Origin of the sequence: Acetomicrobium hydrogeniformans ATCC BAA-1850, from assembly GCF_000160455.2 — a bacterium.
GTDB classification, from domain to species: domain Bacteria; phylum Synergistota; class Synergistia; order Synergistales; family Acetomicrobiaceae; genus Acetomicrobium; species Acetomicrobium thermoterrenum.
On the sequence record NZ_ACJX03000001.1, the window covers coordinates 1,953,775 to 2,069,117 of the forward strand.

General features: G+C 46.7%; 98 protein-coding genes, 2 pseudogenes and 1 riboswitch (1 of these 101 running past the window's edge). Of the genes and pseudogenes, 28 read left to right on the top strand and 72 right to left on the bottom strand.

Features of this window, described 5'->3' with window-relative positions:
- Nucleotides 1-565: the 5' end (the start) of a translation elongation factor 4 gene (lepA, locus tag HMPREF1705_RS09765; protein WP_057940986.1), read on the bottom strand. Its footprint begins 1,244 nt before the window's first position; the window shows 565 of its 1,809 coding nt (coding positions 1-565); it begins with the start codon at nt 563-565; its stop codon lies beyond the left edge, outside the window.
- A gap of 126 nt (nt 566-691) precedes the next feature.
- Between lepA and HMPREF1705_RS11095 the strand changes: the two genes are divergently transcribed.
- A complete protein-coding gene (locus tag HMPREF1705_RS11095) occupies nt 692-1,690 on the top strand; it encodes a hypothetical protein (RefSeq protein WP_057940987.1) in 999 nt (332 codons plus the stop codon).
- A gap of 45 nt (nt 1,691-1,735) precedes the next feature.
- On the opposite strand, the gene HMPREF1705_RS09775 is transcribed toward HMPREF1705_RS11095, so the two are convergent.
- Nucleotides 1,736-2,509 (bottom strand): HpcH/HpaI aldolase family protein, encoded by a 774-nt coding sequence (locus tag HMPREF1705_RS09775; protein ID WP_057940988.1) that lies wholly within the window; start codon nt 2,507-2,509, stop codon nt 1,736-1,738.
- Nucleotides 2,510-2,732: 223 nt separating this feature from the next.
- On the opposite strand from HMPREF1705_RS09775, the gene HMPREF1705_RS09780 reads away from it, so the two are divergent.
- Complete coding sequence (locus tag HMPREF1705_RS09780; protein ID WP_009200957.1) at nt 2,733-3,740, top strand: 3'-5' exoribonuclease YhaM family protein; 1,008 nt, start codon at nt 2,733-2,735, stop codon at nt 3,738-3,740.
- On the opposite strand, the gene mobA is transcribed toward HMPREF1705_RS09780, so the two are convergent.
- Nucleotides 3,711-4,442 carry a molybdenum cofactor guanylyltransferase gene (gene mobA, locus HMPREF1705_RS09785; RefSeq protein ID WP_009200956.1) on the bottom strand — a complete coding sequence of 244 codons (732 nt, stop codon included), beginning with the start codon at nt 4,440-4,442 and terminating at the stop codon, nt 3,711-3,713. The two genes, HMPREF1705_RS09780 and mobA, sit on opposite strands and share 30 nt — an antisense overlap.
- Nucleotides 4,443-4,566: 124 nt before the next feature.
- Between mobA and HMPREF1705_RS09790 the strand changes: the two genes are divergently transcribed.
- Nucleotides 4,567-5,595 (top strand): dipeptidase, encoded by a 1,029-nt coding sequence (locus tag HMPREF1705_RS09790; protein WP_009200955.1) that lies wholly within the window; start codon nt 4,567-4,569, stop codon nt 5,593-5,595.
- 57 nt (nt 5,596-5,652) lie between these two features.
- On the opposite strand, the gene HMPREF1705_RS09795 is transcribed toward HMPREF1705_RS09790, so the two are convergent.
- Complete coding sequence (locus HMPREF1705_RS09795; protein ID WP_009200954.1) at nt 5,653-6,171, bottom strand: nitroreductase family protein; 519 nt, start codon at nt 6,169-6,171, stop codon at nt 5,653-5,655.
- A 187-nt stretch (nt 6,172-6,358) separates the two neighbouring features.
- On the opposite strand from HMPREF1705_RS09795, the gene HMPREF1705_RS09800 reads away from it, so the two are divergent.
- From HMPREF1705_RS09800 to HMPREF1705_RS09820, 5 genes are all read left to right on the top strand, one after another.
- The gene (locus HMPREF1705_RS09800) at nt 6,359-7,942 is read left to right on the top strand and encodes a glucan biosynthesis protein (RefSeq protein ID WP_040347952.1); all 1,584 of its coding nucleotides are present in this window, start codon (nt 6,359-6,361) and stop codon (nt 7,940-7,942) included.
- Nucleotides 7,930-10,320, top strand: a complete 2,391-nt coding sequence (gene mdoH, locus HMPREF1705_RS09805) for a glucans biosynthesis glucosyltransferase MdoH (protein ID WP_009200952.1) — start codon at nt 7,930-7,932, stop codon at nt 10,318-10,320. Before HMPREF1705_RS09800 ends, mdoH begins: the two co-directional genes overlap by 13 nt.
- 143 nt (nt 10,321-10,463) lie before the next feature.
- The gene (locus HMPREF1705_RS09810; RefSeq protein ID WP_009200951.1) at nt 10,464-11,186 is read left to right on the top strand and encodes an endonuclease/exonuclease/phosphatase family protein; all 723 of its coding nucleotides are present in this window, start codon (nt 10,464-10,466) and stop codon (nt 11,184-11,186) included.
- A 27-nt stretch (nt 11,187-11,213) separates the two neighbouring features.
- Nucleotides 11,214-12,677 carry a cardiolipin synthase gene (gene cls, locus HMPREF1705_RS09815; protein ID WP_040347948.1) on the top strand — a complete coding sequence of 488 codons (1,464 nt, stop codon included), beginning with the start codon at nt 11,214-11,216 and terminating at the stop codon, nt 12,675-12,677.
- 24 nt (nt 12,678-12,701) lie between these two features.
- Nucleotides 12,702-14,081 (top strand): MFS transporter, encoded by a 1,380-nt coding sequence (locus tag HMPREF1705_RS09820; RefSeq protein WP_040347945.1) that lies wholly within the window; start codon nt 12,702-12,704, stop codon nt 14,079-14,081.
- Between the two features lie 113 nt (nt 14,082-14,194).
- Here the strand turns inward: HMPREF1705_RS09820 and HMPREF1705_RS09825 are convergent, their stop codons facing one another.
- Nucleotides 14,195-14,458, bottom strand: coding sequence for a hypothetical protein (locus HMPREF1705_RS09825; RefSeq protein WP_040347942.1), 264 nt, complete (start codon nt 14,456-14,458; stop codon nt 14,195-14,197).
- A 110-nt stretch (nt 14,459-14,568) separates the two neighbouring features.
- On the opposite strand from HMPREF1705_RS09825, the gene HMPREF1705_RS09830 reads away from it, so the two are divergent.
- The gene (locus HMPREF1705_RS09830; RefSeq protein ID WP_009200947.1) at nt 14,569-15,222 is read left to right on the top strand and encodes a lactate utilization protein; all 654 of its coding nucleotides are present in this window, start codon (nt 14,569-14,571) and stop codon (nt 15,220-15,222) included.
- A gap of 174 nt (nt 15,223-15,396) precedes the next feature.
- Here the strand turns inward: HMPREF1705_RS09830 and HMPREF1705_RS09835 are convergent, their stop codons facing one another.
- The 4 genes from HMPREF1705_RS09835 to trkA form a co-directional block, all read right to left on the bottom strand.
- Nucleotides 15,397-16,545, bottom strand: a complete 1,149-nt coding sequence (locus HMPREF1705_RS09835) for a DmpA family aminopeptidase (RefSeq protein WP_009200946.1) — start codon at nt 16,543-16,545, stop codon at nt 15,397-15,399.
- A 99-nt stretch (nt 16,546-16,644) separates the two neighbouring features.
- Nucleotides 16,645-17,610 carry a DMT family transporter gene (locus tag HMPREF1705_RS09840; RefSeq protein ID WP_009200945.1) on the bottom strand — a complete coding sequence of 322 codons (966 nt, stop codon included), beginning with the start codon at nt 17,608-17,610 and terminating at the stop codon, nt 16,645-16,647.
- 87 nt (nt 17,611-17,697) lie between these two features.
- Entirely contained in the window at nt 17,698-19,152 is a 1,455-nt protein-coding gene (locus HMPREF1705_RS09845; RefSeq protein WP_009200944.1) for a TrkH family potassium uptake protein, read from the bottom strand.
- Nucleotides 19,153-19,154: 2 nt separating this feature from the next.
- Nucleotides 19,155-20,546 (bottom strand): Trk system potassium transporter TrkA, encoded by a 1,392-nt coding sequence (trkA, locus tag HMPREF1705_RS09850; RefSeq protein WP_040347939.1) that lies wholly within the window; start codon nt 20,544-20,546, stop codon nt 19,155-19,157.
- 115 nt (nt 20,547-20,661) lie between these two features.
- Between trkA and HMPREF1705_RS09855 the strand changes: the two genes are divergently transcribed.
- Genes HMPREF1705_RS09855 through HMPREF1705_RS09880 form a run of 6 tightly spaced genes read left to right on the top strand, consistent with a single transcriptional unit; the run spans nt 20,662 to nt 26,346 of the window.
- Nucleotides 20,662-21,651 (top strand): asparaginase, encoded by a 990-nt coding sequence (locus HMPREF1705_RS09855; RefSeq protein WP_009200942.1) that lies wholly within the window; start codon nt 20,662-20,664, stop codon nt 21,649-21,651.
- Between the two features lie 53 nt (nt 21,652-21,704).
- A complete protein-coding gene (locus HMPREF1705_RS09860) occupies nt 21,705-22,706 on the top strand; it encodes a hypothetical protein (RefSeq protein WP_111089613.1) in 1,002 nt (333 codons plus the stop codon).
- Between the two features lie 26 nt (nt 22,707-22,732).
- The gene (locus HMPREF1705_RS09865; RefSeq protein WP_009200940.1) at nt 22,733-24,487 is read left to right on the top strand and encodes a carbon starvation CstA family protein; all 1,755 of its coding nucleotides are present in this window, start codon (nt 22,733-22,735) and stop codon (nt 24,485-24,487) included.
- A gap of 26 nt (nt 24,488-24,513) precedes the next feature.
- On the top strand, nt 24,514-24,774 hold the full coding sequence (locus tag HMPREF1705_RS09870; protein WP_009200939.1) for a hypothetical protein: 261 nt from the start codon (nt 24,514-24,516) through the stop codon (nt 24,772-24,774).
- Nucleotides 24,734-25,750 (top strand): ArsA family ATPase, encoded by a 1,017-nt coding sequence (locus HMPREF1705_RS09875; RefSeq protein ID WP_242603583.1) that lies wholly within the window; start codon nt 24,734-24,736, stop codon nt 25,748-25,750. Before HMPREF1705_RS09870 ends, HMPREF1705_RS09875 begins: the two co-directional genes overlap by 41 nt.
- The gene (locus tag HMPREF1705_RS09880) at nt 25,747-26,346 is read left to right on the top strand and encodes a hypothetical protein (RefSeq protein WP_009200937.1); all 600 of its coding nucleotides are present in this window, start codon (nt 25,747-25,749) and stop codon (nt 26,344-26,346) included. Before HMPREF1705_RS09875 ends, HMPREF1705_RS09880 begins: the two co-directional genes overlap by 4 nt.
- Before the next feature lie 50 nt (nt 26,347-26,396).
- On the opposite strand, the gene glmS is transcribed toward HMPREF1705_RS09880, so the two are convergent.
- From glmS to panB, 34 genes and pseudogenes are all read right to left on the bottom strand, one after another.
- Nucleotides 26,397-28,229: a glutamine--fructose-6-phosphate transaminase (isomerizing) gene (gene glmS / locus HMPREF1705_RS09885; protein ID WP_009200936.1), complete on the bottom strand. Its 1,833-nt coding sequence runs from the start codon at nt 28,227-28,229 to the stop codon at nt 26,397-26,399.
- A gap of 414 nt (nt 28,230-28,643) precedes the next feature.
- A complete protein-coding gene (locus HMPREF1705_RS09890; RefSeq protein WP_009200934.1) occupies nt 28,644-30,164 on the bottom strand; it encodes a glycine betaine uptake BCCT transporter in 1,521 nt (506 codons plus the stop codon).
- A 73-nt stretch (nt 30,165-30,237) separates the two neighbouring features.
- A complete protein-coding gene (locus HMPREF1705_RS09900; protein ID WP_083489978.1) occupies nt 30,238-31,563 on the bottom strand; it encodes a glycine/betaine/sarcosine/D-proline family reductase selenoprotein B in 1,326 nt (441 codons plus the stop codon).
- A gap of 19 nt (nt 31,564-31,582) precedes the next feature.
- On the bottom strand, nt 31,583-32,893 hold the full coding sequence (locus HMPREF1705_RS09905; protein WP_009200931.1) for a glycine/sarcosine/betaine reductase component B subunit: 1,311 nt from the start codon (nt 32,891-32,893) through the stop codon (nt 31,583-31,585).
- Nucleotides 32,894-32,963: 70 nt separating this feature from the next.
- A complete protein-coding gene (gene grdA / locus HMPREF1705_RS09910) occupies nt 32,964-33,437 on the bottom strand; it encodes a glycine/sarcosine/betaine reductase complex selenoprotein A (protein WP_083489979.1) in 474 nt (157 codons plus the stop codon).
- Nucleotides 33,438-33,601: 164 nt separating this feature from the next.
- On the bottom strand, nt 33,602-34,270 hold the full coding sequence (locus tag HMPREF1705_RS09920) for a response regulator transcription factor (RefSeq protein WP_009200928.1): 669 nt from the start codon (nt 34,268-34,270) through the stop codon (nt 33,602-33,604).
- A complete protein-coding gene (locus HMPREF1705_RS09925; RefSeq protein ID WP_050767853.1) occupies nt 34,257-35,384 on the bottom strand; it encodes a PAS domain-containing sensor histidine kinase in 1,128 nt (375 codons plus the stop codon). The genes HMPREF1705_RS09920 and HMPREF1705_RS09925 overlap by 14 nt, the downstream gene beginning before the upstream one ends.
- A gap of 58 nt (nt 35,385-35,442) precedes the next feature.
- Nucleotides 35,443-36,723, bottom strand: coding sequence for a DVU_1553 family AMP-dependent CoA ligase (locus tag HMPREF1705_RS09930; RefSeq protein WP_057940990.1), 1,281 nt, complete (start codon nt 36,721-36,723; stop codon nt 35,443-35,445).
- Nucleotides 36,720-38,039, bottom strand: a complete 1,320-nt coding sequence (trsS, locus tag HMPREF1705_RS09935) for a radical SAM (seleno)protein TrsS (RefSeq protein WP_009202488.1) — start codon at nt 38,037-38,039, stop codon at nt 36,720-36,722. Before trsS ends, HMPREF1705_RS09930 begins: the two co-directional genes overlap by 4 nt.
- A complete protein-coding gene (locus tag HMPREF1705_RS09940; protein WP_009202489.1) occupies nt 38,039-38,497 on the bottom strand; it encodes a DVU_1555 family C-GCAxxG-C-C protein in 459 nt (152 codons plus the stop codon). Before HMPREF1705_RS09940 ends, trsS begins: the two co-directional genes overlap by 1 nt.
- 26 nt (nt 38,498-38,523) lie before the next feature.
- The gene (gene trsM, locus HMPREF1705_RS09945) at nt 38,524-39,225 is read right to left on the bottom strand and encodes a DVU_1556 family methyltransferase (RefSeq protein ID WP_057940991.1); all 702 of its coding nucleotides are present in this window, start codon (nt 39,223-39,225) and stop codon (nt 38,524-38,526) included.
- Entirely contained in the window at nt 39,225-39,440 is a 216-nt protein-coding gene (locus tag HMPREF1705_RS09950) for a DVU_1557 family redox protein (protein WP_057940992.1), read from the bottom strand. The genes trsM and HMPREF1705_RS09950 overlap by 1 nt, the downstream gene beginning before the upstream one ends.
- Complete coding sequence (locus HMPREF1705_RS09955; protein ID WP_057940993.1) at nt 39,437-41,647, bottom strand: pyridine nucleotide-disulfide oxidoreductase/dicluster-binding protein; 2,211 nt, start codon at nt 41,645-41,647, stop codon at nt 39,437-39,439. The genes HMPREF1705_RS09950 and HMPREF1705_RS09955 overlap by 4 nt, the downstream gene beginning before the upstream one ends.
- An 83-nt stretch (nt 41,648-41,730) precedes the next feature.
- A complete protein-coding gene (locus HMPREF1705_RS09960; protein WP_057940994.1) occupies nt 41,731-44,460 on the bottom strand; it encodes a molybdopterin-dependent aldehyde oxidoreductase in 2,730 nt (909 codons plus the stop codon).
- Between the two features lie 319 nt (nt 44,461-44,779).
- Nucleotides 44,780-44,898: riboswitch (molybdenum cofactor riboswitch) on the bottom strand.
- 183 nt (nt 44,899-45,081) lie between these two features.
- Nucleotides 45,082-45,528 (bottom strand): hypothetical protein, encoded by a 447-nt coding sequence (locus tag HMPREF1705_RS09965; protein WP_057940995.1) that lies wholly within the window; start codon nt 45,526-45,528, stop codon nt 45,082-45,084.
- A gap of 3 nt (nt 45,529-45,531) precedes the next feature.
- Nucleotides 45,532-46,347, bottom strand: a complete 816-nt coding sequence (locus HMPREF1705_RS09970; RefSeq protein WP_057940996.1) for a DUF3100 domain-containing protein — start codon at nt 46,345-46,347, stop codon at nt 45,532-45,534.
- Nucleotides 46,348-46,381: 34 nt separating this feature from the next.
- Nucleotides 46,382-47,581, bottom strand: coding sequence for a M20 metallopeptidase family protein (locus HMPREF1705_RS09975; protein WP_040349005.1), 1,200 nt, complete (start codon nt 47,579-47,581; stop codon nt 46,382-46,384).
- Between the two features lie 21 nt (nt 47,582-47,602).
- Complete coding sequence (locus HMPREF1705_RS09980) at nt 47,603-48,868, bottom strand: serine hydroxymethyltransferase (protein ID WP_057940997.1); 1,266 nt, start codon at nt 48,866-48,868, stop codon at nt 47,603-47,605.
- Between the two features lie 211 nt (nt 48,869-49,079).
- A complete protein-coding gene (locus HMPREF1705_RS09985; RefSeq protein WP_009200913.1) occupies nt 49,080-49,757 on the bottom strand; it encodes a GntR family transcriptional regulator in 678 nt (225 codons plus the stop codon).
- A gap of 209 nt (nt 49,758-49,966) precedes the next feature.
- On the bottom strand, nt 49,967-51,634 hold the full coding sequence (locus HMPREF1705_RS09990) for a formate--tetrahydrofolate ligase (protein ID WP_009200912.1): 1,668 nt from the start codon (nt 51,632-51,634) through the stop codon (nt 49,967-49,969).
- Nucleotides 51,635-51,668: 34 nt separating this feature from the next.
- Nucleotides 51,669-52,859, bottom strand: coding sequence for a M20 metallopeptidase family protein (locus tag HMPREF1705_RS09995; RefSeq protein WP_009200911.1), 1,191 nt, complete (start codon nt 52,857-52,859; stop codon nt 51,669-51,671).
- A 53-nt stretch (nt 52,860-52,912) separates the two neighbouring features.
- The gene (locus tag HMPREF1705_RS11185; protein WP_262349495.1) at nt 52,913-53,062 is read right to left on the bottom strand and encodes a M20/M25/M40 family metallo-hydrolase; all 150 of its coding nucleotides are present in this window, start codon (nt 53,060-53,062) and stop codon (nt 52,913-52,915) included.
- Nucleotides 53,060-53,284, bottom strand: a pseudogene (locus tag HMPREF1705_RS11190) (alanine racemase C-terminal domain-containing protein); the annotation flags it as partial. The gene HMPREF1705_RS11185 and the pseudogene HMPREF1705_RS11190, both read right to left, overlap by 3 nt.
- A gap of 231 nt (nt 53,285-53,515) precedes the next feature.
- A complete protein-coding gene (locus HMPREF1705_RS10005) occupies nt 53,516-54,691 on the bottom strand; it encodes a M24 family metallopeptidase (protein ID WP_009200909.1) in 1,176 nt (391 codons plus the stop codon).
- 12 nt (nt 54,692-54,703) lie between these two features.
- Nucleotides 54,704-55,939, bottom strand: coding sequence for a Glu/Leu/Phe/Val family dehydrogenase (locus HMPREF1705_RS10010; RefSeq protein ID WP_009200908.1), 1,236 nt, complete (start codon nt 55,937-55,939; stop codon nt 54,704-54,706).
- Nucleotides 55,940-55,985: 46 nt separating this feature from the next.
- Nucleotides 55,986-57,170: a M24 family metallopeptidase gene (locus HMPREF1705_RS10015; protein ID WP_009200907.1), complete on the bottom strand. Its 1,185-nt coding sequence runs from the start codon at nt 57,168-57,170 to the stop codon at nt 55,986-55,988.
- A 96-nt stretch (nt 57,171-57,266) separates the two neighbouring features.
- Nucleotides 57,267-57,998, bottom strand: coding sequence for an aspartate/glutamate racemase family protein (locus tag HMPREF1705_RS10020; RefSeq protein ID WP_009200906.1), 732 nt, complete (start codon nt 57,996-57,998; stop codon nt 57,267-57,269).
- 72 nt (nt 57,999-58,070) lie between these two features.
- A complete protein-coding gene (locus HMPREF1705_RS10025; protein WP_040347928.1) occupies nt 58,071-59,114 on the bottom strand; it encodes a TRAP transporter substrate-binding protein in 1,044 nt (347 codons plus the stop codon).
- 84 nt (nt 59,115-59,198) lie between these two features.
- Nucleotides 59,199-60,479: a TRAP transporter large permease gene (locus tag HMPREF1705_RS10030; protein WP_009200904.1), complete on the bottom strand. Its 1,281-nt coding sequence runs from the start codon at nt 60,477-60,479 to the stop codon at nt 59,199-59,201.
- Entirely contained in the window at nt 60,479-61,090 is a 612-nt protein-coding gene (locus HMPREF1705_RS10035) for a TRAP transporter small permease (RefSeq protein WP_009200903.1), read from the bottom strand. The genes HMPREF1705_RS10030 and HMPREF1705_RS10035 overlap by 1 nt, the downstream gene beginning before the upstream one ends.
- Before the next feature lie 26 nt (nt 61,091-61,116).
- Nucleotides 61,117-62,121, bottom strand: a complete 1,005-nt coding sequence (locus HMPREF1705_RS10040) for a pyridoxal-phosphate dependent enzyme (RefSeq protein WP_009200902.1) — start codon at nt 62,119-62,121, stop codon at nt 61,117-61,119.
- Nucleotides 62,121-63,356 carry a Glu/Leu/Phe/Val family dehydrogenase gene (locus tag HMPREF1705_RS10045; RefSeq protein WP_009200901.1) on the bottom strand — a complete coding sequence of 412 codons (1,236 nt, stop codon included), beginning with the start codon at nt 63,354-63,356 and terminating at the stop codon, nt 62,121-62,123. The genes HMPREF1705_RS10040 and HMPREF1705_RS10045 overlap by 1 nt, the downstream gene beginning before the upstream one ends.
- A 21-nt stretch (nt 63,357-63,377) precedes the next feature.
- Nucleotides 63,378-64,334 (bottom strand): hypothetical protein, encoded by a 957-nt coding sequence (locus HMPREF1705_RS10050; protein WP_009200900.1) that lies wholly within the window; start codon nt 64,332-64,334, stop codon nt 63,378-63,380.
- A 32-nt stretch (nt 64,335-64,366) separates the two neighbouring features.
- Nucleotides 64,367-65,224, bottom strand: coding sequence for a 3-methyl-2-oxobutanoate hydroxymethyltransferase (panB, locus tag HMPREF1705_RS10055; RefSeq protein WP_009200899.1), 858 nt, complete (start codon nt 65,222-65,224; stop codon nt 64,367-64,369).
- A gap of 310 nt (nt 65,225-65,534) precedes the next feature.
- Between panB and HMPREF1705_RS10060 the strand changes: the two genes are divergently transcribed.
- Nucleotides 65,535-66,356, top strand: a complete 822-nt coding sequence (locus tag HMPREF1705_RS10060; RefSeq protein ID WP_009200898.1) for a formate/nitrite transporter family protein — start codon at nt 65,535-65,537, stop codon at nt 66,354-66,356.
- Nucleotides 66,357-66,428: 72 nt separating this feature from the next.
- On the opposite strand, the gene HMPREF1705_RS10065 is transcribed toward HMPREF1705_RS10060, so the two are convergent.
- The 5 genes from HMPREF1705_RS10065 to HMPREF1705_RS10085 form a co-directional block, all read right to left on the bottom strand.
- On the bottom strand, nt 66,429-67,943 hold the full coding sequence (locus HMPREF1705_RS10065; protein ID WP_040347925.1) for a dipeptidase: 1,515 nt from the start codon (nt 67,941-67,943) through the stop codon (nt 66,429-66,431).
- 120 nt (nt 67,944-68,063) lie between these two features.
- Nucleotides 68,064-68,543, bottom strand: coding sequence for an Hsp20/alpha crystallin family protein (locus HMPREF1705_RS10070; RefSeq protein WP_009200896.1), 480 nt, complete (start codon nt 68,541-68,543; stop codon nt 68,064-68,066).
- A gap of 213 nt (nt 68,544-68,756) precedes the next feature.
- Nucleotides 68,757-69,245: a YbaK/EbsC family protein gene (locus HMPREF1705_RS10075; RefSeq protein ID WP_009200895.1), complete on the bottom strand. Its 489-nt coding sequence runs from the start codon at nt 69,243-69,245 to the stop codon at nt 68,757-68,759.
- A gap of 7 nt (nt 69,246-69,252) precedes the next feature.
- Nucleotides 69,253-71,223, bottom strand: a complete 1,971-nt coding sequence (locus tag HMPREF1705_RS10080) for a lytic transglycosylase domain-containing protein (RefSeq protein WP_111089614.1) — start codon at nt 71,221-71,223, stop codon at nt 69,253-69,255.
- A gap of 144 nt (nt 71,224-71,367) precedes the next feature.
- Nucleotides 71,368-71,853 carry a metal-dependent transcriptional regulator gene (locus HMPREF1705_RS10085; RefSeq protein WP_050767852.1) on the bottom strand — a complete coding sequence of 162 codons (486 nt, stop codon included), beginning with the start codon at nt 71,851-71,853 and terminating at the stop codon, nt 71,368-71,370.
- Nucleotides 71,854-71,959: 106 nt separating this feature from the next.
- Between HMPREF1705_RS10085 and HMPREF1705_RS10090 the strand changes: the two genes are divergently transcribed.
- Together HMPREF1705_RS10090 and HMPREF1705_RS10095 are read left to right on the top strand one after the other, a co-directional pair.
- A complete protein-coding gene (locus tag HMPREF1705_RS10090; RefSeq protein ID WP_040347922.1) occupies nt 71,960-72,301 on the top strand; it encodes a helix-turn-helix domain-containing protein in 342 nt (113 codons plus the stop codon).
- A gap of 2 nt (nt 72,302-72,303) precedes the next feature.
- A complete protein-coding gene (locus HMPREF1705_RS10095; RefSeq protein WP_009200891.1) occupies nt 72,304-73,662 on the top strand; it encodes an MATE family efflux transporter in 1,359 nt (452 codons plus the stop codon).
- Between the two features lie 12 nt (nt 73,663-73,674).
- On the opposite strand, the gene HMPREF1705_RS10100 is transcribed toward HMPREF1705_RS10095, so the two are convergent.
- Entirely contained in the window at nt 73,675-74,841 is a 1,167-nt protein-coding gene (locus HMPREF1705_RS10100) for an HD-GYP domain-containing protein (protein WP_009200890.1), read from the bottom strand.
- Between the two features lie 190 nt (nt 74,842-75,031).
- The gene (locus HMPREF1705_RS10105) at nt 75,032-76,171 is read right to left on the bottom strand and encodes an aldo/keto reductase (RefSeq protein WP_009200889.1); all 1,140 of its coding nucleotides are present in this window, start codon (nt 76,169-76,171) and stop codon (nt 75,032-75,034) included.
- A gap of 207 nt (nt 76,172-76,378) precedes the next feature.
- Here HMPREF1705_RS10105 and HMPREF1705_RS10110 point away from each other — a divergent pair, with 207 nt between their 5' ends.
- A complete protein-coding gene (locus HMPREF1705_RS10110) occupies nt 76,379-77,365 on the top strand; it encodes a YrbL family protein (RefSeq protein WP_009200888.1) in 987 nt (328 codons plus the stop codon).
- A 316-nt stretch (nt 77,366-77,681) separates the two neighbouring features.
- Here HMPREF1705_RS10110 and HMPREF1705_RS10115 read toward each other — a convergent pair whose 3' ends face one another.
- From HMPREF1705_RS10115 to HMPREF1705_RS10130, 4 genes are all read right to left on the bottom strand, one after another.
- Nucleotides 77,682-78,851, bottom strand: a complete 1,170-nt coding sequence (locus HMPREF1705_RS10115; protein ID WP_009200887.1) for an ABC transporter permease — start codon at nt 78,849-78,851, stop codon at nt 77,682-77,684.
- Nucleotides 78,851-79,927, bottom strand: a complete 1,077-nt coding sequence (locus HMPREF1705_RS10120; RefSeq protein ID WP_009200886.1) for an ABC transporter permease subunit — start codon at nt 79,925-79,927, stop codon at nt 78,851-78,853. Before HMPREF1705_RS10120 ends, HMPREF1705_RS10115 begins: the two co-directional genes overlap by 1 nt.
- Nucleotides 79,927-81,522: a sugar ABC transporter ATP-binding protein gene (locus HMPREF1705_RS10125; RefSeq protein WP_009200885.1), complete on the bottom strand. Its 1,596-nt coding sequence runs from the start codon at nt 81,520-81,522 to the stop codon at nt 79,927-79,929. Before HMPREF1705_RS10125 ends, HMPREF1705_RS10120 begins: the two co-directional genes overlap by 1 nt.
- A gap of 109 nt (nt 81,523-81,631) precedes the next feature.
- Nucleotides 81,632-82,759 carry a DUF3798 domain-containing protein gene (locus tag HMPREF1705_RS10130; protein ID WP_040347920.1) on the bottom strand — a complete coding sequence of 376 codons (1,128 nt, stop codon included), beginning with the start codon at nt 82,757-82,759 and terminating at the stop codon, nt 81,632-81,634.
- A gap of 419 nt (nt 82,760-83,178) precedes the next feature.
- Here HMPREF1705_RS10130 and HMPREF1705_RS10135 point away from each other — a divergent pair, with 419 nt between their 5' ends.
- Nucleotides 83,179-83,643: an MATE family efflux transporter gene (locus tag HMPREF1705_RS10135; protein ID WP_009200883.1), complete on the top strand. Its 465-nt coding sequence runs from the start codon at nt 83,179-83,181 to the stop codon at nt 83,641-83,643.
- 342 nt (nt 83,644-83,985) lie between these two features.
- On the opposite strand, the gene carB is transcribed toward HMPREF1705_RS10135, so the two are convergent.
- Nucleotides 83,986-87,114 carry a carbamoyl-phosphate synthase large subunit gene (carB, locus tag HMPREF1705_RS10140; protein ID WP_009200882.1) on the bottom strand — a complete coding sequence of 1,043 codons (3,129 nt, stop codon included), beginning with the start codon at nt 87,112-87,114 and terminating at the stop codon, nt 83,986-83,988.
- A 334-nt stretch (nt 87,115-87,448) separates the two neighbouring features.
- Between carB and HMPREF1705_RS10145 the strand changes: the two genes are divergently transcribed.
- Nucleotides 87,449-87,844, top strand: a complete 396-nt coding sequence (locus HMPREF1705_RS10145; protein WP_009200881.1) for an LplA protein — start codon at nt 87,449-87,451, stop codon at nt 87,842-87,844.
- A gap of 5 nt (nt 87,845-87,849) precedes the next feature.
- Here the strand turns inward: HMPREF1705_RS10145 and HMPREF1705_RS10150 are convergent, their stop codons facing one another.
- Genes HMPREF1705_RS10150 through HMPREF1705_RS10170 form a run of 5 tightly spaced genes read right to left on the bottom strand, consistent with a single transcriptional unit; the run spans nt 87,850 to nt 92,464 of the window.
- On the bottom strand, nt 87,850-88,878 hold the full coding sequence (locus HMPREF1705_RS10150; protein WP_009200880.1) for an ABC transporter ATP-binding protein: 1,029 nt from the start codon (nt 88,876-88,878) through the stop codon (nt 87,850-87,852).
- Nucleotides 88,856-89,692: an ABC transporter permease gene (locus tag HMPREF1705_RS10155; protein WP_009200879.1), complete on the bottom strand. Its 837-nt coding sequence runs from the start codon at nt 89,690-89,692 to the stop codon at nt 88,856-88,858. Before HMPREF1705_RS10155 ends, HMPREF1705_RS10150 begins: the two co-directional genes overlap by 23 nt.
- Nucleotides 89,689-90,552 carry an ABC transporter permease gene (locus tag HMPREF1705_RS10160; protein WP_009200878.1) on the bottom strand — a complete coding sequence of 288 codons (864 nt, stop codon included), beginning with the start codon at nt 90,550-90,552 and terminating at the stop codon, nt 89,689-89,691. Before HMPREF1705_RS10160 ends, HMPREF1705_RS10155 begins: the two co-directional genes overlap by 4 nt.
- Nucleotides 90,549-91,373, bottom strand: coding sequence for an alkaline phosphatase family protein (locus HMPREF1705_RS10165; protein ID WP_009200877.1), 825 nt, complete (start codon nt 91,371-91,373; stop codon nt 90,549-90,551). Before HMPREF1705_RS10165 ends, HMPREF1705_RS10160 begins: the two co-directional genes overlap by 4 nt.
- A 5-nt stretch (nt 91,374-91,378) precedes the next feature.
- Nucleotides 91,379-92,464: an ABC transporter substrate-binding protein gene (locus tag HMPREF1705_RS10170; RefSeq protein ID WP_040347917.1), complete on the bottom strand. Its 1,086-nt coding sequence runs from the start codon at nt 92,462-92,464 to the stop codon at nt 91,379-91,381.
- A 272-nt stretch (nt 92,465-92,736) separates the two neighbouring features.
- On the opposite strand from HMPREF1705_RS10170, the gene HMPREF1705_RS10175 reads away from it, so the two are divergent.
- From HMPREF1705_RS10175 to HMPREF1705_RS10190, 4 genes are all read left to right on the top strand, one after another.
- On the top strand, nt 92,737-94,503 hold the full coding sequence (locus HMPREF1705_RS10175; protein WP_009200875.1) for a hypothetical protein: 1,767 nt from the start codon (nt 92,737-92,739) through the stop codon (nt 94,501-94,503).
- A 769-nt stretch (nt 94,504-95,272) separates the two neighbouring features.
- The gene (locus HMPREF1705_RS10180) at nt 95,273-96,295 is read left to right on the top strand and encodes an ABC transporter substrate-binding protein (protein WP_009200874.1); all 1,023 of its coding nucleotides are present in this window, start codon (nt 95,273-95,275) and stop codon (nt 96,293-96,295) included.
- A gap of 16 nt (nt 96,296-96,311) precedes the next feature.
- Nucleotides 96,312-98,096 (top strand): choline/carnitine O-acyltransferase, encoded by a 1,785-nt coding sequence (locus tag HMPREF1705_RS10185; RefSeq protein ID WP_040347914.1) that lies wholly within the window; start codon nt 96,312-96,314, stop codon nt 98,094-98,096.
- Between the two features lie 234 nt (nt 98,097-98,330).
- Nucleotides 98,331-99,341 carry an ABC transporter substrate-binding protein gene (locus tag HMPREF1705_RS10190; RefSeq protein ID WP_009200871.1) on the top strand — a complete coding sequence of 337 codons (1,011 nt, stop codon included), beginning with the start codon at nt 98,331-98,333 and terminating at the stop codon, nt 99,339-99,341.
- A 52-nt stretch (nt 99,342-99,393) separates the two neighbouring features.
- Here the strand turns inward: HMPREF1705_RS10190 and HMPREF1705_RS10195 are convergent, their stop codons facing one another.
- The 6 genes and pseudogenes from HMPREF1705_RS10195 to HMPREF1705_RS11110 form a co-directional block, all read right to left on the bottom strand.
- Nucleotides 99,394-100,398, bottom strand: a complete 1,005-nt coding sequence (locus tag HMPREF1705_RS10195) for a M42 family metallopeptidase (protein ID WP_009200870.1) — start codon at nt 100,396-100,398, stop codon at nt 99,394-99,396.
- Nucleotides 100,395-101,423 (bottom strand): M42 family metallopeptidase, encoded by a 1,029-nt coding sequence (locus HMPREF1705_RS10200; protein WP_242603584.1) that lies wholly within the window; start codon nt 101,421-101,423, stop codon nt 100,395-100,397. The genes HMPREF1705_RS10195 and HMPREF1705_RS10200 overlap by 4 nt, the downstream gene beginning before the upstream one ends.
- Before the next feature lie 8 nt (nt 101,424-101,431).
- Complete coding sequence (locus HMPREF1705_RS10205) at nt 101,432-102,445, bottom strand: M20/M25/M40 family metallo-hydrolase (protein ID WP_009200868.1); 1,014 nt, start codon at nt 102,443-102,445, stop codon at nt 101,432-101,434.
- A 212-nt stretch (nt 102,446-102,657) separates the two neighbouring features.
- Nucleotides 102,658-102,984 (bottom strand): cupin domain-containing protein, encoded by a 327-nt coding sequence (locus tag HMPREF1705_RS10210; protein WP_009200867.1) that lies wholly within the window; start codon nt 102,982-102,984, stop codon nt 102,658-102,660.
- Between the two features lie 72 nt (nt 102,985-103,056).
- Nucleotides 103,057-103,542, bottom strand: coding sequence for a mannonate dehydratase (locus tag HMPREF1705_RS11105; RefSeq protein ID WP_242603585.1), 486 nt, complete (start codon nt 103,540-103,542; stop codon nt 103,057-103,059).
- A 94-nt stretch (nt 103,543-103,636) separates the two neighbouring features.
- Nucleotides 103,637-104,146: pseudogene (locus HMPREF1705_RS11110) on the bottom strand (mannonate dehydratase); the annotation flags it as partial.
- 376 nt (nt 104,147-104,522) lie between these two features.
- Here HMPREF1705_RS11110 and HMPREF1705_RS10220 point away from each other — a divergent pair.
- On the top strand, nt 104,523-105,419 hold the full coding sequence (locus HMPREF1705_RS10220; protein ID WP_009200864.1) for a peptidoglycan DD-metalloendopeptidase family protein: 897 nt from the start codon (nt 104,523-104,525) through the stop codon (nt 105,417-105,419).
- Nucleotides 105,420-105,480: 61 nt separating this feature from the next.
- Nucleotides 105,481-106,359 carry an MBL fold metallo-hydrolase gene (locus HMPREF1705_RS10225; RefSeq protein WP_009200863.1) on the top strand — a complete coding sequence of 293 codons (879 nt, stop codon included), beginning with the start codon at nt 105,481-105,483 and terminating at the stop codon, nt 106,357-106,359.
- 185 nt (nt 106,360-106,544) lie between these two features.
- Here the strand turns inward: HMPREF1705_RS10225 and HMPREF1705_RS10230 are convergent, their stop codons facing one another.
- From HMPREF1705_RS10230 to HMPREF1705_RS10245, 4 genes are read right to left on the bottom strand one after another with little or no spacing between them, the layout of a single operon-like run.
- Nucleotides 106,545-107,513, bottom strand: coding sequence for a radical SAM protein (locus HMPREF1705_RS10230; protein WP_009200861.1), 969 nt, complete (start codon nt 107,511-107,513; stop codon nt 106,545-106,547).
- Between the two features lie 3 nt (nt 107,514-107,516).
- Complete coding sequence (locus tag HMPREF1705_RS10235) at nt 107,517-108,398, bottom strand: radical SAM protein (RefSeq protein ID WP_009200860.1); 882 nt, start codon at nt 108,396-108,398, stop codon at nt 107,517-107,519.
- Between the two features lie 13 nt (nt 108,399-108,411).
- Nucleotides 108,412-109,170, bottom strand: coding sequence for a lipoate--protein ligase family protein (locus HMPREF1705_RS10240; RefSeq protein ID WP_009200859.1), 759 nt, complete (start codon nt 109,168-109,170; stop codon nt 108,412-108,414).
- A 3-nt stretch (nt 109,171-109,173) separates the two neighbouring features.
- A complete protein-coding gene (locus HMPREF1705_RS10245; RefSeq protein WP_009200858.1) occupies nt 109,174-109,449 on the bottom strand; it encodes a lipoate protein ligase C-terminal domain-containing protein in 276 nt (91 codons plus the stop codon).
- 519 nt (nt 109,450-109,968) lie between these two features.
- On the opposite strand from HMPREF1705_RS10245, the gene HMPREF1705_RS10250 reads away from it, so the two are divergent.
- On the top strand, nt 109,969-111,999 hold the full coding sequence (locus tag HMPREF1705_RS10250) for a methyl-accepting chemotaxis protein (protein WP_009200857.1): 2,031 nt from the start codon (nt 109,969-109,971) through the stop codon (nt 111,997-111,999).
- Nucleotides 112,000-112,005: 6 nt separating this feature from the next.
- On the opposite strand, the gene HMPREF1705_RS10255 is transcribed toward HMPREF1705_RS10250, so the two are convergent.
- Both HMPREF1705_RS10255 and pgtP read right to left on the bottom strand, forming a co-directional pair.
- Nucleotides 112,006-113,223 carry an iron-containing alcohol dehydrogenase gene (locus HMPREF1705_RS10255; RefSeq protein WP_009200856.1) on the bottom strand — a complete coding sequence of 406 codons (1,218 nt, stop codon included), beginning with the start codon at nt 113,221-113,223 and terminating at the stop codon, nt 112,006-112,008.
- Between the two features lie 206 nt (nt 113,224-113,429).
- Nucleotides 113,430-114,758, bottom strand: a complete 1,329-nt coding sequence (pgtP, locus tag HMPREF1705_RS10260) for an MFS transporter (protein ID WP_009200855.1) — start codon at nt 114,756-114,758, stop codon at nt 113,430-113,432.
- Nucleotides 114,759-115,343 lie beyond the last annotated feature (585 nt).

The window sequence follows — 115,343 nt, forward strand, 5'->3', positions numbered from 1 at the left end:
TACCTGTAGGAGGGGGAACGCGTTTCACAATCGCTTCAAGCGCCTCCGGTATTCCGATTCCCTCCTTAGCGCTGACTAAAATAGCCTGGGAAGAATCCAACCCGATCACTTCTTCGATCTGTCGCAATACCTCATCGGGACGCGCTCCGGGGAGATCTATCTTGTTTATCACGGGGATGATCTCCAATCCCTGATCAACAGCCAAATAAGCGTTGGCAAGCGTTTGAGCTTCCACCCCCTGGGCGGCATCGATGACCAAGAGTGCGCCCTCGCAAGCGGCAAGGGACCTAGACACCTCATAACTGAAATCTACGTGACCGGGAGTGTCTATGAGGTTGAGTATATATTCTTTGCCGTCATTAGCCCTGTATTGCATTCTGACGGGCACAAGTTTTATCGTAATTCCCCTTTCGCGTTCTATATCCATTGTATCCAGAAACTGCTGTCGCATTTTTCGCGAATCTATGGTATTCGTATATTCGAGCAACCTGTCTGCTAACGTCGACTTGCCGTGATCGACGTGAGCTATGATGCAAAAATTTCTTATATTATTCATGTTAGTCATTCATCAACCACCTCATAAAAATAGGCGTCATTTGACGCATAAAGAGACTTCGGATAGTCTATCAAAGCTGACGTGATTTTATCAATAATTATCGTTGATTATGTTGATTATATGGGAGGTAAGCAAATGAAGAACAAATCCCCGAAGGCATTACTTCTTTTTTCCGGCGGACTTGATTCCTTGCTTGCCGGTGAACTCTTGCGCAGAAACGGGGTTACAGTAACTTGCCTGGCCTTTACTACTCCCTTTTTCTCCGCTGAAAAATCTATTATAGCGGCACGCCGATATAATTTCCCGTTAATTATAGCACCGCTGCCTGAAAAAGAATACATTAAACTCCTCTTCGATCCGCCTCACGGCTTTGGGAAATGCATGAATCCCTGCATAGATTGTCATGCTTTGATGCTCAAAAAGGCAGGAAATTTGATGCGAGAAAGAGGATACGATTTTTTGGCAACGGGAGAAGTGTTGGGTGAAAGGCCTAAATCTCAGACGTCGCAGGCCTTGAGACATGTGGATTCTGCTTCGGGGTTTGGTGAGTATATCGTCAGGCCTCTATCGGCCAAGCTTCTTCCACCTACGGTGCCGGAACGGAATGGTTTAATAAAAAGGGAGTGGTTTCTTTCTATTTCCGGCAGGGGACGAAAAAAACAGATAGAGTTGGCAAGGAAATGGAATATCGATAGCTACCCATCCCCTGGTGGCGGGTGTCCGCTGACCGAGAAGTTTTTTTCGGTAAAATTAGAGCGACTAATGAATGCCTTAAAGGAAGATTTCTCATTCTTTCATGCAGCTTGTTTGCGCGTGGGGCGGCACTTCTTGCTCCCCGAGAACGCTCATTTGGTCATCGGAAAGGATGCAAGGGAAAACAAGCGGTTGCTCCAACTGCGATTGCCTCACATTTTACTATTAAATCCCATCAACGTTAAAGGTCCTGTAGCATTGCTTTACGCTCCAAAGGGAATCATATCGAAAGAAAATTTAGAAAGGTCTGCCCGTTTTGTAGCGCGTTACAGCGATCATGAAAATGGCGTTGTGAGAGTGTTAATTGCTTCAAGCGAAGACATACTGAACATAGTAACCGGACCAGCTCACGAAGCCGAGCTTGAAAGATATAGAATATGAGCCAAAATGGCAATGGCACATATTCTATATCTTTCGACATCGCTATTAGATCTTCTTACCTTTGGATTTTACATCGGCTACGACTCTCGAAACTGCATTAAGATATATTGATGCCTCGATGCCAAGTCCGACCAGGTTAAATCCCTGTTCGAAGCGCTTAACCGCTTCCTCAGGGGATGTCGCAAAGATTCCTGCTGCCTTGCCTGCGCTTTTGCATATTTTTAAGATCTGCGTTGCAACCTCTTCGACCTTTGGATCCTGCGTTCGTCCCGGAATTCCCAGGGAAGCCGACATGTCGAAGGGCCCGAAAAAGATCATATCTACCCCTTCGATGTTCACTATCTCCTCGAGATTTGCCAAACCCGTCGTGTTCTCACACTGCAGAGCGACGAAGGTATTGTCGTTAGATTCCTTGAAATAAGATGTCATCTCCTGGCTGCCGTATTGGGCTGATCTAACTAAGGCAACTCCCCTCTCTCCGACGGGGGTGTATTTGGCTGCCTTTACCGCTTTTATGGCATCCGAGGCCTTTTCGACCATGGGAACGAGTACCCCGTCGGCGCCTGAGTCCAGCGCCCATAAAATTTCTTTCTTAGAATTTTCGGGCACTCTGACCAAGGTTGCCATCTCGTGAAGCTGTGCTACCCTTACCATGTCCTGCAGCTTTTCCATAGAATGAGGGCCATGCTCCCTGTCTAAAACCACGAAATCAAAGCCGCCCAAAGCTAAAATTTCAATGGAATCGACTGAAGGCAGCACTGCAAAGGTTCCTAGAAGTGTCCTTTCATTTGTTAATCTCCTTTTTAGGATAAAGGCCATTTGTTTGTTCACTCCCCTTAGTTTTGTTTGAATGCTTCGTTAGGTATTATAAGCCACAATTTAGCATTTTGTGATATGAAACAGAGGGGTAAATTCTAGATTCTTTTGGCAGAAAAATGTACGTCTGGCATTTCAGTTTCCTTCATGGTATAAAATGATGCTGAAGAGTCCGTGAAATACGAAAGGTCATGATGAGACCGATAAACAAGATAGGGTGATATAGATGTCTGATGAAAGCTGTTTGCTCATTGCTGACATAAAAGAAAACAAGAAATCGGGAGATAAGTTTAAAGCTGTCGGCCTATTGGCTACGGCCAAACTCAAAAAAGACAAAAACGACAAGCCTTACTGGGACTTGACGATCATGGACGCTAGCGGAACTTTAAATGCCAAGGCGTGGTCTGATAGCAAATGGTGGGATGCCCGATGCGGCGAGAAGAAGTTTTTAACTTTAGATGAATTGGCCGAGATGGACTGCATCTCAAAACAACCTGTGGGAATATTTGGGGTTGTTTCGAAGTTCAAGCAGAAGCTTCAGTATCATGTAAATCAAGTATATCTTCTGGACTCCGACAAATATCCTCCGGAATCCTTCGTCGAAAAATCGCCCGTTCCCGTCGAACAAATGGAGACAGATTTTTGGGAGATAGTCGGTGAATGCGGTGACCCCATACAAACCTTTTTGCTTCAACTTTTCAGCGGCAGCTTATGGGAACAGTTCAAAATAGCTCCCGCTGCGGTGAAAAACCACCACGCTTATGTCCACGGTCTCCTTGAACATACGCTTGACGTAACTAAAAGCGCCAGATCGATAGGTGTCTCCTATTTGAAAAAGGGACTAAAGATAGATATGGACGTTTTAACTGCCGGTGCCTTGCTCCACGACATCGGTAAACTGGAGGCTTACTCCATAGATTTGATCCCTCAAATTACACTGCAGGGAGCCGTCATAGATCACATTCCTTTGGGTTACTCCATCTTTATGGAGCATGCCAAAAAATACGCCTTGGACGAAGAGACAGCTTTGGCAATTGGCCACATCATAATAAGCCATCACGGAAAGAAGGAATACGGCTCTCCCGTGTTGCCCAGCTCGCCTGAGGCCCTGATAGTCTCTGCAGCCGATGAGCTCGATTTTCTCATTTACTGTTGGGATGCAGCCTCTCCTACGGACGATCTTGCTTTGTCCGAATACAATGGGCTAGCTCAGAGGCGTTTCTGGAAGTCTTAAATTACGAAAATCCGACTCATTAACGAAGATCTCTTCAAATCCTCCGTGAGGATAAGGAAGAAGCATTTTTTCTGCTCTTGCCAGGTCGTAAAAGTCATTTATGTTAAAAAAGGACCTATGGTAATTTTTAACTGCATTCATATCGCTTTCTTCCGAGATGGATAAATTTACGAAAGGATAAAAGTCCTTTATCTTTCTTTTGCCATGGCCGTATATGATTTCGGCTTCTTTTAAACAAGAACGGTGATAAAAGGCGTGCAAAGGCTCTAAAAAACCCTTAAATCGCGGCACCACTGCTTGCGAATTCCCATTTTTAAGGCCGTAAATATGTTTAACCAGGGATCTATTGATGAAAGGCATGTCGCATCCTGCCAGAAAAAGCCACTCCTTTTTCGAGACCCTCAAAGCCTCCAAAAGTCCCAGCAGAGGCCCTTGACCTGCATCCGAATCACATATTACGTTAATGTGATAGCATGGCGGCATGGATGAATGAATTGATAGAATTCGGTCGTAATCGCAGCGTGAGGTCACGACAATTATATCGTCAAAAATTTTGCTCATGTTTTGCAATACCAACTCCAGCAGGTAGGTGTGGCCCAATTTGATAAACGCCTTATTATGACCTACCCTTGAGCCTTTGCCGCCTGCAAGAATTACGGCGGTTACATCGCTAAGAGCATCTTCTTTCGCTTTAAGATCCACTTCAAGATCACCGCTATTTAAAGGACTGTTTTTGTATTATATAATCATCACGATGCTTAAAGCAAATATGTTCCGACTTGAAATTAAAATAAATACATGATGATCTGAAGGAGGAATATTTACGATGGATCGCGATTTTCTCGCAGAGGCAAAAGAGCTTCATAAAAAATACTTCGTTGCCGATGTCCATTACGACTTGCTCCCACTGGTATGGGAAAGGCGCCAGAGAGGCGAAAGAAAGGTTATAAAAAATCATTACATTCCCTCTTTTAAAGAGGGAGGTGTCGATTTAGTGGTATCATCGCTTTTCATTTCCGACGAATATCTGCCGGAAATGGCTTTGAGGCGAGCCTTGGATTACGTAAGTGCGTTACATCAGGAGATGGAAGAAAGCCCTGGGCTTTTTGCGCTTTGTCGAAATACAGATGAAATAAAGCGGGCTAGATCATCGGGAATGGTGGCCTTGTTGCTTTCCTTCGAGGGGGCAGAACCGCTGGGCAACGATATAAACCTGCTCAGGATATTTTACGAACTGGGGGTCAGGGGTTTGGGGATCGTTTGGAGCAGGAGAAATTATGCAGCAGACGGCTGTCACTTTGAGGCAAAAGAAGAGGGCCGAAAGGGAGGGCTGACGAACTTCGGAGTGCAACTGCTTCGGGAGGCCGAAAGGCTTGGAATGTACGTAGACATAAGCCACTTGAACGACGAAGGTTTAGATGACGTCTTAAAATTTAGCAATAAACCTCTACTGGCCTCACACTCAAACTGCAGAAAACTTGTCCCATCCATGCGCAACCTCAGGGATGAACAAATCCTAGAAATTGCAAAACGGGGCGGCGTCATTGGCATGAACGCCTATAGCAAATTTATCAAAGATGACGACGAAAACATCAATGCCAAGGATCTGGCGGATCATGTATGTCATATATACGAACTTGTGAGATCCTACGAGAATATTTGTTATGGCTTTGATTTCTGTGACGAGATCCACCAGCTGTCAGGGTCGGAGAGCAAGGGCTATGATTGCATTAAAGGCCACAGTCGCTGCTTTGAGCTGACTGCCGAACTCATCGCAAGGGGGATTGACGAAAAGGAAATTGCAGGAGTAATGGGCGAAAACTTTCTTAGATTTCTGGAAGTTACCATAGGCTAGGGGGACGAAAATGGGGCGAGGTCCGTCGTGTCGCAATTTGAAACCTCGCCCTATTTTTTACCATTTATTTAAATGAATCTTGTCCCACCTGAGTTCGGTCGAGTCATGAGGAGCTTTTTCTTCGGCGGGATAGCCTATCGCGATAAGACAAACCACTCTGTATTCTCTCGGAATGTTCAATAAGGCGCGGACGTAATCTTCTGCGCTCACTTCCTGCGAATGCATGCGGTTTCTTATCTGTATCCAACAAGACCCCAATCCAAGGGACAGGGCAGTTAACTGCACTATAATAGCAGCTATGGATGCATCCTCTATCCAGGTATCGTTTGCCTTTTCGTTCCCGAGCACTACAAGACATAAGGGTGCTTCCTTTAAAAATGCGGAGCTTTGCCCCCTTGCGTCGGCTAATCTGCCAATCATATCCTTGTCGTCCACGAAGATGAATTCCCAGGAGTGTAAATTTTTCGAGGTAGGCGACAGAAGGGCAGCCTCCTTTAGCATTTCCAGCTTTTCTCTTTCTACGGGTATGTTTTTGAATCGCCTGATGCTCCTTCTTTTTTTCAAAAGTTCGATCATATTTACCTCTCTCCTTCCATTTGATTGTACTTACAATATAGGAGTGTCGAGCGATTGTCCAAGGGTTGATTACGTCGTTTGTCGGATGCTTTTAGATTTAACGTATATATGCTATAAATGCTTGCGGCCAAATGGGGCATAGCAACTGTTATTTTTTTGGCTTGAGGTTTGAAGGGAGTGTATTTTGGTGAGGAGCAAAATTTTAATGCTGGTAGCTGCGTTTTTTATATTGAGCTGTTTTCTTTCTTTGAAAATACATGTTGCTTACGGAAATGCGAGATCCATAGATCATCAGATAAAACGTCTAGAAGAAGATGTGTGGAAGAAGGCACAGGATCTCTCGCTATCTGCCTATGAAGAGCCAACGTTAAATTTGCCCGATCCCATCGCAAACCTGACTTACGATCAGTGGCGCGATATTCGATTCAAACCCGAACAATCCCTTTGGAGGGGCAGCGATTCCATGTTTGAACTGAGGTTTTATCATTTGGGATTTCTTTATAAAACTCCTGTCAAGATCAATTTGGTAACTTCCGAAGGGATTGAGGAATTTCCCTTCGACGTAAGCCTCTTTGATTACGGGAAAAATGCATTATCCCCGGAAAACCTAAATAACTTAGGCTTTGCGGGATTCAGAATTCACTACCCTCTCAATAGAGATGATTATTACGATGAGCTCATCTCATTTTTAGGGGCGAGTTATTTTAGAGCTCTCGGAAAGGGGCAACGTTATGGCCTTTCGGCAAGGGGGCTGGCGGTAGATACAGCATTACCCAAGGGCGAAGAATTTCCCTTTTTTAAGGAGTTTTGGATCGTCAAGCCACCCAAGAAATCGAGAAACATAACAGTTTTTGCCTTATTAGACAGTCCAAGCCTCACAGGAGCATACAAATTTTACATTCAACCTGGCGAAAAGACGGCGGTAGACGTAAAAGCCTCAATATTCAGGAGAAAGGACGTTGAAAAGCTTGGCATTGCTCCCATGACCAGCATGTTCTATTACGGCGAAAACAGCATTTCCCTGCCCGATGACTATAGGCCTGAAGTCCACGATTCGGACGGATTGCTTATAGCCTATGAAAACGGAGATTGGGAGTGGAGACCTCTTCGCAATTTACCGCGCTTGGACGTGACGAGTTTACCTGCTAACAATGTAGCCGGATTTGGGCTGTTGCAGCGTGATATTGACTTCGACCATTATCAGGATCTGGAAGCTCGATATGACCTACGGCCAAGCCTTTGGATTGCCCCAAGGGGAAGCTGGGGAAAAGGGCGTGTTGAATTGATCGAGATTCCCACTAACTGGGAAACGACGGACAATATAGTCGCCTTTTGGGTGCCCGAGGAGCTTCCTCCCCTGGGTGAGCCTGTAGATATTTCCTATCGAATGAGCTGGCATTTGCCCCTAGGTTCTCCTCACGGACTCGGTTACGTTGTTGCCACTAGAACGGGAAAGGGAAGCGGTGACAATACTCGGTTATTCGTGGTCGATTTTATCGGCAAGGCTGTCGAGGAAATTCCTGCCGACACAGGGTTGACAGCGGTTGTCAAGGTCTCTGATGGCGGAGAACTTGTAGAAAAGGTTTTGACAAAAAACGAAGTCACCGGTGGATGGAGGCTCGCAATTCAGGTAAAGGCCAAAACCGTAGGCGCCATAGAGCAGCTGCAGCCCGATAAACGTCCTAAAATAGAAATTCAGGCCTTTTTAAAAAGGGGCGACAATTTGCCTGATCTGTTAACCGAAAAGTGGAGTTATCTATGGCAGCTTTAGCTTTGACATTTACGAAACGAGTGCTCAACTATATTTGGATTTTGGGAGTTACCACTACTCGCTCCCTTGAGATCGCTATTGAGTTTTTACATCAGATCCCTTCCAAGGGCAATTCTACGTTTAGAATGTTCGACGACCTTATCGCAAAGCTGAAAGGAGACTTAGAAGAAGAGCCGTCCTTGGTCGACAGACCCCGTTGGCCGAAACTAAAGGAAAAGATCTTACCTCTTTTGCTGAACAAAGGATACGGCGGCATCGCCTCTGCTCCGCCCGTAAACAGATCGTCCATGGTCCCGAGGGATTTTATGGTCAAGTTCGGCAATCTCTTCGAGACTTCTAAGAATGGAGCCACCTGGGAAGGGACTGCTAATCGAAGAAGGACTCTTCTCGCGGCCTTGGTAGTCGGTTCTACGGCGCTTTCAACCCATTTTATGAGTTTAGTCATTCAGTTCAAAGACCGAGAAATTTTGGGTTACTTAATGTTGATAACCTTCGCGATTCTTTTTGCCTGGATTTCCGTCGGATTTTGGACAGCTCTCGCCGGGTTGGTATCGATTTTAAGGGGAGTAGATCGCTATGCTCCAAGCGCTTCGAGAAGGAAGATCGACGAACGTACTAAAGTTGCGCTGGTTTTTCCCATTTACAACGAAGATACCGGCAGGGTCTTCGCCGGAATAGAGGCTACCTACAGGTCTCTCGAGAAAACTGGCATGTTGAAACATTATGATTTTTACATATTAAGCGATAGCAATGACCCCAACGCGTGGGTAAGCGAGGAGATGGCTTGGGCCGAGTGGCGCGAACGGTTAAACGCTGAAGGCAAACTTTTTTATCGAAGAAGGACGAGAAACATCAAAAAGAAGAGCGGAAATATAGCGGATTTCTGCAGGCGTTGGGGGAAAAATTATAAATATATGGTTGTTTTCGACGCCGACAGCGTCATGAGCGGAAATATACTGACGGAGATGACTTCAATTATGGAGGCCAACCCGAGACTGGGCATTTTGCAAAGCGCCCCCAAAGCTGTGGGAAGACGCTCGCTTTATGGACGCATACAACAGTTTGCAAGCTATATCTACGGTCCGATCTTCGCCGCAGGTTTAAGCTTCTGGCAGCTTGGAGATGCTCAATACTGGGGACATAACGCCATCATTAGAGTTAAGCCCTTCATGGAAAATTGTGCCTTGCCGAGGCTTCCGGGCGATCCACCCCTGGGAGGAGAGATATTGAGCCACGATTTCGTAGAGGCAGCCCTCATGCGAAGGGCTGGATACGAAGTGTGGCTTTCCTACGATTTGGAGGGAAGTTACGAAGAAACTCCTCCAACGCTGCTTGAAGAATTGTCCAGGGATAGGCGTTGGTGTCAGGGCAATCTGCAACATTTGAGGCTCTTTTTGCTCAAGGGCATAATACCGGCACATCGTTTTCTTTTTTTGAACGGAGTTATGATATATGGTTCTGGATTGCTCTGGTTTTGTTTTATATTCATGAGCTCTTTGCAGGCGCTGCTCGACGTTTGGGTCGAACCCGTATATTTTCCCAGTGAGTACGCGCTGTTTCCCGAATGGCCCGTATGGTATCCAGGCTGGGCGCTATTTCTTTTCATCGTGACTATCGTGTTGCTTTTTCTTCCGAAGCTTTTTGGCCTTCTGCTTGTGATGGCCAAAGGAAGACCAGAACTTTTCGGAGGCAAGATAAGGTTGACTTTGAGCGTTCTTTTGGAGACGCTTTTTTCCGTTCTCTTTGCCCCTATTAAAATGCTGTTTCACAGCAAATTTCTGTTTTTTACCCTGCTTGGGCAAAAAGTTGGTTGGGGGCCTCAGGAAAGGTCCGACATAGGGATTGCCTGGAAAGATGCCCTTAAATTTCACTGGAGCAACATGGTGATAGGTCTTTTGTGGGGCGCTATAGTTGGCATGGTGAATCCCTCCTTTTGCGTCTGGCTTTTGCCCATATTGATTTCCTTTGTTCTGTCGGTCTTTCTTTCCGTTTGGACCAGCAGGCCTTCGGTCGGGGAGCGTTTCAGGAAAGCCGGACTTTTCCTGACGCCTCAAGAGGTGGATCCCTCGCCCGAAATGATGACCTTGAACGAAGTCATGTCCGACCCTCCTGCCTGGTTGGAGTGGGGATTTAAATCAGCTCTGTTCGACCCCTGGGTAAATGCCCTACATAGAGGGCTTTTGCGAAAAAACTTCAAAGCTCCGTCAAACTTAACGGAAAAGACCCTTTCGGGAGAAACGGAAAATTTGAATAACAAAGAAACCATGGCAGTTTTAAGCTCTCCTGAGCTGCTTTTTGACCTGCATAAAGCAATATGGAAATCTTCTGAAGATCGATTTACAGATGAATGGCGGGACCGGTTGTCATTCTTTTTATGAGCGCTACGCTTCTTCCACTTGCATTTGGCGGTTTCTATGGTTAATATACCAAGTGAGGAAAACGTTTACCTTAAATAAAAACCTTTATTATTTGTCCTTACGGTTTAAAAAGCGGACGAGGAGGAAAAAAAAGATTGCGTTTTGTGCTTTATAACATACGCTATGCTACGGGGACAGGTTGGGATTACCATATTCCCTTTCCGTTTTGGGGTAGTTTCAGGAAAACTGAAAAGAATTTTGAAGATATATCGGACTTTTTGATAAAACTTAACCCCGATATAGTTGGCTTGGTAGAATCCGATGGAGGTACGTACAGGCAAAACGGCAAAAGCCAGCCCGTGGAGATGGCATCGAAGATTGGTGGGACGCCCATATTCGGATGCAAATATCATCCCAAATCCTTTATCACCAAAGCCCCGGTGCTGAAATTGCAGGGCAATGCGGTTGTCTCCAAAATACCGCCGATAAAATCAAATATTAAATATCTCAGCTTTGGGGTAAAGAGAGCCATGTTGGAAGTGGAATACGATGACTTTGTTCTTTATTTGGTCCATTTGTCTCTCGGGCGCAAGGCAAGAGCAAAACAGTTGGAGGAATTGAGCAGGAAGTGTCTTTCGGCAGACAAGCCCGTTATCCTTGCCGGGGATTGCAATACCTTTGGCGGCGAAGAGGAGCTGGAGCCTTTGATAAGGAAGGTAGGACTTAAAAACGCCAATGCCGACTGCATGCCGACCTATCCCAGCTCATCGCCTCGAATGTTGCTCGATTTCGTTCTCCATAGCCCCAAGATAAAGGTAACTGACCTTTTAATTCCACGGGTAACGTTTTCTGATCACTTGCCCCTTGTGTGCGATTTTGCCCTTTAGCACGAAAATATTATCGAGGTAAGGGATATGCAAGACCTTTCTACCCTGCTTCTTTGGTTGTACAATTTGACCTCATTTTGCATCCGCATAGGAATGCTTTGTTATGTCCCACTTAAACACGAGCCTCCCACAGCCGTGGCATGGTTGTTGGCCATTAATATATGGCCCTGGGGAGGTTTAATTCTCTATTCCCTTTTCGGTTCGACGGGACTGCCCAGGGAAAGGTTGCGGCGGCGCCAAACATTGCTGTCGGAATTAGGCAATGCACTTCATGATATCAGGGTTAAAGTATTACGGGAAGTTAACGACCCGGTCTTAAGGGATCAACAAAAGAGAATCAGCTATATGGCCTATAAAATGGTCGATATGAGTCCGGTAGCCGGCAATAAGATGGAATTGTTGGCCGATTTCGAGGAATATTTGGACAGGTTGTGTCAGGATATAGATGAGGCCGAAAGGTACGTATATCTCCTTTATTACATATTTTCATACGACAAGATGACGAAAAAACTCTTTAATTCGTTGGAATGTGCAGCCAGACGAGGGGTTGAATGTCGTATCCTCGTTGATTCTGTCGGAGCGAAGGAATTTTTACGACAACACACGTATTTACTACGAAGCAGCGGCGTCAAAATTGCCGAGGCTTTACCCTTAAGGTTTCTGAGAAGGACTTCCTTTACTGCAAGATATGACATAAGAAATCACAGGAAAATTGCAATAATCGACGGAAAAGTTGCTTATACCGGTTCTCACAACATCATCGAGCCCTCCTACAATAGAAAAGCCGGGGGACGTGAGTGGCACGACCTTTCTGTGAGGCTAACCGGACCCGTGGTGATTCAGCTTTTAGCAGTATGTTATGAAGACTGGTACGTTGAAACTCATGAAGATGTGCCTCTGGATAAAATGTTGTATTTTCTCCCCAGGCTGAATAAAGAGGGAAATGCTATCGTTCAGACTGTGCCTAGCGGTCCGTCGATGCAGCTGCAAAATTATCAAAGGTTGTTGGTTTTAGCTTTACTGAACGCGGAAAGACGGGTCACTATAACAACTCCCTATTTTATACCCGACAGCGAAACCATGCGCGCCATAGAAACGGCACGCATCATGGATGTAGAAGTGAGGTTAATTGTGCCCGAGAGAGCCGATAAGCTCATAGTGGGCAGCGTCGCCAGGGCCTACTTCTCTCCCCTCCTTGAAATGGGAGTCAAAATTTACCAATATAAAGGAGATATATTACATGCCAAGACCGTTACTGTAGACGATGACTTGGCCTTTCTTGGGACAAGCAACTTCGACATTCGTTCATTCGCTTTGGATTTCGAGGTAGATTTGATTTTTTACAGCCAAGAGGAGATAAATTGCATTCTCGGGGCGCAGGAGGCCTATATGGCCCGATCCAAACTATTACACCCCAACGAATGGGAAAAAAGGCCGGCTCTGGAACGCGTGGTTTATGGAATTACCAAGCTATTCAGTCCATTGTTTTAATTTCTGCTGTGAGGAGTATTTGCCTTGGCGGATAAGTCATTTAAAAGAAGAGTGCTTTTTGTCTCGGCAGCGGCCTCCTTCCTGGGGCCTTTTATGATATCGACGGTAAACATAGCTTTGCCGGTCATAGGTATTTATTTCAAAGCTGACGCTGCAGATCTGGGTTGGGTCGCAACCTCTTACATGCTTGCAACGGCAGCTGCCTTAGTCCCCGTGGGAAGGGCTGCCGACATAATCGGAAGAAGGAAGATCTTTTTGTTGGGCGCTGCCCTTTTGGCGATCTTCAACTTTCTTGCATTGTTTTCCATGAATTTGACTTTCCTTATTTTCTGTCGTCTGCTGCAGGGAATAGGCGGTGCAATGATTGTTACGACGTCGGTTGCCATACTTGCTTCCATTTTTCCGCCAGGAGAGAGAGGAAGGGCTATGGGCATCAATACGGCAGCGACGTATTTGGGATTATCAATGGGGCCCTTCTGCGGCGGGATTTTAGTCCAAAACTTCGGGTGGAAAAGTATCTTCGTTTCAACGGGTGTTTTCAGCTTATTTGTTTTTTATATGATACTTCGTTATATTAAAAGAGAATGGAGGGTCGCCAAAGATGAGCCCTTCGATATATTGGGCAGCGCTTTATATGTCATCTTTTTGTTGTCATTTATGTATGGCATTTTTCTCGTACCTCAGGTTAAAAGCCTTTATTTCATTTCGGCCGGTATCGTAATCGCCCTTCTGTTTCTAAGGCATCAATGGATTATCCCTAATCCTGTATTCAATATAAAGCTATTTCTCGGGAATAGGAGTTTTGCCTTTTCTAATTTGGCTGCCTTAATAAATTACGCGGCAACGGCATCGGTTGCCTTTCTGTTGAGCCTCTATTTGCAATATGTCAAGGGTATGTCTCCACAGTTGGCAGGGTTTGTTTTAGTGATACAACCGGCCATCCAAGCCGGTTTTTCTCCCTTCGCAGGTCGCATGTCGGATAACGTCGAGCCGAGGTACATCGCTTCTGCGGGTATGGCCCTTACGGCGTTGGGCCTCTTTTTCTTGTCGCGATTAAGCCTTGCCACATCCTTTTTTCATTTGATTTTCGCCCTCTGTTTTTTGGGTTTTGGTTTCGCCCTTTTTTCATCACCAAATGTTAACGCCATAATGAGTTCCGTCACAAACGAATATTACGGAGCTGCCTCAAGCACTTTGGCCACTATGCGACTGCTCGGTCAAACGATGAGCCTCGCCTTGGCCACGGCAATATTTTCCGTAAAGCTTGGGAAAGCGCAAATAGCTGCAAACCTCGATCTATTCTTGGGAAGCGTTAATCTGGCGTTTTTTATCTCGGCTATTACTTGTTTGGTAGGTATTTACTTTTCTTACGTCAGGGGCAGGATACATATCGATAAAACTTAAGACGATCTCGTTCAGAAGTCCACGCTATATTGCTGCAAATGCCAGCCTCCTTTTAATCGTAATGCATTTATGGAGTCTGGCATTTGCGATGATAAGCGATACGGCTAAACCGGTTAACCCCAGACCTTCTTCTCGCTTTCCTGCAGAGCCTCATAAAGGAGGGAGATCGTTTTTTGTTTTGATCGCAGAGTTTCCATCAGCTTGTTTTTAATAACCTCGTCTTCGATCATATGCCAAGTACCGGCAAGTCCGCTCATGGAATCGAGTTCGTCCGCCAGGGTTTCTCTGAGTAATTCCGCTATCTCTAAAGGATCGTCCACATGGGAATGATGATGCTCATGTTCAAAATCTCCCTCGGAAGTGACAACTTTACACATCAATATCCTCTCCTTCATCATGAAATCATTCGCCAATTAATGTTATCATTTTAATGGTAGGAGTCAAGCTGAAGTAATTTTATTCACAAAATATAGAGGAGGGATATTGCATGGCCGATTGGGAAAGGTTCAGAAAAAATCATTATGATCTTTTGGGTAACGCTATGGTGAAAAACTTAGAGAAAAAGGGCTATAAGGCCCTATATGTGGCAACGGCCGATAAAGCCAAGGATTCGGTACTGGGATTGATACCCGAAGGTGCCAGCGTTGGCATTCCGGGAAGCGTGACGATAAGGGAATTGGGCCTGCTTGAAGAGTTGGAAAAAAGAGGCAACCAGGTTGTCCACCATTGGGATCCGAGCCTTGCGGGAGAGGAGAGATTAAAGAGGCTTCGCGATGAGCTTTTGTGCGACGTATTTTTGACGAGCGCCAATGCTATCACCATTGACGGGACTATCGTTAACATCGACGGAAACGGCAACAGGGTTGCCGGAATGGCATGGGCTATGGGGAAGATAATATATGTCATCGGAATGAATAAAGTTTGCCCCGGTGATGTAGATGCGGCTATAGCACGCGTTAAAAACTTCGCTACTCCGCCTAACGCAATGCGACTTAATATCAAAACACCCTGCGCTTCCCTTGGCTATTGTGTGGACTGCGATTCGCCCGAGCGGGTTTGCCGTGCCATGCTCGTGCTGGAAAGGGCTCCTTCCGGGCGGGAATGTCATGTAATTTTAGTGGGCGAGACGCTAGGGTTTTAGTATACACAATAGGTCGGGCGATTATAGTGATACCCGACCTGTTTTTAAGATTCGTAAGGCAGCGGCTATCAAGACCGTCATGGATGAGCTCAAAAGAAACCTGGATGTTGTAGATGCATGTCTTGGATTGTGTGAAGGAGGGATCGTTCAACCGCTTTTAGAATCGCATAAAAGTTAACGTCTATGTTTTTTTATAGTTTTTATTACTTTGTTTATATCTATGCCTTCTCTGACATTGCCGTCTCGTCCCACCACAGTTGTGGCCTTTAAAATGGAGTTCACCGCCGCTTCTTCGACAGCTTCGACCGTTGCCAGAAACAGCGGCGAAAGGGCCTCATTGGTTACCGTAGTACCTCGCAGGGTCAGTTTGTCGGTCTCGTGGAAAACGGTATGGGCTGTTGAAAAGGCTACGAAGAAGTCTCCGGACCCGTTGCTTCCGTAAAATCCCATCCGGGCAAGTCCTAAAACTGCCCGTTTTGCAACGCGCATCAGCCCTCTGTGAAACAGTGGCGCATCCGTGGCTATGACGACCATGACGGATCCGCCAAGCTCTTTTTCAAAGAGAGGACCGCAAATTCGCTGATTTGTATTTTCAGAGTAAGGAAGATGGCCCAATTCTCTTCCGACAGGAGCTCCGTCGATTGTCAGGGCGCCGTCAAAGTTTGTAAGCGCCAAAGCCCCAATGGTATAACTGCCCAATTCGGGAGGAAGAAGACGGGACGACGTCCCGATTCCACCCTTCCATCCCATACAAGAACTCCCCGTTCCGGCACCGACGACGCCCTCCTCCACCGCACCCGACCTTGCTTCCTTTAAGGCTTCGTGGACGTGTTCTTTTTTGACGTGGCGTCCTTGGATGTCGTTTAAAAATCCATCGTTTATCTCTCCCACAACCGGATTGACCGTGCAGGTTTGAATGCCGATCTCTGGATTTTGCGTTATCATCCAATCTATGAGCGCATCCGCCACAAGCGGGACGTTCAAAGTATTAGTAAGAAGTATCGGTGTCTCCAGATTTCCTACCTCGTTTATCTGGTGTAATCCCGTTGATTTTCCGAAGCCGTTAAAGACGAAAGCTGCAGCCGGTAGCTTTTCCTTGAAAATATTGCCCTCGTGAGGAACGATAGCAGTTACTCCCGTCCGCACGGGTCCCCTTCCCGGTTTTAAGGCTCCTTCGCCTTCAATCAAAGTGCAATGTCCCACCTTAACTCCTTTTACGTCGGTAATAGCGTTGTAATTCCCCGGAGGAAATACTCCAATATTTACGTTAATATCTCTGGCTCTTGGGCGTTCTTTTATATTTTTATCAGTTATTTTCTCCAAAGTAATTTCTCCTTAAGAATTATTATATCCCGGCACGACTTGAAATAGCGCCAATTCTCTGCCTACACTCGCACATGATCTTTTCCTCGTCCAATGTCTTTATTTCTTTGAGTTAGATATACGAGTGCTGTTTTGTTCGCGAGCATCTTCATTAATTCTGGCATTAGATGGGCGGACAAACCTCTTTAGGATAAAAGCCTCGAGTTCGGTGATTACGACCCCGGCAAATACGATCATTCCGCCCAGGACGACCTGTGCGTTTACTAGCTCTTCACCAATGAGAACGGCGAATACGTAGCCGGAGGGGCTTTCCAGGGAAAGTAACACGGCTGCGTGCACCTCGGGGCTATATCTTTGGGCGATGGTCTGCATTAAAAAGGGAATTACGGTGACGAATAAAACTACGTAGAAAATGCCCAACCAGGCTTTGAGCGGAACCGCTTGAAAGGAGGGAAAGGGTTCGATCAAAGACGCTGAAACCGTCAGGATCACGCTTGCCGAAGCCATCTGAAGGAACGTCAATGCTGCGGGATCTATTCTTCGGCTCAGGTTGCCCACGAAAAGAACGTGGAGCGCGCACCCCAGAGCAAGCAGCAGAGAAAGCGCGTCTCCTAAGTTAAAACTCATTCCGGGAGTAAATCCCATCACTAGAAGTCCGGCAGTTGCCAGAACCGCTCCAACTGTAGCGACAGGCGACGGCATTTTTCTGTAAAATAGTGCGTACAATATGGGCACCATTACGACATAGCTACCTGTTATGAAAGATTGTTTCCCGGGAGTTGTAAAGAGCAGTCCGATGATGTGAGCCACAAAGGTACCTGCCAGCAAAGCTCCCAAGAGACACCCTAAAATGATATCTTGCTTGTTTAAAAGGGATAATCTTGAGTGAAAGAGCAAATAAAGAATACCTGCAGTCAGGAGAAAGCGAACCGACAGCAACCAAAGGGGCGACATAAAACCAAGTAACCAGTTTGTCGTTCCAAAGCCGGATCCCCAAAGTATGGCCGTAATCAAAAGCGCCATATCCGCTAAAATTACGGTTTTTCTGCTGCTTGTCACAGTCATCTCATTTCTCCAAAGGTTTCTTTATTTCGTACACTGCATATTCATTATACATCATTATCTGTGTAAGGGTAAGAAAGGATACAGAAATCATCTTTTCCACGTGTCAGGCAAAAAGAGCGCCATCATTGGATAAAGTTCCAGACGTCCAAAGAGCATACAGAAGGAAAGTATCCATTTGACCGGCATAGCCAGATCTGCGTAATTATCCATGGGTCCCACGTTGCCCAGTCCCGGTCCGATATTCCCGAGGGTAGCAGCCACAGCGGCTATGGCAGTGATCAAATCTACTCCCAACAATGTTAGCAGGAGAAAGGAAATCACGAATACGATTACATACAGCGATAAAAAGGCCAAGATGGATAGGACAATGCCCCATTCCACAGTTTTGCCATTGAGCCTCATCGAATAGTGAGCCCGGGGATGAATCAATGTCTTAAGCTCGATACCGACATGTTTGAGCAGGATCATGAGTCTTACAACTTTCATTCCTCCACCGGTCGATCCGGCGCATCCTCCTATCAACATGAGGATGAGCAATAAGGACTGGGCATAAACTGGCCACTGTTCGTAGTCGGCCGTTACAAAGCCCGTGGTCGTCATAATGCTGATGGATTGGAAAGAAACGTAACGAATCGTTTTGGAGACGCTATCGTAAATATTGTTTTTAAACAATATTAGAGATATTGTAACGATGGCTCCTAAAATGACTATAAGATAAAATCTGAATTCATCATCCCGCCACCATGCGTTTAGATCGCGTCTTGCCAACAATCTGTAATGCAATGCAAAGTTAGCACCCGCCATGAACATAAATATAGTGACAACAGAATCGACGTAAAGGGAGTTGTATTGTCCTACGCTCCCGTTCAAAGGAGAAAAACCCCCCGTTGCCATTGTGCCGAATGTATGGGTAAGAGCTTCAAAGGGAGACAAACCTCCGACATACAAAAGAAAGGCCTCAAGAGCGCTTAAAAATAAGTAAACTCCCCACAAAAGAAGAGCAGTATGATGTATTCTGGGCGTCAGTTTTTCGGGCACCGGCCCGGGCACCTCTGCGCGAAAAAGTTGACGTCCTCCCACTCCCAGGAAGGGAAGGACGGCCAATCCCAAAACGATGATCCCCATACCGCCTAACCAATGGGTTAGGCTTCTCCAAAAAAGTATTCCTCTGCCGTTGGCCTCTATATCAGTCAGTACTGTAGATCCTGTGGTTGTAAAACCCGATACGGCCTCGAAAAAGGCATCAGTATAGTTGGGAAGGGCTCCGGAAAGCCAAAAAGGTAAGGCCCCTATGGCAGAAACCGAAAGCCAGGATAACCCTACTATCGCCAGCGCTTCCCTTGGCCTCATATCAGTCGAGGTGGAATTGCTGCCAGCAAAAAGCAAAATTACGCTTATGGCAATTCCGATTATCATCGAAGAAAATATAGGACCGACTTCGGAAGAATTGTCTAAGTAAGCCCATGCAAGGGGCCACAACATAAAAAGCGATACTACTCCTACGATTAGTCCCAAAATTTTCGCTACGATATTGAAGCGCATGGCTATAGTCTCTTGGCACCTTTTTTATTTTCTTTTATAAACATGGACAATATTTTGTCTTCATTGGGTGCATTTATATAGAGCAATATTCTATCTTTCGGTTTCAACACAGTCATTCCGCCGGGAACAAAAATTTCATCGTTTCGTTGGACCAGGACTATAATAGCATAAGGGTACAGATGCAGATCTATAATTTTCTTACCTGCGACAGGAGATCCTTCGCCTATCACCAGATCAACCATCTCGGCATTGATTTGTTTCACCGTGGACATAATAGCTCCTTTGGTATTCAGCGTCACATAGCGCATTATGGCTGCCACGAGGGCTTCATGTGGGTTCACCATAGCATCGAGAGAAAGCCGATTCTCAAGTTTTCTATATGTTTCGTGCCTGACAACGGCGATAGATTTTTTTGCGCCAAGTTCCTTGGCCAAAATTGCCACAAGTATATTTAGCTCATCATTTGCCGTTGTCGCAACAAAACCATCTACATCGTCTATGCCTTCACTAAGTAAAACATCTTCATCGGCTACGTTCCCCTGGAGGATAAGGGTTTTGGTCAATTCACTCGACAACCGCTGACATTTCTGAGGATCGAGATCTATTAAACGGACGTCGATGTCTTTATAATTATTCTCAAATCTCCTGGCAACTTGAAAACCTATCTTCCCTCCTCCGGCTACCATTATGCGTTTTAATTTGAAATCCTCCTTGATGCCAAACAGACGCTCGAGTAAATGGGCATCTTTTTTCAGCGAAACGACATAGCATAGATCTCCCTCTGCCAATATTGTATTTCCGCGGGGTATAAAACCTTCCTTACTTTGTCTTTCCACGTATACAATTAGGGCATTCACGTCCGGACGAAGCTCCCTCACTTCTTTTAAGGGGCGGCCTGCCATAAGTGCTCCTTTTTTGATTCTCATTGCATATAAAGAAGCAATGCCGTCCCACAGCTCGTCGGAGACGATAATCGAGCTCATGGATAGCATGTTTTCTATAACTCCCGCTACGGATCTTTCGGGAGAGATCATTTCATCTATACCTATTGCATCGGCCCAAATGCGGTTATCGGTGAACTCAAGGTTTCTGGCTCTGGATATGGTGTGCTTAACCCCGGCTTTTTTAGCGATCCAGCATGACAAGATATTAACTTCGTCCCTATCGGTACATGCGATCAGCAAAGAAACGTCTCCGCCCTCATGTATGCCGGCCTGAGCCAGAATTTGCGGTCTGGCGCCGTTGCCTGTGATGACCATAACGTCAAGCATTTCATCGATTTTAGCTGCCCTTTCTTCATCATGCTCAATTACGATGACGTCATGTCCTAGGTCGACCAATTTCTTCGCCACATTGAAGCCAACGTTCCCTCCGCCAACAACCACGGTTCGCACCGTGAATCACCCTTCCTATTTTATATAGTCCTCGGAGCACAATTTTAACATTACCCCCTCTTTTTTGAAACTCAAAAAGTGTTACACTTGTACTTACGTTTAGGAGGTGTTTAGGATGTCGGGAAGCTCCAAGGTCTTGCTAGTAGCTGCGGGCGGAACCATTGGCATGACGTATGACGAACGTGCCAAGGGTTACGTGCCGAGCCTGAATGCAGGAGAAATGCTTTCATGGCTTAAATCCAAAGATCTTCCATGCGAAGTAAGCGTAGTGGATTGGAGCCATCAGCCCAGCAGTCACTACAACATCAGGATGATGGCCGATCTCGTGGAATTATTGAGAAAGGAAGCCGCTCAAGGCCTTAGTGGGATAGTCGTGACCACCGGAACGGACTCCATGGAGGAAATGGCTTATTTGGTTGACCTCCTCTGGCCCTACCCTTACCCCGTGATATTTACCGGATCCATGGTGCCCCACGGAGAGTTGAGTTCTGACGGCCCTCTTAACTTATATCATTCCTTGCTTGCCGCTTCCTCCGAATCCACCTGGGGGCTCGGCGTTTTGATATGTTTTCAGGATCAATTGTTTGCTGCTAACGAGGTTTGTAAGCTCAATAGCTACAGAAGGGATGCCATAGCTACCCTCAACAAGGGGCCCGTTGCCGAAATAGTGGCGAACAAGATATGTGTGTTGAAAAAGCCAAAACGCGGAAGGGTAATCGAAGAGATGGTCCAACCGGCAAAGGAAGTGGAGATCCTTTGGGCTACCCTGGGAGGCGGAGAGAGGATTTTAAAAATGCTGGCCGAGGACGAGAATTTGGAGGGGCTGGTCCTGGCCGGCTTTGGGGCTGGAAACGTAAATCCGGCGTGGGTACCGCAAATAAGACAAATCGTTCGCAACGACGTACCTGTGGTCATTACCTCGAGATGTCTTCAGGCTCGAGTCCTGACTTGCTATGGTTATGAAGGGAGCGCTCAAAAGTTGATAGAGCTTGGAGTCCTTTCGGGCGGCAACCTGACTCCCCTTCAGGCCAGGTTAAAGCTGGCCGTGGGAATAGGTAAAGGCTTCACCGGAAAGGACCTGCAGAGTTATCTGCTGGATCAATAGGAAGAAGTCAAAACCTTATTCGTTTGATTTTCAGTCGAGAGGAGAAAAACACTGTGGATTACGAGACAATTTTACTGTTGTTCGATAAGGATCACCCATGCTGGGATGAAGAAACGCTAGTCTTGATCGGGGAAGATTGCAGGGGATTGAAAAAACTTGAGGACCTTGGATTCCTTGAGGCAGATAATGGGATTTACACCCTCAGCGAAAAAGGTCGTCAAGCCTTCAAAAAACTTTGCCTTGAGCAATTCATCGACGAAGAGCCCGCTACTTCTCCCAAGAGCTTTCAAGAAAAAAGACAGAGCCTCTGGCGCACCAGGCTTCAAATTCTTTTGGACAACAGCTTTACCTCGCGATGGGGGCTCAAGGAGTTTTATCCGGGAAAAGCCCTTAAATATGTGCCACCTTTAAGAGGAAACCAAATATTCAAATTAAAGGACAACCATATCGATTGGACATACCTATGCCACGAGAGCGTCGTCAAGATAAAAGAGCATTTTAACCTCACCGGCTTGAAAGCTAGGGAGGCGACTCCTCCAGGCATCGAAGAAATCAAAGCCTGGATGGAGGAAAACGAAATTTCCTGCGAATCTTTCGTTGTGGATTTGTTTTTTCTCTCTCGATACGATTTTGCCTACTACATGCAATTTCCAAAGCATCCCAACGACATTTTAGGGCTTGTAAACGCCGACAGGTTCTTTTTCTTTAAGGGCTTTACCCCCTTCGAGGATCATATTAAAGACTACATAGAAACGATAGGCAAGGTGCATCTTTTCCTGATGAACCAGCGGCACATATTTCTGCCGGGTTACTACGACCTGGATCTGGCTGATCAGGATTCGCTCAGTTGGGTGATTTGGGTTACCGAAACCGAGGAAGAAGCATTAAAGCTTGCCGGCTGTATTAAGCCCTTCGGCCAATCGCTGATTGAGCCTGCAAAGCCGATGGATATATGGATCATAAGCGCGGAAAAGCTCAAAGAGATTAGAGAAAAGCAGGAGACGCTTTTTGACCTTTTCTCCTTGATAGCCCATCCTGTGGCAAGAACGATATAAACTTTTTATAAAGGAGGTTTGAAGGGATGAACACCTCGATTTTATTGATAATAGGAATCGTCATTTATCTCGTCTGCTATTTATGGTACGGCAAAAGCCTCGAGCGAAGGGTCGTCGGAGCAGATAATTCCAGACCGACCCCTGCGCATTCCAAGTTTGACGATGTAGATTTTGTTCCCTCGCACCCTGCCGTCTTATTCGGACATCACTTCGCTTCAATTGCAGGCGGAGCGCCAATACTCGGCCCTGCCTTGGCCATGGCTTGGGGTTGGTGGGCGGGTTTGCTTTGGATTTGGTTTGGAAACATATTGATTGGTGCAGTCCACGACTATTTGGCCATCATGGCTTCAGTACGACACGAGGGGAGATCGATCCAGTGGATAGCCGGCAAGATGATGCGCCCGCGCACGTCCTACCTTTTCCAGGTATTCGCTTACCTCACCCTTGTCCTGGCCCTTGCTGCGTTCGCTACATCTTTAGCATATCTATATATAGCCCGTCCCGACGTGGCGAGCATGTCCGTTTGGTTTATAGCAGCTGCAATTGTAACGGGTATTTTGCTGTACAAGCTGCGGATTAATTTTGTATTAGGAAGCATTATTGGGATTTTCCTGACCCTCGGTGCTATATGGCTGGGGTCTTTGACCCCGTTGAGCATCAGTTATAAGGGGTGGTTAATTATATTCTTCGTATATATGATGGCAGCTAGCTCCTTGCCGGTGTGGATATTGCTTCAACCGCGGGACTACCTTAACTCCTATATACTCGTCTTTGGTCTTGCCCTGGGAGTTGTTGCTTTAATTTTCGTGGGGGCAAAGATGGAGTTGGCCGGCTTTGCAAGTTGGAGTCCGAATATCGTCGGAGGAGTACCGTCTCCCTACTGGCCAGTCGTTCCTCTGATAATTGCCTGTGGTTCCCTCTCGGGGATACACGGGCTCATTGGCTCAGGAACAACCTCCAAACAGCTGGACAAGGAGACTCAGGGCCTTATCGTAGGCTACGGAGGCATGCTGACCGAAGGTTTGCTCTCTTCGGTCGTAACGGTGACCATTGCTGCCTTCGGCTTGCTAGTATTTAAGGAAGCAAGCGGAAGGCTCTCCGAAATCGGCGTAGTGGCTGAAAGCTTAAAGGAACCTCTCTATCTTGGCAAAAATTATGTAAAGGCCATAGGAGCTGTCGGAGGCCCCTTGGGCATTTTTACGGAAAGCTACGGAAGACTTTTCGAGCAGGCCTTTGGCATCTCTGCCCAGGCAGGGACGATCTTTTCGAGCCTGTGGGTTTCTGCCTTTACCCTTACTTCCATGGATACAGGGAACAGAGTGTTGCGTTTTGCCTGGGAAGAGGTGTGGGAGCCGCTCAAAAGTAGCGGAGGGACGCTTCACAGGGCGATTACCCACCGTTGGCTGGCGTCGGCTATACCATCGGCTCTGAGCATAGCCCTTGCCTGGGGCAAAGCCTACAGCGTGCTATGGCCAGCCTTCGGCGGCGCAAATCAAATGCTTGCAGCCGCTACTTTGTTAACTATCGCACTGTGGGTGTTGCAGCTTGGCACTGCTCCCAAAGGGCACGTAAGGTTCATAATCGCCTGTGCAGGAGCTTTATGGTTTACAGTCTTCGTAGGGCTTTGGTGGTTTTTGTTTGCCGTCCCCTCTTCGCCTTTGGTGCGGGGATTCGTAGTTTTGGAGATCCTTCTGGCCCTTGTATTCCTATATGATTTTTATCGTTCTTTGCAGAATACGTCGACTATAAAAGCAAAATATCCCGAGACGATAAAACCTTAATTTAAGACTTGAGCGAAGACAGTTCCATGATCGGCGAGGACTTTTTTGAGCTTTTAAAGAAAATAACAAAACTTCAGGCCACGGATTACGTCAAAGCGGAACTTACGGCGCAGGAAGAGGCATTTGCCCTTTTGCTTTTGGGCAGCTTCATCGGGTTACCGGCTCCTTCGGCGGGGTTGGTAATCCAGCTTCTTCCTCATTTGGGGCCGGAACTTGAACTTTTAGAAAGGCGAGTGGCAGAAAGCGATGACCTTTTTGCGCAAGTTGCTGGGGTCCTTAAGATCTAGGCCTGAAAAAAGCAAATCTTTTACCAATGAGGGATGGGCAAAGTCCAAGCGCTTCATCGTTATGGGCAAAGGCGGAACGGGAAAGACCACGATCTCATCCGCATTGGCACGCGCTCTTTCGTCGAAGGGCAAAGGCGTCTTGGCCGTCTCTTTAGATCCTGCCCACAATTTGGGCGATGTCCTAGGGTGCCCCTTAAGTAGCGAGCCTCAAAAGATTGACGATCGCCTGACCGCCTTTGAATTGGATTTGGACGAGCAAGTACAACGCTTCGTCGAAGAAAAGTTACGCCAAATGCGCCCCTTTTATGGCAATTTACAAATATTTAATGCGGACAAATTACTTGAGACCATCAAGCAATCTCCGGGCATGGAGGAATTTGCCGTCCTTGAAGCCATTAGGGAGATATCTACCTTTGCAGAAAAGTGCGATGCAGTGGTGCTTGATACCCCTCCCACCGGCATGACCGTGAGAGTTTTGTCCCTTCCCGATATCACGCTTATTTGGATAGCCGAACTCATGAAGTTGCGTTCTAAAATTTTGGACAGGCGCGCTTACATTCAAAATATCGAAGGAAGTGATGTCGAAACTAATCCGAGCAACGATCCTGTCATGGCTGAACTTTGCAGATATAAGAGCGAAATTGAGTCGACCAAGAACTTTTTGCTCGGGGAAGATTCATTTATATTTTTGGTGCTTCAGGCCGATAAACTTTCGGTATCTGAAACTGAAAGGACCATCAAAAAATTAGATAGCAACGGTTATGTAATAACTGCCTGTTTTATAAACAGGGCTTCGAAAGTTGAAAGGCGCAATTTTCTATATGATTCATGCGGGTTATCGAACTTGATGAAACTTTACGACAAGATACCGTGGATAGAGTTACCCGACCTTGGAAGGGACATCTCCGACCCTGAAAATTTGCTCATCCTAGGCGATATAATTTGTAATTTTCTCGATGCGGGTGATGCAAGGTGAACGCGGGCGTTGCTTTATTGGTCATTTTAGGTTTGGTGGCAAGCCTTCAATACTGGCGTGGCAGGAGGTTGAACTTAACTTTAATCAGGGAGCTTGTAAGGCAGATGGAGGAAGCTCTTCAACCTGTAAACAAAAATTACACTTGGATAGGCGGGTATGTCGGCGTAGTGGCCGAATATGATTTAAAGCACGAGGTTTACGAAAAGGTCAAGGGGACAATTTCTCTCTTGCCCCATCATAGCTTGCTTTATTTCCCAATTTCCCTTCTTTTGGGGCGAAGGGACAGGGTTTATATATTGATCTATCCCAAAAGAAAGCTTAAAGGGAAAGCTCATATAGCCATAGGAAAAATCAAAAACATCTCTCGAACTTCCTTTAAAGATGAAATAGAATTAAAAGGAGTTGTCGCCCAAAGGCGCTACGATAGCAAAGAAGAGATAGAATTTTTGACGAAGATCATCTCCCGAGTCAAAGATCCTTCCTCCCTGGAGCACCTGGCTGCCAATGTTGAGGAAAACGCCTATTATGCTAGGTTAAGGATCGGCCGTGGGGATATTTCAGAACTGTTAAGGTGTTTTATTGCGACCGTAAATTAATATATAAATATGGCGCCGAAAACTTCAAGCTTCGGCGCCATATTATGATTTTATTCTACCGTAACGCTCTTAGCTAAGTTCCTGGGCTTGTCTATTTCGCATCCGCGCTTTTTGGCCACGTGGTAGGCAAAAAGCTGTAAGGGCACGACCGTCACGAAGGGAGAAAACTCCTCCAAAGTTGATGGAACGTATAAGACATGGTCCGCGTCACTCGCCAGTCGCTCGTCGCCATCGAAACCCACTGCAATTATAGGAGCGTGCCTTGCCTTTGCCTCCTGTATATTGGACAATGTTTTCTCGTAAAGGCTGTCTTTGGGTGCAACGACCACCACAGGCACGTTTGGATCGATCAACGCAATTGGGCCGTGTTTCATCTCGCCTGCGGCGTAAGCTTCGGCGTGAATGTAGGATATTTCCTTTAGCTTCAATGCTCCCTCGAGGGCTACGGGGAAGGACATCCCCCTTCCCAAAAACAGGAAGTTTTTGTAATCTGCAAATTTCCACGCCAGATCTTCGATGGAGGGCTCGCGTTCCAATATAGTCTCTATCTTGTAAGCCAGCTGAATCATTTCGTCGGTCAATTCCTTTTGCTTTTGATCGGATAGGGTGCCTTTAATTTTTGCTATATACAGCGCCAGCAGGTAGAGGGAAGTTATCTGTCCCATAAAGGTCTTTGTCGCCGCTACCCCTATCTCCGGACCGGCTTTGAGAAGCAAAAAGTCATCGCAGCTTCTTGCAAGCGTAGAACCCTGAACGTTAGTGACTGCCAATGAATACGCCCCTGATTCGCGAGCTTTTCTTTGAGCTGCAAGGGTATCGGCAGTTTCTCCCGATTGAGAGACGAAGACTACCAAAGTATCAGGGGAAATCTTACTGTCCCTGTAACGATATTCGGAGGCGATGTCTACCTTTATATCCAGATCAGTCCAACGTTCGAAAACCCTTTCAGCGATTAGCGATGCATAATAGGATGTTCCGCAGGCAACTATGTGTATTGCCTTGAATCCCTTGATGGTCTCTTCGTCCATGGCGAGTTCGCCCGACAGGTCCACCTTTCCGTCGTGGACCCTACCTTTGATAGTAGCTCTGCAAACTCCTCCCTGCTCGTGGATTTCCTTCAGCATATAGTGAGGATATCCGCCCATCTCGGCCATCGATAGATCCCATTCTATAAAAAAGCTTTTTTTCTCGATGGGCATTCCCCTTTCGTCCCACAGCTTAATTCCCCGGGGCGAAAGCTCTGCAATGTCCCCGTCGTCCATGTATATAACTTTCCTCGTGTAGGGAAGGATGGCCGGAATATCTGAAGCGCAAAGTGCCTCGCCATCTCCCTGTCCCAACACAAGGGGTGAGCCCTTGCGCATGCAGTATATGTGATCGGTATCATCTCTGTTTAGTATCGCCAAAGCATAGGAACCCCTCAACCTAGATTGCAGGTACGTGAGGGCATTTAACATATTGCCATCGTATACTTTATAGAGCAAATGAGCTATCACTTCTGTATCCGTCTGAGAAGCGAAGGTAATGCCCTGGGCAGATAGCTCATCTTTAAGTTCGTGATAATTTTCTATTATGCCGTTATGAGCCAGGACAAAACGCTTATATCCGTCCGAGTGAGGGTGGGCGTTAACCGCGGAGACTCCGCCGTGCGTAGCCCAACGGGTATGGCCTATACCGATGTTGCCCTTTGGAGCGCGATTGGAGACGATGCGCTCGAGGTCAGAGACCTTTCCAACTTCCTTTATGATTTCTATTTCTTTGTTGTTAAGGACAGCAATGCCTGCCGAATCATATCCCCTGTATTCAAGTCTTTTCAGACCGTCCAAAAGCACACCACAAACATCTCTATAGCCTATATAGCCGACTATACCGCACAAAGTCATTTCATCCTTTCTATTTTCCCGACACAAGGAAGATTGTCGCCTCCTTTGTCCCGCAGATCGCTCCACGGTTTTGTAAGACGACTTACTGGCCTACCTTCCCAGGCCACGGGGGCATCCGCCGATAGCTTCGATTCTCCCCCAACCTCGTCAACTGGTCTGCAACCAGTCCCGGCGCTTGACCACACTACCGCTGATTCCGTAAATGTCTAAAAGTATCTTCCGATGCCCTTCACCTCCTTTGAGCCGAACAACATCTCTGCATTCTCTCTACATAAAGAAGAGAGATGGGCACTTCTTGAGGAAGTGCCTCTCTCCGCCTTTTGTCAGTATATCTAAAAACCCGGAAATTATCAATAAAGTTTCACATGAGAAATTGCTTTTAATTCAGCGTAGATATAAAATAGAAAAACATCTTCAGCTTTCAATCTCCCTTAAAGCTGCCTCGTCGGATTTTAAGGCCTTCACCAGAGAATAGCAGGCAAGGATCATGATAATAGCGAAAGGAGCTGCGGCAGCTATGGATGCTATTTGCAGTGCCTGCAGTCCTCCTCCCATCAATAGCACAAAGGCCAGTGCTGCTTGCAATACTCCCCAAATTGCCATCTTTTGTCTGGGCGGGTTTAGGTCTCCTTGAGTCGAGTACATCGATAGGACGAAGGTCGCAGAGTTGGCTGAGGTTATGAAAAACGTAGAGATCAATATTACCATTACTACGGACATTATCATCCCCAAAGGATAGTGCATGTACATTTCAAAGACTCCCGTGGAAATGTCCGTGCTCACGGTAGAGGCGATATTTGCCAAGCCCTTAAGCTCCAAATAAAGAGCTGAGGTTCCAAACACGGCAAACCAGGTAAAACAACCCAATGCTGGGACGACGAGCACTCCCGTAACGAATTGTCTTATAGTCCTTCCCTTCGATATCCTTGCGATAAAGGAGCCCACAAATGGCGCCCAGGCGATCCACCAGGCCCAGTAAAAGAGCGTCCAACCTCCGAGCCACTGCCTGAATTCTCCGCCATATGGAGCCAGGGCAAAACTTTCGGGAACAACGTTAGCCAAATATTCGCCTATACCCGTAAGAAGGGATTCCAATATGGAGATGGTTGGCCCCAGTGCGAAAAGGGACAAACACAACAGTGTGGCGATAAATAGATTGAAATTGGCAATGAACTTAATGCCCCTTTCCAATCCCGATACGGCCGATCCCGTGTAAACAAGACACAATGCCGCAATTATAAGAAATTGGACAGTTATGGTCTGAGGCACCCCGAATATGTATTTTAACCCGCTGTTGATCTGCAAGACGCCAAGGCCAAGCGAGGTAGCCACACCTGCGGCCGTCGCAAAAATGGCCAGGACATCCACTAATTTGCCGAAAGGTCCCCTCACGCCCTTCTCTCCTATGAGGGGAGTAAAAAAGCTGCTGATCAGCCCCGGCGAATCTTTCCTAAACTGAAAATATCCTAATGGCAAAGCGATGACCGTATAAGCTGCCCAGGGATGCAAACCCCAGTGAAAGAAGGAAATCCTCATAGCATCTGTGGCTGCCTTGACGGAACCCGGTTCAGATGCAAAGGGTGGATTCAAAAAATGAAATATCGGCTCGCCAACTCCGTAGAATACCAGCCCCACGCCCATTCCGGCAGAAAAGAGCATTGCAAACCATGAAAGGGTGTTGAATTCGGGCTTCGAATCGGCAGGGCCGAGCTTCAGTTTTCCGTACTTGCTTATCGCCAATCCGACGGGGAAAACGACGAAAAAGGTCATGGAAAGCATGTACCCCCAGCCGAAGTTATGTATGAGGAAGTTAAAGAGGCTGTTTGCCGCCGATCCGAAGCCTTCGGGGGATAAGAACCCCCATATAACTATAGCGGCGATGACTAGCATGGAGATTATATATACCGAATTATCCTTGCGATTGTCGTTTATCATTCTGTGGCCTCCTTTGTGATGATAAATGTGATGCGCAAAAGGGAGGCTCAAGGCCTCCCATTTGCTTATCAAGCTATATCTTTACCGGAAAAACGGTCTGTTCGTTAATGTCAGTCTCGAGAGCATCGAGTGCCACGCCGACGCGATGGAAGCGCAATTTCCATTCGTCTTCCGGCGAAAGGTTGGGGTTTCCAAGGGGATAGGGAACCGCAACACCGGGTACGATGCGGTTTACCCCTACGGTCTTGGCAATATTGATGAGGTTGCAAATTACCACCACAGGAATGCCCGTGCGTTCGATTTCCTTTGCGATCGTTGACCCGCAACGAGTACAGGTTCCTCAAGTCGCCGTTAAAACTACTGCTCCTACGTTTCTTTCCTTAAGCTGTTGGGCTATCTCACGGCCCATTCTGGCTGCTTCAGCCTGTGTGGTGCCGGTGCCGACGGTTACGTAATATTGGTCATCAACCTCTCCGATGCACCCCTCTTTTTGGTACTGGCGTATGGCGTCAAGGGGAAGGACGACGTTGGGGTTTTTGTTGGCCTGCTCTGGATCGTAACCGGCATGTATTGTCTTAAACTCAGGCGCCGTCAGGCGATCGAGTTTGGAAATGTCGTAGGCGCCCCATTTCGTAGCCGAGCAGGACTGTATCCTGTCGGGGTTGTCCTTGGGGACGATGCCTCCGGAAGTAACAAGTGCAATCTTTACCTTGCGAAGATCCTTTACTGCTGGGGCTATAGGCACCCTTTCCTGTTTTGGTATGGGAAGTTCGGTCTCGTAGGGCTCGCCTTTGAGCTTTTTAAGGAGCATTTCAAATGCCCTGTCGGCTGCGCATTTAGGTTCCACACCAAGGTCCTCGAGGAAGACCTCATGACGTATGCCTCTTGGAAAGTAGCCTTCCATTGAGGCAGGAAGCAGTTTATCTCCACGAGCTATTTTATCGGCAAAGACAGCCATCTTTTCGACGTCTTGCTTCATATAGGTTGCACGACGTCCGCCTTTAAATATGTATATGTTGGATTTAAACATCTCCACCGCAGGGTTTTCCTCGTTCATGGAGGTGATAGCTGGGACATCGAACTTTTCCTTTACGGCCTTGCAGATCGTTCCGCAGGCCACGCCGTAGCGACCTGCATTGAAGGCAGGACCTGCCAGGAAGACGTCGAACTTCAATCCCTCAAGCATCTTTAAAATCCGAGCGACCGCTTCCTCAGGATGAGATGCCATGAAGTTGTCCCCGCATATTACGGTATGGGTGATCTTGACTTCCTTCATGGATTCGTTTAAAAGAAGCCCTGGCCCGACCGGACCTTCCTGCAATACAGGTTCGAAATCGGCGCTTTCTTCTCCTCCCACCTGCCCGAAGAACTGGTTTATGTAATGAACGGCCTTTAACATAAAATCATCCCCTCATTTCCTAAAACTCGGCGCAGGTCTTCAGCGAAAACCCGCTTATGTGATCGGAGCAAAAGAAGGCGTTATTTTCCATAATGATCGATCCGTCATCCCTGACGCAGCCTTCCCAGCCTCCGGAAAGCCCGTCCCTGGCAAGGGATTCAAGCTCCCCTAAAACCGTCTTCATAGGAGGAAGCTCGTAAAGCTCGGAGACGTTTCCGGTGGATACGAGCGCGTTCGCCCTCTCGTCTAAAGCAACCAGGGGCTGAGAGGTTCCGTCGCGTCCCGTGCATTCGTTCGTCATGCCCACTGTCTTGATGCCAGCCTTTTCAAGCTCCACGAGGGTGAGGATGTAGTCTACGTCGGGGTTTCCGTAGCCTTCCTCGGCAACTATGGCACCCTCTGCGCCCAAAGATTTTGCGATGTTTGCCACCATCATGGCAGACCTTATCTTTTCTTCCATTACTACGTTGAGGTTAGACAACACGACGCCCAAGAAGTTGATCGTCCTTCCGTGTTCCCTCATCAGGCGCTTTATCATGGGATTGTTTACCCACTCATAGGTAGAAATCTTCGACGAGCAGGGCATGAAGCTTCCCGAAATTACGGCTCCGTCAAGAATTTCGTTGGGATGAAGGTATGTAGGAAGCATGCGGTTGCCGTCCCAGCCGTAGACCAGGGCGTTGTAGCCTAAGGCCTCCATCTGCGTTTGAATTTGAGGCACGTAGACGACCGATGGCAGATTTTTTACCTCGGAAGTCCTTTCGTTTACGGGCTCAAGCTCCCACGTCTCTATCTCTTCAGGTTCCAAGTCTTTGACGCATTTTCCGATGTATTCGGATAACCTCATTCCTGCCCAACGAAGGGCGCGGTTTTTCTTCTGCTGCTCGTGCCTTTCGAATTCCTCGTCAGTATCCCCGACTAATACCAGGTTGGGCATGGATCCGAAAATGGTGTTTCGCTGTGCCGGTCCGCTCATGTCGATGAGGCCGTCCTGAAAGGATCCCCAATGTTTTCCCACCACTAAAAGCGAACATCCCTTTAGTGCGTGTGTTCTTCCGGCCCCGACCGGCTCCACAGGCGCCGTGCAGCCAGGATATACGGACTGGCCTCCCGATACCTTGCAACGCATCTCGTAGGCTTCCTTTACGGGAACGAGCCTCACCTCATCTCCCGGCCTTACGATGTAAAGCTCGGCTTCGGTTATGTGAGAGTCCTCGAAGACGACGTCTAAAGCCTCTTTCTTGTTGACCGTTAATACGCCTCTATCGTAGAAGGTCTTGTCGCCGAAGACGATATCTTTCACTGTAAATTTACCAATTTCAAGTTTCATAACTTAACACTTCCCTTCAAAATTAGGTAGTCCCGCGACATACTGTCGTAATTACGTCAATACGACAGGCCTAGAGCTCATATTTGCTGTGCTCTTTTCTCATTTCGGCAACAGCATCGATCAGGCCTTGGACGTCCAAGACCATTTCCATCATGCCGAGCTGCTCTTCCCAAAGTGTTGGGTCTACCTTTTCTTTGAATAGGGGATCGAAAATGTGATACACGGCGAGCCCCAACGGGGCTCCGGCTAATGGCCCTGCAAATGTGGGATCACCAGCAGTTACGGTCTCCGCGTAAATCGACGCACCTTCCGCGTCGGAACTTCCAAGTACGACCACCACATTTTCCGGTCCGTACTTTTCAGCTATGTCCTTTACGCGCTGCTGGTTTTGCAGGTCCATCGCCCCTGCCGCAGTTCAGACGAAGCACTCCGTCACGGCAAAGGCGATATCACAACCGAGGGGTTTTAAAACTTCTTCCATAACCGGGGCGGGTATTCCGTCCCTTTCTCCGAGCAGGATGAATTTTTTGCCCTCAAAAGCCATTTTATACCCTCCTTCCTATTTGTGAAAATACCGAAGAATAAGAGATACCATTCACATATACATGCAAACAATATCCTCATAAATCGATGATTTGTTTTTAGTATAGAAAGGAAATCGGCCGAGGGGCAATTGTAAAAAACTTGAATTTTGACTAGCGCCTATTGCTAGTCGTCATCGTCCAGACCTACCAAGCCTTCCCTAATGGCGTAGCGGGTAAGATCCGCAATATTAGCGCAATTCAGCTTTTCCATGATATTTTTCCTGTGCGTGTCGACGGTACTTTTGCTGATCGAAAGTTTGGAGGCAATGGATTTGGTATGTTCTCCCTTGACCAAAAGTCTTAAAACCTCCATTTCTCTGGGAGATAGTTTATTTTCAGCGGCAAGCACGTCTCCTCTTTTTAATAGCAAATAATCTTCCAAGACGATCTTTGCGGCTTTAGGCGTTAGGTATACGAGGTCCTGTGAAACTGCTTTTATGCCTTGGACAAATTCATCTATGCTGCAATCCTTTAAAATATAACCGCGAGCACCGGCTTCCAGAATTTGTGAAATCATCCCTCTGTCCAGGTGCATTGAAAGGGCTATTATCTTTACGTTCGGATGTCTTTGCGTCAGCATCTTTGTTGCATCGATCCCGTTCATATCTGGCATGGTAATGTCCATGACCACTATATCGGGGTTATAACGAGGGACCAGTTTCAATGCCTCACGTCCACTGGAAGCCTTGCCCACGACGGAAATAGCCTCTTCCTTCGATAAAAGCTCGCTTAATCCATCTAAAAAGATCTTATGATCGTCCACCAAAAGGACCTTTATCTCATCGGACGCCATGTTCCAACCTCCTTGGGGCTGTCAAAGATACCGTAGTCCCCTTTCCCGGCTCTGATATGATTTGAATCGAACCGCCTATAGAATGAAGCCTCTCCTTTATGCTGAAAAGCCCGAATCCGGAGGCTGTCGGTTGTGAGCGCCTCTTTTTGATTATGAAACCCCTTCCGTCGTCTTCGACTACCACGCGAACCTTATTCTTGCCGTGATGCAGGCGAATAAAGACGCGAGAGGCTTTTGCGTGTTTAACAACGTTTATCAACAGTTCTCTTGTCATTTGGTAGAGCAACACAGAGATATCCGTATCGATCTTTTCAGAAGCGTCTCCTTTTTCCTGAAAATCTACATCTATGCCGTGAGGTTTGAGAATTTGTTCAGCCACTGATTCTAGCGCTGCTCCGAGGCCAACATCGTACAGCAGAGGCGAACTTATCTCAAAAGTGAGGGTTCTGGTATCCTGTATCACATTATCCAGCATCTTCATGATTTCTTCCAACTCATTTTTGGCGTTATGGTCTTGGGCTATTCCGTGGAGGCGTTGCAATCGGTGCATTATCATGGCCAGAGAATAGCCCACTCTATCGTGAATTTTTGTGGCTATACTGTGTCTCGTTTCCTCTTCCGTCAGAGAAATCTTTGCTATTAGTTTCCTAAGTTCCTCGCGGTAACTTAGAAGCTGGGACTCGCTTTTTCGAAGTGCCTCTTCGGTTCTTTTCCAATTTGTCATGTCGAGAAAGACTACAGCTACCTGACCTTTTGCGGGGCTGAATCCGAGGCCGTAGAGATATTTGCCCGTGTCGCGACTTTCTCCTTCGTGATGTTTAGACCGTCCGCTGCGGGCCACATCGATAACAAGCTGGTGCCATTCCTTTTCCGCATAGGGCCAGACTTCCGCAAAAGTATGGCCCACGACCTGCTTTCTCTTGACCCCCATTACTCTTTCGTAGGCGGGATTGACGTCCAGAAAAACCACTTCCGTTGGATTGCCATTATCATCATATATAACCCTATAGAGCGCGATAGGGTCAAATATCCTGTAAAAAAGCTTACGGTTTATGGCTGCGACCTTGTCATCCAAGTCATTTTTTGAGAAATACTTATGAGGTATCTCCTTCATTTGTGTCACTGCCTTCGCGAATGTGCTTAACATATATTATACTATCTTTACTGATTGCTCAGTCTTCCCAGTCCATCTTTGGGCTTTGATGTCGAAAGGAGGAAAGGCTTACTTTTTTTACGATGATATTGCGAGGAACGCCGGGGACTTGCCTTAGAACCTCAGCTGCTTTGTCAACGTACTCCTGTTTGCCTTCCGCCACGGCTATGGTGAAAGATAACTTTTCGGTAATGTCTCCTGTATTCTGCAAGGATACTTTAAAGTCTTCAATCCAGGGCAATCTCCAAAGGGCATCTTCCACGTCATAAAGACGAAGTGGGACGCCACCTGCGCCTTTTCTGGGTAGGCGACCGAGGATTTCTATGCGTTTTAAGGGCGAACCGCAAGGACAAACGTCCTGAAGGATGCGGCCTTCGTCGCCCGTTCGGTAGCGGATCAATGGAAAAGACATTCGACCAAGTGTGGTGACGACTATTTCTCCCCACTTGCCGTCGGGAAGGACTTGTCCGTTTTCATCTACGATTTCAACGTAGACATCAAGTTCTCTGACGTGACAACCTTGTCTTGCGCGACACTCCACTGCACAGCCCCAGCCTGTTTCGGTGAGGCCGTAATGGTTGAAGGTCGTACATTCCCATAGTTTTTCTATTCGATGCCTTATCGAAAAAGGCGCCATGTCAGCGCTAAGCAGGACAAAATCGGGCTTATGAGTGGTCTTTCCCGCAATCCTTGCAATCTGCGCAGAAAGACCGACTACGATATTGGGGTGGTGATCGTTTATGGCCCAAATTGCTTCGGTCGGGTTGCGGATAAGCCCAAATACAAGCGTTTCACATCCGAGGCGTTTTAAAGCACGCTTAAGTATTTGCCCTATGCTGTCGGGGAAAGACCCTTCCATAAATACGATGACTTTGCTTCCCGAAGGTGTAAATGTCGACATTCCGTACATGAAGAAATCTTCGGTCGCCTTTAGATCTTCTTCGGTAAAAAAGATCCTCTTGGAAGGAGCCGACGTTCCAGAGGTGTTTAAAGTAACGATGCGACGTACCTTTGACTGAGACACTGTCAAAAAGCGCAACGCCGATTCAGCGAGATCCTGAGGGAAGGTGAAGGGAAGTTGGTTGAAAGGAACGCCCTTTACAAAGCCAAGGCGATCACGGTAAAAAGGGGAGTGCAAAAAAGCATGCTCGACTGTACGGGATAAAAGGTGCTCTTGTGCCCTTTCTATTTCGCTGCGGTCTTTGATCCTGATGGACTTTTCCCCGGCCTCACGCCAGGGAAACTCCTTGGCAAGGCGGCTGGCAATCCATGGGTCCAGAGGGGTCAGCGGGATTTTCATCGGCGACGATACAGGGGCTTGCCGCCCCTGGCGGTCAGGTTCCAGGCACAAAAAGGTACAAGTCTTCCATCAAGTGCTGCCACGTGAATGCAGCAGAAGCGCAAACGTTCTAAGTCGAGGTTTTCCGCATCTTGAAAGGCCATAGCGCTTACGCTAAAGCTCCCTCTTTCGTAAAGGCCGATAAACCTTTCAAAGGCATCTCCACTTTGTAGGTCACAAGTCTTTGGGGCGATGTCGGCTCCCCAGCGGCGTCGGATGCTTCCGACAGAGCTTTTAAATCCCTCATCTAAGGACCGACCGTTACAACAACATGGCTCACTTGTCAGGGGAATGATTTTGTCAGGGGATTCAACCAGATAGACTGCCCGAAAGGAACATCGTTCATGCTCACATCGAGATGGGCGAAAATGAGATAAATCGATCATCCCGTCTGTCTGTGCTACCAGATCTCTCATGATCCTTGGAAGCGTCAGACGTTTATCGTCGCTTGGCGGTTCAGGAAAACGGCCAAAATAGCTCATGGGCTGAAAATGGACTCCTCTAACGGCTGGAAAGCAAGAAAGTCCGAAACGGACGATATCTCCCATCTCGTTGTCGTTGATCCCTTTTGTGAGAGTGGGAACCAAGACGACCCCAAGGCCCGCCTCTTGGCACGCATTTATAGCCCGTACCTTCTCGCTCAAAAGCGGCCTTCCCCGCAAGGCTCTGTAAGTCGTTTCGCGAAGGCCGTCGAATTGCAGAAACACCCAGTTCAGTCCTGATTTTTTTAATTTTTGCGCGTAACCAGGTTCTTGTGCCAGCCTAAGGCCATTCGTATTTAGCTGAATTCCTGGAAATTTAAGATTTGAGGCCAAGCGAATAAGGTCAAATAGATCGTCTCTAATCGTCGGTTCGCCGCCCGAAAATTGAAGGATGGCGTTTGATGCCTTATGGCGTACGTCATGTAACAACTTCGCCAAATCATGAAAGTCAGGCTCAAAGCCCTCTCCTGCGCTTGCAAAACATACCGGACACTTGAGTTGACACTTTTCGGTAACCTCAACCACCACTGTGCAGCTTTTTTGCAGATGATCGGCGCACAGCCCACAGCCGGCAGGGCAAGCTTCAGGGGGGACGTCCTCAGGTCCCGTAACCGGAAAGCGGCCCGATGTCCAAGCCTCAAGGCTTGGCATTCCTTCCCATACCAGGCAGAAAAACTCTCCATGATCCGGGCAATGTTTCCTCAAGAAGACGTCGTTTTCTTTTCCTTCCAGAACTGCCGGGACTTGTTTTAGACAGACAGGGCATACGCTGTACGTGTGTCGTAAGATCGTCATTAAAGGGGCCGCCCCTCCCGTATATCAAAACCATGGGTTTCAAGAAGCTCTAAAGCCTTCTCCAACGTTTCCATTATCATTGGAAAACATTTTTGAAAGCATTTCTTTGGATCTGTAATTGGCTCGTGGCCCAGAATATCCCCGCAGTTGACGCGCCCGCCCGATCCCCAACTTTCTTGAAACCATTCGTGGAGGCGGCCGATCATTTCGGGCAACTTGGGGTCTTTTTCTTCAAACGGCGCCCCCTTGCCGGCATAAAACCCAAGAAGACAGCAAGCGCCTGTCAATGCCCCGCACGTACAAGCAGGCGAAAATGTCCCTCTGCAAAGGCCGTTCATCGCTGCTGTCAGATCCTTATTTTCCTTCCCTGTAAGCGCCAATCCGGTTAGTATCATGACCTGTGAACAGCAAAAACCTTCCTGCCCCCATTGCATGACTGCGGTGCTTAGGTCTTTCATATCGATCTCTCCTTTAATCTTCCCGATTAACTTGCTGCCCTTTTGGCGTCATCAATCTCATATCGCTCTTTTAATGTACCTTCATTGCCCACCTTTTTGCACAACCACAGGCCGTAACTCAAGCTACAACACGTCTTTATAGGTGCTTCAATGACGCCTGCCCACACCAGTTGGGCAGTACATTCCCGGAGCAGTTTGGGATAAGCTTCAAAGAAAAAGACCTCAAATCCATGGATCCTGAATGCTTCGTTCAATTCAAGTGCTGACCTGGCTCCGCTTGCACATGAACCGTCGAAGGTGTGACTGTCGAAACTGCGATTGAGGGAAAAGATGTCTGTTATGCCCAAAATTGCCTCTTCCTTTAAGACTCTTGCAAGTTCTGACAAGGCTGGCGAAAGCTCCTTTTGCTGCGAGAGGACGCACTCGCAGATCACGCCGTCAAAACTGCCGTCTTCGAAGGGCATGCCACACAAATCTCCGCGTACTGTCGGCCCCTTTTGCATTGCCTTTGAGAGCAACTCATAAGATTTGTCTAGTCCTACGGCGTCCAAACCCTCTTCAATCAAAAGTCTTAGCGTTGCACCTGCACCACAGCCTGCATCAAGCACCTTGGCCTTTGGGGGAAAGTTGCACAAGTGTATCAGTCTTCTTGAGAGTGCTTCTCCTCCCGGGTGAAGCGCTTCGCCCATGACCAAATGCCACTTCGGATGTTCGTAGGGCAAAGACATTATTTGTCCTCCAATATCTTTTCAACCTCGAGCATCTTACCCACCGCTAATGACTCCGGCACCAATATGAATCGGCAGCGAGAGCAGGCAGGAAGCTCTATCTCGAAGCGGTTACCGAGATAGAGCGCCGCAACCTTGTGCGGCGTAAGTTCGTTGCCACAGCTGCACCTCCAGCCTGTCTGTTCGTGAAAACCGAGATCAGTTTCCTTGCTCATGACATCAACTCCATGACCATCCTGTGGCTCCAGGCGTTGATGATCACAAAAGAACGATCATCCTCGCTGAATTCCACCCAAAAAGTAACGTTTCCTATTCTCGAAGAAGCAAGCTTGGTGCCCTCGGGAGAGATGAGGTGCCTTCCCCCGGAAGAGGCTTCCCACAGAGTTTGCTTTATATCGCTATCGATGATATGACGATCTTCAAGTTTTTCGCGAACCGCGTCAGAGACGAATATGGGCAGGGCATCCCATGGCTCTTGAGGTAGGTCGCAAGGCCCAAGCAGTTTTAGCCTAAGGGACTCCCTGTTCTGCTGTCGTTTGGCGTAACCTAAACGCTTGTTTTCTACAGGAGGGGGAAAGAGGATGTCCAAGAGATGTAAGACCGTTTTCCCTGACCCGGAAAGGTTTTCGCGGCACATGGCGCAATAGGTCAGAAAATTATTTTTGCTTTCTTTAAGCCTGCGTAAGACGCCCTCGCGGGCAAGATCGGGGTCGGCCATAAACTGAAGGCCGCCGTAACCGCAGCAGCGCGTGGTTTCACCAGCAAAGAGGAGCTCTTCGTAAGGTTGTCCCAGGATTTGAAGTATTTTTCGAACTGACTGCCTCCAATCCGGTTCGTGGCGGGTAGTGCAAGGGTCATGAAGGGCAAGAGTTTCCGCAACAGGTCTTGTTTCAGGTAACCCCTTTTCAAGTAATGCCTGCCACAATGAGACCCTGGGCACATTAGGTAAAAAATGCTTAAATACATCATTGCAGGATGAACAAGCCAAAATCAGCATCGGGTTTCCCAAGGATTCGATAGTTTTCTCAATGTTTTTAACGACCTCATCTGCTTTGTCTCGCCTACCTGCCCACCATGCGGGAGCACCGCAGCACCCGAGCATTATGCCAACATGGCCGTCGAACGTCTCCTTTAGAAAGTTTGCGACTCTTTCTGTCTGATCCGGCATGGCGCCGCTCAACTGACAACCGGGAAAGAAGATGGCCTGCGTCGTCTTTGCTCCGCTTCTAAATCCGGACGACCTTGGAGAGTTGGCGTGTTCCATATCGAGGAGTGCAAACTCATGCACTGATGGCGGCATTATGTTTTGTTCCACCATTTGCTCTCGCGCGAAGCGACACAGGTCAGCCATCGAAAAATCGTTGGGGCAAAGGACCTCGCAAAGTCCGCAAAGCGAACAGGAATTTATCATTTTATTGGCGCTGTGGGTGCCTTGGACTATTGCGAAATTGTTATATATTTGCCTGGCGTATACCTTCGGATAACCCTTATATTTTTCCAAGAAAGCACATTCGTGCACGCAATATAGGCACTCGCACTTGATACAGCGTTTCGCTTCTTCTATAGGGTCATCTCGGGGAGAAAGGGATCGTACCCCCTCAAGTGGGGTATAAAGTTTCGTAAGGACTGAGAACTCCTTTTCCCTTCCCGACAGTAGAGATGTTCCCTGCAGGTAACGGTCTATAGTGTTTGCTGCTCTCTTGCCGTCAGCCGACTCCCAAACAGGCGAAGGTTTATCGCTACGAGGAAAACCGCCGGCAAACAGTCCTTTAATGGAAGTTTCATAGGTTTGGGGGTTTATTTCTTTATTGTCTACTCTATCTGACCAATCGGGGTCGTCAATGCCTATATAAACAGCATTTCCCTCTTCAATATCACTTCTTATTGGGTCTTTTTCTTGAGACCGCGTTATTCCCATTTGAATTAAGGTTTTCCAAGCATTGACAAGAATTTCTTGAGGTAAAACTTCCTCCGGTAAGGATAAAAGTCTTCCGCCGAGAATTTCACCGTTAAATACCATTTGTACAGTATAACCCTTTCTTGCAAGCTCAAAGGCGCAGGTTAACGAAGAAAGTCCACTGCCGTAAACGGTGACAGACTTTACCTTTGAAGGAAGGCGAAGTAGCATTCCCATATCCTTGGAGTTTTCAAGACAAAATCGTTCAAGTCTTCCGATAGCAATAGAACCTCCCTTTTGAGATAGGATGCAGGCATCTTCACCGGGATGATCGCAGATTCTGCCAAGAATGTCTGGCAGGGGCATCGACCTTGAAAGTATTTTCCTCGATTCGTCGAATTGTTCCTGCCCTATAGCTGCGCAAAGGGACCTTACGTCTACTTTAAGAGGACATGCAGCCTGACAATAAGGAAGTTCCTCTTGGATACAGCGTTGTTCGAAATTGGTTAAGTCAAGGCGTTCCATAAGCTCTCTTCCTCCTCAAATGCTTGAACATGCTCACCCAAGGTTTGAATAAATCTTGGGTGAGCGCTCATTAACACTTCTTCTTAGACATATTCGCCTTTGAGGCCGGCGAGTATCTTTTCGGGTTTGGCAGGCAGACGGTGGACCCTGACTCCGCAGGCGTTGTAAATGGCGTTTCCTATAGCGGCATGGGGGCTTGTGAGGGGTAATTCTCCTACTCCTGCAGCTCCAAAGGGGCCAAACTCCCGGGGGTAATTTTCGAAGTAGACTATCTCTATGTCATCTGGGAGATCCTTAGCGTAGGGGAACCCTCCCCCGATGAGGGAAGAATGCCTTTTAATATCCTCAAAGTCCTCCGATAGAGCAAGTCCGATTCCCTGGGCGATCCCTCCGTAAATCTGGCCATCGGTCACCAGGCGGTTATTGACTTTTCCGATATCAGCCATCAAGGTCATCTTGTCCACGGCAACCTTGCCTGTTTCGGTATTAACCGAAACCTCGGCAAGAAAGACTCCATACATATAGACGACGAAGGGCCTTCCCTGACCCTTTTCGTCGCAGGGAACGCCTGGAACTGAATATTTACCAACGTACTTCAACGGTTTACCGGCACTGACGGCTTCGGCGTAGTTCATATATGTCCCATCGGGCTTCCGTAGGGATTTGAGCATTTCAGAACAAGCGATCCGAATGGCGCTGCCGGTCAAGACCTGTGAGCGCGATCCGCCGGCAGGTCCCGAGTTAGGTGACTTTGACGTATCAGGCCAGGTGAAGTGTATTCTGTCAGGCTTAATGCCCATTGGACGCAGCGCTTCATGGGCCGTTCCCACCACGCCCATATCGGCTCCTTGGCCATGATCTTCCCATGCTTGAACGATGGTGACAGTATCATCGGGATTCAGAACAGCCCAAGCCTCGGAGCTGTCGGGGCCGTCAAGGCCGCAGCCGTAGCAGGCCAGTGAAAGACCAACGCCTTTTTTGATCTTATCGGTGGATTCCTTCTTAGCCCTTTCTTTTGCCTCCTCGTACCTCGGCTTGATGGCTTCAAGCATCTCAGGATAGCTGAAGACCTCAGGTTCCTGCCCGCTCGGATTTGTGGAACCCGGACGATAGCAATTCTTGTAGCGTATCTCCCATGGGTCCATGCCGATTTTTTCGGCCAGTTCGTCAATGAGAGATTCCGAAGAGAAAAGGGATTGCGGAGAACCGTAAGCCCTGAAGGCTGAACCCCAAGCATGGTTGGTGCAGACCGTCTGTCCTCTACCCCTGATGTTGGGGATGTTGTAGCCTGCTCCCATGAACTGTGCGCCCCTGAGCGTGAGCAAATCCCCAAACTCCGAGTAAGGCCCGTGGTCCACTATGTAGTCCGTTTCCATGGCAAGGAGTTTGCCTTCATCGTCGGCAGCGAACTTGATATTCACAAAGAAAGGAGATCGCTTTCCAGTGTAAGTCATGTGTTGGAAGTAATTGTACCGGAGGAAACAGGGTTTGCCCGTCGCAAGGGTAGCTGCTCCAACCAGCGCTTCCATGGTCGGGCTGAACTTGTATCCAAAGGTGCCGCCCATGGGGTTCGATACGAGCGCAATTTTATCGGGCTCTAACCCGAGACCAGGAGCTATCATAAATAGATGTAGATGAGCGCCAATGGTCTTGGAGTGAATCTTTAGAACGCCGTTGTCGTCAATGTAGGCGAAACCGACGTCCGGTTCTATTGTCATGTGAGGCTGTCTTTGCACGTAGAAATCGTCTTCCGCGACATATGGGGCCTTCTCAAAGATGGGGGCCGTGGGCTCACCTTTCTCCAGGTTTTGGACGTAGTAGACGTTTGGCGTGCCTGGATGGATCTCAAGGGCGTCTTCGGCCATGGCTACCGGAGCGCTCATGTAGGCAGGAAGCACTTCTAGGTCGACCTTTACTTTTTCTGCAGCAGCACAGGCGTTTTCGTAGGTATCAGCACAGACGATCGCTATGGCATCTCCAAACTGGAAGACCTTTTCATCGCAAAGTATCGGGCGATCCCATCCGTCTCCCTTATTGGTCGGGAATGTGATGAGCCCTGTTATGCGATTTCTGCCCTTAATATCCTTGTGTGTAACCACTTTGTAAACACCTGGCATCTTTTCGGCCTCGGAAGTATCGATGCTTTTGATATTGGCGTGGCTCACCGTTGCCTGTACAAGCGCCAGTTGCAGCGTGTTCTTTGGCATCTTAAGCCCAAGGTCAGCACCGTAATCCAGCGTACCTGTGGCTTTGGCCACAGCAGTGGGTCTTGGGTAGGTTGTGCCCCAAATTTTTCCGTCTTTAGGCATCTTGAACTCCAGCTCCGACTCGTCCATCTCTCCCCTAAGGACTTTAGCTGCATCCATGACAGCGTTGATTATGGGGATGTATCCTGTGCAACGACATGCATTGCGGTTCTTGTGGAACCACTCCCTAACTTCTTCGCGTGTTGGAGAGGGGTTGCTGTCTAAAAGGACCTTGGCCGAGATTATGAAACCAGGATTGCAGAAACCGCACTGTGTTACCCCGTGCTTAACAAAGGCCTTCTGGATTGGATGCATCTTTTGAGGTGCGCCAATTCCTTCGATGGTAGTTATGGAATCTCCCTCGTTGAGCTTATCGACCTTAAAGATACAGGAACGAACAAGTTTGCCATTCAGGATTACGTAACATGAACCACATTGTCCAGTCCCGCAACCGACCTTCGTTCCCGTCAAGTCTAACTGCTCACGCAAAACCTTTGCCAATGAGTCCTTGCCATCGACTATAATGTTGCGTTCTACCCCATTGACAAAAAAATGCTTTTGGATCATTTCATATCACTCCTTCTCTTTCATCACGCAGCATCATCCAATTTCATCTAAAACAAATAGAGTAAGGGAATTTTCGACACTTTATACACTCTTGCAGTTTTTGCACGTCCGCACTCACATGAAATCTAAGAAAAATTCTTGACGATTGACGACCCTATACAACTACTGACTGTTAAAAGTGATTTTTTGCTATCACCTCTTTCGTGAATAAGTACTTGGGTGCCGGTGAGGTATAAAGATAGTTCAAGGAATGTTTATCTCTGACGGGATTTCGCGGATGCCTATACTAAAAAACTACCCCCTTCCTTCTGGGAAGGGGGTAGAAATATCACTTCCTCCTTTCCAGACGGGAGGCCTTTTCGTTTCCAAAAAGACCCTTTTGGTCAATGCTCATAGGCAATTGCCCTTAGAAACATTGACTCGGAGGCTACATAAATACAACCTTATCATTTCTATCACAAATCATACTAAATATAAAAATAAATGTCAATTAAATTAGTCGTCTGACGTAAAATCAAAGTGAAACAGCACTCATGCTTCATTTGACATGTCGAAAGTTTTATAATTTGCCCTTTTCTAATTGTTTAAAGATCTATTAATTCTTTAAATACGCAAACGGCTTTAAATCTCCCCGATGATCTTCAAGACCACCTGTGCGATGACGGTGGAACCAACGTATGTACCTATGAAAACGACAAAGGATACAATTAAAATTCTCCACCCCGTCTTTTTTAGTGTACCCAAATCTTTCCCAATGGAAATGCCCGCGTATGCAAGTATCGGCGTAGCTAGTGCTAAAAAATTAACTTTTTGAGCCCAGGCATTAAATATAGCCGAACCGGGAAATCCCGGAATGGTAATTATGCATCCTATGGTGACTATGTAGGCAACAGCGGGGATTTTAACGGGAATTATCTTTGAACATATGACTCCAAGTATGCTGATAGCGATCAAAAAAACCATCCCCGGAATGGCCTCAATCATCGGAATGTTAGCTCCAACAAAATTACCTACTAAGGTGATAATACCAATAATTATAAGGACAACTAGAACTTCTCCAGTCTTCATAGGCTAACCCTCCTTAACGGCAGATGTGCTTGGATAAGTGCCATATTTGATTTTATAGAATTTCTGATACATCCACTCTGTCATAGGTAAGGCCAACCATAAAGACATATATACGCCGTCCAGACCGCTTAACATGTTGCTTGCAGCTCCCAGGGCCTGGATTTTATCGGCTATTTCCGGAAACATGGCGCTCAAGGCGCCAACGGAAGCTGTCATCATGCTTGCGCTTCCTATCCCGGAGGCCATGGCTAAGGCTAAAGGGTGAAAAATTCCAATTGCAGCAGTGAATGTCGCCATTAGTCCAAAGAAAATAGTCCCAAAGACTGTTCCGCAGATGTAAACTCCCATGACACCTCTTCCTTCAGGGGTATCCAGTCCATACACATCTCCAATTAAGGCTACATTTGGCTCCCTTGCTATCGAATGGGCAGCTCCTATAGTTTCTCTTCTTAGCCCTAAGTACACAGCTATAGGTACACCCACAAAAAGGGTACCCAGGTTTCCAAGTTCTTGTAATATTAAAGCAGGACTTGTCCTAAGTATCATCGGGATGTTTGGGCCGACTGTAGTTCCATATTTTGCCATCAACAACATTAAGGTTACTCCGACTAAACTTCCGGCATCTACCATATCCTTATGGCTGGCCAATTTTAAGAATTTGGGACCGAGAAAAATACCCATGATAAGTGCATATAACATTGGCAATAAAACAATTTTCCCCGGTCCGATGGCAAATGAGAAAGCACCAATCCACTCGGCTATTATTACCAATATCAGTGCGAGAAAATGAATTTTCCAATTTTTTATCGCCGCAAGCATGCAAGTTTCCTCCTCTTAGATGTTTTATGGATAATTATTGTAGTTGATTACCCAGTTTTTCCAAAGCAATAACAACAGACACTGCAAAAAGCGCAGCTCCTCTCCAAAGGGAATCCTCATCTGCTTTGAAATGCGGACTGTGCCATGGGTGCATAGCATCTATATCGGGATTGCCCACGCCCAACCAAAAATAACATCCAGGAACTATTTTCTGATATAGCGCAAAATCCTCACCTCCCATCGAGGGAATTGGTTCCACTATTCCGTCTTTGCCAAACACTTCCAAGGCTGCCTTAGTAACTATTTCTGTAGCATTAGGATGATTAATGACGGGAGGGAGATCTCTGCGATAATTAAATTCGACCTCACAACCCAAGCTCGAGGCCGTATGTTCTACCGTCCTCTTCATTAAACCTTCGATCATATTGCGAAGTTTCTCGTCGAATGTCCTTACTGTGCCAGCAAGCTTTACCTCATCGGGAATGACGTTGTTTGCCATTCCGCCATTTATGCTTCCAAAGCTTATGACCGCTGCCTTTTGGGGATCTACGCTTCTACTTACAATAGTCTGCAGGTTCATGACTATAGAAGAAGCACATACTATAGGATCAATTATCCTATGGGGATAGGCAGCGTGACCTCCCCTTCCTTTGACTGTTAGGAAAGTAGAATCTACAGCAGCCATTAGAGGCCCCTCTTTTATTCCCACCTTACCCACGGGGATTTCCGGGTTGTTATGCAAACCGAAGATCATGGATACCTTGGGATCTTCGAGTGCACCATCGTCTATCATGGCCTTCGCACCCATATTTATTTCCTCCGCAGGCTGAAAGAGGATTTTGATATTTCCCTGAAGATTATCCTTAAAAGAAGCCAATATCTTAGCAGCGCCCAATGCGCAGGTTACGTGCAAGTCGTGCCCGCAGGCGTGCATCACTCCGTCGTTTTTCGAAGCATAGGGAAGATCTGTCATTTCATTTACGGGAAGGGCATCCATATCAGCTCTCAACGCAACTGTAGGGCCGTTGCTCGTACATTTTAATAACGCAACAACTCCTGTTTTGCCAACGTTTTCTTTTACTTCATATCCCAATTCCCTCATGTAATCAGCAATTTTCTTTGCCGTCTCGAATTCCTTAAAACTGAGCTCGGGATATTGATGAAAATCCCTTCGTAAATTTTTTAGCTCTTCAGACAAATTTTTACTGAGCTTTATAATTTCATCCACATACATATTCAACCTCTCCCTTGTTTGTTATTTGTTCGCGCGTAAGGCAAGCTCTGTTTTGGTCATGTAAAGTGGATGAGCCATACAAATGTCGCGCACTTCGTGCTTAAAGACGGTGATATCAGCCTCGTCATTGCTTTCTAGTACCTTTACGACGAGCTCTGCCACTCTGCCAGTGTTACTTTCGTCAAAGCCCCTGCTGGTGACAGCGGCAAGCCCTATGCGAATTCCGCTTGTGACCGTTGGCTTCTCGGGGTCGTAGGGTATCATGTTTTTGTTGACTGTTATGCCAACCCTTTCGAGCTTGCTCTCAGCCTGAGCGCCCGTCATTTTCTTGCTTCTTAAGTCGACCAGCATGAGGTGGTTATCTGTACCTCCGGAGACTATGTCAAATCCGTGAGTTTTTAGCACATCTGCCATGACCTTTGCGTTTTTGACGATCTGGGCGCTGTAAGCCTTAAATTCTTCCGTCATGGCAAGCTTAAATGTCAGCGCCTTGGCAGCCATTATCTGAGGGATTGGGCCTCCCTGTATCCCCGGGAAGATGGCCTTGTCTATGCTTTGAGCGAACTCCTTTTTGCACAGTATGTTTCCCCCGCGAGCTCCTCGAAGGGTCTTGGTCGTAGTAAAGGTAACGAAATCGGCGTAAGGAACGGGAGAAGGATGGACTCCGCCGGCAACAAGCCCCGCTATATGGGCCATATCGACCATGAGGTAAGCTCCAACCTTTTTTGCGATCTCAAAGAAGCGCTTGAAATCTATTATTCTCGAGTAGGCGCTTGCCCCGGCTATTATTAACTTGGGTTTTACCTCGCAGGCAATGCGCTCTACTTCATCGTAATCAATCAATCCAGTATCTTTGTCGACGCCGTAGCTATGGGACTCGAAAAACTTACCCGAAATGCTAACGGAAGCTCCGTGAGACAGATGTCCTCCGTGGCTCAGGTTCATGCCAAGCATCTTATCTCCAGGATTAAGCACTGCCATGAATACTGCAAGATTTGCGTTGACGCCCGAATGGGGCTGAACGTTAGCATGCTCAGCACCAAACAACTTTTTAGCACGCTCGATCGCGAGGCTTTCTACGACGTCGATGAACTGACAACCTCCGTGATAGCGCTTGCCTGGATAGCCTTCGGCGTACTTGTTGGTCAGCAACGACCCTTGAGCTTCAAGTATAACTTCGGGAACGAAGTTCTCCGAGGCAATTAGCTCAATCGTCAGATTTTGCCGTTCCTTTTCCCCTTCTATTGCCACAGCTAACTCCGGATCAATGAAGTGGATGAGGTCCAATGCAATTCTCCTCCTCTGTAATACGAACAATTTCTATTAATATGATAAAAATCTTTTTAATTATTAGTTGCATGATAAGGGAAAAAACATGGCAGGTCAATGATAGGAAGACATGATAATTTATAATTATTATTTTCACAAGCAAAACAAACTTTACTGTTAAATAATGTATATTGCAATTGAGGAGAAATGCGTTATTATTAATTTAAACCTAAGAAATATTATCACTGTATTCTCGATTCAGAGAAAGTATATGTTTAACTAACATTTTTTTTGCTCTGTCGAGGTCTTTATGTTTTAAACTATCAATAATGTCATAATGCATAACTGCAGAAAGCTCAATGTCCTGCTCCATTATAAGATCTTGCATCATGGCAAGCCTCAACTGGTAGTAAAGATCACGGAGGATCCTATTACTCCATTTTCGGCCTGATGTTTCCCATAGGTATTTATGAAATGTTATATCGTATTCCGAAAATGCGCTTATTTTCTTCTCCATAGGCTCATCGGACCGCGCAGAGGCAACCATATCATCTACAATTTTTCGCAAATTGGAGAAATCCTCTTCGGTGAGCATGTCCTTTTTGATTAAAATTTCGAATACCCGCGATTCGATCATATATCTGATGTCGAGAATTTCCATCATATCGTCGTGATCGAAATTGGGTATAAAGGTGCCCTTTCTGGGTACATAGATCAATAAACCCTGGTTTTCCAGTTCCCTTAGGGCTTCGCGAACCGGTGCTCTGCTTATATTAAGCCGTTCAGCGATTTCGCTCTCCTCGACGTGCTGGCCTTTGTGATATTTGCCGGACCACAGTATTTCTTCTCTTAAAAATTCGGCAACTTTTTGACTTAGGCTCTCGTGCGTAAAGTTTCTATTCTCCATCTTTAAAACTCTCCCTAATTTAAATTAAATTAATTATTGTCGATTGTCGTTTTTCCCTCCTATTGTATATAATAGCATTTAAATGCAATAACCTCAATTGGGGGGCAACATCTTAATATTTTTAAAAATACAAAAACTTTGAAGGTTAAATTTGAACCCCACAAACATACCGGGGAAGCCTCTGCTTCCCCGGTATGTTTATTTTGCACTTAAAACAACCCCGTTATGTTTCCCTCTTCGTCTATGTCTATGGACTCTGCGGCAGGCTTTTTAGGAAGGCCCGGCATGGTCATTATGTTACCGCATATGGCAACGACGAAGCCGGCCCCCGCCGACAGCCTCACTTCCCTTACCGATAGCTTGTATCCTTTAGGCCTTCCAAGTTTTTGAGGGTCGTCGGATATGGATAGCTGGGTCTTCGCCATGCAGACGGGAAGGCCGCCGAAGCCCTTTTCCTCCAGGTTTTTTATGGTCTTTAAAGCCCCAGAGGAGTATTCCACGTCGTCTGCTCCATAAACTTTGGTCGCTATGGTCCTTATCTTTTCCGTAAGGGGAAGGTCTAACTCGTAGAGGGGTTTGTAGCTTTTTTCCTCTTTCGTAGCCTCAAGCACCTTCTTTGCCAGATCTATGCCTCCCTCTCCTCCCTTCTCCCACACCTCGGAAAGGGCTATACTGGCGCCTCTTTCCTCCGTAGCCTCCATGACCATCTCTATCTCCCCATCGGTGTCGGAGGCGAACTTGTTTAATGCCACCACTACGGGAATGCCGAAGTTGGAGAGTATGTCGAGGTGGGCTTTGAGGTTTTCAAGGCCCTGGGATAGCGCCTCAAGGTTTTCCTTGGAGAGGTCTTCCTTTTTCACCCCTCCGTGGTGCTTTAAGGCCCTGACGGTGGTGACCAACACGACTGCCGAAGGGGAGAGGCCCGCAAACCTGCAGACTATGTCGAAGAACTTCTCCGCTCCCAGGTCGGAGGCAAAGCCCGCTTCGACTACGGCGTAATCCCTTAGCTTCAAGGCCATCTTCGTGGCTATTATGGAGTTAGTGCCGTGTGCTATGTTGGCAAAAGGTCCTCCGTGGACGAAGGCGGGCACGTGTTCTATGGTCTGGACCAGGTTTGGGTTTATGGCCTCCTTAAGGAGGGCTGCCATTGCGCCGTGGGCCTTCAAGTCTCCTGCTGTTATCATATTTCCCTTTTCATCGTAGCCTACGACCACCTTGGAGAGGCGCTCCTTTAAGTCGGCAAGATCGCTTGATAGGCACAATATGGCCATCACCTCGGAGGCCACGGTGATGTCAAATCCCGATTCCCTGGGAAATCCGTTCGCCCTCCCTCCAAGGCCTATGACCACGTTCCTCAAGGCCCTCTCGTTCATGTCCATGGCCCTCCTCCAGGTTATCTCCCTGGGGTCTATCTTAAGGGGGTTTCCCTGGTGCAGGTGGTTATCCAACAGGGCTGCAAGCAGGTTGTGGGCCGTCTCCACGGCGTGTATGTCTCCCGTGAAGTGGAGGTTTATCTCCTCCATGGGAAGTACCTGGGAGTAGCCTCCTCCCGCAGCTCCTCCCTTAACGCCAAAGCAGGGACCAAGCGAGGGTTCTCTAAGGCATAGCATGGCCTTTTTGCCTAGCTTCACCAAAGCTTGAGTAAGACCTACCGTAGTGGTAGTCTTTCCCTCCCCCGCAGGGGTGGGGGTGGTTGCGGTGACAAGTATGAGCTTGCCGTCGGGCCTTTCCTTTAAATCCTTCATGTAGTTTACGTCCACCTTGGCCTTGTAGTGGCCGTAGGGGAGCAAATACCTTTCGGGTATTCCTAAGTCTTGTGCTATCTCCCTTATGGGTTTTAGCTTTGATCGTTGGGCTATTTCGATATCGGATAACATGGGATCTCCTCCTTGTAAAATAGTATTATGCTATTTATTCTTTCCTAAGAAAGGCTATAGCCGTTCTTATGTGCATTTCAACCCCAATTGGCAGTACATCCTCGTCAATGTCAAAGAGAGGATGATGATGAGGGTAAATTATGCCTTTTTTGGGGTTTCCCGCTCCAACAAAATAAAAGCAGCTGGGAATAATTTTGGCGAACTCGGCGAAATCCTCTCCCGCCGTTCCTATGTAACTTGTGATGTTTTCAGCGCCCACTACATCTTTAGCAACGCTTGAAACCAAATTCGCCATCTTATCATCGTTGATCAGGGTAGAATTGCTGGGGATAAACTCCAGTTCATATGTGCACTCATGCGCCTCGCATACCTTTTTTAGTATCCTTTCAAAACGAACGAGAGGCTTTTCGGGACTTTCGGAGCCTCCCTCGTAGAGATAGCGAATTGTGCCGCCCAGATCGATGTATTCCGGTATGACGTTTGTAGCCGTCCCGGCATTTACCAATCCGAACATTATCAGGGTAGGTTTTAAAACATCTATTTCCCTGGTTTGTATCATCTGCACCGATTGAATGAAGTCTGCTGCAGTCAATATTGGGTCGATAGCCGTATGAGGAGCCCCGGTGTGTCCTCCCCTGCCTTTTATCCTGACCTTGAACTCGTCTAAAGCGGCCATGACCGGTCCGGCAGATATTCCCATCTTTCCGCTTTCTATGGGAGTCCAGAGGTGAATCGCAAAGGCGCCATCAGGATGTGGGTCATCTAGGGCTCCCTCCTCGATCATTTGACGGGCACCGGCTACTTCCTCATTAGGCTGAAAGAGAAACATGACCCTTCCAGGGATTTCCTCTTTGTGGTGCGACAATATCTTCGCCGCTACCAGCAACATCGCCATATGTCCATCGTGTCCGCAGGCATGCATGATTCCTTCGTTTCGAGAGCGATAGGGTACATCGTTTTGTTCTTCAACGGGCAAAGCGTCCATATCTGAACGAAGCATCACCGTTTTGCCTTCTTCTTTGCCTTCTAATATAGCTACAACGCCGGTGTGGGCTATATTTTCCCTCACATCAAGCCCTAATCGCTTCAAATATTCGGCTACCCTTTTCGAAGTCCTTTCCTCCTTAAATCCGAGCTCGGGATACATGTGAAAATCCCTTCTCAATTCGATGAGCTCATCTTTTAACTCATTAATCTCATCTTTGAGTTTATTTAGGAGATTCATCTTAGACCATCCTTTCTATACTATAAAATATTAAATTTAGTTATTTAAAAATTCTAAAGCTGTTCTTCGGTTGAAAAATCAAACTTTATTTTCCCTTTTATTTCAGATCTATATTTAGATAAGATCTTTGCTGCGATCAAAAGAATCGCGACATGTACGTCATGCCCACAGGCATGCATTGCTCCATCATTATTTAATAACAAAGCAATTTCTTCTGCTGCAATTAATTCTTTCCCTTGCCTTCCTAGAAATACAACTTCGTCCCCAATTTTGGGATTGTTTATATCAGTTATATCGATCATAAACTGATCCATGCAGATATTGCCTATTATTTGACAACGCCGTCCATGTAATAACACATTACCTTTATTTGAGAGCTGTCTGGATACACCATCTACATATCCCATGGAAACTACTCCAATTACGGTAGGCCTTTTGTTCCAATTGGCACCGACTTAATGAAAATTAGTTTTTGCTTTAATTGACATCGTCGGGATTAACTCTCCTTTAGGGTTCACAGCCATTTCTGGACAAGGATATAGGCCATTATGTTTAATGTCACCATATGCCTTAGTTTATACATCTCCCAGGCAATTGTAGGTATTTATGTATGCCTGGGAGATATCTGATTATGTGCTTTAAACTATCAAGATGCTCTACTTGGTGAAAATTTTGCGCGGGAAGTTTAGGAACGTCTCGCACCCCTTTTCAGTCACCAAGAAGGGTTCGCTGCACTCAAACCCAAACTCATCAAGCCAAATACCCGGCATAAGGTGAATAGTCATTCCCGGTTTCATTATGGTCTTATCTCCAGGACGTAGGCTTACAGTGTGCTCGCCCCAGTCGGGGACGTAATTTAAACCAAAGGCGTAGCCGAGCCTCGAAGGCTTGACTACTCTGGAACCCGATATGGCTTCCCGCCACTTTGCCTCGATCTCCTCTGCTGTAACGCCCGGTTTTATGAAATCAAGTGTTTTGGCAATGCCATCGATCACGACATCTGCTATTTCCTTGAGTTCCTTGGGCGGATCGCCTATATAGACCGTTCGTGACAATGGGCAATGATACCTAAATCTGACACCGCAAAGTTCGAGGAGAACGATGTCACCTGGTGCGTATTTCCTATCGGGTTTCCAGCCCAGGTGAGCCGCAGACGTCCTTTCGTTGGAAGGCATGATAGGGAATATCGCAGGATGATCCCCAGTAAATTCATCAGTGCCCTTTATCATGGCATGATAGACATTTGCAGCTGCTTCGCTTTCGAGTCTGCCAACTTCTATGGAGTCAATGGCAGTTTTCATGACGTGTTCACAAACCTTGGCCGCTTCTTTTATGTACTTTATTTCCGCAGGTGATTTAATAGTTCGGATCCAGTTGACCAGGCTTGTAGCATTGTGAAATTTTGCTTGCGGTAGTTCTTCTCGCAGCACATCCAGACACTGCCCCGTAAACCAGTAGTTGTCCTTTTCAACTCCTATATGTCTTTTTTCCCAGCCCATTTCTCGCAGTATGTCTGCTACGAAGCTCATGGGATGCTTGAAGACATTTTGGACGTAGTCGTCTGCGTAAGGTCGTATGTTGTCGTGTTTCAACCAAGTGGTAAGCTTTGCACCGTTGGCGTCCATTCCCCGACCCCACCAGATCGGCTCGTCGTAATCCAAAGCGATTACCAGCCCTTGATGGACATAGAAGGACCAACCATCGTAACCGGTCAGGTAATTCATATTCGCAGGATCGCTTACGATGAGGACCTGGATGCCCTTTCGGAGCATGCTTTCTTTGACTTTACGAAGCCGTTCCTGATATTCGGAAACTTCAAATATCAATGCCATTTCTTTCACCTCCTAGCTCCATCCCCTTAAGCGCATGGCCTCTGCTATTTTCCTCAAGGCGTAGGCCCATGCAGCTGTGCGACGCGTTACTTTCAATTCTTGTGCAATCGATGATATTTCTTTATAGGCGCCGAGGATCCTCTTTTCAAGCATCTGATAGACCTTTTCTTCTTCCCACCAGTCGTTGCTCAATCCTTGAATGCGTTCAAAATGACATACTATGGCACCCCCCGAGTTTGCCAGGACATCGGGAATGAGCCTTATACCTTTACGCGACAATATCGCATCGGCTTCCGGAGTCGTCGGCCCGTTTGCGGCTTCCACGACTAGCTTGGCTTTTATCCTGTCGGCGTTATCTTCGGTGATGACGTCCTGTACAGCTGCCGGTATGAGGACATCCACATCCAATTCAAATATCTTTCTGCTATCTATAGACTGCGCGCCGGGAAATTCAACGACCTTACCTGTTTTTTTGACGTATTCAAGCAGATTGGTTATGTTTATGCCTTTGGGATCGTAAATTGCTCCGTATATGTCACTGACACAAAGGATCTTGAACCCCTTTTCAAAAAGCATTTTTGCCGTTACGCTTCCTACTTGACCGAAACCCTGTATGGCAACTGTCGTTTTATCGAATTCAAACCCCAGGTCCTTGCATGCCTCGAAAGTACATAGGGCAACACCTCGTCCTGTAGCTTCATATCCACCCTTAGACCCTCCAAGGGCTACTGGCTTATCATTGATTGCGGCGGGGCTGTGCATTCCTGTTATTTGCTCGTATTCGTCCAACATCCAAGCCATCTGTTCTTCTCCTGTGCCTATGTCGGCTCCCGGAACATCGATCATAGCTCCCTTGGGAACCAATCTCCTAATGAATCCGCGTATCAGACGCTCATATTCTCCTTTGCTCATTGAATATGGATCGGCTTTGATGCCGCCCTTGCCTCCGCCGGCAGGAATGTCTCCTATGGCGTGCTTTATGCTCATGAACATCGATAGAGCCTTTATCTCCTCGGGTGTGAGGTCCGGTTTTACCCTTGTTCCATCCTTGCAGGGTCCCAAGGCGTCGCAGTGGTGGGAACGATAGGCTATAAACAATTTCTTATCCCCATTGTCCATGCGAACGGGAATGGTGAATTCTACGAAGCGCATAGGGGTGCTCAACCTTTCTGTTATCTCCGGCTCGAGGTCAATAGCCTCAGCTGCCACTTTTAAGTAATATCTTGCGGTTTCCCATACGTCTTTCATGCTACATACCACCTCTTCATTTATTATTTAGAATGAATTGTCATTATCACTTCTTAATGAAAAGCTCCTCGGGAAAATTGATCAACTTTTCGCACCCCTTTTCGGTTACCAAGAAGGGCTCGCTGCATTCAAATCCGAATTCGTCTAACCATATCCCTGGCATGAAATGAATTGTCATACCGGGTCTAAGTATTGTCTTATCGCCCGGCCTTAAACTTACTGTATGTTCACCCCAATCGGGCACATAATTTAAACCGAAAGCATATCCGACTCTTGAAGGTTTTTCTACGCCCGTTCCTTCCAGACATTTTCTCCATCTCAATTCCACCTCTTCTGCCGTAATACCCGGTTTAATAAAATCCAGAGTCGTTTGCAATCCATTTATTACAACCTGGGCGATTTTTCTAAGTCCCTCGGGTGGCTCTCCCAAATAGAGGGTGCGTGAAAGAGGTGCATGATATCTAAACCTGCAACCGGAAAGTTCCAGCAGTACAACATCACCTTTTTGGTACTTTCTGTCTGGATCGAAGGTTAGATGAGCTGTAGACGTCCTGATGTCGGAGGGCATTATTGGAAATATCGCGGGACTATCACCTCCGTATTCATCGACTCCAGCGATTTGAGCGGCAACGACCTTGGATGCCGCGTCCTTCTCCCATATGCCGATGTCGATTGCATCGATGGCGGTCTGCATCACATGTTCGCAAATTCTAGCGGCCTGCCGCATGTAGTTAATTTCTGCTGGAGATTTTATTGTCCTGACCCAGTTGACCAAGTTCGTGGCGTCTTTAAAGACGGCACAGGGAAGCTCTTGGCGCAGAACATTCATCGATTTGGCCGAATACCAGTAATTGTCCATTTCGACGCCTATGTTTTTGTTTTCATATTTGAATTCCTTTATTAAATTTGCAACGTAGACCATTGTGTGAGTGTATCGGGATTGAACGTAAAAATCGGGGTATCCGTGAATATGTTCTTCATCAAGCCAGGTGGTAATGCGGGCGCCGTTGCTGTCCTGCTGGCGCCCGAACCAGTGTGGTTGATCATCTTCTAATGTGAGCAAAACGCCCTGATGAACGTAAAAAGACCACCCATCGTAACCAGTGAGATAATTCATATTTGCGGGATCGACAAGGAAAAGAAGTTCTATCCCGTTAGCATCCATTCTTTCTTTGACTCGTCTTACCCGTTCTTTGTATTCTAAAATATCAAATCGCAAAACTTTATGCATTTCAATTCCTCCATTTTCATATAAATATCTAAAAAGAGATATTTAAATTTATATTACGATAAGATTATATATTTTCTGTTTGGCAAATTTCATTAATTACATATACCCTTTAAAGTTGCTTTTAATAACAGCAGAATATACGTAATCGATCATAGTTATATAATCAAAAACAGGAACGTTGACGACTTCTGATACAGCCTTCCCATAAGGAGGAAGGAGACTACATTCGAGCAAAATAGCTGACATATTTTGAGTTTCTTCATTTAATTCTCTGGTTGTTTCCACGACCTCTTTTTCTAACTTCTCGGTATCGAGGAAACCTGCCTCATCTATGACGGATTCCTTGAAATGTCTTTTATTTTCTAAACCCTTTATAATTAAACGATCTGTAAAATTTATGCCTGCTGCACCAAATATATCGGCCGTAAGGGAGGCGGAGCTTGCAGTAATTATCCCAATATTCGACCCTGCAGGGATTATTTCTTTGATAAAGTGAAGTTGTATTAGGCTCGATAAAAAAACAGGAATATTCATCTCTTCTTTTAGTTCCTCCTGAAATAAGGCCAAAAAACCGCAATCTCCCGTTATGGCTTTAACTCCTTCTTGTACGAGTTTTTTCGAAGCCTCGAACACTTTCTCTTTGACCGATCTGTCATGATCAAAAAGATGCCTGTGGGTCACTCCCTCTATCCTCTGAAAACGCACGGGATAGCTATAAGTTGTCGCATTTGCTACATCCCCCGGAATGAAGGGAACGTAATTTTCTATCAACAAAATTCCTATCGCTTCTCCGTAAGAAACCTGATCGCCTTTGACTTTATAGATCATTTTTTAGATCCCTTCTCGCTTTTTGTAGGGGATGAAACCCTTGAGATCCCATCCCCCAATATTGCATTACATCTATTTACCAAACATTTCCTCAGCTTCGGCGATTTCTTTCAACAACTGGTCGAGAATTTGCTTTCCGGTATCACCAGACATTTCGATGTACTTATCGATGACTGGTTTAGTTAGATCCTTAAAGGCTTGACGCTCCTCTTCTGTGAGCTTGATGACCTGGATTTGAGGGCGTTCCTTCAACATCTTTTCCAGTCGCTCTTCATTTAATTTGGCCTGTACGCCCCAAATGTATTCGATACAATCCCTGGCTGTTTGCTCTATAACTTCTTGTTCTTCCTTTGGCAATGACTCAAAGAATTGTTTATTCGCAACTACTGTCGCAAAAAATGGCATTTCTTTCGCTTCGATAAAGTAGTCCTGTACTTCGTAGAAATGCATCTCCTCGTGAGCGAAATAGGGCTGAATGTTGCCTTCGATCATGCCAAGTTGTAATGAGCTGTAGATATCTGAGTAAGGCACCTGGATTGGGTTGGCTCCATAAGCTTTGTAGGTCTCCGCAAGGATCGGGTCGCCCATGATCCTTATCTTAAAGTTTTTCATATCGGCAGGCGTTCTTATCGGTTTATTGGCTGTCCATATTTGCCATCCTTCGGTCAAGGCTGCAAGAAGTTTTAGATCATACTTCTCGTATTCAGCGGCCAGCATTTCGTAAATCGCCTTGCTGTGCTGTGCCACATATTTATTCACCTCAAGATTATCCGACCAAATAAAGGGAAGAGAGAACACTCGCGCGGCCGGGATGAACGTTCCGAGATGTCCAGGTGTAGCAAAGCAAAACTCGAGCATTCCGTTCATCGTTAATTCTGAAATGTCTTCGCTAGTGCCCAAAGCTCCATAGGGATAGATAATAATTGTCACATCTTGAATTTGCTCTTCTACCCTCTTTTTGTATTCCTGGGCGTAGTGATCTTGAACGCTTCCCTGAATCTCCTCCAAGGCGTATTTCCATTCGCGAGCTGCGTACGACTCATTTGGAAGTGTTAAAAACATCACCGACACCAGAAAAACACCCAGTACCATCCAAATCAATGACCTTAACTTCATAATTTCCCCTCCTCTTTTCTTCATTAGTATTTTTACTTAATTAACATTAAAGAAATTATATTTTTTCGATCTCACCCCCCACGTTTACCTAAAGGCTAAGTCCCTGAGATAGAGAGCAATGTCGGGGAATAAAATGACCAGCAACGTTGCAAGGATGTAGAGTATGAGGAAAGGAGGAATTCGCCTTACTACTTCAATATAGGGCCTTTTGAAGACGGCCATTGCCGTAAAAATGTTGCATCCAAAGGGAGGAGTTACGGCTCCTATTGCCGCCTGCATCGTGACAATTACTCCTACCAATATGGGATCGATCCCAAGCCTTGCGACCCAAGGCGCGAATATGGGCGAAAGCATCATGATGGCTACGATAGAATCGACAAACATGCATGCAACGAAATAAGATATGGTAATGATGATTAGCAGCTTGAATGCTGTCGGATCTTCTCCAAGAAGTGGGGGCAATATTAAATCGGGGATTCTGGTAAAGGCTATCAACCATGAGAAAGCTGCCCCCATGGCGACTAAGATAAAGACCACAGCAGTGACGATTCCTGTAGACAATGCTATGCGATAATAGTCTTTGACCTTCAAATGTCTATACACGAAGGTTTCGACCAAGACAGCATATAAAACGGAAACCGCTGCTGCTTCGGTAGGACTAAATATTCCCGTATAGATTCCGCCTAGAATTATGAGGGGAAAACCGAGGGGAATCAGTGCTTTTTTAAGCGAGTTCAGACGCTCTTTCCAGCTAACCCTTTCTCGTAGCTTGATGTTCATTTTCCGCGAAGCAAAGTAACAATGTATGGAAAATAAAATGAACACAAGCAATCCCGGTCCAATGCCTGCAATAAAGAGTTCCCCGACGGAACTTCCCGTGACTACTCCGTAGATGATCATTGAAATACTTGGAGGTATGAGTAGGGCTATTCCTGCTGCGTTTATAATCAATGCCATGTTGAACGAATCATCATAACCATCTTCCAACATGAAGGGCCTCATAGTCTCTCCGATAGCTACCACCGTTGCCTGACATGATCCTGAAACCGCACCAAAGAAAGTGCATGCAGCGGTCGTCGTTATCGCCAAACCGCCTCTTAAATGGCCAAGGAAGTCCATGACAAAGTCTATAAGCCGCCTCGCTACCTGCCCTGTCGTTATGATGTCTGCTGCGAATATAAACATCGGTACTGCTATAAGAGCGAGAGGTCTTATCCCTCCAAGTATCTGTTGAACCAACATACCTGGGTCAAAGGCTGGCAGGTAGAAATGAATGACGAGCAGGGGGGCAACTATTAAGGGGACCATCATCGGGAAGCCTAAAATCAGCAAAAGCAGCATGGAACCTAGCATTACCAGCAGCATTAGGCATCGCCCCTTTCTAGGTCCTGTCTTTCCCTTACAGTCAGGTTTTCTTCTGTTTTGACGCCTTCGCTTTCTTTATTTGAATTAGGAACGTCTTCATACTCGAATTTAGATTCAAAGGAAAGCCAGGTTTCTTTGACTGTGAGGTTTTTAATGAATGTCAAGGTATATTGAATACCCGTTAGGAAACACCCTATGGGAACTGCGCTCCATACAATATAAAGTGGAAACTGCAAAATTGGGCTTACCCTGTTTAACGCAGCAACTCTAGCGACATATTTATAGCTCAAATAAGTCAAATAAAACATTAATAGGGCTGTTCCTATGGAAGTGACCAAAATAATAGCCTTTCTTCCTTTTTCGCTGGATATATCGTAAAGGAGGGACATTCTTATGTGCTGTGCCTTCCTGGCTGCATAACTAGTACCGAAAAAAGTTACAAATATTGTTAAAAATTGGCTAACTTCTTCGGTAAAATTTATGCTCGTGTTGAATAAGTTTCTTGCCAAGACATTCGATATTAATATTATTGCCATCAAAATTATGCTGTAAGCTATTATCCACTCCTCGATCTTTTTTAAACCTATGTTAAACAAGCGAAGGAGTTTCATCCTTCCACTCCTCTCGGAAATAAGGATCAAATTTGCAATTGTTTCAACAGAGATCGTGCTTCACAATTCGAGCCTGACAATATGATCGCTGTTTTGCCTGTTCCGCTTGCTTTATTACTAAGCAATGCAGCGATGCCGGCTACACCGGCGCCTTCCAACAACCAATGATGGTTTTCCAAGGTAAAGGAGAGAGCATTTTCGATCTCCTTCTCGCTTACCAATACGATCTCGTCCACTAGATCGCGTACCATTTCAAATGTATATCTGTTGTCCAACCCTATTCCTCCAAGCAAGGACTCTGCAATTGAGTCAACTTCTTTCATCTCTATAGGATGACCTGCCTTTATGCTTTCATACATTACAGGGGCGTTCTCGATGGAAACGCCGATAACTTTGATACTCGCCCTTGCGGACTTCATTGCAAGGGCGATGCCTGAGATCAAACCGCCGCCAGAAAGAGGGACAAGCACAGACGAAATCGAAGGTTCATCTTCTAGCAATTCCAGCCCTATCGTCCCCTGTCCTGCAATGACAAAAGGATCATCGAAGGGATGTATCAACGTCAGACCTCTCGTTGCAACAAGTTCTTTTGCCATTTCACCCGCTTCATCCTGTGTATCGCCGCTTACGACGACTTCAGCTCCAAGGGCTCGCATGAACTCAATGCGCTTTGGACTTAATTTAGCGACACGTTTTGAAACGCATACTACCGCAGGTGTATCGGTCTTTTTTGCTACCCAGCATGTGCATAGTCCGTGGTTTCCAGTGGAAAAGGTGACCACACCCCTTTTTCTGTCGGTCGGGGATAGGGAAAGTATCTTGTTAGTCGCTCCTCTAACTTTAAATGCCCCAGGGTCTTGTAAAAATTCAAGCTTTAGAAAAACGTCATGATCGAAAAGAGTCGAAAGCGGATCTGATTTCACGAGCGGCGTGTGGCGAACGAGCGGTGATATGCGCTTTTTTGCCTCATATATGTGAAGTAGGTTCAAATCAATTGTATGGGAGCAAATGCTATGGCTTTCTGCCTTCATCAAAGAAGCCCCCTCAGTTTCATGGCTTTTACTATCGCCTTTAAAGCATTTACCCATGCAGCAGTTCTAAAAGAGATATGTAACTCTTTTGCAGTGTTTTTCATGGAAACGTAGGATTTTATTATTTGGTTTTCCAGTTTTGCTTGGACAGTCTCCAGGTCCCAGTAATTATCGGTGGCGCATTGCGATCTTTCGAAGTGACATACTATAGCGCTGCCCGCGTTGGCGACCACATCGGGCACGACAACAATTCCTCGAGAATACAGGACATCGTCGGCCTGAGGGGTTATGGGTCCGTTGGCCCCTTCGATTATGATCTTAGCTTTTATATCTCCTGCATTTCGAAGGGTTATTACGTCTTCAACTGCGCTAGGGGCGAGGATGTCGCAATCACAAAGCAGTATCTCTTCATTGGTGATTTGCCTGGCGTCGGGGAAAGATACTACTGAACCGGTCATTCTCGAGTATTTGAGCAAGTCCTCTATATTGATCCCATCGGGATTGAAGACTCCTCCCTTAATATCGCTTACAGCGACGACCTTAAATCCTGCACTTTGCAGGTATTTTGCGTAATGGGAACCTACGTTTCCAAAGCCCTGTATGGCTACTTTGACGTCTTCGGGAGCCCAGTCCTGCTCTTCGCATATTTTCAAAGTAAGATGATACATACCTCTTCCCGTGGCGTCTTCTCCTCCCAAAGAACCGCCCAGAATCCTGGGCTTGTCATTGACGGCGCCAGGCGAATGAATTCCCGTTATTTGTTCGTATTCATCGAGCATCCAGGCCTGTGTTTTTGCGCTAGTGTTGATATCTGCTCCCGGCACGTCCACCTTGGCACCTCTCGGGAAAAGTCCTCTGACGTAACCTCTGACTAAGCGCTCGAATTCACCTTCGGACAAAAGGGTGGGATCAGCATCGATCCCACCCTTAGCTCCTCCCGCTGGAATACCATTGGCAGCATGTTTGATACTCATGACTAGAGCCAGACCCTTAACTTCGTCGGCGGTCAGGCCGGCAACTATACGAGTACCGTCCCCGGAGACGCCCAAAGCATCGTTATGCACGACGCGATATCCGGTAAAATACCGAACCTTCCCGTCGTCCATGCGCAGGGGTATCTGAAACTCCAGCACCCGCTTGCATTTAAGCAGCGCATCCAATATCTCTTCATCCAAATTTAGAGCTTTGCTCGCTTTTTTCATATAGCCAATGGTGTTATTCCACAGATCAGACATCAATTAACCTCCTAAAGCAAATCAGTCGACTACAGGTATTCGTAAATCCTTTGGTGACATCTCGGACATCTTCAGTTCCGGTGCTCGCCTTTCCATGATCTCCTGTAGTATCTGGGCGATCTTAACCTTCATGCGAATGAATTCGTCGTGCCAGCTTTCAGTCATCCAGGGCTTGTAAATATCGGCCTCGGAAGTGCCTGGCTCTATCTTGAAGTAGACAGGAGATGCGACGCGCACTATTTCTGGAGCATCATAGGCTCTGTACATGCCCCCGAAGGCATCGACGATGATCATATAAACATCGAGAGGGATGTCTACAGCTTTTCTAATGCTGGAAAGTATGGGAAGAGATACATCGGATAGGGGATTCATGGAATTGACGCCCATGCTCTCAAGCATCTTTGCCCCTGCCGGGTTGCAGTAGCCTCCGAAGACGGACCACTTAAAAGTTGTTTCCTTCGGTATAAATCCTTCTTCTCGCATTTTGGACAGGATCATAAGGGCACCTTCGTCGTAGACAAGGAAACCCCTTATTCCCGCTTCAAGGTTTCGCATAAGGTCTTCGAACCAGTAGGCCAGGTTGTCGGATCCACGAAGCCTGAAACCCTGCAATGAACCTTCCTTCGTGCTCATTTCCTTCGATCCCACATCGAAGGCCTTTCTGTGTCCCATGGTCATGATGACTTCGATACCTTCGTCGTTTGCAATTTTCGCCATCTCTTTCAACTGATCAAAGGTAAGATAGGAAGACCCTCCCACTGTACAGATGGCCCGGTGCACTTTGACCTTTCTTTTTTTCGCTTCATCGACCATGGCTTTAAATGTCGACGGATACTCTACTCCTGCTATTTCTATTCTGTAGTTTGCGCCATCAGGAAAGGTCTTTTCCGATGTGGGCAGCCCCCACCCATCCGACCCCGGGACATTCAATTTTTCCATAAAGGCACGTATTTCGGAAAGCTTTTTTGCTTTAAACATTTTTCACCCTCCAGATATTTTATTAAAAGGTGCTATGACCTTCTTAACTCCTCAAGCATCTTCTGATATTCCTCGGCCGTCTCGGGCAGTATGTGGTAGCAATGCTGATCCTCCGGGAATTTGCCCGTCTTAACGTCCTCTATATATGTCTTGAAGGCCTCTATCTCAATTTCCGCGACGTTTGCGTACTTCTTTACGAACTTTGGAGTGAAGGCCTGGAATAACCCGAGCATGTCTCCGCATATGAGAAGCTGTCCGTCGCAGGGCGCTCCTGCTCCTATGGAGTAAACGGGTATGGAAAGGTCTTTTGCTATGAATTCGGTCAGTTCTGGCGGCACCGCCTCAAGAAGTAGGGCGAAAGCTCCTGCTTCCTCTATAGCTCGAGCGTCCATTATTAGGTCTTTGGCGCTTTTTGGGTCTCTGCCCTGTGCCTTAAATCCCCCAAGTACTCCTGAACTTTGAGGGGTAAGACCGATATGTCCCATGACCAAGATCCCTGCGTCGGCAATGGCCTTTATCCTCGTTATGACCCTTCTTCCGCCTTCAAGTTTCACGGCGTCCATGTCGGCTTCCTTTAAAAACCTTCCTGCGTTATACACGGCGTCTTCGTCGGATATCTGGTATGACATGAAGGGCATATCGCCTATGCAAAAGGTATTAGGAGCACCTCTTCGCACTGCCTTACAGCAGGTGATGCATTCTTCCATCGTCACAGGTATGGTCCCCTTGTAGCCCAGCAGTACCATCCCTAAGCTGTCTCCTACGAGTATCATATCCATCCCTGCCTGTTCGGCAAAGGATGCCGTGGGAAAGTCATAAGCCGTTATCCATGCTACGGGCTCTCCTTTTTCCTTCATCTTCATGAAGTCCAGACGTGATTTCTTTGACATGTAGATCCCGCCTTTCGTGCGTTATATTTGTCTTTATCCGTCGTATGTCGTGTGTCGACATTAGACATTTGTTAATATATGGTAAATTTTTATAATTGTCAAGGGATAGGCGAATGTCTGCATAAGGAAAATTCTGCAAGAAGTTTCATCACATTCGGGTATGTTTTCAGTGAAAATACAATATGCAATATAATATAACGAAAGGACGAGCTTGATTTGATTGGGGCATATGTGTCGACATTCGATTGCACAAATGATATAAATTATCGGTATGACCTATATAAAGACAATATTTTGAGGAGGTCTTGAAATGAGCTTTAAATCGCCTGCAGATATAGCAAACAGCGCTTGTGCGACAGCGACCGGCAAATGTAGTTTGCGAATTTCTCAGATGCTTTTTCTTGGTTTTTTAGCTGGTGCCTATATAGGCTTTGGCGGGTTTCTTTATACCGTCGTGACACAGGACCTCAGCCAATATGTCGGCCTTGGCCTGTCTAAACTGGTTGGCGGCGCATCATTTACCGTCGGATTGATGTTGGTAATCATTGCCGGAGGCGAGCTTTTTACGGGGAATTGCTTGATCCCCATTGGAGCTTTGGCAGGTTGTGTAACTTTGAAAGAAATACTTAAAAACTGGGTTATCGTTTACTTTGCAAACTTGATTGGATCGCTTTTCTTGGCTTATTTGATATATCGTACAGGTTTGGCAAGTGATGCCGTAGGATCGAACGCGTTGAAGATAGCATCGGGCAAGATGTCTTTGCCCTTTGAAATTGCCTTCTTTAGTGGCATTCTGTGCAACTGGCTTGTAGTTTTGGCCGTGTGGATGGCTATGGCCGCCGAAGATATAATCAGCAAGATATTTGCCATATTTTTCCCCATCATGGCCTTTGTGGCCTCGGGTTTCGAGCACAGCATCGCCAATATGTACTTTATGGCCCTTGGCATTCTTCTAAAAAACAACGAAGGGCTGGTCTCTCAAGCCGGTTTAAGCTCCCACTCACTCGACGCTCTTTCTGTTGGCGGCTTTTTAAACAACATCATCCCCGTTACTTTGGGGAATATCATAGGAGGCGTTGTATTTGTAGCTCTGTTTTACTATTTGGCCTATAAGGATAAAATTAAAGCTTGATTTTTTATTTTATATTTACAAAAGACAGCGCCCGGCCTTTTAATCCGGCGCTGTCTTTTGTATTAAAAATCTTTAATGTGACATGTATTTTGTTTTCAATATATGGATCATGTCTTTTGCTCGGACGAAAACTTCTGTGGATATTCCCTTCGAATAGTCCGTAAGAAATTGGATGGCCAAATCGGGGTCTGCGTTATACATCTCCAAAAGCATTTTCTCCAGATAAGGTTGTCTTTCTATGTTTTGACGCTCTGTCTTTTTCCATTCACTCCTGACCCAATCTATCTCCTCTTTGTAGTTCATGCCTACCAGATTTTCTAGCTCCGTAAAGGTATAGTAGGCAGAGGCGTCATTAAATTGGAGGACCTCAGGTGCCGGATCAAAGTGGTAATCTAGGAAAGATCGTTTAGTATTAAGTGGGGTCTCTTGAGCGACCTGCCATTGATGAGGGATTTCCAAAATTCCCAAATACCAGGGAACGTAAACACCGGTGCAGGGCGATCCCGTGGCTAGCCAGTATATGTTCCCTATCTCTTTGGGCATTCCACTTCTTAACTGGGCTATAAATGAGGTATTAGTTGTGGCAACGCAAATCTTTCTTACACCGACGCTGTGGGGAGTCCCCTTTTCATAGCCTGGGTTTTCATCGAGCTCTGTATTTTCGTAGTGGAATCTGAGTATATCGGCCATATCCTCCAAGCCCAGCTTGCGATTAGGCTTGACAGTGGTGGGCAATTTCCATTCGCCCTCCAAGAAGACGGGGTTTTTACCCGTCAAAAGGTAATGAGCTCCCCACTGTCTGTATGTATTTGACTTGGCCGTTAGGCTTTCGGGGTCGGCAAAGACTTTGGCGAAGTCGAAAGGTTCCTTTTCATCGTACCACCCCTTCTCGATCGCATATTTCTTCAATCCCTTGGACGCAATGAAGTTTTTGGTATCATTGAAATCAACATCGTGTATCACGTAGACGTTGGGAATGAAATAGACTTGGTCGTCGGGCACTCGCATGGCTACATAATGTTTGCCCCTCATTGCATGTAAAACCCATCCTTCATTCGAGTCGGCAATTTGATATGAACGACCCGGATGAGCGTAGCCGAACTCATCGAGCAACTTGGCAGCGATTTCTACACCTTCTCTGGCGGTTGAAGCTCGCTGGAGAATGATGTGGCGCAACATGTATCCAATCCCGCCGTCGGTAAGTTCTGCCTCCTCAGATTGCACTCTCGAGCCAGCCCAATTGCTTCCCAGGGCCACCCCTTTTTCGTTTATGCCTCCGTCGCTCCACTCCAACCCTACGTTTTCGGACCAAATATAGGCGTATGTCTCTGGAACCTGTGGCACTTTGCCGCCTCGCCTCAACTGGACATATTCGTTATCTTCGTGTTTCATGCGTGGAACATACCAGTGCAGGGTGTTGCATATTCCTCCGTTGTCCTCGTTGTGACCCAATAAAACCGAACCGTCGTTAGTGGTGTTCTTCCCGGCAATTATCGTAGTGCAGGCGAATGACGCAGCGCCAAATAGGAGTATTGTCAACATTATGAGTCCAAACCCTACCAAAAGGCTGTTAAGAGATATCTTCACTTTGCAAGCCTCCTTCAATTTGTTTGAAAAAATGCCTTTTACTCTCCCCGTAAAATGGGAAAGTAAAAGGCATTTCGTCTTACCTATTTATCTTTCAAATCGTTAGGGCCGGAAGAGCTTTTAATCTTCGGTTTCAATATTGATCCGATAGCCACCTTCCTCTTCGAGTTCCTTTTCAGGTATGGCGATCACCAGAAGCCCGTTTTTAAATTTGGCCTTGGCCTTTTCGGGTATCACTTCGACAGGAAGCGATATTACCCTCGAAATCTTGCCGTAGTACCTTTCAGATCTTATTACATCCTCGGACTCCACTTCTCTGCTGGCACCCTTTTCGGCCCTCAAGAGTACCTTGTCTTCATATACCTTTATATCCACATCGCGTGGATCAATACCCGGCATCTCCGCCTCGACTATCACGTTTCCGTCTTTGCGATATACGTCTACCGATACCGCACCTCCACCCAACACCGGCGGCACAAATCTGCTAGCAAAATCGTCAAACACTCTGCTTATCTCCTCCTGTAGTCTATCTATTCCCGTCATCCAAGGGTTCCACCACAGTCCGCGTCCTCTTCTTTCCGGTAATTCAGGTCTTTTCATGGAAGATCACCTCCTGACTTTGATCTTTCTTGACCTTCGATTTCATTGTACCAAAAAAACCGTTTAGTTCAAATAATTTCAATGAAATTTAGCGGCAACTAATCTAACCTGCTAATAATAATACCATATTTTATGGCGTCTTTCTCCGTATATTTCATGATTTCTCAAGTTTCGGAAGAATTTTAAGACCTGGGCTTTAGGATCCAACGCAGCTCACTGCTTTTTGAGGTCGCAGACTAAACCGCCTGTGAGCGCTACAAGTTCATTCGGCGATACAGGAAAGAAGGCGTGATCGTTGCCAGCGGCAGCCCATAGTGTGTCGTATTTGCGTACATCTTCATCTATCAATGCTTTCATTTTAATATTATAACCTACCGGCGGAACGCCGCCCACTTTATATCCGAAATTTTCTTCGATATAATCGGGTCCGGCCATCTTGATCTTACGTCCTCCGAGGGCTTTTTTAACCTTTTTTATGTCGACCTTATTTGAGCCGCTCATCAGGACCAAGACAGGTTCTTCGTCAACGAGGAATATGAGGCTTTTGAGGATGTGTTCTTCAGGCACGCCTATCGCCCTTGATGCGTCTTCTACGGTGAATATGGTTTTGTCGCTCACCAGAATTTCACCCTCATATCCAAGTTCCTTTAATTTTTCCCATACCCTTTGGACTTCTTCCGTGTAATGCCGATCTGCGTTCATGATTTCACTACTTCCTTTCGTCTATAGTTCCATATAAGGCTCTGTAAACTTTATAGTTGGATAAGACTTTTCTTACGTAAGTCAAGGTTTCTTCAAAGGGTATGTCTTCGATCCATTCTATTTCGTCGAAATCGTCCTCCTGAGGTAACCATCGCAATACGTTGCCAATGCCTGCGTTGTAGGCAGCTAGCGCTAAGGGCAGTTTCTCTAGCCTTCCGATAAGCCAGGAGAAATGAGCTACGCCGAGGCGTATGTTCGTATCAGGGGAATATATATTGTAATTTTTAATTTTCAATTTTGTAGCTTCGTCCTTTGCCGTCGCTGGCATCAGCTGCATCAACCCACTGGCTCCCACCCAGCTTGTGGCATTGGGGTTGAAGGCGCTCTCTTGGCGCATGATGGCCCACACCACATGGGGATCTACGTTGAAATCTTTGCAGGATACCTGAACTTCCTGCGCGAAAGGAGTGGGATATAGGGCTTTCAGTAAATCCCTGTAGTACAAGTTTTCGGCCTTTAAAGAATATTCGAGGGACCTTACAACGTTATAAGCGATGTCGAAATTGCCCAGCCACTCATAAATATGAGAAGCCCTGAAACGAGCCGACGGTGTATTTTTCTGAGACAAGATCCTGCTTTCCCAAAAAAGAAACCCCCATGCTTCCATGTCGCTCGGTTTACTTTGAAGTTCCTCTGGAAGGCCTTCTTTTATCTTGCCTTCTATATTTTCGACTAATAAGCCGTAGTATGATAGAGGGTAATTAGCCTTTATCTGGTCTTTAAGCTTCAAAGCTTCTTCAGTATTTCCCGATTCTTCAAGAGCTCTTGCTGCCCAGTAGAGGTTCCGGGAAGCCCAGAGTGCATCTCCTTTATAGGTACTTGCCCGAATGAAAAATTCGGCTGCGTTGAGATTGTCTTTTTCTTTCCAGAATTTCCATCCCATCCGCCACAGCAGTTTCATCGAGTAAAAGTCGTCTTTCCCGGAAAGAAGCCTTACTGTCAGAGCTTTTGCAGTAGCATTGTCACCGCTGTCTTCGTAGAAGGATATGAGGTGATAGAGGGCGGCCCTTGCCGTTTCGCCGTCGGGAGCAGCAAGGTTCTTTAAAATTTCTATCGCCGTGGCGTTTCCAAGCCTCGCCAAAGTGGCGAGCCTTCCAACAGAAGCAACGGAGTAATCCCCGCCCTTTTTTGCCAGTTCGCCCCAAAGAGCGGCCGCCTCTTCGTAATTTTTAAGCCTGTAAAGGGCATAGGCGCGATAGTAATAGGCCTTTTTCCAAGAAGGAGAGCTTTCATCCACTTTTTTTAGAAACTCCACGGCCTTCCTGTAGTCTCCGTTTAAAAAGGCTGCATGGCCCAAGTAGAGGCATACTCTTGAGTCTTTTTCGCAATCCTGACTTTGCAGAAAGCTCAATGCCGTCGAGTTGCGCGGCTGAAGATCCAACAGGGCAAAAGCTTCCTCAAGACCTGCCGACTTTATGGAAAACAGCGCCGTCAGTGCCTGAACCTTTTGGGGATCATCAGAGGCAGAAGACAACATGGCTCGTGCCCACTTCTCCTTTTCGTCGCCGTCTTCTACCCGAAAAAGGGCGTAAGCGACGTAAAAACGAAGCGGTTCGGGTGATTTCGGCCACAACTTATAGAGCAAAGCCTTTGCCTCACTTTCTTGACCTGTCCGTTCAAAGGCTAAAGCTGTATAAAACTTGCCGAAGGGCCTTACCGAAGGCGGGAAATCGTTCTGTATCCTGAGCAATATCTCCAGCGCCTCGTCGAATCTGCTCTGAAGCCAGAGACCGTTGGCGTAGACAGACCATTCTCTGGGAGAAAGCGAATTACCCGTCAACGCTACAAATTCGTCAAGCTGTCCCCACTGTTTTGCCAGAAAAAGGTCATCCACGCTATCAGCTAAAGCCGGCTTTCCCAAGAACGTCAAGCAAAAAAAGACCGATACCGCACCAAATAATGCAAGACACTTTCGCAAAGGTAAATTCCCCTTCCCCTAATACGATATCGCTTCTAGTATAATATATCCCATGATAAATTAAAAACTAAATATCATGGGATATATTTTTCGAAATCCTGTGTTATAAAAAATATTTGACCTTAAAAATGACGTCGTTGGAGTTTACTTCTTTTGGGTAACCTCCGAGCAACAACAGCACGAAATGCCTTCCGCGTCTTTTGAATTTAAAAACTGTCTGAAATGTTCCAGGAATTTTGGCTTTTCGTAGGGGCAGGTATGGAGAAACTCGATAAATGATACGAGGCGTTCCAGACAGCTTAATGAGATGTAATGTTCAATGGCGCAGGCATTTTCCTTCGCCTCATCGCTTGGCAGTTCCAGTACATCTTCGAAGAAACGCCTTATTAACTGCTCTCTTTGTATTAAAGACTTTGCCTTTTCCCTACCCGGTTGCGTAAGCTCGAGATAGCCGTAGGGCTCCTGGGCCACAAGACCGTCTTCCTTTAACAAAGATATTATGCCGACGACGGTAGGAGCCCTAACTCCCATGACTTGAGCTATATCTTTTATGCGAACCGCCCTGTTCTTTTCTGCGAGCTTGTAAATCTCCTTGATGTAGTCCTCTTTTCTTGGAGTCAGATTAGACATTAGCATCACCTATCTTTTTTAGCTTAGTATAATTATGGAGGACATTTCATGTTTAGTCAAGATAATGCTATCATATAACGTACACTTTAAAGGGGTGCGAGATCTTATGAGTTTGGGTCTGAAGATCAAAAGGATCAGGCAGCAGCGGGGGTTGACCCAGGGCGAATTGGCCAGTATCGTTGGGGTTAGCTCCGGCTACATACAAGCTTTGGAGAGCAATAGGAGAAACGGTTCCTTGAAAATACTAAAGAAGATAGCCGAGGCGTTGGCCGTCGACACATCGGAGCTGCTTGAAGAAATGCAAGAAAAGGCGAATAAAGTACATTTAGATGCGCTGTTATCGGACAGATCTACCGAAATTTGGTATGGGGGCAAGAGGGTGGACGAAAGAAAAAAAGACATGCTTAGAAGGGTATTGGACGCCATTTTGCTGAACGAGGGAGAATAGATATGCAGATAAGAAAACCGACTAACGTTGACATGGGAAGCGATTCGGTTTCCCGTGTATTGACGCGACTTGCCATTCCTTCGATGATTACCATGTTTGCCCACACGATTTTTCATATAGTCGATACCATGTTCATCGCCTGGCTTGGGACCGTGCCGCTGGCGGGCATGTCTTTGATGATGCCGGTGATATTCGTCGTCTATGCCCTCATGAGCGGCTGCACGATAGGGGCTACCACCCTTATAAGCAAAAATTTAGGCATGGGAAGACTTTATCGAAGTCGCTATCTGGCGAACGCTGCCCTATCTTTAGTATTTTTGATATCTCTTTTTCCATGCCTGCTTTTAATTCCCTCTATAAAGGAGCATTTCTTCTCCTTTCTGGGAGCAAGCCCGGAGGCTCTTGTGCATATAAACAGATATCTTTTCTGGCAGGTTTGGTCCTTTCCCGTTGCCTCTTGGTCTCTTTTGCTAGATGCCGTTTACAGGAGCCAGGGAAACGCCACCATGCCGATGTACGCGTTATTGATAGGGAATGCCGTAAATATAGCTTTGGATCCTCTGCTGATCTTCACCTTTGATATGGGCATCGGAGGAGCTGCTCTGGCGACCCTTGTGGGCAGAATTTTGACCTTCGCTTACTCTTTTTTGAAGTTGAGACACTACAGTGATATATATCCCAAGCTTATCTTGACCAGAAATACGATCCCAACGTGGCGAAGTATCGTAGTCATCGGTTTGCCTCTTTCTCTTTCTCAGATCAGCTTTTCCGTCGGCGCCGCGCTGTTAAACAAGATATTTGCGCAGTATGGGGAAGCTGCCATTAGCGGTTGGGCTTTGGGCAACCGCATAGAGGATATCGCATTCTTGCTGGTGTTTGGGTTGAATGCCGCCCTTGTCCCCTTCGTCGCCTATAATTTGGGAAAAGGAGAGATAGAAAGGGTCAAAGAGGGGCTTGCCTTTGCATGCAAGTGGGCTTTCATATTGATGTGCAGCGTGGGCGTCCTTTTGTACGCATTTCCCTCGATGTTTCTCGCTGTCTTCAAGCCCGAGGGACTGACTCTAAGTTATTCGGTTGCCTCCATAAGGGCGTCGACGACGGCCTACCCCCTCATAGCCTTGACTATCATCATTGGCGGTCTTTTTCTTGGCGCAGGCTATACACAATATAATTTTTATGCTCAGATTATACGAAACATTTTAGTTCGATATCCCGCAGCACTGCTTTTGAACGCAATGTTTGGCATAGACGGAGTATGGTGGTGTCAGCCCGTATCTTCCGTAGTTGCCTTCTTCGTATCGCTTTATTTTTTGAAGAAACTCAAACCGGCCATCCTAGATGTTCGGGAGCAATTTACTTAGAACAGATCTGTCTTATTTACTGAAGTTCCCTACGGCTTTTTTTATGTACAAATTGGGGGTATTTCTCAAGTTCACTACCTTTCCATCGCGTCCATTGCCGGAGGTAACTTCTGCCCAGGAGCCCATCAGCTTAACTGTGGGTCGAAACAAATCACCCTCATTGCAGGCAATTACAACGGCTATGTTGCCGTCGGACAACTCCACAATCGTCCCCGGCGGATACAAACCTAAAGCTGATACCAGTTCCCGCGAAACTTTTGGATCGAAATGCTTACCAGTATCCTTAATGATCAAAGATATAGCATTATACAGAGACACACCACTGCGATAGACGCGATTTGTAGTAACTGCGTCGAAGACGTCTGCCACCGCAACTATTCTTGCTTCAACGGGAATGTCCTTGCCCGTTAGACCCTTGGGGTATCCCTTTCCATCCATTCTTTCGTGATGGAACAAAGTAACATTTAGTATTGTTTCGTCGGTAATCCTCGCCTCCCTTAGAATTCCAAACCCTAGTAACGGGTGGCCCTTCATCACTGCGAACTCTTCGGCTGTTAAGGGGCAAGGTTTGTTTAAAATTTCTAGAGGAATCCTTGTCTTGCCTACATCGTGCAGCAATCCTCCGATTACGATCTTCTCGGTTACACTATCGCCCTTTAATAGCTTTCCAGCCAAAAAACCAGAAAGCAATGAAACATTGAGAGAATGTACGAAAGTATACTCATCTCTTTCCTTCACTTTATATAAGGAAAGAGTAATGGCCTCGGATTCTAATATCTCTTGAGTCAAAACCCGTGCCGTATTCAACAGTGGTTCGTACAGCTCCGATAATGCCTCTCCTTTTGCAATTCTGTTGTAAATGTCATTAATCTGATATAGCGCCATTTCCGCTAGTGATTTGTCAATTTGCCGATAGGGAGGGACGGATTGATAATCGTTCTCATCCTGTATTGATGTAATTAAGGAGGCATCCGAATTATTGTGAAGATAGATGTTTATATATTCTACCCCTTCAGAAATGAGTTTTCCCTTTAAGATATTGATGGCCCTATCGTCTAGAAGAGCTAAATTCGAGCCACGAGGCAAAAGAAGAGCCTTATCATTGGATACAACATCTTCGGCTACAATGCCACTACAACGTTGCAATTCTTTGACAGGAACTCTGATAGCTTGCAACATTAAATTACCTCAACCGCCCTTAATTTATTTTTTCTTATACATTAATATATTTGATTATACCTCCTTTAAATTTTAAAAGCAATAAAATTTAGCTAAATAATAGCGGCTCACAAGGGAGCCACTATAAACTGCTACTTGCTTCAGTCTACCCGTTGCATAGGCCCGTATTTTTCGCTCACTTGGGTTATAGTCATTTTTTGACTCCTTGGGTCGTTTCTTTTTCAGCCTCAAGTTCTTTGGCGACATCCCTTAAGGCATCGATGATCTTTATGTGTTGAGGGCAATGCTCCTCGCACTGACCACAGGCAATGCAGTCCGATGCCTTGCCATGTTCCCTGGCTAAGTTGTTGTAAAAAAATACTTGCACTGGCGTAGGCCCAAAGGTCTTGCGCTCATTGAATATGGCAAAGTACTCAGGTATTGCTATATGCTTGGGGCAGCCGTCGACGCAATATCTGCAGGCCGTGCAGGGTATCACGACCTTCTTCTTTATTATCTCTACGGACTCTTTTATGATCCTCATTTCTTCGTCGTTCAAGGGGACGAAGTTTTTCATGACGCTTACGTTATCGGCCATCTGCTCGAAGCTGCTCATGCCGCTTAGCACCATGAAGACGTTTTCAAGGGAAGCAGCAAACCGAATTGCCCAGGAGGCGATGCTCAGGTCGGGATTGTATTTTTTAAACAGCTCAACCGCCTCGGGAGGGACGTTGGCAAGATATCCTCCCTTGACAGGTTCCATCACTATTACCGGCCTTTTGTGCTTGGTTGCCACTTCGTAACATTTGCCCGACTGGATAAGCTGGCTATCCCAATCCAGATAGTTTATCTGAAGCTGCACGTATTCTATCTCGGGATGCTCCATTAGTATCTGGTCCAACAGAGCAGCCTTATCGTGAAAGGAGATGCCGATGTGCCTGATTTTGCCCTGTTCTTTGAGCTTTTTTACAAATTTAAATCCGCCCAGCTTTGAAGTCTCGGCGTAGCGTTTGACGTCCAAGCTGTGAAGGAGATAGTAATCAAAATACGTTACACCGCATCTTTCGAGCTGCTCCTCAAAAATGGCCTCGTAATCTTCATATTTAGTGGCAATCCAGGTGGGTAGTTTGTCGGTTAAAGTGAAGCTTTCTCTGGGATGCCTTTCGACCAATGCCTTTCTTATCGCAACTTCGCTTTTTCCCTGATGGTAAGGATAAGCTGTATCGAAGTAGGTAAATCCCTCCTCGAGGAAATGGTCTACCATTTTGTTCAACTGTTCCTGATCTATGCTCTCAGGGTTCTCGGGATCAATCAGGGGCAGTCTCATTAGTCCAAAGCCGAGTTTTTTCATAAAGCTTTCCCTCCTGCTTTCGTAATTTTTGATACATGATATAGCATACTACCTAGAGTATGCCACAAGTCAAGTTTTTTTGATGTCAACACCTGAACGAAATGGATCACGTAAGACATATTAAGTATATTTTGATATCATACTTAAATCGGTGTAATGTCCTTTTGTCAATAATAGCTTCGTCGAGAGGTTCAGGGGGAAGGCAAAGTGTATCCTGATGAGGTCGCAAACGTCGTTAAATTGATCCAAAACTGCAAATATGATAAAGCTTTGCCCGAAGCTGAAAAGGCCCTGTCTAGGGCAACAAAAGAGCTTGGTGGCAACCACCCCGATTTGGTCGTGTATTTGGATCTTTTAGCAGAAATTTATGAAGCGGAAGGTCAATACAGCAGAGTAAAAAAGATTCGCAGGAAAGCGCTCAAGATTTGGATGAACGCCTTTCTCCCAAAGGATAGCTATAAGTACTTTTTTGCCGATCTTTTACCGTTTCTTTTTGAAAGAAAGCCTTTGCAGCCGCGCTTTTTTTCAAACGAGGTCATGCCCTTAGACTCTGACCTTTTAATTCACAGCGGAAGCAAGAGGGACACCTTCGTTCATCCCAAAGATCCCCGCCTTTGCATCAAAATAGATAGGCTCTGGAAAGAAGGCTATCGCCTTTCACCAAGAAAGCGCTTGGAGAGGATTTTAATGCCATGGCTCATTGATTTTTGGTCAAACCGCGAAGAGGCAAGGGTGTACCGTTCTACGGCACTCAGAGTGGGAAAAGCTTTTTACGAGCATGCACCGAGATGCTTTGGCATAGCGATGACGAACCTGGGGCCGGGGCTGGTAGTCGAGCGCATTTGCAACGAAGACGGTTCGTTTTCTAAACCAATTGACGTTTTCGTCAAAGAAAACCCTGACAAGGCAGGACGTGCCCTTGAACTTTTAAGGGAACTTTACGATTTCCTGGTAAGCCACAAACTGGTGATCTACGACTGGGCCAACCCGGCAAACTTTTTGGTGCGCCAAAGCAAGTCCAAGGGAGACAAGATCGTCGTCGTGGACTGGAAGACGGAGGGCACGGCCGATAAGGATATACCGCTGCGCGATATCTTTCCCGCCTTGGCTTTAAAGAAGATGACCTACGAATACAATTGTTTATATGAGAAGATATCGCGCCTATGCGACTTTAAGGATAATCAATCGGCTTGAATTACCGCCTTGGCCTTTTCCCTGCCCAAGGCGGTAAGCTCGATATATCCGTATGGCTCCTGCTCAACGTATCTGTCTTCTTATAACATGAAAACTATCCCTACAACGGTTGAAGCCCTCACCCCCATGAATTGAGAAATATCTTTTACGTGTACTGCCCTGTTTCTTTCGCTGAGATTATATGGCCTTAATGTAATCTTCTTTTCTGGGCGTTAATCCAGACATTATGCATCCTTTAGTCAAATCGGGGGTTCATTGAAAAGTGCGCAATGAAAGCCCAGAAAGAGTTCATCTTGTCCAGATTAATCGTTATTTTTTATTCTCCACTGATATCAGCTTTAAGCAATGCTATTCTTCTTTGTTCTTGTAAGCTCTGCCAGGCGTGAAGCGCCAAGGCAACGCCTATTACTCCGTATGTCACAAAAACCCTGAAGTACTCCCCTATCATTGCGTCTCCGACAAGGTTTTTTCCTGCAAGGGGAGACACTATAAAAAGGGTATGAAACAAAAGCGTTCCAAGCAAAGCTTGACCAACTGTGGCCTTTTTAACAGATGCACCTCCAATCAATATGGCTGCAACGGCAAAAGTGCCGACCTGGACGTGACTTCCATAAGTATTGATGTTGCCCAAGTTCTGGAGAAAAATAACCTGTCCAAGGCCGGCTAATATCGTTGAAAGGATAACAGCGATAATCCTGACTCTATCCACGTTGATGCCCGATGCCTCTGCAACATACATGTCCTGCCCCACTATTCTAAACTCCTGGCCAAGCTTAGTTTTTACAATGTAATGCGTAAAGAGGCACAAGGCCAAAATCGCCAGAAAAGTTGCAACGGGTATTGACACCGGGAAAACGTGACCCGGGATCTTCACTTGTATTTTTAAAAGGTTATCCAGGGCGTATTGCATGGATTTAATATCCAAAGTATTCCTCAGTCCTATACTGCCAGGAATGAGCATCGATGGAACTTTTATGGGTATGATGTTTCCCATGAAGTAAAGACATATTAACTGGTAGATGCCGTTTGCAAAAAATCCTAATATGATTCCCGTGATCATTTCCTTTCCCTTTGCATGGTTAAAAAGAATCCCCGTTAACCAGCCAAACAAAATGGCTAAGGGTATCGATAAAAGTGCAGTCGTCGTAAAGCCAGTCAGCCCTGCCATTTGCCAATTTACCGTGGCGACATAGGCAAATTGCCCGGCCATGGCCCCTAATACGATGCCGAAGTTTAGTCCCATGCCGGCCAAAACAGGAATTATGAGGGAGATCACTAAAAAACTGTTTCGGGCCATCCGAGTGATGATCTCATTGAGTAAAAAAGGCAGCGGTAATCCGCTGTAGTACCCACCAATGACGCACAGCACAAAGAAAAAAACGGGCACGATATTTTTGCGCAAAAACCACTTCAGCTCGAATTGTTTTTTTTGCGATTCATGCATGTTGTTTGAAGTCGAAGAGAGAACTTTTTCATCTTTAGCCATTAGGCGCCACCTCCAATTTCCCGGCGTGTCAATGCATAAAGAATGATGCCGTTGCTTATTATTATCCTTGCGACCTCAGCAAGATTCTCAGATATGATCAGGTTAGCAACGGGCATAGAAACAACCAGGATCGACTGGAAAAGAAAACAACCTACCGTGGCATGCCAGATGGTCGCTCGGTTCAAGGTTGCTCCTCCTATTAGTATGGATGCCACAGCAAAAAAGGCCATGAAAAGAGGGGCCATGTAAAGTTGCAAAAAACCAAATGTCTGGGCATATACGATGATGCCCACTGCTGCCAAGGCTTGAGAAACTACGGAACCTATAGTACGATAGCGATCTATGGAAAGACCGCAGGATTCTGCAAAACGAGGACTTTCTCCCACCGTCGAAAGAGCCACTCCGGTTTTAGAATGCATAAAAAGCCACACTATTAAACAAAAAGCTCCGTAAAAAAGTAGCAATCCCGTTGGTATTGTGACACCAAAGACATCAAAGGCAAGAAAGTTATTTAAAATCTTGTCGAAGCGGCCTTCCAAGGCTATAGTTACACGTAGGCCACTTCCCCCGTAGGGCCAAATCATTTCAGGGCTTTTAAAGGGCGCCAAGAACCAAAAAATGCACATCAATGAAACGATTGAAAAACCAAAATATGTTCCCACCGTCATTTCCTGCCCCTTGACCTTATTGAGCAGTAAACCATACAAATAACCTGCTATGGCACCTAACGCTCCACCCAGACCAACCGCAAAGAAAAAGGCTTGAAAACCCCTTAAATCAAGTTCTATGCTGAGCACGGCCGCAATTAGTCCACAGGAAATTCCCAGTGGAAGGCCAAAATTAGGCCCTGTCCCTGATCTTATCGTTGGAATCATGGCCAAAACCAGGATGACGTTCATTCCGAAACGACTCAGCATGCTCGAAAGTATCTGATCCATGGGAAGATCTAAGATCAGTGCAGCAATTAAGAGGATGATCAAAAAAAGGAGTATTATGGATCTGGCTACTCCAAAACTTGCGACGCCTTCTTTTATCCTTGGCCATAAGCTATGTTCGTTGAAATCACCCGAAGTCATCAAAATACCCCCTCCTTAACAGCCGAAAGTTCCCCTGCCATCATTAAGCCAAATTCTTTGTCGCTCGCGTCAACGGGAAGGATGCCCTGCAAGCGACCTCTGTAAATGATGGCAATCCGGTCACAAATGGAACGAAGTTCGGCAAGTTCGGAAGATGTCATGATAATTGTGACTCCCAGCTCTTGGTTCAGCTGCAAAAGCAGATCGAGTACGATCTTTTTAGCGCCCACATCAATCCCACGTGTCGGTTCAGAGACAAAAAGGATCGACGGTTCCAAGGTGAGTGCTTTGGCTATGCAGACCTTTTGTTGATTGCCTCCACTCAGACGCCTTACTATTTGATTTGGACCGGTGCAGCGTATATCCAGATCTTTAATCATTTTAAGTGCGTGTTTTCGGATTGACTCTCTGTCTATCATGTTAAGTAGATATTTTTTAAGAAACTTGCCTCGGCTCAACAAGGCCTGGACAGCGATGTTAAGCTCTATCGTTTCGTCTAAAAGAAGTCCCATTCCTCGCCTATCTTCTGAGACAAAGGCCATGCCGCTGCTTAGCGCCGAAAGCGGAGAGTTAAGCTCAACTTCGCCATGGTTTGCGACGTGAACATAACCTCTGGCAGGGTATAATCCCATGATGCCATTGGCGATTCCTATTTTCCCATGACCGGCTAAGCCGCCGATCCCCAATATCTCTCCCTCACGAACATTTAAAGACAAGCCCGAAACTCTTTCTCCCGGCATATCGACGTGAAGGTCTTTAATCGTGAGTATCGGTTTCGCGTCTTCTTCAAAACCCCTGCGAGCTCGAGCTGATATATCGACTTTACGTCCAACCATGAGTTCTGCGAGGACATCAATGGTGGCTTCCGACGATGGAAGCTTACCGACCACTTCACCATCCCTGAGAACAGTGATATTATCGGCCACTCGCAAGACCTCATTTAACCTATGAGTTATAAAAAGGATAGAAATGCCTTCTCTGGAGAGCTTTTTCATTACCTCTATCAGCGTTTCGGCGTCTTTTTCCGTCAGTACGGCTGTAGGCTCATCCAGGATCAGCAGTCTTAGAGACTCTTTATCCAGCTCTCGGGCAATTTCAATAAACTGCATAAATCCAACGGGCAATCCAAGGACGGGCAACATTTCATCTATATTTAACTCAACCCGATCCAATGCTTTCCTTGCATCCTTTTTCATTCTTTCAAAATCAAGGATTCCAAGTTTTTTTCCAAGCAACTTGCTAAATAAGTTATCTTTAACGATTTCACGGTTTATCTTTATGTTTTCCGTTATGGTCAGCCCGGGTAACAACATGAATTCTTGATGCACCATGCCGATCCCTAATTCCAGGGCATCATAGGGCGAGTTTACTTCTACCGGCTCTCCATCCATAAAAATCCTGCCTTCAAAACCTCCCGTATTTCTTATGACTGGCATCCCAAACAAGATATTCATTAACGTTGATTTTCCGGCTCCATTCTCACCAACTAGGCCGTGAATCTCGCCGGGGGCAACAGAAAGATTCACTGAGCGCAAAACCTTGTTGCCGAAATATTCCTTGCTTATATCTCGCAATTCCAGACGGGGAGCTTCCATTAAGAAATTCCTCCCTCCTTCAGATAAAGTAAGCTACAACGTAGCGGGGTCGCTCATTGGCGAGCAACCCCGCTAGAGCTTTTAATGTCTTTGTTCAAACGTATGCTCTCTATTTATTTGCGCCAAAGATTATTGACTCCCCAACGATGAGCAAGAAGTTATCTGCTTTTACTCCAGCTTCGACGTTTTCGTACGATCTTACCCTGGACTCTTCTCCAAAGTACTTATAAAGCAGCTTTTCCATATGAGCTCTATCGTACCCCGATACTTTGCCATCGGCGACATCAAAGGCATACTCAGTTGAAGCATAGGTAAATGCCATGTTGGCGGGAACTTTCCAAGTCGCAAATCTTCCGGCCCTGCCTGCTTCGACAACCTTTTCTTCAATGGCTTTTAAGATGAATTCCACATCTCCAGCTTTATCTGGGGGTATCTCTATCCCGAGTGCTCCAGGGTATCCGTGATAAGGGCTGGGACAGCACTGCTCAGGGAAGATGGCTCCTGTCGTCATGACAGCCTTTATTAACGGTTCTTGCATTCCACAGTTCGTACTGAAAAAGGCAGTATCCACGCCATATTTCTCCACCTGACGGGGAATGTCTTCCAGGATGAATTGCTGTGTTCCAGCTATTCCGGCATCTCCGGTTGGATCGGGTGCGTTGATGAAAACAAACTCAATCCCTCGCTTTTCGCATTCAGCCTTCATGATGTCCCTGCGCTCAGCAAGAAGGGGATAAGACATGTGTCGGGGGAAGGAAATATGACAGAAGGTCTTGGCGCCCATTTTTTCAGCTAGCTCAACGATCGTGACACCACGCATGGGATTATCTGTCTCAAGGCAAATATCTGCTTTTTGGATGACTAACAAAGGATCTTCATGGGGAACTATATTGATGAAAAACATATCGGGACGAAATTCTTTAACCTTATCGATGGCCGCTGCCGAACCGGGAACACCTTGCACCAACACTATGGCCTTTACGTCCGGGTCGGAAGCCATGCTCATGATTTGTTGAATAGTGGTTTCTTGCTCGTCCATGAATTTATCAGGGTAGGTTACGTGAATTACCCTGTCTTTGCCATATTTTTCGATCATCTCAAGTGCGGCTCTATACTCTTCTTCCCCTTGAGATGTGGTGCCTGTCATGATCCCCACCTTGGTGGGACCGGCAAAAGCCACGCTTGCAAAAGCTATGGCAACAATAGCAACCACCATTACGTGAAATAACCTTCTCATTTAACCACTCCTCCTTATCGCGATATCGCGATCGTGACGTAACGACGCCTTTTATAAACGCAAATCCCCCTCACAAACAACTAGCCACCCTAATTACAGCTGCTTTTTGACTTCTTCCCAGGGATAATCTTTGCTCTATTCCCCCCTTTCTTTAAGTAGAGGACATTGAGGTTCATTTCATTTATGTCATAAACATTATTTATATTGCAGGCATTTGCAGATGATATGTAGCAGACATTGAGGTTCATTTCATTTATGTCATAAACATTATATTGCAGGCATTCGCAGAGGGTCAAGTTTGGAGTCTAGATAAAATTGGCGATTCGCAGATTGCAGATCCTCGTGGGTTTGTACACCCTTCGATACGTGTAAATATCTTTATGGTTGTATGATATAACTTGCAGATATGCTTTAAGTAAGTGAGTGAATTTTACGAATGGAAGCTTGCAGCTCCAATGATGATTGGCAGGTTGCTGCAGGATCTTTTCTCGATGGTGGACTTATATTTTGTCGGTGAATTAGGACATGTTGAAGTAGCCGCGCTTGCTATTGCCGGTACAGTTGTAGCGGTACTCGCGATGTTGGTTCAGGGCATTGCCGTAGGAACGATGGCTTTCATCGCACACTTTACCGGAGAAGGAAATCACGAGATGTCGGATATTGTTTTAGGGCAAACGCTTATTTTGGGTATTATCGGATCGGGCGTAATGTTATTAGTTGCGCTTTTTCTGGTGGATCCCATTTTAAAGCTTTTTGGAGCCACAGGTGATGTTTTTGTATATGCAGGAGAATACCTTAAGATAAACTTCGCATTTGCCATTTCCGTTTTCATTTTGGAATCATACTTTTCTTTAGCACCGGACGCTGGAGGAAGGTATATGTAAAGCATAAAAAGAAGTTGGCTCGCGAGGCTGGGTCCTTCTAAGCATCCGCGGAGTGTTCTTCATCCGGCTGTTAGCCTAAAGGAAGTTTACACAAAAGCAGGAACTTGGGCAAAGGATTTTTATTTAAGGAGGCGCCCCCTTTGAGCAATACCACTGAAGCCTTGAACATAAAAAAAAATTGATTAAAGACAACAATTACGATGAAGCTCTGAGCGAGACAAAAAAGCTCTAATGCGCGATATCTTTCCCGGCTTGGCTTTAAAGTAGATGACCTACGAATACAACTGTTTATATGAGAAGATATCGCGCCTATGCGACTTTAAGGATAATCAATCGGCTATATTAAGTATGGTTTCTGCCCGTAAGGGATGAGCCTACGGCCTGAGCTGCTTCAAGCGTATGAAGACAAAGCACCCGGCATTCAATGGCCGCCCTTCTCATGGCATAGCCGTCCTTCAGTGTATCCGTTTGAAGGGAAGGTATGTTTACAAAAACGTCGAACATTTTGGAACGAATGGCCGATATAAGCTCCGCCCCCTTGAGAACCTCTTTGGAGGGCAACCCCCATTTCTTTAGCGCCGCTGTCGTGCCAGGTGTAGCGTAAATTTCCCATCCCAGATTGTAAAATATAGAAGCTACAGGAGCCAGCAGAGATTTTTGGTCATCTCTGACGCTAAAAAGGATGTTGCCCTTCTCCGGGATCTTCCATCCCGCGCCCTGCAGGGCTTCCCATAAAGCCTCGGCAAAGGTCTCCCCCACGCCTAAAGACTCTCCAGTGGACTGCATCTGCGGACCGAGCCTGCTGTCTGCTCCGGGAAGCTTTTCCGTGGAAAAGACGGGTACTTTTACTCCCATTGGCCCTTTATAATCCAAAATGCCAAGCCCGTAACCTGCGCCTTTAAGGCTTTCTCCCAAGGCGATGCCGACGGCCAGATCTATCATGGGAATTTCCGTCAACTTGCTGGCTATGGGAACGGTTCGGCTGGCCCGCGGGTTTGCCTCTATTACGTAAAGCTTGTCGTCGTGACGGACGAATTGTACGTTGAAAAGCCCCTTTACGTTTAATACTTCAGAAAGGCAAGAAACTATACGAAGCATTTCATCTTTTTCCCGTGGAGAAAGGGAAAAATCAGGAAAGAGTGCGATGGAGTCGCCGGAATGCACGCCTGCAGGATCCAGGTGCTCGAATATACCGGGGATCAGTACGTCTTTTCCGTCGCAAAGGGCATCGACTTCAAACTCCTTTCCCTGAAGAAAACGATCGATCAGGAGGGCGACACCGGGAGCATGGGAAAAGGCAAGAGAGGCAAGCTTTTTGAACTCCTCCATTTCGTAAACTACCTGCATATCGACTCCGCCTATGACGAAGCTGGGCCTTATCATCACCGGAAAGCCCAACCTTTCGGCGATATCCACGGCCTCCTTCAAATTCCTTGCAGCCTCTCCCGGAGGATAGGGTATGTCAAGCTTGTGCAGTATATCGCAAAAACGTCCTCTATCCTCGGCCTCTACGATCGCCGATGCATTTGTGCCCAACATGCTAAAACCTTCTCCTGCCAAGGCAAGGCCCAATTTTAGCGACGTCTGCCCTCCAAAGGAGCAGAAAAACCCTTCGGCCCTTTCGCGCTTCAGAATGGCCTTAACGTCTTCGACGTGGAGGGGCTCGAAGTAAAGGGCGTCGGAAATGTCGTGATCGGTACTGACCGTCTCAGGGTTATTATTTGCCATTACGGCCCTAAAGCCCCTGTGCCTCAAGCTTTCAACGGCCTTTACGCAACAGTAATCAAACTCAACCCCTTGGGCTATTCTTATTGGACCTGAGCCTAAAACGATGATTGATCGAGCATCATCGCAAGGAGCGACTAAAGGAGCGTCATCTTCGTAAACGCCATAGAAGTACCCGAATCGAGAGCCTTCTCCTCCTACCTTTTTGTGCTTTATCTCTATATTGTGGCTCTGACGCAAGCCCGATATCTCCTCTGCCGACATTTCGCAGATAATAGCGATATCTTCGTCGCCAAAACCCGCACGTTTGGCTTCTGTTAGCACATCTCGGGTAAGTCCGGTTTTTAACCCTTTTTCTATCGAAACGATCTGTTGAAGTTGTGTTATAAAATAGGGATGTATGGCCGTAGCGTCCGAAATGTCATTTATGGCTTCACCGCGCCTTAAGAGCTCCAGGATGGCTCCCATACGCCTGTGGGTTGGGAGTATGCAGTGCTGCCACAGCTCGTCTTTTGTGGCCTTTTTAAAGTATTTGTCGGTGAGGGGTGAGGATGCGTCCAACGAACGGAAGGCCTTAAGTAGTGCGTGCACAAAGGAGCTTCCTATTGCCATGACCTCGCCGGTGGACTTCATCTGCGTCCCAAGCCGAATATTGGCGGTGGGAAACTTTTCAAAGGGCCAGCGGGGGTGCTTAATTACGATATAATCAAGCTCGGGCTCCGACAAGGCGTTGCCCTTTTCCGTGATGGGGTTTGGAAGTTCCGCCAGGCCTTTGCCCAGGGCAATCTTTGTAGCTATCCTCGCTATGGGATATCCCGTGGCCTTGCTTGCCAGGGCGCTTGACCTGCTGGCGCGGGGATTTACCTCTATGACGTAGTAGGAATTGCCCTCGGGCGAAAGGGCAAACTGCACGTTGCAGGCCCCGCGCACGTCCAAAGCCTTCGTAATTGCCAACCCGGCCGTGCGTAAAAGGTTCCACTCCTCTTTCGTAAGGGTTAGTACAGGCGAGACGACGATGCTGTCTCCCGTGTGAATCCCCATGGGGTCGACGTTTTCCATCCCGCAGACGCACAAACAGTCGCCTCTAGCGTCCCTTATCACCTCAAGCTCTATCTCTCTCCACCCTAAAAGATAATTTTCTACCAATACCCTGTGGACGGGAGAGGCCTGCAGGCCCTCTTTAATTCTTTCCTTTAATTCTTCCTCGTTCCAGGTTATGCCTCCGCCGGTGCCTCCTAAGGTAAAATCAGGCCTGACGATCAGGGGAAATCTTTGGCTTTGGGAAAACTCCAGGGCTTCTTCCATCGAGGAAACGGCAACGCTTTTGGGGACGGGTTGGCCAATGCTTTTCATAAGGTTTCTGAAGGATTCCCTTCCCTCGGCAGCCTTTATGGCGGATATCGGAGTCCCAAGGATCCTGACGCCTGCTTTCTTCCATATGCCTTTTTCTTCACACTCCACACATAAATTAAGGGCGGTTTGCCCGCCCAATGTGGCTATAACACCTTTGGGGTGATGTTCTTCGACTATGGCCTCAACGGCTTCGGCCGTTAGGGGTTTTATGTAAACAATGTCTGCCATCGCCGTATCCGTTTGTATAGTAGCGGGATTGCTGTTGAGCAGTATCACGCGGTAACCTTCTTCGTGAAGTGCCTTGCAGGCCTGGCTTCCCGCATAGTCGAACTCCGCAGCCTGGCCTATCTTTATGGGCCCAGAACCCAGGACAAGTATGCTTTCAGAAGACATCTAGCTTTGCTCCTTTCCAAATCATCAACAGAAGTTCCGTTATATAGTATAATTTAATCTAAAGTTTAATTTTCAGATCATTATAAAACCCCTCTCTTTCCTTTGTCAACTTTGAGGGTCGGATCTTTAATCTTGAATTTTTCGTTTCCACCCTGATACGTCGATGTTATTTTGCGACGATATATCAGAAGCGTCAGGGTACTTTCAGAGCGGAAGTTCTGGAAATGATTCGATTATCGAATAGTTAGGGATAAATGCGAATGAATAAGGTGACCTGCCGTGAGTTTTGCGTTATATTAAATTATGTTACGACAACAACAAGGCAGTGGATGATATGAAAGATACGATTACGGTCCATGAAGAAGAAAGGACATGGCTTGAAGCACTAGCTCAAAGCTGGGGCGTGAAACTGGTTTTTAGAGAATATCTTGGCGCCGATATGTTCGCGCGAGTCTCCATAACTTCCGACGGCGAAGCCTGGGTGGAGATGCTTCAAAGCTTCGATCCTGAAGATTACTACAGCCGTTGGGGAAACCGCGACATCGCACCGGGCGAGCTTTTCAGGTTCCTCCTCCTTCATGAGATAGCTCATTTGAAGCTAGGACATGACAGAGAAAGTATCCCTAAGTACGTACGTACCAAGGAAGATTGGCAAAGGATCATTCGTGAGCGCGAGGCAAGAGCCGACCAGTGGGCAAAAAGACGCCTCAGAGATCCCTTGCCTAAATAAATATTTTATAGATTAAGCACCTTAACTTCGTCCTTTGGAATGACAAGATCTACCGATGTATCGTAATTTAAACTGCAGTCCAGGCTGTTATTTAAGACGTCTACGTCTAGGATGCAATCTTTAGATCTAACCCGATAGCGCAGTATATTTCCCTTGAGAAAGACGCCGACGACCTTACCCTTAATTCGCCAGGAGCCATTATGGCCTTTTCCGTTTTCGCCATTCAAGGAAAGCTTGATCACCTCCGGCCTTATAGCTAAGCTCTTGCCGGAGAAAAGGGGTTCTCCCACGAGCCGTTCAAATTCCTCCCCCTTAATGACATTGAAGTTTCCTATGAACCTCGCCACAAACTCGCTTGCAGGCTGGCTGTATATCTCCAAAGGTTTGCCGGATTGCGCTACCCTGCCTTCGTTTATTACGAATATCCTGTCTGAAATCGTCAAAGCCTCTTCCTGGTCATGGGTGACGAAGATCATGGTCATACCGGACTTTTTCTGTATATTTTTAAGCTCCATCTGAAGCATCTTTCTTATCTTGGCGTCCAGTGCGTTGAAGGGCTCGTCAAGAAGCAGCACGTCAGGCTCCACGATCATTGACCTAGCGAGGGCTACCCTCTGTTGCTGGCCGCCGGAAAGCTCTCTTGGATAAGATTTTTCTTTGCCGGCCAACCCCACGAGGTTGACCATATCCCTAACTCTTGCTGCAATATAGTTGCCTTTAAGGCCCTGCATTTTTAGCCCAAATGCTATGTTTTCGTAGACGGTCATGTTCGGAAAAAGGGCGTAGGACTGAAATACCATTCCCACTCCTCTCTTTCTTGGTGCAAGGTAGGTGATATCCCTGTCGTTTAAAAGTATGCGACCGCCATCGACCTCATTTAACCCGGCGATGCAGCGAAGTAACGTGCTCTTTCCGCAGCCCGAAGGCCCCAGCAGTGTTACCAGCTCTCCTCTTTCGACGGCGAGGCTTATTTCATTCAATACCACCGTACCATCGAACTTCTTTGTAACTTTATCTATAATGAGGTAACTCATATTTCTTCCCCCTTAAGTTATCAAAATTGCCGTTTTTAAAGTTTTGGCCCAGCTTTAACGCGATCCATGAAAGGCAGAAGACGAAAAGGTAGTAACTTATCACGACGGCACTGGACAAATGGCCGCTTTCTCTCATTCGCCTCATCAGGTATATCTGGACGGTTTCGTAGTATCCGCCTACCAAGAGGTTTGTCAAAACGAACTCGCCGAAAAGCACGGAGAAAGAAAGCAGGGCTGATACCATAATCCCGGGAAGTATGTTCGGCAGTACAACCTTAAAGAAGGCTTTAGGCTTGGAAGCACCCAAAAGCTCGGCCGCGCTGACGAGTTGAGGAAGGTCTACCGTCCTCATGCTGTTTCGCGTTCCTTGATATGTATAGGGAAGTATGACGACGAAGTAGGCTCCTATCAATAACCAGACTGTCCCGGAAATTGCCAAAGGTCCGGAGGAATAGACCTTGATTAGCCCTATGGCTCCAATCACTCCAGGTATGGCGTAGGGAAGCATGGCGAAAGCCTGAAGAAAACGCTCTAACTTTGGAAGATAAAGAGAGACGATGAAAAGCGATACCACCATCACGGCAATGTTTAAACCTACCGCGACGGAGCAGGCAAAAAGCGTTCGCCCCAAAGCCGCTACGAAACGTACATCCTGGAAAAGCTTCACATACCAAGAGAGAGTCAACCCCTTGGGCAGGACAGTATCGTACCAGTCGGTGGCAATCGAATATAGGAAGGTTGCTATCAAAGGCATGAACAAATAAAGAAACATCAAGGTTATGGCGAAGCGATGAAGTGCCCTCTTTTCCTTCACTTTAAATCCCTCCTGATCCGCTTCATCATGTATTCGTTTGTAAGCATGGCCGCGATTAGGCTCAAGGCGAGAAGCATGGCCAGCGCGCTTGCAAGATGAGGGCGTGCGTACACATCTCCCGATATCAGCGCGCCAATCCTGACGGAAAGGAGGTTGTAATTGCTTCCGACCAAGGCGTAGGCCGTGGCATAGGCTCCCATGGCGTTGGCAAAGAGAATGCTAAAAGTTCCGACGAGCCCCGGCATAATGACGGGAAGGCCAACCTGAAGCCAGAACTGCATATCTGAAGCCCCAAGCAGATGTGCGGCCTCCCGCCACTGCTCTTTTATCTCAAAGTAGATCGGATAAAGCAAAAGTATGGCCAAGGGCAGCTGAAAATAAACGTAAACCAGGACCAAGCCACTCCAGCTGTAAAGGTTGAATTCTGAAAATATATCCAACCCCCATCTTTGGAATAAGATCGTAAAAAGACCGCTGTTGCCAAGCATGATTATGTAGGCAAAGGCAAGGGGGACACCTGCGAAATTTGCCGTGAGATTTACGTAAGTCAATACCGCCTCCTGGGATTTCGGCTTAAGGCGCGTTATGAAGTAAGCGACGAAGGCTGCCACGACTATTGCAATGAAACTTGAAAGAAGCGATATGAGCAGGCTGTTTTTGATGGCGACCAGATAGTATGGATTTTTTAAAGCGGTGATATATTGTCCCAAGGTCCAAACATTACCGTCGTCCGTCCTAAAGCTGTCAAGGAGCATCCCCATAATTGGCAGCAGCTCGAATCCGAAGATCATTACTGCCAATGGAAAAAGCGCGCCTGCAAGCCAGAGGTTTTTGCTGATATGCGCCCACTTCGCCCTCACGACAATCCCCCCGAGGATGCAGGCGATGTAATAGAGTTCATTGCCTCAGAGGGATTTATCTCAAGCAGCCTACAGATCAAGGGCGCTATCCCAAGCTGCGAAGGAGGTTCGTAGCATAGCGATGTGAATCGGTCGCCAACAAGAAACAGAGGCACGTCCCGCTCCTCGCTGCTTTCTCCTCCGTGGTTTCCGAAGTCGTCCATCCCGTGATCGGCCGTCACGATCACCTGATAGCCGTCGTCCAGCCACAGGGGGATGTACTTGCTTAAAAGCCCATCCATTTCTGACGTCTTTTTGGCATACTCTCTTGATGAACCTCCGTAGAGATGACCGAAGTAATCGAGCCCCATGGGATGTATCAGCAAAAAGTCGGGCTTATGCTTTCTTCGAAGTATTTCACCATCGACAAAGAGGTGAGAATCGGGATAGTCGTCCTCGAAGTAGAACCTCCCGAATTGAATTGGCATATCTTCCTTCTCCTGTTCGCGGTGAAGCGGCGGATCGAAGGGATAGCAGTTGTAAAGCTCGCTGATCCAGTAATAAGCAGCTGCTGCGTTGATGAGCCCTTTTTCCCTGGTCAGATGAAATAGGCTTTTTTGACTTGACCTTCCTTTAAATTCGTTAGAGGTCACGCCGCTTATATAAGGAGGAATCCCTGTAAGCAGCGTCTCGTATAAGGGTTTGGAAAGGCTTGGCAGTTCAGCCTTTAGGGCAAATCTGGCTGCCAAGCCTTCCCTGGTCAAACGGACCATATAGCGCATTTCCTTAAAGGCCACATCGCACCTGAGTCCGTCTATTATTACGAGAATTACCTTATTCATGGCAGCTATCTAAGATACACCAACACTTGTTCCTGCCAGATTTGAGGCAGCATCTTCGCCGTGTTTTCCCAAGCTTTGAAGTCCTTAATCGGCCTTGCATTTGCGTATTGTTCCATAGGAATCATCTTTTTCGCCACTTCCTCGGGAAGTTTTACGCTGCTTCTTATCGGGCGTGCATAACCCTTTGCAAGGTTGATCTGCCCGGCATCGCTTAAGATGTATTCCCTGGTGAGCATGGCTGCATGAGGATGGGGGGCGTATTTGTTGATTATAGTTGCGTAACCGCTCACTACGCTTCCTTCTTCGGGGATGCTGACCTCAAACCGATCGGGGTCTATTTGGTCCCGATAACCCAAGGCGTTGAAATCCCACAGAAATCCCACGGGTATCTCTCCCTTTTCGAAATTGGCCGGCAATACGTCGGTTAGCAATAACCTTCCCTGTTTGGCAAGCGACGCAAAAAAGTCTATTGCAGGCTTAATGTTACTCTCGTCTCCGCCAAGAGCAATCGCTGTGGCAAGCACCGCCATCTGAGCCTGGGCGGCCTTAGTCACATCCCCGATGGCGACTTTGTAATCTCCATTTTTAATGTCCTCGAAAGACCTGGGCAGATTTTTAACCTGGGACTTGTCTGTTATGACGGCCATAGTGCCAAGATATCCCACTATCCAGTGCCCTTCTTTGTCTTTGGCCCAATCTGGTATTTCCTCCCAGTAGGACGTCTTAAAGGGCTGTGTAACTTTCCGTTCGACTGCAACAGGCCCAAAGGCCATGCCCACGTCTCCTATGTCAGCTGTAGGGTTATTCTTTTCCGCCTCGAACTTGGCTATTTCCTCAGCGCTCGACATATCGGTGTCGATATGCTTCAGGCCGTATTTGACCTCCAGATCGCGCCATGTATCCTTCCAGTTAGCCCAAGCATCGGGCATGCCAACGCTTACGATCATGCCCTCCTGCCTTGCGCGCTCCTCTATTTCCTTCAGGCTAAGTTGCTGAGCATTTGAAGGTGTGGCAGGCATAACAAGAATGGCAAATATCATACAAACAATCATACTTAGTAAAATCCTTCTTGCCCTAACTGCTTTTTTCACCGAACCTACCTCCCCTGAAACCAAATTTGTGTTGCCAAAATAAGTATAAGATGCGCATGTTACGGTACTGTTTGTATTTGGTAACAAGGATGTAACTGTTTATCTTCGCAACGGCTGGTCTATGAATGCAAAGAATACTTTTAACATAAAGTATGGAATGCAGCTTGAAGCGATTGTTGAAAGCATGTAATACTCCTCTATGATCGCCATATGCTATAATATTTATATATTCATATGTCAATACAATATATTAAAAAAAGGGGGGATATCATATGAAATTCGGGATGAAGGCAGCCTATTTGCTTTTTGCAGCCTTTGTTGTTGTGCTGTTTGCAAATCCTGCCTTCGCTGCCATGGGGGAAATACAAAGCTTTACCTTTAAGGGCACCGAAACGGACCTTCTTGGGATGAAAGAGACCTTGAAACCTGACGGCAAACCAGATGCTCATTTCGTCGTTTCCCTCAAAGGTGTCGGAGCTATCACGGGCGTAGAACTTAAGGCTATAGGAACGGATAGGGCATGGGACACGATTCCCGGCAACGAAAAATGGGGAATGATCGTACGAGATGGCAAGGGAGAGGATATAACAACTGCCTCAGGATCATTTTCGACCAAACCTTTTTTCGCCTTTCTTACCCTTCATCTTTACGTTGCCGATGATGGCACTGCCTTTTCGGAAAAACGTGAATACGAGGTGTCTGTGTCGTTCATGGACGGCAGTGCTGTGACCGCTAAGACAACAGTTCCGGGATTGCCCGAGTCCGAAGAACTATCGGCGGTCTTGTTGGGGATTGGAGACAAAGACGTCGTGGGTAAATCGGAGAAGATCAATCGAGACGGCGTAAGGGATGCTCACTTTAAAACCCGATTCAACACCGTATCCGTAGTTGAAGAGATTTCGATACGAAATGTGGACGGCACATCTTCGGCGTGGGACACCGCCCCTGGCAACGGCATATGGGCCATAGCGGTCTATACCGACGGCAAGTTGCGAAACAGGGAGGATGGAAGCGTAAAATTCGCCGTAGAGGGCGATACGACGTTAGACCTTTGGGTCGCTGACAACGGCTCCATTGCAGCAGGCGCTACGCGATATGAAGTGATCGTTAAGTTCAATGACGGCACGGTCTTGCGCAAGGTAGCCGAACGTCAGGAGGTTGCAAAAACGGCCGTCGACAAAGGCATCCTCTCTGCAGTTTTGATTGAGCCTACAAGAGGAGATCTCACCTCCAGAAGCGAGGCTTTGAAGGGCGACGGAAAGCCCGACTGGAAGATCGCCATTGAAATGGTAGCCGAGGGAAGGATCATCAACTTCATAGTTCGTGGAAATGACAGCGCCTCGGAATGGGATACGATACCAGGAAACGGAAAATGGCTGGTAGCGGTGACGGACTCTTCCGGAAACGTCTTAAACGAAAGCAACGGCTCAATTTCTTTGAATGTTTCCGGAAAAAAGGAATTTGATCTATGGCTAACGGATAATGGAACTATTACGGAAGGCGACGTTAAATACAAAGTCCTCGTGGTCATGAGCGACGGAAGCATCTTGGAAAAGGATGTAGTGCGTGCCGAAGAAGGAAAAGAGGTTTCAAAGGCCGGGATGCCTTCGGACAGAGCTCAAGTTTCTGACAAAATTCGCGCTACTTATCGCGGCAAGGGGCCTATGAACTACCTAAAGAAGGCAGAGGTTTCCTCTCTTCTTGCCTCGGCGGATGCGAACCCCGACGCTCACATGCTACTCAAGCTCATTAATACCAAAGGAACCATAAAAAGCATTACCGTTAAGGCAAAAGACGGCAAAAGCGGTACCTGGGACACTATTCCGGGAAACGGCGTATGGAATATAGTAGTCACCCGCGCTGCGTCTGGGGGAATACTGTCTAATACGGACGGGTCTTTCAATATGGAGGTCGAAAGAAACACGGAACTGCACCTCTGGCTGGCTGACAACGGTAATTTCGGCGTCGCACCGGAGAAATTTGAGATTTTTATAGCTTTTGAAGACGGGCGCTTGCTGAAGAATACGATAAGAAAATGATCTTACCAACTGCTGCAATCTGAACATTTATAATGCGACGTTATAAAAAATTGAAGTAAGATGGCCTGGCAACTAATTATTGCATAAGCTGTCAGGCCATTTTTGTCGTAGGGGCCAATGATCCACCTATGTCATAATTTAGAGCACTGTCCAGCTAGAATGCAATCTTTCCATCTAACCCGATAGCACAGTATATTCCCTTTGAGAAAGGCGCCGACGACCTTGTATGAACCACCATCTGTTGTTGGCTGCCGGAAAGTACTTTCTGGGGATTATTTACAGACATCGTGTTTTGGCTGAATCTTTATGTCATGTGTTATAATATTTAAATCAGAATCTATTACAAAACCTGTATTATAATTGCATATCTTAAAAACCAAAGCTGTTGCCTTGGCGTAAGTCAAGGATTGCAAGCTGATCGTATAGGTTTGCTGATTTCTGTTTTAAGCAGATTTATGTTGAGAAATCTTTGCTTTGGCCGTCGAGTTTGTAGAGTCGTTCGTCGGAAAGGGCAATTAATTTTTCATTGAAGGCTCACATATATATCGCTATTATTTCATGGACATCTCTTTTAATGAATATATAGATTATCAAAAATAAGGCAAGCCATATTATATAAATTATATTAAGTTTTATATATCCTTTTTCATTTATATATGACAGACATACAAGGAGGTGGTTGTTGCATTTACAGAAGGCCTTTGTATGCAGTTAATGGTGTGCTACAACTAGAATTTGAAATAAAAAACGTCAAGAAAGGGGTTTTAGGATGAGTTTAACGAAAAAAACATTGTATTTGATATTGGGGTTAGTTTTTGTTTTTACTGTCGCAGCAGGAGGAGCCGAGAAATGTTTTGCTCAAAATGACAACGGCAAAATAACCTTTGCCGATTTCAGTTGGGAGAGCGTTCAAGTACACAATAGGATAGCCGGTTATCTGATTAGACATGGCTGGGGTCGTGAAGTCGAATACATGCTTGTCGAGGAAGTGCCGGGCTTTATGGGACTGGAGAGGGGCGATATTCAGATAGCAATGGAGGCCTGGGTTGACAACGCAGCTTCCTACTGGGAAGAGGCCAAAAAACGCGGGATGATCATAAGCCTTGGAAAGAACTACCCAGACGCGCCTCAAGGATGGTATGTTCCAACTTACATCATCGAAGGAGATGAAGAGAGGGGCATCAAGCCCATGGCTTCGGATCTCAAATCCGTCTCAGATCTGCCCAAGTATTGGGAGCTTTTCAAAGATCCCGAGCTCAAAACAAAGGGACGCTTCAACAACGGCCCTTCGGGTTGGATAATAAGCGTCATAAATGAAAAACGCCTCAAAGCCTACGGACTGGATAAAACCTATCGAAACTTCTACACCGGCTCTGCAGCAGCCCTGGCTTCGGCTATTGCCGGAGCTTATGAACGAGGAAACCCTGTTCTGGCTTACTACTGGGAGCCTACCCCCCTTCTTGGAATGTACGACATGACGAGGCTCGAAGAACCGCCCTACGATGAAAAAGTATGGAACGATACAGGAGCATGCGAAATGCCCAAGTGCAGGGTGTTGAAAGTTGCCAATCGCGATTTTCTCGAAGAAAATCCCGAGATAGAGGAGATGCTCAAACGCTACAGAACTTCTCTGGAACTTACCAACGAAGTGCTGGCATATATGAAGAAAAACTCAGTCACTCCCAAAGATGCTGCCGAATGGTTTTTAAAAACCCATCCGAAACTGTGGAGATCCTGGATAGCAGATCCAAAGGTCCAAGAAAAAATCGCCAGATCTCTCGAGCAAATTTAAGGGAGGATCGAGGGAATTGATAACTAAACGTGAATCGGTCGTGATAGCACATTCACGGGAAATACCCATTTTATCCTTTTCCCCCCTGGAAAGAACTTGCAGTCGGCTCCTCGAATGGGCGCGCCCTATGCTTTCTGCAGATCTTTACCGCGAAAGCATGCGGGCTGTCGAGGGTTTTTTGTCGTCCAGTGGAGAGGGACATCTCCTTCAGGGCGAACTTGACAGAATTTATCCTGAGCAAAGGGACGTTTTAAAGTGGATGCCCTACTGGGAAAATTGGTACCTCTCCAACAGACATCCCCTTCCCGCTAACTGCAATCCCTTCTATGTGCTGGAAGTCGAAGGAGAAAAGCTTAAAATCGATAATGCCGAGCTTTCAGCGATGGCGGTGGAAGCTGCCCTTAAATTTCACCTGAAAATAAAAAGGGGAGATCTAAAACCTGACCGTTGGAATGGCCGCCTTCTTTCAATGGAACAATACGACTTAATCTTCGGCGTTACACGCATCCCCGGAAAGGATATGGATCGAAATCTGAAAAGCGATACCGACTATATAGCCGTCCTTTGTAACGGCCATATTTTCCTTCAAAAAGTCCTAAACGGCGAAAATATTGTGCCAAGCGAAGGTCTTGCTCGCAATTTTCGAATCATTATGGAGCAATCCAGGCGGCCTGCAAGAGTGCCTCTATCAGCGCTTACCTCTCTGCCCCGATCGAAGTGGGCCGAGATCCGCGATAAACTTATACAATGCAAAGAGGTCGCAAGAGCTATCGAAGCAATAGAAAAAAGCCTTTTTGTGCTCTGTCTCGATGAACCGAGGGAAATGACGCTAGAAGAGCTGTCTTTAAGTGTCCTTCTGGGGCCCCCTGAAAGCAGGTGGTTTGACAAGTCGTTGCAGGTGGTAGTCTTGGGCAAGGGCCGAATCGGCATAAACTTCGAGCACTCTCAGAGGGACGGCACGCCCATGGGTCGTTTCGTCAAATTCTTAAATGAAGAGATTGCGACCTTAAGGCTCAAAACAGGGGCCGCTCCTTCCCCGACAGAAGTGAATATACCGGAAAGAGATTATGTCAAAGATATATTGTTGAAAGCTCAAAAAGAAGCAGAAAAAGCATTTTCTAAGTTGAAATTGAGCGTAATTAAATTCAAAGATTTCGGGAAGGAAGAAATTAAAAGGCTTAAGTTGAGTCCCGACGGCTTTGTCCAAACTGCTCTTTTTCTTTCGCAAAAAAGAGCCTGGAGGCATGTAAAAACTACTTTTGAATCGGTTATGCTCAGGCAATTCTGGAAAGGACGAACGGAGGGAATGAGGCCATTTAATTCCTGGACTGGGGCTTTCCTTAGGCTTGTCGACGATCCTGCTGCAAGCGACAGAGCGCGCAATGCAGCCATGCTAAAAGCCATAAAAGCTCACAGCTTTCGTGCCAGGCTGTGCATGGACGGCAAAGGTCTGGAGGGTCATCTGGGACTTCTTGAGGCTATAGCCGAGGGAAAGGTAGGTGAGAAAGCGTTAGTCGAAAAGCCAAAAATATACGAATGCCCTGCCTGGAAGGTGCTGCAGGATATCGGGATAACATCATCCACTACTTCGGGCGAAGGGTTGGTTTCTGCAGGCTACGGCCCGGCCCAGGAAGACGGCATTGCCGTAAGGTACATCAAAAGGCCTGACTGTTTAGTCTTTTGCATTACGAGCCTAGATGATTTTGATGATTCTAGAAGGCGCTTCATCGAAAAACTTCCGAAGGCATTGAAGGATATGCGCCGCTGTGCTGGCCTGTCGACGGAACGTAAGTTTTTTTGACAAGCACGTAAAAATTTTGGTAATATAAAATCTACTATAGTGCTTGCTTCTGTAATTTTAGCCTTTCGATTTCCCAAAGTTCATAAAATTTTCGTAGTACCCATTTCGCGATGCCCATTACGAGATCGCCGACCGATTTGCCTATATTTTCTTGCAAACCCGATGCATTAATCCGAGGCGCTAATCCGAGGCGCTAAATAGTAAATAAAATAATACAAAGGGAGGAATGCGTAAATGAGAAAACTTTTCGCACTTTTTTGCGCTGTTTCAATTGCGGTTTTTTGTATTGCAGGGTCAGCGCCGGCAAAGGATAAAACGGTTACCTTTGTAGATTTCAGCTGGAGCAGCGTACAGATGCACAACAGAATAGCGGGTTTCGTCCTGGAGCACGGATACGGCTATAAGCCTAACTACATTTTCGCCGAAACCGTGCCAGGACTGACAGGACTAGCACGCGGGGATGTCGACATAGCCATGGAGATGTGGATCGATAACGTCTTAGATTGGTACAATGAAGCTGTAGGAAAGGATAAAAAAGTCATCGACCTTGGTCCTGTTTTTCCTGACTCGCCTCAGGGTTGGTACGTACCCACCTTCGTCATCGAAGGCGACGAAGAGAGGGGGATCGAACCTATGGCTCCGGATTTGAGGTCGGTCTACGACCTTCCCAAATACTGGGAACTTTTCAAAGACCCGGAAAAACCGAATAAGGGGCGCTTCTACAACGCAATCCCGGGGTGGGTGGTTCATGATATTAACTTAAAGAAACTGGAAGCTTACGGACTTACCGAAACCTTCGAGCCCTTTGGTCCGGGTTCGCAAACTTCCCTGGCTACGGCGATAGTAACGGCGTACAACAAAGGTCAACCTGTTCTCGCCTACTACTGGGAACCCGAATGGATTATGGGAATGTTAAATATGACTCGTCTTGAGGAACCGCCCTACGATCCAAAAAAGTGGAACGATGAGGCGGGCTATGCCTGCGAATTTCCTGCCGCCCGTGTTCACATCGGCATCAACGCCGATTTTCTCAAGAATAACACGGAGATACTTAGCTTTTTGGCAAATTACGAGACCACTCTGGAGCAAAACAACGCAGCTTTGGCATACATGCAGCAGAATAATGCCAATGTCGAAACAACCGCAGTATGGTTTCTCAAAGAATACAAAGACCTATGGACGAAATGGATACCCGACGACAAAGTCAAAGAAAAAGTATTAAAGGCTCTGGAAAAAATAAAATAAAGATATAAAAATGCCCCCGATGGGTAAAGTCCCATCGGGGGCATTTTTAACGTCAGATATTTAAATCTACAAGGCTTACCAATAATTTTACCGCTCCTTCTACGTCGCTTAGGCTCACCGTCTCACTTGGAGAGTGGACGTATCTGGTGGGTATTGAAAGCGTCGCGGAAGGGATGCCTTCCTTCGTCCTTTGAAGTGCGGCAGCGTTAGTACCGCCGAAGGTCAAAACTTCCTTTTGGTAAGGTACGCCTGCCTTTTGTGCTGCCTGCTCCAGCAGTTCGACGACCTTCCTGTGGCTTATGGACATCTTGTCCTTCATCTTTATGGCAGGGCCTTTGCCCAACGCCATGGCATGCCTTTTAAGACTTTTGGGATGATCGGCCGAATCGGTGACATCAATGGCTACGCAAATGTGAGGTGAAAAACTGTATGCCGATACAAAGGCTCCGACGAGCCCAATTTCCTCCTGAACGGAAAAAGAGCCTATAACCGTGTGCCTGTGGTGCTTTAAATTCTTGAAGACTTCGACTAAAACGGCACAGCCCACCCTGTCGTCCATGGATTTGGAAGTCAGGAAATTGCCGTTTTTGTAAAAATAGGAATCGTAGACGCCAAACGTACCGATTGAGACCAATTTTTCGGCTTCACTGCGGTCGCCGGCGCCGATGTCCACGAAGAGGTTGTCAAAGGTGAGGTTAGATAAATTTTTCTTTTGCTCCTCGGGTGTCTCACCCTCGTAGTAAACCACTCCCGTGGCTTTGGGGAACTTTATTCTTTGGCCCACGTAGGTATAGGGAGAAACTCCGCCAACGGGCTCCACCCTGAGGAACCCCTTATCGTCTATATTCGTTACCACGAGTCCTATCTCGTCTATATGGGCATCCAAGAGAACCTCTTTGTTGTCTCTTCCCCTTTTCCAGACGAGCAAATTGCCCAGGGAATCGAACTTGTGTCCATCTATGTGGCCTTCAAGGTGTTTAAGGACGACTCTTTGGACCTCCTCTTCCCTGCCGCTTGGGCCGTAACTTTCTGTCAGTTCTTTGATTAGATCTATCATCTTGCAAAACCCTCTCCTTCTTCTAAGATCTTTCTTACCAGTTTGACCGTGTTTTCAAAATCTCCCAGGTCGATCATGGACAAAGGGCTATGGATGTATCGGGCCGGAATTGAAATGACGCCAGCCGGCACTCCCCCGCCGGTTTTTGCCAATCGCGCAGCGTCCGTTCCGCCCGCGGTCCTCCTTTTATATTGATGCTTGATGTCGTATTTTTGGGCGACCTGCAGTATGGATTCGTAGATCTTTTTATTTACCACGTAGCCCCTGTGCATGAAGGTAACGGCGGGGCCGTCTCCCAGGTGAGTTGCCCACTGATGTTCCGGAAGGCCGGGATCGTCTCCTGCCGTGGTCCCCTCGATCACCAAGGCCAAGTCGGGTTGAAGCTGTTCAAATAATACCGCGCTTCCCCGAAGGCCCGGCTCTTCCTGGACCAAAAAGGCAAAGTACAGGTCGTCCTCGTAACGTTGTTCCTGTTCTATTACCTCCATCAAGACGGCGCAACCTGCCCTGTCGTCGAAGGCCTTGCCCGTAGCCCTGGAATGTTCTTGCCTGAAATCCGTCGCAAATGAGATGTAGTCTCCTAATTCTATTTTACGTGAGGCTTCTTCCTTTGACCTTGCACCTATATGTATGCGAAGGTTTTCGAATTTGGGTGATGCCAGCAGCTCGTCTTTCTTTTGAAGGTGTATGGCCTTGTAACCGATGACTCCGGGCAGCTCTCCCTTAATCCTGACGTGTTTTCCAACGACGACCCGGGGGTCGACGCCACCTACGGGGGCAAAGGACAGCGTACCGTCATCCTCAATGTTTGTCACCATGAAGCCGACCTCATCCATGTGGGCAGCCAACAAAAACTTTCTGTTTGATTTAGTCCCTTTTTTGAAAGCAATTAAGTTGCCCAGCACATCCACCTTGACACTATCGACCTTGCTTTCTATTTTTTCTTTTATAAAATCCCTGACGCGTCCCTCGTCTCCCGAGACGCCGTCAAGTTCGGATAATTCCTTTAAGTACAACGCCTTCACCCCTTTCATTAAAGGTTTACGGTGCTTGCCAATGCCAGCAGGCGTGCCGTTTCTTCCACGTCGCTGGGGTCGACCAATTCTACGGGCGTGTGCATGTACATGAGCGGTATGGAGACCAGCGCCGTCTTTATGCCCGACCTCGTAAGCTGTACCTCGTCCGTGTCGGTATGAGATCTCCCGGGCGTGGGCTCGATCTGCGTCCTTACGCCGTGACGTTTTGCCACATCACATAAGGCCTTGTAAAACTCCCTGTTTATGACGGGCCCGACTGCCAATACGGGACCTTCCGAGATCTTAATCGGGGGCATCTGCGGGATACGCTCGTTGCCGTGGGTGACGTCTACCACTATGGCCTCGTCCAACCCAAGCTCGTACGCGACGGAGACCGCCCCCGGACCTGCGATCTCCTCCTGGCTTGAAAAGATGAAATAAACGTCAGCCCTGTTTTTTATCGTCTCAAGCTCGCTAGCAGCCAAGATTAAGGCAGCACAGCTTGCCCTGTTGTCCAATGCCTTACCCGAGAACCTGTCGCCTAAAGAGGCACACCTTCCTTCGATGACGCAAATGTCTCCTACGCTTACGGTTTCGCTTAAGGGGCTGCAGGAGACGTCGACGTAAATGTCGTTGTAATCGGGGACCTTATCTTTTTGATCATCTTTTTGGAGGTGAGGAGGAAGAAAGCCTACAACTCCTGTGGCGACACCTTGCTTGGTGAATATCTTCATCCTTTGGGAGATGACCACCTTTGGATCTATGCCGCCGATTGGCTCAACCCTCAAAAAACCTCTTTCTTCAAGCTTTGCGACGACGAACCCTATCTCGTCAGCATGGGCAAATATCCCAAGCTTTTTGCCGTTTTGTCCCTTTTTAGCGGCTATAAGTGCGTTCATCCTGTGCTTTCTTACGGAATCGACGTAGAGTTTGATGTTTTCTTCGATGACCTTCAGGACTTCGTCCTCATAGCCCGAAGGACTGTCAGCGCTTGAAAGACATTTAAGCAAAGAAACCGTATCCAATGACATCACTCCTTTGGTCGTAGCTATACATAAAGCAGCTAGGATTTAAGCTCAGGAATCTCCCTGACAAGTTGCTTTGCAGTTTCTATCCATTCCTTGATCACAACAAAAGCTTTTACAGCCTCATCATATGTTTCGTCATCGGCCATGCAACCCGGCAATTCCGACACTTATACTATAAAACAATTATCTTCTTTATTCCAATATTTACAGGAGGGTTAGCACTTCCAGAAAAAGGCAAGCCACAGGCAGGGCGGAGCGGTGCTTGTCGAAAGGACGCGGTGTTTGACGTGAGCGGGGATTAAGACCCATTCTCCCCTTTCGAGCACTTTTGTGCTGCCGTCCTCCCACTGGATAACTCCCTGTCCTTCGAGGACGCACACCCACTCATTTTCTTTTTGGTCGTACCAAAACCCCTCGGGAGATGCCTGGCCTGTCGAAATGATGCGCTCTATGCGCACCCATTCGTCGGCATAAAGAATCTCAGTGACCTCTTCGCTAAGCGATGCCACTGATGGATCGTAAAGATTCGCATTCTTTTTCATTAATGGAAGCACTCCATTTCTAAGATCGGGCGAAAATTCAAGATTTAGGCCAAAATATATTTTAAAACTATACTAAAAAGCCGGGTTTCTATATTTATTTGTCATCTTATCTATCGCTTCCCACAAGCCCTGCAGGTAAACTGCGCCTAATGCCCTGTCATATAACCCGTAACCGGGGCGGCCTGTTTCTTTCCATATCATCCTACCGTGATCCGGCCTCATGTATCCGTCAAATTCCACATCGTAAAAGGCCTTTACGATCTCAAACATGTCAAGGGATCCGCATTTGGAGAGGTGTGCGCTTTCATAGAAATCCCTTTCGGAGGTGAATTTAAGGTTTCTGATGTGCGCAAAATGGATCCTGCCTTCCCTACCAAACTCCCTAATGATAGCAGGGATGTCGTTTTGCCTGTTAGCGCCGAGAGAACCAGTGCAAACGGCAATGCCGTTGTACCTGCTTTTGTTCAGGTCCAGAAATTTGCGTATGTTCTCCCTTCCCGTTATGACCCTTGGCAAGCCAAACACCGGCCAGGGCGGATCGTCGGGGTGTATGGCCATCTTTATGTCGCACTCCTCTGCGGAAGGTATTATGCTTATCGAGGAAATATTTGATATTTTTCCAGTACTTGTCCTCTGTCATCTCTTTGTATCTTTCTATAGTCCTTGAGATTTCCTTAAGCCTTTCTGGCTCCCAACCGGGAAGTTCTGAATCCTTCGACTGTTCCATGAACTGTTCGGCAAAGTTTTCAGGATTTATCTTGGATACGAAATCGTGCCTATATGCCATGGTCCTGGAGCCGTCGTCCAATCGCTGCTCTAACTCCGTCCTAAGCCAGTCGAAGGCGGGCATGAAGTTGTAGCAGATCACCTTCACGCCTATTTGGGAGAGGTTTTTCATGGTCTTTATGTAATTTTCTATGTACCTGTCCCGCGTTTCGAGCCCCAGCTTGATATCCTCATGCACATTTACGCTCTCTATCACTTCAAGCTTTAGGCCGTAGCTTTCGACTTCTTCCTTTAGGGCCTTGAGGCGTTCTATTGGCCACACCTCACCAACCGGTATGTCGAGCAAGCTGGTTACAACTACCTCCATCCCGGGAATCTGCTTGATCTGTTCAAGCGTTATATGGTCATATCCCTTTCCAAACCAACGAAAACTCATCTTCACGACATATCTACCTCCATGTTTATATACTTAGATGGCTGGTGCGGTCTTGTCTATCATACTACATGATAAATCACAAGTTTCGGTTTGTCGGTGTGATTCATGAAGCGTAAATCAACGAATGCCTTTCTTTGCTAAATTTAAGCTCCACTTAAGCTGCACGCATACTAAAATACTTGTATGTAAGCTGTCAATACAAACTAACTGTATTTTAACTCCCTATTTATATATCTACGATAAATTGCTATATTTGCACTACGAAAGATAATATGGGGACGATAGATAGGGGGAGTTGTATAATTGCTGTTGTTTGTGTTGTTTAATCGATCTGTGCTGCGGATTTTTCAAAGATTTTAATGAGGGGAGATATTTTTTGCCTGTTGAGATCGCAAGTTCCTGCGGGATAAAGATATACGCGCAACTGTCAAACAGGGTGACTTTTTTCAACAGCCCCTACCCCGCGCACTTCGAACACAAAGCTGTCGACATTTACCCTTTCTCTCATGACGCACCCTCTCCCGTAGAGGGAAATGTCACGTATATTTATGAATTTATAGCCCCAAGGACGAAGCAATTTCAAATGCCCACGAAGGAATACTTGATCGCCATCCAAACGCCGGTGACCTCGGAGTATCTCGTTCGCATCCTCCATGTAAAACCAATCGTCAAGGTGGGCGACTGCGTAAAGGTTGGCCAGACTCTGGGGGAGATGGTAAAAAACGGCCATTTCGACTCCTGGACCGATCGTCATATGCACGTCGAAATCAGGCCGCGCGACAATCTGATCAGGGCAAAGGGAGGCATGCCCATTTTCGCTTCCTTGAAATGGGAAAAGTTTTACGGCGTGCTTCCTGCATCAAGCTTTCAGGGTAAAGTCGTCGTCCAAAGGCCGAATTACACGCTCCTTAAAGGCCCTACTGCCCGGATGGGCTTATTTTCCGGCCTGCCTGTTACAGTTGGCAAAGGCATTGGGATTTTAGACGGAGGTCTGCCGCATTACGGCTTTGGAGGCGTGCTGACACGCGTAAGGGCAGAGATCGGCGATCCCGTTTATATCGAAGAGGTAAGGATAGGGCACGTAACAAAAATTTACTCCGACGGTTTTGCCAGGTTTGAAGCAGAACCTTTTTCAGTAAAGTTGGACAACTTCAGCATGAAGGGCATTTCGTGCTATATGGGTTTGTCCGGTGATTTTATGTGGAAGTTGATCCCTCAAGACGGAAAAAGGATGAGTTTGAAGGATAAAGCCTCAGTTATCATCAGCTCGTAAGTTCAAGCTCTTCTTTAGTGCTACAATAAACGACAGAAATATAATTTAGGGGGTCGATACTATGGAACGAAAGAAGGAAGCCGATGCTGCGAGAATAATTGTTATTCTCGACGACTATGCGGGACAAAATACTTCTTTTTTGGCTCAACATGGTATTTCACTGCTCATCGAAGTCAAATCGGGACGAGAGTATCGCAGAATCCTCATGGACACGGGCCAATCCGGGCTTCCTGTTTTATATAATATGGAGCTTCTTGGCATCCAGCCCTCTTCCATCGATGCCGTTGTTCTATCTCACTGCCACTACGATCATACTAAGGGTCTAGTGGAAATACTTAAAGCCATCGGGAAAAAAGATATCCCAGTGATCGCTCATCCGGATATTTTCCGGCCCAATTACTCTTTCGATTCCTTCATCCACAATATTGGGATTACGCGAGAAAACGGAAAAGAGGCCATAGAGGCGGCCGGAGGTGTGCTTATGCTTACCAAGGAACCTTTCGCAATAATGCCCGGCGTTACGACCACTGGTGAAGTTCCCAGGAAACGGGATTTCGAAAATCAGGGCATAGGAACTTACAATATCGAGGAAGGCAAAATAGTGCCTGACGAAATACGGGATGATCTTTCGCTCATCATAAAGGTAGCTGGGAAGGGCATTGCTGTAGTCTCGGGATGTAGTCACGCTGGGATAGTAAATATAATCGACCGTTCGAAGGAGATAACCAAGGAGGACCGTGTAGATGTAGTTATCGGCGGCTTTCATCTGATTAAAGCCTCCAGAGAGCGCATCGAGAAAACCGCCGCCGCCTTTGTGGATCTTGACATACATGAGATAATAGCCGGACATTGCACGGGCATGGCCGCACTATGCGAATTTTCTAAAACGCTCGGTGACCGCTTTAAGCAGCTTCATGTAGGAACAATAGTTGATCTATAAGTCGTATTGCATGGCAAGTCTGTGATCAGGTACATAGGAAGCGATGTCTTAAGAAGAACATATCTCCCTTTTCATGTTGGATAACGTTTTTCAATAAAAGCCCGTCACGCCTTCCTTGCATCTTCAATAGTGCGATGCCCAGCAAATACTTAATTTACGCAGGCAAACTACTTTTCGTAGTCCATTTAGCCGAGCTCTTTCTTGATGGATTCTATCTCCTCTTTTGTGGGCTTTCGAGGGAAATTATAGATTGGGCCCAGGGGAGATTCGTTATAAAAGGGCCTGTTGCAATTAGGACATCCTGACGTCATGAAGGGGATGCCGCTTTCTATGGCAAGCTCAAGCGTAGCTTCGTCAACGCCAAAATCATTTAAGCATCCGCCTTGAAATTTCATGTCATCTGCTCTTGCGATGCCGCTTGCTATGAGGTAGCGTGCCATCTGGATTTTTCTGTAGCTTGAAACTTTAGGCCTCGGCCATTTTTCAAGTGGGGTTCCCTTGACGGGCGTAAAGGCAAAAAGCCCTACCGTTATACCGCGGTCGTAAAGCATCTGAATTGTCCTTATCATCTCTTCTTCGCTTTCTCCCAAGCCGACTACGAGGTGGGTTGTCACCCTGCCGATGAGTTTTTTTGCCTCCTCAAGGGCCTTTAAGTGAGTCTCCCAGCGGTAGGGAGATTTTGCTCCTTTGCCCTTTATTTTCTCGAAAAGTTCGGGGGTGGCGGCGTCTAAGGCGATCCCTATGCGCTCTGCTCCTGCATCTGTCAGCCTTTTTATGTCCTTTGGCGGGATCGGATGGCACGCGACGGAAAGGGGAAGATCGCAGGCTTTCTTTATCGTCGAAACTATTTCGATAAGGTCCTCTGCGACGCCGGGGTAATTTACGGACTGAAGGCATACCCTTTTGAAAGCATGGGTTGATTTCTGCAGCGCTTCGATGACATCGTCCAGCGAAAACCTTGGCCACTCCACTCTGGAAAGCATCTCGCTGTCGGCGAGGCTTTCTCTTGCCTGAGGGCAAAACATGCAGTTGGCAAGACACTTGCTTTCGCTGTAAACCAGCAGATGGGCCGTGGTGGGGGCAACTTCAATTTTAACCTTGCAAAAGCCTAAAACAGCAGCGGTGCCCAGCGCAACCCTTACATATTTGACCAACTTTTACCCTCCTATCTCCATTGGGACGGCACAGCAGAGGTCTATTTTTTGAAGTTTTAAACCCATATTTCGAGCCGCTTCCAAGGTTTCTTTTTTCGGCACCACGATCCCGTTTACGCCCGCCTTGAGGGCCCGAAGCTCGTATTCTGTTTGCCGGGGCCTCATGCAGCCGAGGAAAATGTTTGTCTCTTCCATTTTGCTACGGGCGTAGGATATTACGCCTTCGACTTCATCGGCCGACGGAGGGCTTACTGCCTCGTAGGCCGTGCCGCCTGTGGGTATCAACACCAAAAAGACAAGGGTGCTCACTTTCCTTGAGCAGGCTATCTCAACGGCCTTTTTTTCGCCTTTGAGGCGCCCCCCGTGGAGGCCAATCGTTATATGGGGCACCACGTAGGAGACATTTTCAATCAAATAATCCAAGGTGCTAACGTAGTCATCAACAGATTTGTCAAGACCTATGACTTCCCTTATCGTTTCGTCATCGCCTATCAAGTCAAAGGAAACGACGTCGACGCCGGCTCGGCCAAGGCTTCGGGCAAGACCTTCGGGAACAAGCCCGCAGTGGACGTTTATCACCAACTTTGTATCGCCCTTGATGCGTGCCAATGTGTCGACGAAGCCCTCCAAAGGCACCCACCCCTTTTCGTTGTAACCGCCGCTTACAAGCACTCCCTTGTATCCTTTTTTGTCGAATTCGAGGCACTTTCGGTAAAAGGTTGCGGGATCGCTACAGGGGATCATATGTTCGAGGTAGTGACGATTGCAGTGTTTGCAGTGCATGGCGCAAGCTTTTGCCGTTATCGAAAGGGAGGGAAATAATGGTTTTGGGTAGAAGGCATAAAAATTATTTTTATTGTCGGCTGTCGTTTCGTATTCTTTCATTCCGCCTGCACCTTTACCGCTTCATGAGCCATTCTTTTGAGGCGTATTTTGCCTTTAACTCTTCCGCTAAGTTTATTTCCTCAGGCGTCAAGTCGCCTTCCTCGAAAGACGCACCCAAGGAATCAGCAAAGCCCCCACACATTGCATCTCTTACCTCCTCAAAGCTCGGGCGCTTCTTTAGATCTCGTGCAAGTGACGTTACCCGCTCGTAAACGGATGCGATGAACTTGTCCGATATCTTCTCCGGGCTTACCTTTAACAACTCGAACATCAATCGGATGTCAGGGTCAACAAGTATCGTGCCGTGCTGCAGGACGCTTCCCCACTTTCTTGTCTGTGCGCTGCCTGAGATCTTTTTGCCGCCCACCTCGACGTCATTTAACGGGGCAAAGCGAGCTTCAAGGCCCAAGCGATCGAGCCCCTTGATCAGCCCACCACATATCACCCTGAAGGACTCCATGATATCGCGGGGCAAATCCTCCTGCCTGCAGACGACGCTGTAGGTAAGCTCGCCGTCGTGATCGTGAAACACGGCACCCCCGCCGCTTAAACGCCTAACGACGGCTACGCCGTGTTTGTCTGCTGCCTGCAGGTCGACCTCGCGCTCCAGGCTTTGAAAATATCCGATCGAAACGGTCGAGGGCTGCCACCTCCAAAACCGCAATGTATTAGGAGACCTCCCCTCTGAGTTAAGTTTTAAAATGGCCTCGTCAATGGCCATGCTGTAGAAGGGATCGTCTACCCTTAAAGGAATAATCCTCCAGCCCTCCATGATTTACCTCCTAACGGCCCTCATTATGGCCTCAACAAAGCAGTCGGGCGTAAGCATTGGCGCTTGAATTTGCCTTTGTTCGTAAAAATGCTCAATCAGCTTGGATAACTCCGCCCTTTCTGCTTTAGCGCCGACCAACAGCTGCTCAAGGTCGTCGAGTGCCTCTTCGGGATACATGAAGAAATCACCGCTTAGGTGAATCTCAGATATAACCCCTCCGGTCAGGGCAAGCGAAACTTTGATGACTCCCTTTGGCGCTTTAAACTCGCCGTAATACATATCCTTCTCCTATTCTATCTGTTAATTAAACTGCAATTTGTCGCTGAAGTTAAAATTCAAGTACCTTTAACACCTCAGACTTCAGTTTAGCATCGATTAAGGCCTCAAGCGCTGCATCCAGCTTCGCTTCATCATTAACTGAGAATATCTTTTCCTCTTCCTGAGGTGTCAGGCAAAATTTGCTGTTAAGAAGTTCTGCCAGTGCCTTTTGTTTTTCTCTTAACTTTTTTTGAAAGGAACGCTATTAATATTTTGCCACCATTGGCCTGAAATCAGGCGCTAAAACACCGGTTTTGCACCGGCTAAGATATTATAACAGCTTGGGCAGGATCTTTGATAAGCAAGTTTGACGAGCGATCAGCATGGTTGATTTAGGACTGCCATATACCAAAATGGTGGGTATTTTGTAATAAATTCAATGTGTGCCTTTCTTTTTATTTTGCAATCATATAGAATAAATCACAAGGGGTAAACAAATTGATTTTTCTACAGAAGCGTAAAGATTAAGGGGGATGTTTAATGAGGTCTATACGTACCAAGATCCTGGTTTATGTCCTTTCTGTTGTAGTGGTATCATTTGTGGTTATCGGGATAATTTCGTACTTTGAAGTTTCTAAAAATGTTATGGGTGTAACGCTCGACCTGACAAGCCAGATTAATAAGGCTGTGTCAGGGGATATTGATGAAACCATTCACGGATTGATGAACAGAATCGAATCCATAGCGAAGACAATTCGAGTTAGGTCCATGGATTGGGAAGAAGCCAAAGGGGCTTTACATGACTTATCTGACTCAGAGTCTGCTTTTGAAGGCGGCTTTTTGTCTTGGCCCGACGGAAGAACTGAAACCACTACAAACAAAACTGTGGACATATCAAATAGAGATTATTATAAGGTAATATTTGAGCAGGGTGCGCCTTATGCAATTAGTGAAGCGGTAATTTCGTTGGGCACACAAAAACCGGCATTTGTCATTGCTTTCCCCGTAATCAAAGATGGACAGCGCGTAGGACTAGTTGGCTTTAATGTTTCATTGGAAAGATTTTCAGAGCTAGTCAGCTCCTTCAAACCCCTGGGCCATGGCTATGTCGTCATAGTGGATAACACGGGAACCGTAGTTACCCACCCAAATGCCAACTACATCATGAAGCTAAAACTGTCTGAGGCAGATTCCCAGGGCTTCAAGGGGCTGTCTGCCGTTGGATCGGCAGTGCTTTCCGGCAAAGAAGGCGTGGCCGATGTCTACGATCCAAACGGCAACAAGCTCAAGGTATTTTACGCTCCCTTAGAGTATGCTCAAGGTTGGAGCACCATGGTAGTGATACCTGCAAGCGTCGTTAACGGCATGGCTTCAAAAAGCGTAATCCCGGTAATCATAACCATAGTCATAGCACTTATACTCGTAAGCCTCATAATCTTTTACGTGGCCTCCAGGACGACCAAGCCGCTTGTCGCCATCACAAGCTCTGTGGAAAGGTTTGGTCAGGGCAACCTAGACGTGAGCTTTGAGGTCAAAACTCAGGACGAAATAGGTCGGATAGCTGCAGCATGCAAAGATGCCGTAGATAAACTAAGGCAGGTCATCGCCGAGGCCTTCAATATCAGCGCCAAAAACAAGGATGCCTCTGAAAATATGGCCTCTGCCACCCAGGAAATTACGGCATCGCTTCAAAACATAAACAGCTCCATGCAGGAAATATACTCACTGGCGGAAAACAACTCAGCCGCCATAGAGGAGACCAGCGCAGGCATAGAGGAAGTGGCAAGCGGCGCTCAGTCTGCAGCCAAAAGCGCAGTGGATGCCGCAGAAGCTGCAAGGAACGCCATAAACGCCGTTGAGGCAGCAAACGAACAGATGACGGGCTGCACCAAACAGCTTGAAGTGGTAAGGGACATGTCAAGCGACAGCGTGAACAAGACCGATCATCTCGTGTCTTCGCTTCATTCCATCACCGACTTCGTAAACGTCATAACGGGCATAGCCGACCAGACCAACCTGCTTGCCTTAAATGCTGCCATAGAGGCTGCACGTGCAGGAGAGCACGGACGAGGCTTTGCGGTCGTGGCCGAAGAGGTACGCAAACTGGCCGAGCAGTCCTCAAAGGCGGCTCAGGAAATCAAGGGACTCATGTCCGACTTGGACGTAAACGCCACTGCTACAGCAACTACGATAAAGGAGACGGTGGACACCACCATGAAGGTCATAAACGCCGTGGAGGTAACGCAAAAGACTTTAGAGAATGCCACAGCACAGGTTACTAAGATCAACGATTCTATACAGTCTCTGGCTTCAATAGCTGAAGAGCAGTCCGCCTCCACTCAGGAAATGGCCTCAGCGACAAACCAGATAGCCAAGGATGCTACCAGGATGGCCGAACTGGTGGAAGACATGCGGACAGCTCTTGAAGAGATCGGCAAGACTGCTGAAACAATTGCCCGTGATGCGGTAGGGTTGGACGAAGGGGCCAGAAAGCTCGAAGAGGTGTTGTCCTACTTCAGGGCCGCCAATACGCAGGGTGTGCAGAGGGCAGCCCTGAAGCCTCTGAACTAAATCAGTTTAGCTGCAGCAGAGGGGGCGCATCGATTCGACATAGATCGTACGGATGACTTGCCTGTTTGCCCGGATAGGTGCCATGGCAAGCAAACCGTCTAAAGACGGTGTAGTCATAGTAAGGTCGGTCAGACGATCGATGTCGCTCTCTTTAAATCCCTCGTCGGCAAGCTTGGATGTAACACCCATTGCGTAAAGCCACTTTTCGACCCCGCGGGCTGCCCTTTCGGCTTCTGCGGGGATTCCTTTTAGACCGTCAACAATTGGTGCAAAAATTTCAGCCAAGACCTCGGCGCAAGCAGGATAGATTTGCTTTACCACGGCCGGAAGCAATATCGCAAGACCAAGCCCGTGGGCGAGCTCCGGCTTTACTCCCGAAAGCGGATGCTCCAAGGCATGAGTGAAGTGAAGCAGGCCATTATCGAAGCTGATACCGGCTATTATGGATGCGTAAAGCAGGTAGTAGCGAGCAGTGAGGTCTTCGGAATGTGACAGGGCCTGGGGCAAGTAAGTTGCCACCAGCCTTACGGTTTCCTTAGCCATCATTATAGAGTAGGGACTTGCTGCTTTGGTGGTAGCTGCCTCTACAACGTGGTTTATGGCATCGATTGAAACGTAGCGCGTCTGATCCGCCGACAGACCGGTCATCAAAGCAGGATCATCGATAGCATACATGGGATAGATACAGTCGTAAGCGATTGCCGGTTTGTAGTTGAGCTCAGGAATGCTTACAACCGCAAAGCGATCGACCTCGGTACCTGTACCGTGTGTTAAATTGATGGCTACGATAGGTACAGCTTTAGTCGGGTTGAACTTAAGCTGATAAAGCGAACGGGCATCTTGATCTTTGTATACCATGAGTATCGCTACGCTCTTGCCGGCATCTATGGGGCTTCCTCCCCCTATGGCAACAACTGCCTGGGCGCCAAAATCGCGGGCCATCTTGGTGGCCTCGTCAACCGAATCGGCAGTCGGGTTGGGAGTAACCTTATCGTAAATTACATAGGAAATCCCATATTTCTTAAAAGCCTCAGATACATAATCCCAGGCACCGGATCTCTTGTACGATCCGTGTCCAGTTACACAGATGATTTTTTTGACGCCCTGCCCCGACAGATTTTTCATTATCTCATCAATTTTTTTGATGGCTCCGACTCCAAAGTAATCCAATACGCGTGAACGAATTTCTTTTACTTCGTTGATAGTTATTCTGTGTTCCCACATTAGTGCAACACTCCTTTCGTGATAGTTATCTTTATCCCTTATCGTAAGAGAGCAACAAAAATTTTACTTCCGGCTGGCAAAACTTGTCAACGAAATTTTGGCTCTGCAATATTTACAGGCATCATAATTGCCTATAAATTTTTTAGGATACTTAATTAAGGGCGTGCATATACATCAGCCACGCCCTTTAAAATAAAAAGAAAAAATTAAACTGACGCTGGTTTTTGCTTTGAGAGGTTCCAAGTGGGTATTAGAAATATTATGGTCAACAGGCATGAGGCAATAATGAGAAAAAAAGCGCCATTCCAACTAAATTTGTCGACGATAATGCCAATTATAAAGCTTGCTGCTACGCTGCCGCCTACATATCCGAAAAGCCCTGTCAATCCTGCCGCAGTCCCCGCTGCCTTTTTAGGAACGTAATCAAGAGCTGCCACGCCTATGAGCATTACAGGCCCATAGATCAAGGCTCCTGCAAATGCTATGGCAATATTAATGGCCGACATGTTCTCGCTTTTCCAGTAAAGAAAAACGGCTACCATTACACCTATCATACATATAATAGCCATAGGCGCTCTTCTGCCATGAAAAACTTTGTCGCTTAACCAGCCCACTACAATGGTACCTGGTATAGCAGCCCATTCGTAGAGAGCAAAAGTAACGCCAGCCTCCTTTATGTTAAAGCCTTTGACTTCTTTTAAATAAACAGGGATCCAATCCAGCAGCCCGTAACGAACAAGGTAAACGAATATATTTGCTATAGCAATGTACCATATATATTTGTTGTTAAGAACATAATTAAGAAGTATTTCTCTGCCACTTAGCTCCCGCTCCATATCTTTGGGATCAATTTGGATCTCAGGATAATCATTCCGATATTCTTCTATTGGCGGCAATCCGACAGATTGAGGGGTATCGCGCAAAAAGACTATAACAAATAATGCAATCCCAATTGAGATTAATGCAGGAAAATAAAACATACCCCTCCAGGTTGCAAAAAGAGTATATCCAGCAAGAGCAATTGTTGGGACCATGGCTGCGCCGACATTGTGAGCAACATTCCATACTGCCATCCATGTTCCACGTTCTTTTGGAGAAAACCAATGCGCAAGCGTTCGCCCGCACGGCGGCCACCCCATGCCTTGAAACCATCCGTTTAACAGCATCATAACGAACAACAGAGGAACAGATGAAGCAAAACCGAGCATTATATTAGCTATTGCCGCTAATATCAAACCTACCGATAGAAAATATCTAGGGTTGCATCTATCAGACACATTTCCCATGACGAATTTGCTTATTCCATAGGCAAAACCCAATGCCGAACCGACAAAGCCTATTTGAGCTTTGGAATAGCCGTATGTCTCAATTAAATAAGGTGCGGCCATGTTAAAATTCTTTCGGATAAAGTAATAAGCTGCATATCCAATGAAAATACTAACAAAGACTTGAAGACGATATTTCTTGTAGTTGCTTGGAATTTTGTCGTCAGACATACGCTCGATTGGAGTAGCCGGCCTAAGAAAATCTAACATATTACCACCTTCCCTTACATTTTTTAATATGCCTTTAATAGCAAAAGAGCCGCTAATAATACCAATATCATATTTGGCATTCTTTTGCGGCTCTTTATCTCTTAAAAGAATGTATTCGAAAATAATAAATAAAATATCTAAATTTACTTAGCAAGCATTCAATTGTATATAATATAATGAGAATATCATCATGATGTCAAGTAAATTAAAAAATAAAAATAATTAAATATATCAGAACAATTTAATCCTTTGGGATCAGATCTTGAATTTTACGGTAGCATGTGAATATCATAGATAAAACGACATTATTATATCAATAGGCTACTTGAACAGCGTCGGATTATTTTATAAACGAACCATAATTTCCATAAAACCTAACCGTGACGTTGTTAGGCTCAGTATTATTTTGTGGCCCAAATTTTATTAAAGTAATTGATACCACTTTTTCCGCGGTCTCGTAAACTCAAAGCATAAGAATTTCCTTCATTCTTCTATTAAGTAAGATATCCTCCCTTGATAAATATTTCTGTCATAGATATGAATCATACTGGTATTCAATAAATTAAAATTCAAGATTCAAGATCC

What these genes read in the sequence shown, in the direction of transcription:
- HMPREF1705_RS09955 (WP_057940993.1), bottom strand. Translation starts at nt 41,647, where the DNA reads ATGGAACGCCTTGACTTAACCAATTTCGAACAACGCTGTATCCAAGAG.
- HMPREF1705_RS10095 (WP_009200891.1), top strand. Translation starts at nt 72,304, where the DNA reads ATGCAGATAAGAAAACCGACTAACGTTGACATGGGAAGCGATTCGGTT.
- HMPREF1705_RS09830 (WP_009200947.1), top strand. Translation starts at nt 14,569, where the DNA reads ATGGCCGATTGGGAAAGGTTCAGAAAAAATCATTATGATCTTTTGGGT.
- HMPREF1705_RS10090 (WP_040347922.1), top strand. Translation starts at nt 71,960, where the DNA reads ATGAGTTTGGGTCTGAAGATCAAAAGGATCAGGCAGCAGCGGGGGTTG.
- HMPREF1705_RS09875 (WP_242603583.1), top strand. Translation starts at nt 24,734, where the DNA reads ATGACCTTTTTGCGCAAGTTGCTGGGGTCCTTAAGATCTAGGCCTGAA.
- HMPREF1705_RS09950 (WP_057940992.1), bottom strand. Translation starts at nt 39,440, where the DNA reads ATGAGCAAGGAAACTGATCTCGGTTTTCACGAACAGACAGGCTGGAGG.
- HMPREF1705_RS09890 (WP_009200934.1), bottom strand. Translation starts at nt 30,164, where the DNA reads ATGATAAACGACAATCGCAAGGATAATTCGGTATATATAATCTCCATG.
- HMPREF1705_RS10150 (WP_009200880.1), bottom strand. Translation starts at nt 88,878, where the DNA reads ATGAGTTACCTCATTATAGATAAAGTTACAAAGAAGTTCGATGGTACG.
- HMPREF1705_RS10255 (WP_009200856.1), bottom strand. Translation starts at nt 113,223, where the DNA reads ATGTGGGAACACAGAATAACTATCAACGAAGTAAAAGAAATTCGTTCA.
- HMPREF1705_RS11095 (WP_057940987.1), top strand. Translation starts at nt 692, where the DNA reads ATGAAGAACAAATCCCCGAAGGCATTACTTCTTTTTTCCGGCGGACTT.
- HMPREF1705_RS10105 (WP_009200889.1), bottom strand. Translation starts at nt 76,171, where the DNA reads ATGAAAAAACTCGGCTTTGGACTAATGAGACTGCCCCTGATTGATCCC.
- HMPREF1705_RS09930 (WP_057940990.1), bottom strand. Translation starts at nt 36,723, where the DNA reads ATGAAAATCCCGCTGACCCCTCTGGACCCATGGATTGCCAGCCGCCTT.
- HMPREF1705_RS09975 (WP_040349005.1), bottom strand. Translation starts at nt 47,581, where the DNA reads ATGTATGTGGATGAAATTATAAAGCTCAGTAAAAATTTGTCTGAAGAG.
- HMPREF1705_RS09965 (WP_057940995.1), bottom strand. Translation starts at nt 45,528, where the DNA reads ATGAAGACTGGAGAAGTTCTAGTTGTCCTTATAATTATTGGTATTATC.
- HMPREF1705_RS10145 (WP_009200881.1), top strand. Translation starts at nt 87,449, where the DNA reads ATGAAAGATACGATTACGGTCCATGAAGAAGAAAGGACATGGCTTGAA.
- trsM (WP_057940991.1), bottom strand. Translation starts at nt 39,225, where the DNA reads ATGTCTTTGCCCTACGAACATCCGAAGTGGCATTTGGTCATGGGCGAA.
- HMPREF1705_RS09870 (WP_009200939.1), top strand. Translation starts at nt 24,514, where the DNA reads ATGATCGGCGAGGACTTTTTTGAGCTTTTAAAGAAAATAACAAAACTT.
- HMPREF1705_RS10125 (WP_009200885.1), bottom strand. Translation starts at nt 81,522, where the DNA reads ATGGAAGCTCCCCGTCTGGAATTGCGAGATATAAGCAAGGAATATTTC.
- HMPREF1705_RS10175 (WP_009200875.1), top strand. Translation starts at nt 92,737, where the DNA reads ATGAAATTCGGGATGAAGGCAGCCTATTTGCTTTTTGCAGCCTTTGTT.
- glmS (WP_009200936.1), bottom strand. Translation starts at nt 28,229, where the DNA reads ATGACTTTGTGCGGTATAGTCGGCTATATAGGCTATAGAGATGTTTGT.
- HMPREF1705_RS10010 (WP_009200908.1), bottom strand. Translation starts at nt 55,939, where the DNA reads ATGAAAGACGTATGGGAAACCGCAAGATATTACTTAAAAGTGGCAGCT.
- HMPREF1705_RS10005 (WP_009200909.1), bottom strand. Translation starts at nt 54,691, where the DNA reads ATGGCATTGATATTTGAAGTTTCCGAATATCAGGAACGGCTTCGTAAA.
- HMPREF1705_RS10020 (WP_009200906.1), bottom strand. Translation starts at nt 57,998, where the DNA reads ATGATCTATAAAGTCAAAGGCGATCAGGTTTCTTACGGAGAAGCGATA.
- HMPREF1705_RS10115 (WP_009200887.1), bottom strand. Translation starts at nt 78,851, where the DNA reads ATGGCTAAAGATGAAAAAGTTCTCTCTTCGACTTCAAACAACATGCAT.
- HMPREF1705_RS09970 (WP_057940996.1), bottom strand. Translation starts at nt 46,347, where the DNA reads ATGCTTGCGGCGATAAAAAATTGGAAAATTCATTTTCTCGCACTGATA.
- HMPREF1705_RS09825 (WP_040347942.1), bottom strand. Translation starts at nt 14,458, where the DNA reads ATGTGTAAAGTTGTCACTTCCGAGGGAGATTTTGAACATGAGCATCAT.
- carB (WP_009200882.1), bottom strand. Translation starts at nt 87,114, where the DNA reads ATGTCTTCTGAAAGCATACTTGTCCTGGGTTCTGGGCCCATAAAGATA.
- HMPREF1705_RS10245 (WP_009200858.1), bottom strand. Translation starts at nt 109,449, where the DNA reads ATGTATTACGGCGAGTTTAAAGCGCCAAAGGGAGTCATCAAAGTTTCG.
- HMPREF1705_RS10205 (WP_009200868.1), bottom strand. Translation starts at nt 102,445, where the DNA reads ATGTCATTGGATACGGTTTCTTTGCTTAAATGTCTTTCAAGCGCTGAC.
- HMPREF1705_RS09780 (WP_009200957.1), top strand. Translation starts at nt 2,733, where the DNA reads ATGTCTGATGAAAGCTGTTTGCTCATTGCTGACATAAAAGAAAACAAG.
- HMPREF1705_RS10130 (WP_040347920.1), bottom strand. Translation starts at nt 82,759, where the DNA reads ATGAGAAGGTTATTTCACGTAATGGTGGTTGCTATTGTTGCCATAGCT.
- HMPREF1705_RS10210 (WP_009200867.1), bottom strand. Translation starts at nt 102,984, where the DNA reads ATGAAAAAGAATGCGAATCTTTACGATCCATCAGTGGCATCGCTTAGC.
- HMPREF1705_RS09905 (WP_009200931.1), bottom strand. Translation starts at nt 32,893, where the DNA reads ATGAAACTTGAAATTGGTAAATTTACAGTGAAAGATATCGTCTTCGGC.
- HMPREF1705_RS10240 (WP_009200859.1), bottom strand. Translation starts at nt 109,170, where the DNA reads ATGGAGGGCTGGAGGATTATTCCTTTAAGGGTAGACGATCCCTTCTAC.
- HMPREF1705_RS09840 (WP_009200945.1), bottom strand. Translation starts at nt 17,610, where the DNA reads ATGACTGTGACAAGCAGCAGAAAAACCGTAATTTTAGCGGATATGGCG.
- HMPREF1705_RS10100 (WP_009200890.1), bottom strand. Translation starts at nt 74,841, where the DNA reads ATGTTGCAAGCTATCAGAGTTCCTGTCAAAGAATTGCAACGTTGTAGT.
- HMPREF1705_RS10180 (WP_009200874.1), top strand. Translation starts at nt 95,273, where the DNA reads ATGAGTTTAACGAAAAAAACATTGTATTTGATATTGGGGTTAGTTTTT.
- HMPREF1705_RS09925 (WP_050767853.1), bottom strand. Translation starts at nt 35,384, where the DNA reads ATGAAGGAGATACCTCATAAGTATTTCTCAAAAAATGACTTGGATGAC.
- HMPREF1705_RS09960 (WP_057940994.1), bottom strand. Translation starts at nt 44,460, where the DNA reads ATGATCCAAAAGCATTTTTTTGTCAATGGGGTAGAACGCAACATTATA.
- HMPREF1705_RS09940 (WP_009202489.1), bottom strand. Translation starts at nt 38,497, where the DNA reads ATGAAAGACCTAAGCACCGCAGTCATGCAATGGGGGCAGGAAGGTTTT.
- HMPREF1705_RS09790 (WP_009200955.1), top strand. Translation starts at nt 4,567, where the DNA reads ATGGATCGCGATTTTCTCGCAGAGGCAAAAGAGCTTCATAAAAAATAC.
- HMPREF1705_RS10190 (WP_009200871.1), top strand. Translation starts at nt 98,331, where the DNA reads ATGAGAAAACTTTTCGCACTTTTTTGCGCTGTTTCAATTGCGGTTTTT.
- HMPREF1705_RS10070 (WP_009200896.1), bottom strand. Translation starts at nt 68,543, where the DNA reads ATGAAAAGACCTGAATTACCGGAAAGAAGAGGACGCGGACTGTGGTGG.
- HMPREF1705_RS10050 (WP_009200900.1), bottom strand. Translation starts at nt 64,334, where the DNA reads ATGTTTAAAGCAAAAAAGCTTTCCGAAATACGTGCCTTTATGGAAAAA.
- HMPREF1705_RS10235 (WP_009200860.1), bottom strand. Translation starts at nt 108,398, where the DNA reads ATGAAAGAATACGAAACGACAGCCGACAATAAAAATAATTTTTATGCC.
- HMPREF1705_RS10120 (WP_009200886.1), bottom strand. Translation starts at nt 79,927, where the DNA reads ATGACTTCGGGTGATTTCAACGAACATAGCTTATGGCCAAGGATAAAA.
- HMPREF1705_RS10060 (WP_009200898.1), top strand. Translation starts at nt 65,535, where the DNA reads ATGAGCTTTAAATCGCCTGCAGATATAGCAAACAGCGCTTGTGCGACA.
- HMPREF1705_RS09855 (WP_009200942.1), top strand. Translation starts at nt 20,662, where the DNA reads ATGTCGGGAAGCTCCAAGGTCTTGCTAGTAGCTGCGGGCGGAACCATT.
- HMPREF1705_RS09775 (WP_057940988.1), bottom strand. Translation starts at nt 2,509, where the DNA reads ATGGCCTTTATCCTAAAAAGGAGATTAACAAATGAAAGGACACTTCTA.
- mdoH (WP_009200952.1), top strand. Translation starts at nt 7,930, where the DNA reads ATGGCAGCTTTAGCTTTGACATTTACGAAACGAGTGCTCAACTATATT.
- cls (WP_040347948.1), top strand. Translation starts at nt 11,214, where the DNA reads ATGCAAGACCTTTCTACCCTGCTTCTTTGGTTGTACAATTTGACCTCA.
- HMPREF1705_RS10035 (WP_009200903.1), bottom strand. Translation starts at nt 61,090, where the DNA reads ATGAAACTCCTTCGCTTGTTTAACATAGGTTTAAAAAAGATCGAGGAG.
- trsS (WP_009202488.1), bottom strand. Translation starts at nt 38,039, where the DNA reads ATGACGATCTTACGACACACGTACAGCGTATGCCCTGTCTGTCTAAAA.
- HMPREF1705_RS10025 (WP_040347928.1), bottom strand. Translation starts at nt 59,114, where the DNA reads ATGAAGTTAAGGTCATTGATTTGGATGGTACTGGGTGTTTTTCTGGTG.
- HMPREF1705_RS10075 (WP_009200895.1), bottom strand. Translation starts at nt 69,245, where the DNA reads ATGAACGCAGATCGGCATTACACGGAAGAAGTCCAAAGGGTATGGGAA.
- HMPREF1705_RS09985 (WP_009200913.1), bottom strand. Translation starts at nt 49,757, where the DNA reads ATGGAGAATAGAAACTTTACGCACGAGAGCCTAAGTCAAAAAGTTGCC.
- HMPREF1705_RS09795 (WP_009200954.1), bottom strand. Translation starts at nt 6,171, where the DNA reads ATGATCGAACTTTTGAAAAAAAGAAGGAGCATCAGGCGATTCAAAAAC.
- HMPREF1705_RS10085 (WP_050767852.1), bottom strand. Translation starts at nt 71,853, where the DNA reads ATGTCTAATCTGACTCCAAGAAAAGAGGACTACATCAAGGAGATTTAC.
- HMPREF1705_RS10040 (WP_009200902.1), bottom strand. Translation starts at nt 62,121, where the DNA reads ATGAAGGCAGAAAGCCATAGCATTTGCTCCCATACAATTGATTTGAAC.
- HMPREF1705_RS10250 (WP_009200857.1), top strand. Translation starts at nt 109,969, where the DNA reads ATGAGGTCTATACGTACCAAGATCCTGGTTTATGTCCTTTCTGTTGTA.
- HMPREF1705_RS11105 (WP_242603585.1), bottom strand. Translation starts at nt 103,542, where the DNA reads ATGGCCATACACCCCGACGATCCGCCCTGGCCGGTGTTTGGCTTGCCA.
- HMPREF1705_RS09845 (WP_009200944.1), bottom strand. Translation starts at nt 19,152, where the DNA reads ATGCGCTTCAATATCGTAGCGAAAATTTTGGGACTAATCGTAGGAGTA.
- HMPREF1705_RS10015 (WP_009200907.1), bottom strand. Translation starts at nt 57,170, where the DNA reads ATGCATAAAGTTTTGCGATTTGATATTTTAGAATACAAAGAACGGGTA.
- HMPREF1705_RS10195 (WP_009200870.1), bottom strand. Translation starts at nt 100,398, where the DNA reads ATGATAGATCTAATCAAAGAACTGACAGAAAGTTACGGCCCAAGCGGC.
- panB (WP_009200899.1), bottom strand. Translation starts at nt 65,224, where the DNA reads ATGTCAAAGAAATCACGTCTGGACTTCATGAAGATGAAGGAAAAAGGA.
- HMPREF1705_RS09990 (WP_009200912.1), bottom strand. Translation starts at nt 51,634, where the DNA reads ATGTTATCCGATATCGAAATAGCCCAACGATCAAAGCTAAAACCCATA.
- pgtP (WP_009200855.1), bottom strand. Translation starts at nt 114,758, where the DNA reads ATGTTAGATTTTCTTAGGCCGGCTACTCCAATCGAGCGTATGTCTGAC.
- HMPREF1705_RS09920 (WP_009200928.1), bottom strand. Translation starts at nt 34,270, where the DNA reads ATGGCGTCCGATGAGATAAAGGTCCTTTTGGTGGACGATCATAAGATC.
- HMPREF1705_RS10045 (WP_009200901.1), bottom strand. Translation starts at nt 63,356, where the DNA reads ATGTCTGATCTGTGGAATAACACCATTGGCTATATGAAAAAAGCGAGC.
- HMPREF1705_RS09995 (WP_009200911.1), bottom strand. Translation starts at nt 52,859, where the DNA reads ATGAATCTCCTAAATAAACTCAAAGATGAGATTAATGAGTTAAAAGAT.
- HMPREF1705_RS09865 (WP_009200940.1), top strand. Translation starts at nt 22,733, where the DNA reads ATGAACACCTCGATTTTATTGATAATAGGAATCGTCATTTATCTCGTC.
- HMPREF1705_RS10165 (WP_009200877.1), bottom strand. Translation starts at nt 91,373, where the DNA reads ATGAATAAGGTAATTCTCGTAATAATAGACGGACTCAGGTGCGATGTG.
- HMPREF1705_RS10030 (WP_009200904.1), bottom strand. Translation starts at nt 60,479, where the DNA reads ATGCTGCTGGTAATGCTAGGTTCCATGCTGCTTTTGCTGATTTTAGGC.
- HMPREF1705_RS10225 (WP_009200863.1), top strand. Translation starts at nt 105,481, where the DNA reads ATGGAACGAAAGAAGGAAGCCGATGCTGCGAGAATAATTGTTATTCTC.